At 59.8% G+C, this 114,850-nt stretch carries 112 protein-coding genes, 1 tRNA gene and 1 pseudogene (1 of these 114 cut by a window edge); 28 read left to right on the top strand and 86 right to left on the bottom strand.

Going from position 1 to position 114,850, the window contains the following annotated elements; all coding sequences use genetic code 11:
* Both HMPREF3145_RS10335 and HMPREF3145_RS10330 read left to right on the top strand, forming a co-directional pair.
* Nucleotides 1-717: the 3' portion of a PFL family protein gene (locus tag HMPREF3145_RS10335; protein ID WP_083279522.1), read on the top strand. 648 nt of this gene lie to the left of the window's left edge; only the last 717 of its 1,365 coding nucleotides appear in the window; its start codon lies off the left edge, out of view; the stop codon is at nt 715-717.
* A gap of 54 nt (nt 718-771) precedes the next feature.
* Nucleotides 772-1,461 carry a MerR family transcriptional regulator gene (locus HMPREF3145_RS10330; RefSeq protein ID WP_070423147.1) on the top strand — a complete coding sequence of 230 codons (690 nt, stop codon included), beginning with the start codon at nt 772-774 and terminating at the stop codon, nt 1,459-1,461.
* Nucleotides 1,462-2,042: 581 nt separating this feature from the next.
* Here HMPREF3145_RS10330 and HMPREF3145_RS10325 read toward each other — a convergent pair.
* Nucleotides 2,043-2,288 (bottom strand): PLDc N-terminal domain-containing protein, encoded by a 246-nt coding sequence (locus HMPREF3145_RS10325; protein ID WP_083279521.1) that lies wholly within the window; start codon nt 2,286-2,288, stop codon nt 2,043-2,045.
* 181 nt (nt 2,289-2,469) lie between these two features.
* On the opposite strand from HMPREF3145_RS10325, the gene HMPREF3145_RS10320 reads away from it, so the two are divergent.
* Nucleotides 2,470-3,336, top strand: a complete 867-nt coding sequence (locus HMPREF3145_RS10320; RefSeq protein WP_070423146.1) for a hypothetical protein — start codon at nt 2,470-2,472, stop codon at nt 3,334-3,336.
* 33 nt (nt 3,337-3,369) lie between these two features.
* On the top strand, nt 3,370-4,908 hold the full coding sequence (locus HMPREF3145_RS10315) for an HNH endonuclease signature motif containing protein (RefSeq protein WP_070423145.1): 1,539 nt from the start codon (nt 3,370-3,372) through the stop codon (nt 4,906-4,908).
* 71 nt (nt 4,909-4,979) lie between these two features.
* Here the strand turns inward: HMPREF3145_RS10315 and HMPREF3145_RS10310 are convergent, their stop codons facing one another.
* From HMPREF3145_RS10310 to HMPREF3145_RS10275, 8 genes are all read right to left on the bottom strand, one after another.
* A complete protein-coding gene (locus HMPREF3145_RS10310; protein WP_070423144.1) occupies nt 4,980-6,608 on the bottom strand; it encodes an ABC-F family ATP-binding cassette domain-containing protein in 1,629 nt (542 codons plus the stop codon).
* 82 nt (nt 6,609-6,690) lie between these two features.
* Nucleotides 6,691-7,065 (bottom strand): metal-sulfur cluster assembly factor, encoded by a 375-nt coding sequence (locus tag HMPREF3145_RS10305; RefSeq protein WP_070423143.1) that lies wholly within the window; start codon nt 7,063-7,065, stop codon nt 6,691-6,693.
* A 2-nt stretch (nt 7,066-7,067) separates the two neighbouring features.
* Complete coding sequence (gene sufU, locus HMPREF3145_RS10300; protein WP_070423142.1) at nt 7,068-7,517, bottom strand: Fe-S cluster assembly sulfur transfer protein SufU; 450 nt, start codon at nt 7,515-7,517, stop codon at nt 7,068-7,070.
* Nucleotides 7,514-8,746, bottom strand: a complete 1,233-nt coding sequence (locus HMPREF3145_RS10295) for a cysteine desulfurase (protein ID WP_070423141.1) — start codon at nt 8,744-8,746, stop codon at nt 7,514-7,516. The genes sufU and HMPREF3145_RS10295 overlap by 4 nt, the downstream gene beginning before the upstream one ends.
* On the bottom strand, nt 8,746-9,501 hold the full coding sequence (sufC, locus tag HMPREF3145_RS10290; protein ID WP_070423140.1) for a Fe-S cluster assembly ATPase SufC: 756 nt from the start codon (nt 9,499-9,501) through the stop codon (nt 8,746-8,748). The genes HMPREF3145_RS10295 and sufC overlap by 1 nt, the downstream gene beginning before the upstream one ends.
* An 11-nt stretch (nt 9,502-9,512) precedes the next feature.
* Nucleotides 9,513-10,676, bottom strand: coding sequence for a Fe-S cluster assembly protein SufD (gene sufD / locus HMPREF3145_RS10285; RefSeq protein ID WP_070423139.1), 1,164 nt, complete (start codon nt 10,674-10,676; stop codon nt 9,513-9,515).
* Nucleotides 10,677-12,083 carry a Fe-S cluster assembly protein SufB gene (gene sufB / locus HMPREF3145_RS10280; protein ID WP_210384190.1) on the bottom strand — a complete coding sequence of 469 codons (1,407 nt, stop codon included), beginning with the start codon at nt 12,081-12,083 and terminating at the stop codon, nt 10,677-10,679.
* Nucleotides 12,084-12,114: 31 nt separating this feature from the next.
* Complete coding sequence (locus HMPREF3145_RS10275) at nt 12,115-12,819, bottom strand: helix-turn-helix transcriptional regulator (RefSeq protein ID WP_070423137.1); 705 nt, start codon at nt 12,817-12,819, stop codon at nt 12,115-12,117.
* A gap of 194 nt (nt 12,820-13,013) precedes the next feature.
* Here HMPREF3145_RS10275 and mptB point away from each other — a divergent pair, with 194 nt between their 5' ends.
* The 5 genes from mptB to HMPREF3145_RS10250 are packed head-to-tail and all read left to right on the top strand — an operon-like array spanning nt 13,014 to nt 18,322.
* Nucleotides 13,014-14,618 carry a polyprenol phosphomannose-dependent alpha 1,6 mannosyltransferase MptB gene (gene mptB, locus HMPREF3145_RS10270; protein WP_141740870.1) on the top strand — a complete coding sequence of 535 codons (1,605 nt, stop codon included), beginning with the start codon at nt 13,014-13,016 and terminating at the stop codon, nt 14,616-14,618.
* 6 nt (nt 14,619-14,624) lie between these two features.
* Entirely contained in the window at nt 14,625-15,551 is a 927-nt protein-coding gene (locus HMPREF3145_RS10265; protein WP_070423135.1) for an ABC transporter ATP-binding protein, read from the top strand.
* A 4-nt stretch (nt 15,552-15,555) separates the two neighbouring features.
* On the top strand, nt 15,556-16,344 hold the full coding sequence (locus HMPREF3145_RS10260) for an ABC transporter permease (protein ID WP_070423134.1): 789 nt from the start codon (nt 15,556-15,558) through the stop codon (nt 16,342-16,344).
* Between the two features lie 45 nt (nt 16,345-16,389).
* Nucleotides 16,390-17,343, top strand: a complete 954-nt coding sequence (locus HMPREF3145_RS10255) for a COX15/CtaA family protein (protein ID WP_070423133.1) — start codon at nt 16,390-16,392, stop codon at nt 17,341-17,343.
* A gap of 1 nt (nt 17,344) precedes the next feature.
* On the top strand, nt 17,345-18,322 hold the full coding sequence (locus HMPREF3145_RS10250; protein WP_070423132.1) for a quinone oxidoreductase family protein: 978 nt from the start codon (nt 17,345-17,347) through the stop codon (nt 18,320-18,322).
* Here HMPREF3145_RS10250 and HMPREF3145_RS10245 read toward each other — a convergent pair.
* A complete protein-coding gene (locus tag HMPREF3145_RS10245) occupies nt 18,319-19,236 on the bottom strand; it encodes a heme o synthase (protein ID WP_305764338.1) in 918 nt (305 codons plus the stop codon). The genes HMPREF3145_RS10250 and HMPREF3145_RS10245 overlap by 4 nt on opposite strands.
* A gap of 155 nt (nt 19,237-19,391) precedes the next feature.
* Here HMPREF3145_RS10245 and tkt point away from each other — a divergent pair, with 155 nt between their 5' ends.
* From tkt to pgl, 5 genes are read left to right on the top strand one after another with little or no spacing between them, the layout of a single operon-like run.
* On the top strand, nt 19,392-21,563 hold the full coding sequence (tkt, locus tag HMPREF3145_RS10240) for a transketolase (protein WP_371325712.1): 2,172 nt from the start codon (nt 19,392-19,394) through the stop codon (nt 21,561-21,563).
* A 6-nt stretch (nt 21,564-21,569) separates the two neighbouring features.
* Complete coding sequence (tal, locus tag HMPREF3145_RS10235) at nt 21,570-22,661, top strand: transaldolase (RefSeq protein WP_070423130.1); 1,092 nt, start codon at nt 21,570-21,572, stop codon at nt 22,659-22,661.
* Nucleotide 22,662: 1 nt separating this feature from the next.
* Nucleotides 22,663-24,180: a glucose-6-phosphate dehydrogenase gene (gene zwf, locus HMPREF3145_RS10230; RefSeq protein WP_070423129.1), complete on the top strand. Its 1,518-nt coding sequence runs from the start codon at nt 22,663-22,665 to the stop codon at nt 24,178-24,180.
* A 22-nt stretch (nt 24,181-24,202) separates the two neighbouring features.
* The gene (locus tag HMPREF3145_RS10225; RefSeq protein WP_070423128.1) at nt 24,203-25,123 is read left to right on the top strand and encodes a glucose-6-phosphate dehydrogenase assembly protein OpcA; all 921 of its coding nucleotides are present in this window, start codon (nt 24,203-24,205) and stop codon (nt 25,121-25,123) included.
* Nucleotides 25,120-25,818 carry a 6-phosphogluconolactonase gene (gene pgl / locus HMPREF3145_RS10220; protein WP_070423127.1) on the top strand — a complete coding sequence of 233 codons (699 nt, stop codon included), beginning with the start codon at nt 25,120-25,122 and terminating at the stop codon, nt 25,816-25,818. Before HMPREF3145_RS10225 ends, pgl begins: the two co-directional genes overlap by 4 nt.
* A gap of 7 nt (nt 25,819-25,825) precedes the next feature.
* Here pgl and secG read toward each other — a convergent pair whose 3' ends face one another.
* From secG to HMPREF3145_RS10130, 18 genes are all read right to left on the bottom strand, one after another.
* Entirely contained in the window at nt 25,826-26,062 is a 237-nt protein-coding gene (secG, locus tag HMPREF3145_RS10215; protein WP_070423126.1) for a preprotein translocase subunit SecG, read from the bottom strand.
* A gap of 67 nt (nt 26,063-26,129) precedes the next feature.
* Complete coding sequence (gene tpiA / locus HMPREF3145_RS10210) at nt 26,130-26,903, bottom strand: triose-phosphate isomerase (RefSeq protein WP_070423125.1); 774 nt, start codon at nt 26,901-26,903, stop codon at nt 26,130-26,132.
* A 12-nt stretch (nt 26,904-26,915) separates the two neighbouring features.
* Nucleotides 26,916-28,127 (bottom strand): phosphoglycerate kinase, encoded by a 1,212-nt coding sequence (gene pgk / locus HMPREF3145_RS10205; RefSeq protein ID WP_371325711.1) that lies wholly within the window; start codon nt 28,125-28,127, stop codon nt 26,916-26,918.
* A gap of 93 nt (nt 28,128-28,220) precedes the next feature.
* Nucleotides 28,221-29,231 (bottom strand): type I glyceraldehyde-3-phosphate dehydrogenase, encoded by a 1,011-nt coding sequence (gene gap, locus HMPREF3145_RS10200; RefSeq protein WP_070423123.1) that lies wholly within the window; start codon nt 29,229-29,231, stop codon nt 28,221-28,223.
* 260 nt (nt 29,232-29,491) lie between these two features.
* Entirely contained in the window at nt 29,492-30,481 is a 990-nt protein-coding gene (gene whiA, locus HMPREF3145_RS10195; protein WP_070423122.1) for a DNA-binding protein WhiA, read from the bottom strand.
* 54 nt (nt 30,482-30,535) lie between these two features.
* Nucleotides 30,536-31,516 (bottom strand): gluconeogenesis factor YvcK family protein, encoded by a 981-nt coding sequence (yvcK, locus tag HMPREF3145_RS10190; protein ID WP_070423121.1) that lies wholly within the window; start codon nt 31,514-31,516, stop codon nt 30,536-30,538.
* A complete protein-coding gene (gene rapZ, locus HMPREF3145_RS10185) occupies nt 31,516-32,424 on the bottom strand; it encodes an RNase adapter RapZ (protein ID WP_070423120.1) in 909 nt (302 codons plus the stop codon). Before rapZ ends, yvcK begins: the two co-directional genes overlap by 1 nt.
* 89 nt (nt 32,425-32,513) lie before the next feature.
* The gene (gene uvrC, locus HMPREF3145_RS10180) at nt 32,514-34,574 is read right to left on the bottom strand and encodes an excinuclease ABC subunit UvrC (protein WP_070423119.1); all 2,061 of its coding nucleotides are present in this window, start codon (nt 34,572-34,574) and stop codon (nt 32,514-32,516) included.
* A gap of 3 nt (nt 34,575-34,577) precedes the next feature.
* A complete protein-coding gene (locus HMPREF3145_RS10175; protein WP_246816805.1) occupies nt 34,578-35,111 on the bottom strand; it encodes a PH domain-containing protein in 534 nt (177 codons plus the stop codon).
* Between the two features lie 72 nt (nt 35,112-35,183).
* Nucleotides 35,184-35,669, bottom strand: coding sequence for a 6,7-dimethyl-8-ribityllumazine synthase (gene ribH / locus HMPREF3145_RS10170; RefSeq protein ID WP_070423117.1), 486 nt, complete (start codon nt 35,667-35,669; stop codon nt 35,184-35,186).
* 19 nt (nt 35,670-35,688) lie between these two features.
* Complete coding sequence (locus HMPREF3145_RS10165; protein ID WP_070423116.1) at nt 35,689-37,005, bottom strand: bifunctional 3,4-dihydroxy-2-butanone-4-phosphate synthase/GTP cyclohydrolase II; 1,317 nt, start codon at nt 37,003-37,005, stop codon at nt 35,689-35,691.
* A gap of 11 nt (nt 37,006-37,016) precedes the next feature.
* Nucleotides 37,017-37,604 (bottom strand): riboflavin synthase, encoded by a 588-nt coding sequence (locus HMPREF3145_RS10160; RefSeq protein WP_070423115.1) that lies wholly within the window; start codon nt 37,602-37,604, stop codon nt 37,017-37,019.
* 3 nt (nt 37,605-37,607) lie between these two features.
* Complete coding sequence (ribD, locus tag HMPREF3145_RS10155; RefSeq protein WP_070423114.1) at nt 37,608-38,603, bottom strand: bifunctional diaminohydroxyphosphoribosylaminopyrimidine deaminase/5-amino-6-(5-phosphoribosylamino)uracil reductase RibD; 996 nt, start codon at nt 38,601-38,603, stop codon at nt 37,608-37,610.
* Nucleotides 38,600-39,262: a ribulose-phosphate 3-epimerase gene (gene rpe / locus HMPREF3145_RS10150; RefSeq protein WP_070423113.1), complete on the bottom strand. Its 663-nt coding sequence runs from the start codon at nt 39,260-39,262 to the stop codon at nt 38,600-38,602. Before rpe ends, ribD begins: the two co-directional genes overlap by 4 nt.
* 9 nt (nt 39,263-39,271) lie before the next feature.
* Nucleotides 39,272-40,750, bottom strand: a complete 1,479-nt coding sequence (locus tag HMPREF3145_RS10145; protein ID WP_070423112.1) for an RsmB/NOP family class I SAM-dependent RNA methyltransferase — start codon at nt 40,748-40,750, stop codon at nt 39,272-39,274.
* Nucleotides 40,747-41,673 carry a methionyl-tRNA formyltransferase gene (fmt, locus tag HMPREF3145_RS10140; RefSeq protein ID WP_070423111.1) on the bottom strand — a complete coding sequence of 309 codons (927 nt, stop codon included), beginning with the start codon at nt 41,671-41,673 and terminating at the stop codon, nt 40,747-40,749. Before fmt ends, HMPREF3145_RS10145 begins: the two co-directional genes overlap by 4 nt.
* Before the next feature lie 2 nt (nt 41,674-41,675).
* Nucleotides 41,676-42,176: a peptide deformylase gene (gene def / locus HMPREF3145_RS10135; RefSeq protein ID WP_070423242.1), complete on the bottom strand. Its 501-nt coding sequence runs from the start codon at nt 42,174-42,176 to the stop codon at nt 41,676-41,678.
* A gap of 39 nt (nt 42,177-42,215) precedes the next feature.
* A complete protein-coding gene (locus HMPREF3145_RS10130) occupies nt 42,216-44,225 on the bottom strand; it encodes a primosomal protein N' (protein WP_070423110.1) in 2,010 nt (669 codons plus the stop codon).
* 187 nt (nt 44,226-44,412) lie between these two features.
* Here HMPREF3145_RS10130 and HMPREF3145_RS10125 point away from each other — a divergent pair, with 187 nt between their 5' ends.
* Genes HMPREF3145_RS10125 through HMPREF3145_RS10115 form a run of 3 tightly spaced genes read left to right on the top strand, consistent with a single transcriptional unit; the run spans nt 44,413 to nt 46,608 of the window.
* Nucleotides 44,413-45,342 (top strand): polysaccharide deacetylase family protein, encoded by a 930-nt coding sequence (locus HMPREF3145_RS10125; RefSeq protein ID WP_168162466.1) that lies wholly within the window; start codon nt 44,413-44,415, stop codon nt 45,340-45,342.
* An 18-nt stretch (nt 45,343-45,360) separates the two neighbouring features.
* On the top strand, nt 45,361-45,756 hold the full coding sequence (locus HMPREF3145_RS10120) for a hypothetical protein (RefSeq protein ID WP_070423108.1): 396 nt from the start codon (nt 45,361-45,363) through the stop codon (nt 45,754-45,756).
* 3 nt (nt 45,757-45,759) lie between these two features.
* Entirely contained in the window at nt 45,760-46,608 is an 849-nt protein-coding gene (locus tag HMPREF3145_RS10115; RefSeq protein ID WP_070423107.1) for a hypothetical protein, read from the top strand.
* On the opposite strand, the gene metK is transcribed toward HMPREF3145_RS10115, so the two are convergent.
* From metK to pyrR, 11 genes are all read right to left on the bottom strand, one after another.
* Nucleotides 46,605-47,822: a methionine adenosyltransferase gene (gene metK / locus HMPREF3145_RS10110; protein WP_070423106.1), complete on the bottom strand. Its 1,218-nt coding sequence runs from the start codon at nt 47,820-47,822 to the stop codon at nt 46,605-46,607. The two genes, HMPREF3145_RS10115 and metK, sit on opposite strands and share 4 nt — an antisense overlap.
* Before the next feature lie 72 nt (nt 47,823-47,894).
* Nucleotides 47,895-49,124, bottom strand: a complete 1,230-nt coding sequence (gene coaBC, locus HMPREF3145_RS10105; RefSeq protein ID WP_141740867.1) for a bifunctional phosphopantothenoylcysteine decarboxylase/phosphopantothenate--cysteine ligase CoaBC — start codon at nt 49,122-49,124, stop codon at nt 47,895-47,897.
* Nucleotides 49,125-49,197: 73 nt separating this feature from the next.
* The gene (rpoZ, locus tag HMPREF3145_RS10100; protein ID WP_371325710.1) at nt 49,198-49,512 is read right to left on the bottom strand and encodes a DNA-directed RNA polymerase subunit omega; all 315 of its coding nucleotides are present in this window, start codon (nt 49,510-49,512) and stop codon (nt 49,198-49,200) included.
* A 13-nt stretch (nt 49,513-49,525) separates the two neighbouring features.
* Nucleotides 49,526-50,113: a guanylate kinase gene (gmk, locus tag HMPREF3145_RS10095; protein WP_070423104.1), complete on the bottom strand. Its 588-nt coding sequence runs from the start codon at nt 50,111-50,113 to the stop codon at nt 49,526-49,528.
* A gap of 2 nt (nt 50,114-50,115) precedes the next feature.
* Nucleotides 50,116-50,439, bottom strand: a complete 324-nt coding sequence (gene mihF / locus HMPREF3145_RS10090) for an integration host factor, actinobacterial type (protein ID WP_070423240.1) — start codon at nt 50,437-50,439, stop codon at nt 50,116-50,118.
* A gap of 231 nt (nt 50,440-50,670) precedes the next feature.
* Complete coding sequence (gene pyrF, locus HMPREF3145_RS10085; protein ID WP_083279533.1) at nt 50,671-51,486, bottom strand: orotidine-5'-phosphate decarboxylase; 816 nt, start codon at nt 51,484-51,486, stop codon at nt 50,671-50,673.
* A gap of 2 nt (nt 51,487-51,488) precedes the next feature.
* Entirely contained in the window at nt 51,489-54,863 is a 3,375-nt protein-coding gene (carB, locus tag HMPREF3145_RS10080) for a carbamoyl-phosphate synthase large subunit (RefSeq protein ID WP_246817582.1), read from the bottom strand.
* A 22-nt stretch (nt 54,864-54,885) separates the two neighbouring features.
* A complete protein-coding gene (locus tag HMPREF3145_RS10075; RefSeq protein WP_070423101.1) occupies nt 54,886-55,347 on the bottom strand; it encodes a carbamoyl-phosphate synthase domain-containing protein in 462 nt (153 codons plus the stop codon).
* A 4-nt stretch (nt 55,348-55,351) separates the two neighbouring features.
* Nucleotides 55,352-56,635, bottom strand: a complete 1,284-nt coding sequence (locus tag HMPREF3145_RS10070) for a dihydroorotase (protein WP_070423100.1) — start codon at nt 56,633-56,635, stop codon at nt 55,352-55,354.
* Nucleotides 56,632-57,570, bottom strand: coding sequence for an aspartate carbamoyltransferase catalytic subunit (locus tag HMPREF3145_RS10065; RefSeq protein ID WP_070423099.1), 939 nt, complete (start codon nt 57,568-57,570; stop codon nt 56,632-56,634). Before HMPREF3145_RS10065 ends, HMPREF3145_RS10070 begins: the two co-directional genes overlap by 4 nt.
* The gene (gene pyrR / locus HMPREF3145_RS10060; RefSeq protein ID WP_070423098.1) at nt 57,571-58,131 is read right to left on the bottom strand and encodes a bifunctional pyr operon transcriptional regulator/uracil phosphoribosyltransferase PyrR; all 561 of its coding nucleotides are present in this window, start codon (nt 58,129-58,131) and stop codon (nt 57,571-57,573) included.
* 157 nt (nt 58,132-58,288) lie between these two features.
* On the opposite strand from pyrR, the gene HMPREF3145_RS10055 reads away from it, so the two are divergent.
* Together HMPREF3145_RS10055 and HMPREF3145_RS10050 are read left to right on the top strand one after the other, a co-directional pair.
* Nucleotides 58,289-58,771 carry a YbjN domain-containing protein gene (locus HMPREF3145_RS10055; protein ID WP_246817581.1) on the top strand — a complete coding sequence of 161 codons (483 nt, stop codon included), beginning with the start codon at nt 58,289-58,291 and terminating at the stop codon, nt 58,769-58,771.
* Nucleotides 58,768-59,235, top strand: coding sequence for a YbjN domain-containing protein (locus tag HMPREF3145_RS10050; RefSeq protein WP_246817580.1), 468 nt, complete (start codon nt 58,768-58,770; stop codon nt 59,233-59,235). The genes HMPREF3145_RS10055 and HMPREF3145_RS10050 overlap by 4 nt, the downstream gene beginning before the upstream one ends.
* On the opposite strand, the gene HMPREF3145_RS10045 is transcribed toward HMPREF3145_RS10050, so the two are convergent.
* The 16 genes from HMPREF3145_RS10045 to aspS all read right to left on the bottom strand — a co-directional run bounded on the left by HMPREF3145_RS10045 (nt 59,232) and on the right by aspS (nt 76,153).
* On the bottom strand, nt 59,232-60,074 hold the full coding sequence (locus HMPREF3145_RS10045) for a PPK2 family polyphosphate kinase (protein ID WP_070423096.1): 843 nt from the start codon (nt 60,072-60,074) through the stop codon (nt 59,232-59,234). The two genes, HMPREF3145_RS10050 and HMPREF3145_RS10045, sit on opposite strands and share 4 nt — an antisense overlap.
* A gap of 136 nt (nt 60,075-60,210) precedes the next feature.
* Nucleotides 60,211-60,714: a transcription antitermination factor NusB gene (nusB, locus tag HMPREF3145_RS10040; protein ID WP_070423095.1), complete on the bottom strand. Its 504-nt coding sequence runs from the start codon at nt 60,712-60,714 to the stop codon at nt 60,211-60,213.
* Nucleotides 60,714-61,277, bottom strand: a complete 564-nt coding sequence (gene efp / locus HMPREF3145_RS10035; protein WP_070423094.1) for an elongation factor P — start codon at nt 61,275-61,277, stop codon at nt 60,714-60,716. The genes nusB and efp overlap by 1 nt, the downstream gene beginning before the upstream one ends.
* A 51-nt stretch (nt 61,278-61,328) precedes the next feature.
* Nucleotides 61,329-62,420, bottom strand: a complete 1,092-nt coding sequence (locus HMPREF3145_RS10030; protein ID WP_070423093.1) for an aminopeptidase P family protein — start codon at nt 62,418-62,420, stop codon at nt 61,329-61,331.
* Nucleotides 62,420-62,854 (bottom strand): type II 3-dehydroquinate dehydratase, encoded by a 435-nt coding sequence (gene aroQ, locus HMPREF3145_RS10025; RefSeq protein WP_070423092.1) that lies wholly within the window; start codon nt 62,852-62,854, stop codon nt 62,420-62,422. Before aroQ ends, HMPREF3145_RS10030 begins: the two co-directional genes overlap by 1 nt.
* Before the next feature lie 3 nt (nt 62,855-62,857).
* The gene (gene aroB / locus HMPREF3145_RS10020) at nt 62,858-63,910 is read right to left on the bottom strand and encodes a 3-dehydroquinate synthase (protein ID WP_070423091.1); all 1,053 of its coding nucleotides are present in this window, start codon (nt 63,908-63,910) and stop codon (nt 62,858-62,860) included.
* A 41-nt stretch (nt 63,911-63,951) separates the two neighbouring features.
* The gene (locus HMPREF3145_RS10015; protein WP_083279518.1) at nt 63,952-64,536 is read right to left on the bottom strand and encodes a shikimate kinase; all 585 of its coding nucleotides are present in this window, start codon (nt 64,534-64,536) and stop codon (nt 63,952-63,954) included.
* Nucleotides 64,529-65,755 carry a chorismate synthase gene (gene aroC, locus HMPREF3145_RS10010; protein ID WP_070423237.1) on the bottom strand — a complete coding sequence of 409 codons (1,227 nt, stop codon included), beginning with the start codon at nt 65,753-65,755 and terminating at the stop codon, nt 64,529-64,531. Before aroC ends, HMPREF3145_RS10015 begins: the two co-directional genes overlap by 8 nt.
* Before the next feature lie 37 nt (nt 65,756-65,792).
* Entirely contained in the window at nt 65,793-66,212 is a 420-nt protein-coding gene (locus HMPREF3145_RS10005) for a prepilin peptidase (protein ID WP_070423090.1), read from the bottom strand.
* Nucleotides 66,213-66,268: 56 nt separating this feature from the next.
* On the bottom strand, nt 66,269-67,108 hold the full coding sequence (locus HMPREF3145_RS10000) for a shikimate dehydrogenase (RefSeq protein WP_070423236.1): 840 nt from the start codon (nt 67,106-67,108) through the stop codon (nt 66,269-66,271).
* 20 nt (nt 67,109-67,128) lie between these two features.
* The gene (gene mltG, locus HMPREF3145_RS09995; RefSeq protein WP_070423089.1) at nt 67,129-68,280 is read right to left on the bottom strand and encodes an endolytic transglycosylase MltG; all 1,152 of its coding nucleotides are present in this window, start codon (nt 68,278-68,280) and stop codon (nt 67,129-67,131) included.
* A 2-nt stretch (nt 68,281-68,282) separates the two neighbouring features.
* Nucleotides 68,283-68,771, bottom strand: coding sequence for a Holliday junction resolvase RuvX (ruvX, locus tag HMPREF3145_RS09990; RefSeq protein WP_070423088.1), 489 nt, complete (start codon nt 68,769-68,771; stop codon nt 68,283-68,285).
* Nucleotides 68,772-68,882: 111 nt separating this feature from the next.
* Nucleotides 68,883-71,552, bottom strand: coding sequence for an alanine--tRNA ligase (alaS, locus tag HMPREF3145_RS09985; RefSeq protein ID WP_070423087.1), 2,670 nt, complete (start codon nt 71,550-71,552; stop codon nt 68,883-68,885).
* 71 nt (nt 71,553-71,623) lie between these two features.
* A complete protein-coding gene (locus tag HMPREF3145_RS09980) occupies nt 71,624-72,988 on the bottom strand; it encodes a replication-associated recombination protein A (RefSeq protein WP_070423086.1) in 1,365 nt (454 codons plus the stop codon).
* Nucleotides 72,989-72,992: 4 nt separating this feature from the next.
* Nucleotides 72,993-74,279 carry a phosphotransferase gene (locus tag HMPREF3145_RS09975; RefSeq protein WP_083279517.1) on the bottom strand — a complete coding sequence of 429 codons (1,287 nt, stop codon included), beginning with the start codon at nt 74,277-74,279 and terminating at the stop codon, nt 72,993-72,995.
* Between the two features lie 62 nt (nt 74,280-74,341).
* Entirely contained in the window at nt 74,342-76,153 is a 1,812-nt protein-coding gene (aspS, locus tag HMPREF3145_RS09970; protein WP_070423235.1) for an aspartate--tRNA ligase, read from the bottom strand.
* 169 nt (nt 76,154-76,322) lie between these two features.
* On the opposite strand from aspS, the gene HMPREF3145_RS09965 reads away from it, so the two are divergent.
* The 3 genes from HMPREF3145_RS09965 to HMPREF3145_RS09955 are packed head-to-tail and all read left to right on the top strand — an operon-like array spanning nt 76,323 to nt 79,430.
* Complete coding sequence (locus tag HMPREF3145_RS09965; protein WP_070423084.1) at nt 76,323-77,243, top strand: KPN_02809 family neutral zinc metallopeptidase; 921 nt, start codon at nt 76,323-76,325, stop codon at nt 77,241-77,243.
* A 16-nt stretch (nt 77,244-77,259) separates the two neighbouring features.
* Nucleotides 77,260-77,982 (top strand): CBS domain-containing protein, encoded by a 723-nt coding sequence (locus tag HMPREF3145_RS09960; protein ID WP_070423083.1) that lies wholly within the window; start codon nt 77,260-77,262, stop codon nt 77,980-77,982.
* Between the two features lie 53 nt (nt 77,983-78,035).
* Entirely contained in the window at nt 78,036-79,430 is a 1,395-nt protein-coding gene (locus tag HMPREF3145_RS09955; RefSeq protein ID WP_070423082.1) for an L-serine ammonia-lyase, read from the top strand.
* Here HMPREF3145_RS09955 and hisS read toward each other — a convergent pair.
* Nucleotides 79,417-80,703, bottom strand: a complete 1,287-nt coding sequence (gene hisS / locus HMPREF3145_RS09950; RefSeq protein ID WP_070423081.1) for a histidine--tRNA ligase — start codon at nt 80,701-80,703, stop codon at nt 79,417-79,419. The two genes, HMPREF3145_RS09955 and hisS, sit on opposite strands and share 14 nt — an antisense overlap.
* A gap of 169 nt (nt 80,704-80,872) precedes the next feature.
* Between hisS and HMPREF3145_RS09945 the strand changes: the two genes are divergently transcribed.
* Both HMPREF3145_RS09945 and HMPREF3145_RS09940 read left to right on the top strand, forming a co-directional pair.
* On the top strand, nt 80,873-81,823 hold the full coding sequence (locus HMPREF3145_RS09945) for a peptidylprolyl isomerase (RefSeq protein ID WP_070423080.1): 951 nt from the start codon (nt 80,873-80,875) through the stop codon (nt 81,821-81,823).
* A 90-nt stretch (nt 81,824-81,913) separates the two neighbouring features.
* Complete coding sequence (locus HMPREF3145_RS09940) at nt 81,914-82,177, top strand: hypothetical protein (protein WP_070423079.1); 264 nt, start codon at nt 81,914-81,916, stop codon at nt 82,175-82,177.
* 60 nt (nt 82,178-82,237) lie between these two features.
* Here HMPREF3145_RS09940 and HMPREF3145_RS09935 read toward each other — a convergent pair whose 3' ends face one another.
* The 20 genes from HMPREF3145_RS09935 to HMPREF3145_RS09840 form a co-directional block, all read right to left on the bottom strand.
* Nucleotides 82,238-83,206: a serine hydrolase domain-containing protein gene (locus tag HMPREF3145_RS09935; RefSeq protein WP_070423078.1), complete on the bottom strand. Its 969-nt coding sequence runs from the start codon at nt 83,204-83,206 to the stop codon at nt 82,238-82,240.
* Nucleotides 83,207-83,257: 51 nt separating this feature from the next.
* Complete coding sequence (locus tag HMPREF3145_RS09930; RefSeq protein ID WP_083279516.1) at nt 83,258-85,534, bottom strand: RelA/SpoT family protein; 2,277 nt, start codon at nt 85,532-85,534, stop codon at nt 83,258-83,260.
* A 50-nt stretch (nt 85,535-85,584) separates the two neighbouring features.
* Nucleotides 85,585-86,163 (bottom strand): adenine phosphoribosyltransferase, encoded by a 579-nt coding sequence (locus HMPREF3145_RS09925; protein WP_070423077.1) that lies wholly within the window; start codon nt 86,161-86,163, stop codon nt 85,585-85,587.
* A 60-nt stretch (nt 86,164-86,223) separates the two neighbouring features.
* Nucleotides 86,224-87,819, bottom strand: coding sequence for an ABC transporter substrate-binding protein (locus tag HMPREF3145_RS09920; RefSeq protein ID WP_246817579.1), 1,596 nt, complete (start codon nt 87,817-87,819; stop codon nt 86,224-86,226).
* Between the two features lie 33 nt (nt 87,820-87,852).
* Nucleotides 87,853-89,016: a protein translocase subunit SecF gene (gene secF, locus HMPREF3145_RS09915; RefSeq protein WP_371325716.1), complete on the bottom strand. Its 1,164-nt coding sequence runs from the start codon at nt 89,014-89,016 to the stop codon at nt 87,853-87,855.
* Complete coding sequence (gene secD, locus HMPREF3145_RS09910; protein ID WP_070423074.1) at nt 89,016-90,959, bottom strand: protein translocase subunit SecD; 1,944 nt, start codon at nt 90,957-90,959, stop codon at nt 89,016-89,018. The genes secF and secD overlap by 1 nt, the downstream gene beginning before the upstream one ends.
* A 155-nt stretch (nt 90,960-91,114) precedes the next feature.
* Complete coding sequence (yajC, locus tag HMPREF3145_RS09905; RefSeq protein WP_070423073.1) at nt 91,115-91,405, bottom strand: preprotein translocase subunit YajC; 291 nt, start codon at nt 91,403-91,405, stop codon at nt 91,115-91,117.
* A gap of 33 nt (nt 91,406-91,438) precedes the next feature.
* Nucleotides 91,439-92,515 (bottom strand): Holliday junction branch migration DNA helicase RuvB, encoded by a 1,077-nt coding sequence (ruvB, locus tag HMPREF3145_RS09900; RefSeq protein ID WP_070423072.1) that lies wholly within the window; start codon nt 92,513-92,515, stop codon nt 91,439-91,441.
* 11 nt (nt 92,516-92,526) lie between these two features.
* Nucleotides 92,527-93,141 (bottom strand): Holliday junction branch migration protein RuvA, encoded by a 615-nt coding sequence (gene ruvA, locus HMPREF3145_RS09895; protein WP_070423071.1) that lies wholly within the window; start codon nt 93,139-93,141, stop codon nt 92,527-92,529.
* Nucleotides 93,138-93,689 (bottom strand): crossover junction endodeoxyribonuclease RuvC, encoded by a 552-nt coding sequence (gene ruvC / locus HMPREF3145_RS09890; protein WP_070451330.1) that lies wholly within the window; start codon nt 93,687-93,689, stop codon nt 93,138-93,140. Before ruvC ends, ruvA begins: the two co-directional genes overlap by 4 nt.
* A 93-nt stretch (nt 93,690-93,782) precedes the next feature.
* Nucleotides 93,783-94,535: a YebC/PmpR family DNA-binding transcriptional regulator gene (locus tag HMPREF3145_RS09885; protein ID WP_070423069.1), complete on the bottom strand. Its 753-nt coding sequence runs from the start codon at nt 94,533-94,535 to the stop codon at nt 93,783-93,785.
* A 70-nt stretch (nt 94,536-94,605) separates the two neighbouring features.
* Nucleotides 94,606-95,073, bottom strand: a complete 468-nt coding sequence (locus HMPREF3145_RS09880; protein ID WP_070423068.1) for a LemA family protein — start codon at nt 95,071-95,073, stop codon at nt 94,606-94,608.
* Entirely contained in the window at nt 95,070-96,149 is a 1,080-nt protein-coding gene (locus tag HMPREF3145_RS09875; protein WP_070423067.1) for a glycosyltransferase family 4 protein, read from the bottom strand. Before HMPREF3145_RS09875 ends, HMPREF3145_RS09880 begins: the two co-directional genes overlap by 4 nt.
* A 3-nt stretch (nt 96,150-96,152) precedes the next feature.
* Nucleotides 96,153-97,091, bottom strand: coding sequence for a phosphatidylinositol mannoside acyltransferase (locus HMPREF3145_RS09870; RefSeq protein ID WP_070423066.1), 939 nt, complete (start codon nt 97,089-97,091; stop codon nt 96,153-96,155).
* Nucleotides 97,092-97,727 carry a phosphatidylinositol phosphate synthase gene (gene pgsA, locus HMPREF3145_RS09865; protein ID WP_070423065.1) on the bottom strand — a complete coding sequence of 212 codons (636 nt, stop codon included), beginning with the start codon at nt 97,725-97,727 and terminating at the stop codon, nt 97,092-97,094.
* Complete coding sequence (locus HMPREF3145_RS09860) at nt 97,720-98,376, bottom strand: ATP adenylyltransferase (RefSeq protein ID WP_083279515.1); 657 nt, start codon at nt 98,374-98,376, stop codon at nt 97,720-97,722. Before HMPREF3145_RS09860 ends, pgsA begins: the two co-directional genes overlap by 8 nt.
* Entirely contained in the window at nt 98,288-100,345 is a 2,058-nt protein-coding gene (thrS, locus tag HMPREF3145_RS09855) for a threonine--tRNA ligase (protein ID WP_070423064.1), read from the bottom strand. The genes HMPREF3145_RS09860 and thrS overlap by 89 nt, the downstream gene beginning before the upstream one ends.
* Before the next feature lie 110 nt (nt 100,346-100,455).
* Complete coding sequence (locus HMPREF3145_RS09850) at nt 100,456-101,691, bottom strand: Dyp-type peroxidase (RefSeq protein WP_070423063.1); 1,236 nt, start codon at nt 101,689-101,691, stop codon at nt 100,456-100,458.
* 14 nt (nt 101,692-101,705) lie between these two features.
* The gene (locus HMPREF3145_RS09845; RefSeq protein WP_070423062.1) at nt 101,706-102,362 is read right to left on the bottom strand and encodes a copper chaperone PCu(A)C; all 657 of its coding nucleotides are present in this window, start codon (nt 102,360-102,362) and stop codon (nt 101,706-101,708) included.
* A 9-nt stretch (nt 102,363-102,371) separates the two neighbouring features.
* A complete protein-coding gene (locus HMPREF3145_RS09840; RefSeq protein ID WP_070423061.1) occupies nt 102,372-102,971 on the bottom strand; it encodes a copper resistance CopC family protein in 600 nt (199 codons plus the stop codon).
* Nucleotides 102,972-103,315: 344 nt separating this feature from the next.
* Here HMPREF3145_RS09840 and HMPREF3145_RS09835 point away from each other — a divergent pair, with 344 nt between their 5' ends.
* From HMPREF3145_RS09835 to HMPREF3145_RS09820, 4 genes are all read left to right on the top strand, one after another.
* Complete coding sequence (locus HMPREF3145_RS09835) at nt 103,316-104,482, top strand: site-specific integrase (RefSeq protein WP_070423060.1); 1,167 nt, start codon at nt 103,316-103,318, stop codon at nt 104,480-104,482.
* Nucleotides 104,483-104,677: 195 nt separating this feature from the next.
* Nucleotides 104,678-105,736: a DUF4192 domain-containing protein gene (locus HMPREF3145_RS09830; protein ID WP_070423059.1), complete on the top strand. Its 1,059-nt coding sequence runs from the start codon at nt 104,678-104,680 to the stop codon at nt 105,734-105,736.
* Nucleotides 105,733-106,902, top strand: coding sequence for a DUF4192 family protein (locus tag HMPREF3145_RS09825; RefSeq protein ID WP_083279513.1), 1,170 nt, complete (start codon nt 105,733-105,735; stop codon nt 106,900-106,902). The genes HMPREF3145_RS09830 and HMPREF3145_RS09825 overlap by 4 nt, the downstream gene beginning before the upstream one ends.
* Nucleotides 106,903-107,073: 171 nt before the next feature.
* Nucleotides 107,074-107,580, top strand: coding sequence for a DUF2938 domain-containing protein (locus HMPREF3145_RS09820; protein ID WP_070423232.1), 507 nt, complete (start codon nt 107,074-107,076; stop codon nt 107,578-107,580).
* On the opposite strand, the gene HMPREF3145_RS12150 is transcribed toward HMPREF3145_RS09820, so the two are convergent.
* From HMPREF3145_RS12150 to HMPREF3145_RS09780, 10 genes and pseudogenes are all read right to left on the bottom strand, one after another.
* A complete protein-coding gene (locus HMPREF3145_RS12150; RefSeq protein WP_353935778.1) occupies nt 107,539-107,931 on the bottom strand; it encodes a cupin domain-containing protein in 393 nt (130 codons plus the stop codon). The two genes, HMPREF3145_RS09820 and HMPREF3145_RS12150, sit on opposite strands and share 42 nt — an antisense overlap.
* 18 nt (nt 107,932-107,949) lie before the next feature.
* Nucleotides 107,950-108,144, bottom strand: a pseudogene (locus HMPREF3145_RS12145) (helix-turn-helix domain-containing protein); the annotation flags it as partial.
* An 11-nt stretch (nt 108,145-108,155) separates the two neighbouring features.
* Nucleotides 108,156-108,581: a type IIL restriction-modification enzyme MmeI gene (locus HMPREF3145_RS09810; RefSeq protein WP_141740865.1), complete on the bottom strand. Its 426-nt coding sequence runs from the start codon at nt 108,579-108,581 to the stop codon at nt 108,156-108,158.
* Nucleotides 108,574-109,623, bottom strand: coding sequence for a relaxase/mobilization nuclease domain-containing protein (locus HMPREF3145_RS09805; RefSeq protein WP_168162465.1), 1,050 nt, complete (start codon nt 109,621-109,623; stop codon nt 108,574-108,576). The genes HMPREF3145_RS09810 and HMPREF3145_RS09805 overlap by 8 nt, the downstream gene beginning before the upstream one ends.
* A 1-nt stretch (nt 109,624) precedes the next feature.
* Nucleotides 109,625-109,990 carry a plasmid mobilization relaxosome protein MobC gene (locus HMPREF3145_RS09800; protein WP_070423054.1) on the bottom strand — a complete coding sequence of 122 codons (366 nt, stop codon included), beginning with the start codon at nt 109,988-109,990 and terminating at the stop codon, nt 109,625-109,627.
* A gap of 239 nt (nt 109,991-110,229) precedes the next feature.
* Nucleotides 110,230-110,730, bottom strand: a complete 501-nt coding sequence (locus HMPREF3145_RS09795; RefSeq protein WP_070423053.1) for a hypothetical protein — start codon at nt 110,728-110,730, stop codon at nt 110,230-110,232.
* Nucleotides 110,731-110,766: 36 nt separating this feature from the next.
* Nucleotides 110,767-111,999 (bottom strand): hypothetical protein, encoded by a 1,233-nt coding sequence (locus HMPREF3145_RS11950; RefSeq protein ID WP_070423052.1) that lies wholly within the window; start codon nt 111,997-111,999, stop codon nt 110,767-110,769.
* A gap of 31 nt (nt 112,000-112,030) precedes the next feature.
* Nucleotides 112,031-113,479: a hypothetical protein gene (locus tag HMPREF3145_RS09785; RefSeq protein WP_070423051.1), complete on the bottom strand. Its 1,449-nt coding sequence runs from the start codon at nt 113,477-113,479 to the stop codon at nt 112,031-112,033.
* A 398-nt stretch (nt 113,480-113,877) separates the two neighbouring features.
* Nucleotides 113,878-114,075: a helix-turn-helix domain-containing protein gene (locus tag HMPREF3145_RS11525; RefSeq protein WP_083279511.1), complete on the bottom strand. Its 198-nt coding sequence runs from the start codon at nt 114,073-114,075 to the stop codon at nt 113,878-113,880.
* A gap of 427 nt (nt 114,076-114,502) precedes the next feature.
* Nucleotides 114,503-114,574: transfer RNA gene (locus HMPREF3145_RS09780), tRNA-Val, on the bottom strand.
* Nucleotides 114,575-114,850 lie beyond the last annotated feature (276 nt).

The following is a 114,850-nucleotide window of genomic DNA, read 5'->3' as shown; positions in this document are numbered from 1 at the left end:
TCTGTCGGTGTGTCGGGCCCAGGTGTCGTCGACAATGCTATTGCTCCGCTCAAGGGCGCAACGCTCAACGAGGTCGCCGAGGAGATCAAGAAGGCCGCGTTCAAGATCACCCGTGCGGGCCAGCTCGTCGGCACCCTTGCTGCTGAGCGACTTGGCGTCCCGTTTGGCATCGTCGACCTCTCGCTTGCACCGACCGCCGAAATGGGCGACTCCGTCGCACACGTCCTCGAACGCATGGGGCTCGACCAGGTCGGCACCCACGGCACAACCGCAGCGCTAGCCTTGCTTAACGACGCCGTGAAGAAGGGCGGCATGATGGCATGCTCCCGCGTCGGTGGCCTGTCAGGCTCGTTCATCCCGGTCTCCGAGGACAAAGGCATGATCGACGCCGTAAACTCCGGTGCGATCTCCATGGACAAACTCGAGGCAATGACCTCCATCTGCTCCGTCGGCTTCGACATGATCGCAATCCCAGGCGACACTTCTGCCGAACTCATCGCCGGCATGATTGCCGACGAAGCGGCAATCGGTGTCATGAACCATAAGACCACCGCAGCACGCCTGATCCCCGTGCCGGGCACCAAGCCTGGCGACGAAGTCAACTTCGGCGGCCTCCTCGGCTACGCACCGGTCATTCCGGTAAACAAGGTGGGCAACGACGAATTCATCCACCGTGGCGGATTCATCCCCGCACCGGTGCACGGGTTTAGGAACTAATTAGTTCCTCCGACTTCTTGACCCTGACACAGTGTCAGGGTTGAGAATGGTCGTGTGAAGATTTCAGAAGTCGCTGCAGTTGCAGGCTGCTCTGTGCGGGCCGTGCGTCACCTGCATACGAGTGGCGCAGTTCCCGAACCGGCTCGGACCAGTGGTAACTACCGCAACTATTCCGTATCCGATCTCGCGGCGGTCCTTCGCGCCAGAGCACTTATCGACGCCGGCGTTCCGGTATCTGAAGTCCAGAGCCCGAAGGCTGTTGAGGAATCGCTCGCCCTTCTCGACGAGCGCATCACACAGCTCCAACGGCAAAAACAGCGCCTTCTCGCCCTGGCATCCTCGCCACATGGAGCACCGGAGGACATCCGTAACTCCCTCAAATCTGCAATCAACGACCCGTCACTTTTTCAGATTGAACTAGATTCATGGGATCTCATGGGTTTCACCGGCGTTGCTACGCCGGACACTTGGGAGCAGCTTCGGAAGAATCTTCACGATCCGACTTGTCTCGCTGCTACCCAAAAGGCGGAGACTCTCTGGCAAGAACTCGGCGAGATGAAGCCAACAGACCCTGCCGTTGCCATGCTGGTGCGCCGGCTACAAGCGCTGGCGCAAGCCGGCCTGATGCGAGGTATCTTCCCAACCCTTAACCCCGGAGACGTACCACTTGCACTGTCCGATGTTCCTACGAAGGGCGCACAAGGATTAGCGCTTCGAATGCTGGCAGGTGATTTTCCTGCGTAGCTTCCTCCGCTTACTTCGAAAACACCCCGGCTTCCGACTAGCCAAGTATGAACTCGGGCTATACCGAGATCTCATTCGCTGGATCCGCCGAGAGACACTCATCCCTGAAGGGGCAGTTGCGATTCCTCACCAACCGGGTCGATTACAAATGCTTGGAATAGTCACGGCGGTGCTCGCAATTGAGGCCGGGGTTGTTCACCTCGTATTGCCTGAAGGGATCATTCGAGTCGTTGCGCTACTACTGTCGCTGTGGGCCCTCGTGTTCGTGTGGGGTCTAATCGCCGCGGAGCGAATTCGTCCCAGCTATTTTGACGACAAGACCGTCGTGCTTCGTCGCGGACGAACGCTCTTTACGGAAATACCAACGACCTCCGTGCACAGTGTGACGGACTCCCCTTCATATACTTCTGCGGTCGAGGTCGCCGATGGCGTACTCACATTCGGCGGTCCTGCCGGAACAGACACACTCATCTGCCTACATGAGGACGTGCTGGCCTATCCCGATCGCTACCCGTGGCAGCGACCAGTTCCCGTACGTATAAAAAGGATTCGTTACTACCGCGGTAACGGAACCAAGGTGCCTAGCGCTTCTTCCCAATAATGAAGTAGCCGACCCAGCCAAACGTGTTTACCGCGCCGATAATCGGAGTCCACAGCCACTTCGGGCCACGAATCCTCTTGGAATTGGTCCGAGCGAGGTCGCGAAGCGCAAAGGCCTTGCCTGCTGTATCGATCGTGGCAAGGACGCCAGCGATCGTCTTCTGATCCGAGGACAAGCTGTTCCATGCGTCCTTGATGGTGTCGATGAACTCATTGTTTTTAGCCATGGTTTGAAGTTTAGCCGGTTGAGTTGATCGTCGATAAGCGTGTTGCTCCTCTCGCAAAATTTCGAATATTTCTTTTATCTAGGGTCCAATGCGCAATATAGTGATCAAACACTTGTGCTAGCAATGTTTAGCTCATTACGGTCACTGGTAACGCAATTTTTACGACCTAAGGAGCGCAGAAATGTTCCCAGAACCGCTACTACATGTCATAACCGAACGCATCGAATGCGAGCCCATTGGCGCAACTTTCTATCTTCACGGGGACGGATTCACATCCATACTCGAATCTATTTACGCATATAGGATCGACACAAGAAACCCCGCTCGGGGACTCGGAGACATCGCAAATCTTCTCGCCCAATTTCCAGCGCCACTATCCACGCAATATGTGGACACCCCGTACCTCGACGAGCTGTGCGAAGACTACCTCATCCTCGACTACGCCCGACGCGAAGTGACGCTCAGGATCGACAACTATAAGCCGGACCGCTGCACGTTTGATCATGAAAACGTTAAGCCACTTTACGAATTGGCTCGCGCTAGCAACACGGACATGTACTTGCAGCTACCGCCACTTCTTGAACGCAAAGTCATACGGGTTATCTCAAAGCGCAACGGCGAGTACTGTTCAGGCATGGATATCCTGCTCCCCGCCGGCGGAGACAGGATCCTGACCAATCTGCTTTCACTCCGGGATGAAGGATCCGTTACTGCGGAGGTTTTGGCGCAATACCTATTCCATTGGAAGCCACCACACGTCCAGATTCGCCCCTTCCAGGACGCATTGCTTGGCGACGAATACGAGACGGTAGTGAAGCCACACTTCCCGAGCGACTATCCATTCCTCACCATTGATTCGCCGGAAAATTCATTGCGCCTGAGCGATAGTTCCGGCAGGTTGATCATGGTAGTCGACGTCAACGAAGACTCGATGAAGCGCGTACATGAACGGCTGACACAACCACGCCGAGAATCCATCACAGTTGACTTTCTTGCCGACACATCCTGGGCTGACTCCAGCCCTACAACTGTTAAAGGTCCGTTCTAACACTAATTCCGATTGCGTTAAGGGAGAGAAACCATGTCAACGGAGCTTTCGCGCCACGTCGACACCATCTCCCATGCCCTTTTCGCAATCAAGGACCTCTTTCACGACCCAGCAACGCTGCACTTCGACGACATCCACAAAGAGATGGAACGCTTCGAAGCAGCCTTCAACGTAAAGGCAAGCCTCGACGCTTTCTTCGCATTCCTCTGCGAGCGCGATGAAGCTGGCCGCACCGTCGGCGCGAAACATCCGACCCAGTACTTACAGAAGAAGCTTGGCCTTGAGCCCAAGGAGGCCTACGACCGTCTCGCCCGTGGCCGCGACTACTACGGGGAGCCGGCCGTCGAGGAGACCGCAGACGACGCTGCTGATGCTGACCTCTTCGACTCCAACGCAGATTCCACGTCGGACGATGCCGCACAGGCGGCAGCGAAAGCAGCTGCGCAGCAAGCGGCACGCGAACAGGCGCGCCGCGAGCAGGAAACGGCACGCCGAAACGCCGAGCGCGTTAACGCCGAGAAACAGCGCGTGATCCGCCTCGAACTGGATCGCCTCGTTGAGGCTGCTAAAGGTGCTCGTGCTCGCCTCCAGGCTAAGGCGCTCGAGGAGGCTCCGCGCCGTACCGTCAAAGACCTCCGCGCAACCGTACGACGCTGGGTCGAAGAGGCCAACCGCGAACACCTCGACCCGGCGAATCCGAACGCAGGGATGGAAAAGCGCGGACTCCATATCGGGCCGCAGCGTGCCGACGGCACCCACAAGATCACCATCGACGCAACCGCCAGCGACACCGCATTGTTCAAGGCGCTCACCGATAAGGGGCTAGCGCCAAACTCAAACATGCCAAAGGATGTCGACGACTACCGGTCCCCAGCACAACGGGCCTACGACCAGTTCGCAAAAATGCTGAAGCACTACGACACGTGCCAGAAGCCAACGGGTGGCGGCTGCGCATCTGTCGTCGTCTCCGTGACGCTCGACGAGATCGCCGATGCCTCCCCAACCACAAGGTTTCAAACCAATACCGGCATCGACCTCACCGCGTTCGACCTCGTCCGCCTCGGCATGGACGGTACCGCTGACTTCATCCTGACCGTTGATGGCGCCACCGCACTGCCGTTGAACCTCTACCGCACAAACCGCCTTGCATCACTGGCGCAGAGGATCACACTGCTCGCGGTGCAGGGCGTATGTGCCTGGACGGGGTGCACCGCCCCGCTGACCCAGGCCGAGATCCACCACATCACGTCGTGGCTGCAGGGCGGCGACACCAACATCGATAATCTCGCGGCCCTCTGTAGAACCCATCACCGATGTAACAACGACTTCAAAGACCACAGAGGCAACACGAGTCACATCGAACGGGACCACGCAACTGGCCGCGTGGGTGTGAAGCAACCCGGATCCACCAAGATTAGGTTCAATCATGCAGATGCGGCAGAAAACTCAGCCGTCAATCGGATCCGTAAACGAAACCACCGACTGAACACAGCCACAGCGAAACCACCACCGCGCGAGCCTGCCGAGCCGCCATCATGGGCTAAACACCAATCCCCTTCCCCGCCGTTTTAGGCTGCCACCGGAAACTCGCCTGCCTCGAACGTTGGTGGGCGCTAGCCTGCCCAAGCCCCAATGGCGAATTGCTAAGCCAGCTCGACGATCTCCATGTACTCGTCGCTCCACATATCTTCATCGCCCTCCGGCATGATGATGACCCGCTCTGGCTCGAGCGCCCGCACCGCACCCGGATCGTGGGTGACCAGCACCACCGCTCCCGTGTACGTCTTCAGCGCATCGAGGACCTGTTCGCGGGATTGTGGGTCGAGGTTGTTGGTGGGCTCGTCGAGAAGCAACACGTTCGCACGCGAGGAAACCAGCGTCGCCAGCGCCAAACGGGTCTTTTCACCGCCGGAGAGCGTACCTGCTGGCTGATCGAGCTTGTCGCCGGAGAACATAAAGGCACCAAGCAGACCACGCAGGTCTTGCTGGCCGGCATCCGGGCAAGCCTCGATCGTATTTTCCCAAACCGACTTCGAGCCGTCGATCGTGTCGTGCTCCTGCGCGAAGTATCCGATCTTGAGCCCATGGCCGGATACGACGCCGCCCTCCCCGTCGGTGCGCTCTACCCCGGCGAGCAGCTTGAGCAAGGTGGTCTTACCCGCACCATTCGTGCCGAGGACAACCACCCGGGATCCTTTATCTACCGCAAGGTCGACACCCGCGAACACTTCGAGGGAGCCGTACATCTTCGTCAGACCCTTGCCAAAGAGTGGAGTCTTGCCACACGGTGCCGGCTCCGGGAAGGAAATGGAGGCGACCTTGTCGGCGACGCGAACGTCGTCAAGCTCGCCCATCATGCGCTCGGCACGCGCCAGCATCTGCTTCGCTGCAGCTGCCTTAGTAGCCTTCGCCCCCAGCTTCGCGGCCTGTTTTTGCAGCGCCGATGCCTTCTTTTCGGCGTTGGCGCGCTCGCGGCGTCGCCGGGCCTCGTCGAGGGCGCGCGCGTCCTTGTACTTGGAGAAGCCCATGTTGTACACGTCGGCTTCGGCGCGGACGGCGTCGAGGAACCAGACCTTATTGCAGACTGCGTCGAGGAGCTCAACGTCGTGCGAGATCATGATCAACCCGCCCTCGTGCTTGGACAGGAAGTTACGCAGCCAGGTGATGGAGTCGGCGTCGAGGTGGTTAGTGGGCTCGTCGAGAAGAAGCGTCGTCTTCGACTTACCCGAACCCTGGCGAGAAGCAAAGAGAATTTGGGCCAGTTCGACGCGGCGACGCTGACCACCCGAAAGCGTCTTAAGTTTCTGATCAAGCACCCTGGCCGGAAGCCCCAAATTGTCACAGATCTGCGCCGCTTCAGCGTTGGCCTCGTAGCCGCCGAGCGCCTGGTAGCGCTCCTCCAGGCGGGAGAACTTCGCAATCGCCTTGTCACGCTCCGCCCCGTCGGTCTCCTCCATGATCTTCTGCTGCTTCGCCATGGAGCGTTGAATCTGATCAAGCCCACGGGCGGAGAGCACACGGTCGCGGGCGGTCTGCTCGATGTCGCCTTCCTTGGAATCCTGCGGGAGGTAGCCGATCTCGCCCGCCCGGGTCACCGAGCCGCCGTAGGGTTCGGTCTCCCCCGCCAGGATGCGCATCGTCGTCGTCTTACCGGCACCATTGCGGCCGACGAGCCCGATGCGGTCGCCGGGTTGGACGCGGAGGTGCTGGCCTGGGGCGTCGAGAAGCGTGCGCGCGCCGACGCGGACCTCGAGATCATTGGTGACAATCACGGGGCAACACTCTATCAACCATCCCTAAACGAAAATTCCCCGCCACAGTCATTCCGTGACGGGGAAAGATCAAGATAGATGTCTAGACAGCGAAGCCAAGCGCACGCAGCTGCTCGCGGCCCTCTTCCGTGATGAACTGCGGGCCCCACGGCGGCATCCAGACCCAGTTGAGCTCAAGCTCGTCGACCGCGGTATTCGACACCACCGCATTGGTGGCCTGCTCCTCGATCACGTCGGTGAGCGGGCACGCCGGCGAGGTGAGCGTCATGTTGAGCACCGCGACGGTCTTGCCCTCGCGCTCCTCGATCCACAGGTCGTAGACCAGGCCGAGGTCAACAACGTTGATGCCCAGCTCCGGGTCGATGACATCGTGGAGGTACTCCTCTACTTCACCGACCAACTTGAGTTGCTCTTCGGTTTGCTGTGGTCGCTCGGACTGCTTGTTCGATTCGGTCACAGTTACTCCTTTTCTTCTAACGCATCAGACGTTGCGGCCTGGAATGCTTTCCACCCAAGCAGCGCGCACTTCACACGAGCCGGGAACTGGGAAACGCCCGCGAAGGCGACTCCGTCGCCGATCATCTCCGCGTCGCCTTCAACGGTGCCGCGGGAGGTGATCATCTCGTCGAACGCTTCCAACTTCTTCATTGCCTCGGCGACCGGCAGGCCGATGACCTCCTCGGCCATCACTGAGGTCGAAGCCTGGGAAATAGAACACCCTTCGGCGTCGTAGGAGACGTCCTCGACGGTGGAGCCGTCTTCGGACAGGTGGACACGGAGCGTCAGTTCGTCGCCACAGGACGGGTTGACGTGGTGCACCTCTGCCTCATAAGGCTCGCGGAGCCCGGCGTGCTGCGGGTTTTTGTAGTGGTCCAGGATGACTTCCTGGTACATGGATTCGAGGTTCATCGTGCGAAAAACTCCTTCGCCTTGGCAATAGAGGCCACCAGGGTATCTACCTCGTCGAGAGTGTTGTACAGGTAGAAGCTGGCCCGCGAGGTCGACTGCAGATTGAGGCCGCGGTGCGCTGGCCACGCACAGTGGTGGCCGGTGCGAATCGCAACGCCTTCAGAGTCGAGCACCTGACCCAAGTCATGCGGGTGGACACCGTCGACAGTAAACGAGATCGCGCCACCGCGATTCTCAGCCGTCAGCGGGCCAGCAATGCGCAGCCCATCAATTGCCTGCATCTGCTCCAGCGCATAGGCCGTGAGCTCGTGTTCGTGAGCCTGGATCTCCTCCATACCCACCTCGGTGAGGAAACGCACTGCCTCGCCGAGCCCCACGACCTGCGAGGTCATTTGGGTTCCCGCCTCGAAGCGCTGCGGTGCGGGAGCAAAGGTGGATTCCTCCATGCGCACGACCTCGATCATGGAACCACCCGTCAAGAACGGCGGCAGCTCGTTGAGGTGCTTGGAGTACACCGCGCCCACGCCACTGGGGCCGCACATCTTGTGCCCGGAGAAGGCAGCGAAGTCGACGTCCAAGGCGTGGAAATCGACCGGCATGTGCGGCACGGATTGGCAAGCGTCGAGCACGGTGAGAGCCCCGACAGCCTTTGCGCGGCGCACCATCTCCTCGACATCTGCAACCGCACCGGTGACGTTTGACTGGTGGGTAAAGGCGACCACCTTGACGGAGTTGTCGAGCTCGAGCGAGTCGAGGTCGATGCGCCCGTCCGGGGTCATCTTGTACCACTTCAACGTCGCGCCTGTGCGACGGGCGAGCTCCTGCCATGGCACCAAGTTTGCGTGGTGTTCGAGCTCGGTAATCACGATCGTGTCCTCGGACCCGACCGCAAGAGAACCTGCCCGCGAATCGCCGAGCACGTACGCAACCAAGTTCAATGCTTCGGTGGCGTTTTTGGTGAACGCGATCTCGTCGTTACGCGCCCCGACGAAGGCCGCGATCGCCTCGCGGGCTGATTCGTAGGCGTCGGTTGCCTCCTCCGCGAGGAGGTAAGAACCGCGGTGCACGGGAGCGTTGTAGCCGAGCACGAAGTCGCGCTCAGCGTCCCACACCCGCTGCGGACGTTGCGACGTCGCCCCCGAATCCAGGTACACCAACGGCTTTCCGCCACGCACGGTGCGCCCCAGAATCGGGAACTCTTGCCGGATTGCAGTTACGTCGAGCGTCATTAGATGAACTTCTCGTAGCCTTCGGCCTCGAGCTGGTCAGCGAGGGAGGCGTCGCCGGTCTTGACAATCTTGCCGTCGGCGAAGACGTGGATGAAGTCCGGCTTGACGTAGTTCAGAATGCGCTTGTAGTGCGTGATCATGAGCACGCCGCCACCGGTCTCGTCCTGGTAGCGGTTGATGCCCTCGGAGACGATGCGCAGCGCGTCGACGTCGAGGCCGGAGTCGGTCTCATCCATGACGGCGAACTTCGGCTTCATCAGGGAGAGCTGCATGACTTCGTGGCGCTTCTTCTCGCCACCGGAGAAGCCTTCGTTGACGGAGCGCTCGGAGAAGGATGCATCCATCTGGAGTGCCTCGCGCGCTGCGTTGAGTTCGCCGACCCACTCGCGCAGCTTCGGTGCCTCACCGCGCACTGCGGTGACTGCGGAGCGCATGAAGTTCGAGGAGGACACACCTGGGACCTCGACCGGGTACTGCATGGCCAGGAAGAGTCCGGCGCGTGCGCGCTCGTCGATTTCCATCTCGAGGATGTTTTCGCCGTCGAGCAGCACTTCGCCTTCGGTCACCTCGTACTTCGGGTGGCCAGCGATGGTGTAGGCGAGGGTGGACTTGCCGGAGCCGTTGGGGCCCATGATGGCGTGGGTTTCGCCGCCTTTGATGGTCAGGTTGACGCCCTTGAGGATGGGCTTCGGCTCCTGGCCTTCCTCGGAGGGAAGGACGTTGGCGTGCAGGTTCTTAATTTCGAGGGTGGACATAGAAGCTCCTTTTAGTTTTCGTTGCGCTCGAGTTCGCCGGCGACGCGGGCGATCAGGTCTTCGCGGACCGACTCGATTGGGATCTGGTTGAGGACCTCGTTAAAGAAGCCACGGATAATCAGACGGGTGGCGTCTTCCTCGCGGATACCGCGGGAGCGCAGGTAGAACAGCTGGTCGTCGTCGAAGCGGCCGACGGTTGCTGCGTGGCCTGCTCCTGCGATTTCGCCGGTTTCGATTTCCAGGTTCGGGATCGCGTCGGCGCGTGCACCGTCGGTAAGCACCAGGTTGCGGTTGGTTTCGTAAGTGTCGGTGCCTTGCGCTTCGGCGCGGATGAGTACGTCGCCGACCCAGCAGGTGCGGGCCTCGGGCAAGCCGGAGGCCTTGTCGCCTTGGAGGGCACCCTTGTAGAGCACGTTGGAGCGGCAGTTCGGTACGCCGTGATCGACGAGCAGGCGGTTTTCGATGTACTGGCCCGCATCGGCGAAGTACACGCCAGTCAGCTCAGCGTCGCCGCCCGGTGCCTCGAAGGACACGCGTGGAGAGATTCGCACGACCTCGCCGCCAAAGGTTGCGACATGGTGACGCAGGGTTGCATCGCGCTTGACGACGATCGCCTGCTGGCCAACGTGCACCGCATCAAGATCCCAATTGGCGTCGATGACGGCGTTCACACGGGAGCCCTCGCCGATGACCCAGTTGACGTTGTCGGCGTGAGTACCGGATCCCTCGTAGCGCACCAGCACGGTTGCGCCGGAGTTTGCGCCGGTCTCGACAACGATGGTGCCAAACGTCGTGACGTCTGCGCCTGCACCGGTCACAGTGATGGTGATTGTGTCGTTGAGCTCGACGTTTGCTGGCACCGATACCAGGGTGGCGTTTTCGGAGGAGGTCCACGCCTGGGCGGCGATGCGGTCGACGGGGGCTCCGGCGGCGGTCACGCGGTCGTCGTCAAGCGCAACTTGCTCAACGGTGACCTCAGACGGAGCGTCAACTGTGATCTGGGCGGGAGCCTGCGGCGCGAACTGGCCGTTGTGCAGGCCGCGCAGGCGACGTAGGGAGACGAAGCGCCAGACCTCGTCGCGGCCGCCGGGGATGTCGAAATCCTCAACGTTGAAGGAGGAGTACAGGTCGCCCTTGTTGTTGTGTGTGGTGGCGTTCTTGACGGTTTCAGCCATTTAGCCCACCGATCCTTCCATTTGCAGCTCGATGAGACGGTTCAGCTCGAGGGCGTACTCCATTGGCAGCTCCTTGGCGATCGGCTCGACGAAGCCGCGCACGATCATTGCCATCGCCTCTTCCTCGGCAATGCCGCGGGACATGAGGTAGAACAGCTGATCTTCGGAGACCTTGGACACCTTCGCCTCGTGGCCGAGCGTGACGCGGTCGTTGCGGATGTCGTTGTATGGGTATGTATCCGAGCGGGAAATGTTGTCAACCAACAGCGCGTCACATTCCACGTTAGATGCGGAGTCGTGCGCGTTGGCGTTGACCTGGACCAAGCCACGGTATGCGGCACGGCCACCGCCGCGGGCGACGGACTTGGACACGATCGACGACGACGTGTGCGGTGCCATGTGCGTCATCTTCGCACCAGTGTCCTGGAACTGCCCCTCACCTGCGAATGCGACGGAAAGGACCTCGCCGCGGGCGTGCTCGCCGGTCATCCAGACAGCCGGGTACTTCATGGTCACCTTGGAGCCGATGTTGCCATCGACCCACTCCATGGTCGCGCCTTCTTCAGCCTTGGCACGCTTGGTGACCAGGTTGTAGACGTTGTTCGACCAGTTCTGGATGGTGGTGTAGCGGCAGCGACCACCCTTCTTTACGATGATCTCCACCACGGCGGAGTGCAGCGAGTCCGACTTGTAAATCGGGGCGGTGCAGCCCTCAACGTAGTGCACGTACGCGTCCTCGTCGACAATGATGAGGGTTCGCTCGAACTGGCCCATGTTCTCCGTGTTGATGCGGAAGTAGGCCTGCAGCGGGATGTCCACGTGGACCCCCGGCGGTACGTAGATGAAGGAGCCGCCCGACCATACTGCGGTGTTCAGCGCAGAGAACTTGTTGTCGCCGGCCGGAATGACGGAGCCGAAGTATTCCTTAAACAGGTCTTCGTGCTCGCGCAGGGCGGTGTCGGTGTCAACGAAGATGACGCCCTTTTCCTCCAGATCCTCGCGGATCTGGTGATAGACAACCTCAGACTCGTACTGCGCGGCCACACCTGCGACGAGACGCTGCTTCTCAGCCTCTGGGATGCCGAGCTTGTCGTAGGTGTTCTTAATGTCCTCGGGCAGGTCATCCCAGGAGGTTGCCTGCTCTTCAGTGGAGCGGACGTAGTACTTGATGTTGTCAAAGTCGATGCCGGAGAGGTCTGCACCCCAGGTCGGCATCGGCTTCTTTTCAAAGATCTCGAGCGCCTTGAGACGCTGGTTCAGCATCCATTCCGGCTCTTCCTTGATGCCGGAAATGTCGCGGACAACGTCCTCGTTGAGGCCGCGTCGCGCGGATGCGCCGGCAACATCGGAGTCGTGCCAGCCGTAGTTGTAAGCGCCGATGGACTCGATGATCTCGTCGTCGTTCATCGGCTTTTCAAGACCTGGCGTTGGCTTCGCTTCAGTCATTGTCAGCCGCTCCTTTCGTTTCGTTTCCCGCCTTTGGGGCGAGAGGGATGTTAGTCGTGCAGATGCCGTGTCCGTCCACAATAAGGGCGAGCGGTTGCACATGCGTATCGACGATGCGCGCAATGGCCTCGTGTTCCGCCTCGCACAATTCTGGATGCTCAGCCGCTACCGCGGAGACTGGACAGTGGTGTTGGCACAGTTGGATACCTGCTGGCGTACGCCTGACGGTGGGCTCGTATCCGTGGGCTTCGAGCGCGGCAGCAACAGCTTGCACTGCTGCTTCCGGGTCGTCACTGTCAGCACCAGTCTGGACATCTGCAAAGATGCGTTCGGCCCTCCTGCGAGCGAATTCACGCACCGCTTCCTCGCCGCCGATAGATTCGATCACATCAACGGCCTCAAGTGCGATGGTGTCGTAGCTCGTACCGAACTCTTCCCTACCCTTGACGGTGAGCTGGAAGTGCTTTGCCGGACGGCCGCGGGATGCCTGATCCCCTGCTACCGCACGCGGCGGGCAGGTTTCTGCCATCCCTTCTTCAACGAGTTTGTCCAGATGGCGTCGTACGCCGGCGGGCGAAAGTCCAAGCTCGGTGCCGATTTCGGCCGCCGCAACGGGCCCTTGTTTGAGCAGGATAGACATCACCTGCGAACGGGTTGTTCCGTTCGCGCGGTATGCAGTGTCTTTCTCTGCCACCATGCAACCCCTTTCCTTGGCTCTCTGCTCGCCTTTACACAACACTAGTGTGTCGTAATTATTCCCGCCGAAGCGGGTCTCCTTGGCGTGGCGCGCACCAAGTAAGCTCTAGCGACGTGACTGCCCAGCCTCCCCGCTCGCCGAGATTGCCGCGTCTGCGGCGCCCTGGCCGTGCGGTCCTTGCGGAGTTTCCCCACATGGGGCGGCCCGGTTCGCGTTCCTCGGAACTGCACAATCCGTCGCCCGGGTTTGATGGCGGTTCGTCCATTCCACAACCGTCTTACCGGGAGCGGGACCGGTTTTTCATTTTGCGCTGGCTCGGAGCCCTGGGCGCGTGTCTCATCGCGCTCGGTGGTTTAGGTGGCGGGGCGCTCCCAGTCGTCGATAATCCGTGGTTCGCCTTCCCCTTTGGGGCCACCATGAGTCGAATGATGCTGGCTTCTAACGCCATCGTGCTCATCGGCGTGGGCATGCTTGTCGCGTCATGGCTGATTATGGCGCCGTTTGTCGGCGCAGGTGGGCACGCACCGCGCATCGGAGCACCGGCGTTGCAGCGCACGTTCGTCGCATGGGTGCTGCCACTCATGTTGACCGCGCCCCTGTTTACTCAGGACATTTATTCTTATTTGGCTAACGGCGCGATTGTGCGCATGGGGCTTGATCCGTACGCCGCCGGGCCAGTAGAGATCCTCGGCGTCGACCACCCACTGGCCAGGTCCGTGCCGTTCATTTGGGCGCACTCTCCAAGCCCGTACGGGCCGGTTGCACTCGGCATCGCGGCGTTAATTTCCATTGTTACCGCCGATGCAGTGTTTTGGGGGGTCTTCCTGCACCGTGTGCTTTCTGTCGCGGGATTGCTCGCAGCATCGTGGGGGTTGCGTGCCCTTGCGCAACGGTGTGGCGTCAACGCCTCGGCTGCGCTGTGGCTCGGCCTGCTCAACCCACTGACCATCCTGCACCTCGTCGGAGGTATTCACAACGAGGCGTTACTGGTCGGCTTCGTCCTCGTCGGCCTCGAGCTCGGGCTCAGAGCAGTCGATCCGATCCGAATTGGCGACGCAACGTTCCGTACCTGGATCACCCTGATAGCATCGGGCGTTCTCCTCTCCTGTGCGGGGTTGGTGAAGGTGACCGGGTTCATCCCGCTGGGGTTTATTGGCATGGCGCTCGCGCGCAGTTTTCACCTCAAGGGAGTCTCTACGGTGCGCTCCATTGCGCGGGCAGTCGCCGTGCAAACGCTTATTTTCTTAGCGACGATCACACTCGTCTCCCTCGGTACCGGCATCGGGTTCGGGTGGGTGACGGGACAGGGCGGTGCTGCGTCGATACGCAGTTGGCTCTCGCTGACCACCGACATCGGCGTCATCAGCGGATTCATTGGGATGCTGCTAGGACTTGGCGATCAGACCGAGGCGATACTCGTCATTACGCGTGGCGCAGGGCTCGCCGTAGCTGCAGCGTTCGCGGTCCGCATGTTGTGGGCCACGTTCAAGGGCACGATCCACCCCGTCGGCGGGCTCGGCGTATCCATGCTGGTGCTCGTGATCCTGTTCCCGGTGGTGCACCCCTGGTATCCGCTCTGGGCGATCTTGCCGCTAGCGGCCTGGGCGAACCGGTTCTTTTTCCGGGTGATTGTGGCGTCTTATAGCGCGGTTTTTAGTTTCCTTGTACTCCCGCGCGGGCTGGCACTGCCGCCGTTTGCTGTGGTGACAATCTACGGGTCAGCCGCTGTTGCGTTCACTGCGTTAGTGCTTGTTGCCTGGTTGGGTTTCCGGTACTGGCGGGGCCGCGGGCTAGACTGATCGGCCATGAGTGATCTTGCTCTTGAAGTCGACAATGTCGTCAAGGAGTACGGCGAAAAGCGGGCTGTCGACGGACTGACGTTTACCGCGCGCCGTGGTGAACTTTTGGCACTGCTCGGCCCGAATGGTGCCGGCAAAACGACGACGATTGAGATGTGCGAGGGGTTTACCACACCAACCTCCGGGTCTATCCGGGTGCTTGGCATCGACCCTGTTACGCAACCGCAGAAGGTCCGTGACCGCATCGGCATCATGCTGCAAGGGGGCGGATCCTATGCGTCGTTGAAGGTTCGCGAGATCCTGCAGCTCGCTGCGCGGTACAACACCAATCCTCACGACCCGGACTGGCTTATAGAGCTGCTCGGGCTTGAAGGCGTAGCGAAGACCACGTACCGCCGCCTGTCGGGCGGTCAACAGCAGCGACTGTCGCTCGCGCTCGCGATGATTGGTCGCCCGGAACTAATCTTCCTCGACGAACCCACCGCGGGCATGGATGCCCAGTCGCGCCTCGCAGTATGGGACATCATCCAGGCGATGAAGCGTGACGGCACCACTGTGCTCCTTACCACCCACTTGATGGACGAAGCGGAAACGCTCGCCGACGACGTTGCGATCATTGACCATGGCAAACTCGTCGCCCAAGGCTCCCCAGCGGAGTTGACCAGTCATGAGGAGTACCCGGTTGTTGCTGTCCGCACGGACCGTAAGCTCGATGTGCACCTGCTTAACGACGAACTCCGAGCGCTCGACATTACCGCCGAGGCAGTCAGCCCTCGGCGCTACCGAATTCTTGGCGCCGGTTCCCCGGCCGTCATCGAAGCGCTTGCGCGAAGTGCTGCCCAGCAAAACGTGCTGATCCGGGATTTGTCGATGTCGCACCGCGACCTTGAGGACGTCTTTTTGGATATCACCGGACGAGAGTTGAGGAGCTAACGCAATGACCACGCAAGCCCAGACCACCGACCGAGCTCTTACCCCTGGTATTTTCACGCCGAACCCGCAACGTGCATCACTTGCACAGATGGCACTGGCACAAGGCCGCGTTGAAGCAAGGCTGATGCTGCGCCACGGCGAACAGCTCCTCGTCAACCTCATCATCCCTGCTGCGGTGCTCATCGCAGCCACGCACATGCCGATGTTTGGCGACGACACCGACTTCAACGCACTCGTTCCGATGGTGTTTGCTGTTGCTGCTACCTCGGCTGGCTTCACGGGCCAGGCGATTGCCCTTGCGTTTGATCGTCGATACGGAGCGCTCAAGCGCGTGGGCGCCTCGGGCGTGCCACCATGGACCATTGTCGCCGGGAAAATCTTCGGTGTTCTCGCCACCGTTTTGGTACAGATCGTCGTCCTCGGCGCGATTGCCCTATACCTGGGCTGGCGAGTTTCGGTCGCAGGCGCTGGATTCGGCCTGATTACCCTGCTGTTCGGCGTGGCGGCGTTTACCGCCATGGGACTACTGATGGGCGGTACGTTGAGCTCCGAGCTAGTCCTTGCGCTGGCAAACCTGATCTGGATTGCGTTCATGGGCATTGTTGGATGGGTGGTCTATTCCGGAGACCTTTCTAGTGCCGGTGTTTGGAATGCTGTGCCCACGGTCGCGCTAGCCGGCGCTTTGGCAGATGCTGTTGACCTGCGTTTTAACGTGTCGGCTTGGGTCTCGCTCGCAGTATGGACTGTCCTAGCGATCATCGGGGCGGTGCGCCTGTTCCGCTTTGACGACTAACCGCGATACACTCAAGCCGTTATTCATCCGAAAGTTGGAGAAGTTTTGTCGACCACCACCGCCCAGCCAAAGTCCCAAAGCCGCTTCAAAGAGGCCTGGCAAGATCCCTCACTCCACCTGCAGCGCGTTCTCGGCATGGTGCTGCTCATCTGCCAAGGTGGCATTACGGTCACCGGCTCGCTTGTCCGCGTGACCGGTTCCGGTCTCGGTTGCGACACCTGGCCGCTGTGCCACGAGGGCTCACTCGTGCCGGTTGCGGGCGCTGCACCTTGGATTCACCAGACAATCGAGTTTGGTAACCGCCTGCTCGCCTTCGTCGTCGCCGCTGCCGCAGTCCTTGTCCTAATTGCGGTATACAAAGCGAAGCGCAGCGACGCAATCAAGACGATGGCTTGGGTTTCCTTCCTCGGCGTTGTTGTCCAGGCCGTCATCGGCGGCATTTCAGTACGCCTCGACCTGCAATGGTGGTCCGTCGCGGTGCACTTCCTGCCGTCGATGCTGCTCGTGTGGGTTGCGGCAGTGCTCTACATGCGCATCGCAGAAACCGATGCGGCCGAGCCGACGCGCCGCTTCCCCGCGCATGCTCAGACCTGGACTGTCATCGCCGCCGTCGCGCTCTGCTTTGTCCTCGTTACCGGCACTATGGTTACCGGCTCGGGTCCACACTCGGGTGATTCCGGTGTTGGCATGGAAGGTCGTCTCGACCTCGACACCCGGATGCTCGCCTATGTCCACGCCATCTGCATGTACGTCTACCTCATCGCAACCTTCGTCGTCGCTTTCATCTTGCGCCGCTCTGATGCCCCTGCAGACGCAAAACGAACCGTCTGGGTGCTCATTGCATTGATTTTTGTGCAGTGGGCCATCGGCGTCATCCAGTTCAGGATGGGTGTTCCACGCTGGACAATCCCAGCCCACATCGGCATGTCATCAACGGTCGTAGCATTTAGTGCATTCCTTTTCGCACACGGAAAGCGTCGTTTGCCTACGCTAGTGTGACATGAAGGCAATTCTTGTTACCAAACATGGCGGCCCGGAGGTACTCGAATACACCGAGATCGCCGATCCCGTTCCAGGCGAGGGGCAATTGCTTGTCGACGTCGACTATGCCGGCGTCAACTACATAGACACGTACTTCCGCTCCGGAACGTACGCCTCTGAGCCTCCCTACATCCCCGGCACCGAAGGTTGCGGCCGAGTGGTCGACGACCCATTGGGGGAAATCGCGCCGGGTACGCTCGTCGCTTGGCACGACGCTCCAGGGTCCTACGCAGAGAAGGTTGCCGTCGACCGCAACCGTCTCGTCGCAGTGCCGGAAGGCGTGCAGCCCGAGGTTGCGGCATCCATGCTTCTACAGGGGATGACCTCGCACTACCTTCTCCACGGTGTTCGAGATACCAGGCCGGGAGACACCATGGTCATCACTGCTGGCGCCGGTGGCGTCGGCCTTATCCTGACCCAGATGGCTGCGGCGCTCGAAACCACGGTTTATTCGATTGTTTCTAGTGACGAGAAAGAGGATCTCGCGTACAAAGCCGGAGCGACCAAGGTGTTCCGATACGGAGACAAGGGCTCCGCTCTCGCAGAGGAAATCAAGGAAGCCAACGGTGGCAAGGGCGTCAACGTGGTCTACGACGGCGTTGGCAGGGACACTTTCCAGTTTGCCCTTGAGGTCACAGGTCCGCGTGGCCTCGTGTGCTCCTTCGGTTCCGCGTCGGGCGACGTGGAGCCGTTCAAGATTCAAGAGTTGAACCAGCACGGAGCACTGTTCCTCACCCGCCCCTCGCTGAAGCACTACGTTGCCACAGACGAGGAGTTCCTCATGCGCGCACAGGCAGTTGTCCGTGCGATCGAGGACGGCACCGTCAGGATGCGCGTCCACCCGCCGTATGAGCTCAAGAACGCCCGCAAAGCCCATGAGGATCTGCAGGCGCGTAAGACCACAGGTTCTGTGGTGCTCAAGATCGAGCGGGATTAGAAGAGCAGTTCTCCTATAGTCTCCCAGCCAAGCACGGCGTCAAAGGACAGACCGAGGAACAGGGCCGCGAGGTAGTTGTTCGACAAGATGAACAGCTTTAGCGGCTTGACCTTCTCGCCACGGACGATGCCGTTGTGCAGCTTGGTCGCCATGACGAGGAATGCGACACCGGATACCACGGCAATCACGAGGTAAATCCACGACGCAGCCGGCACGAGGCCAAACGAGACAATGACGGTCAGCCAGGAGTACAGCACGATCTGACGGCTGGTTTCTTCTGGCGAGGCCACCACCGGCAGCATCGGCACATTCGCACGCGCGTAGTCTTCCCTGTACTTCATTGCTAGCGCCCAGGTGTGCGGTGGTGTCCAGAAGAAGATGATCAGGAACATCACGATGGCCTGCCACCAGTGGTCTGGCGTTCCGTCGGTGACGTTGTCGCGGATCACGGCCCAACCGACGAGCACCGGCATGCAGCCAGCCGCGCCGCCCCAAATCACGTTTTGCCACGTGCGGCGCTTGAGCCACTTCGTGTAGACGAAGATGTAGAACGCGTTGGTCAAGATGATGAAGAACGCCGCCAACCAGGACTTACAGAGCAAACCAAGCCACAGCACACTGATGATCAGCAGTGCCCATGCAAAGACGGCGGCCTTTTGCTTGGTGATCTTGTGACGGACCAGCGGGCGGGCGCGCGTACGCCCCATCTTCTGGTCGATGTCGTAGTCGGCCACCATGTTGAACGTGTTTGCGGCGCCGGCACCCATCCAGCCTCCGAGGAGAGTTGCGAAGACGAGCCAAACGTGAACTTCGCCGCGGTCAGCCTGGAGCATCGCCGGGATTGCGGCGACCAGGAGTAGTTCAATGACCCTCGGCTTCGTCAACGCGAAATATGCCTTAATGGTCTCCAACAACTCTCTCCTTTTTATTCTTCAGGTGGCGCAGGGCACTCATACCTTTGGACGATGGTAGCCGTTCCCCCACTGTAGGCACGAATCGAACACGCCATAAGGGTCACGCAGTATGCTCTTGGGAGACCTCATCAGACTCAACTTAAGCGAGGAATGAAGTGACGCTGCCACCCGAGCTGCAAGCCATGACTGTCCGCAACTACCCGTCGGATTGGACCGATACTGACACCCGCGCGGTTGATACCGCCCGCGTGCTGGCGGCCGACGCGGTGGAGAACTGCGGGTCCGGACACCCGGGTACGGCGATGTCCCTGGCGCCGCTCGCCTACACCCTGTTCCAGCGTGTGATGAATGTTGACCCGTCCGACAAGGATTGGGTTGGCCGCGACCGCTTCGTGTTGTCCAACGGCCACTCGTCGTTGACCCAGTACGTGCAGCTCTACCTCGGTGGTTTCGGCCTCGAGCTGCAGGACTTGAAGGATCTGCGCACCTGGGGTGCAAAGACGCCGGGGCACCCGGAGTACAACCACACGGACCATGTGGAGATCACTACGGGTCCACTCGGCCAGGGCCTTGCCTCCGCTGTGGGCATGGCAATGGCTTCTCGACGAGAGCGCGGCCTCTTCGACCCTGAGACGCCTGCTGGCGAGTCCCCGTTCGATCACTACATCTATGTCATCGCTGGCGACGGCTGCCTCCAAGAAGGCGTCACCGCAGAGGCATCTTCGCTTGCAGGTACCCAGCAGCTGGGCAACCTCATCTTGTTCTGGGACGACAACCGGATCTCCATTGAGGACGACACCCAAATCGCGTTCACCGAAGACGTGATGAAGCGTTACGAGGCCTACGGTTGGCAGACGCTGACCGTCGAGTCGGGCGAGGATGTCGTGGCAATCGAAGCAGCCGTCGCAGAGGCGAAGGCCGAGACCACGAAGCCGACCATTATCCGTGTGAAGACCGTCATCGGCTACCCGGCCCCGAACCTGATGAACACTGGTGCTATCCACGGCGCAGCTCTCGGCGCGGACGAGGTAGCTGCGGTGAAGGCTGAACTCGGCTTCGATACCGACGTTCACTTCCCTGAGGAAGCCGACGTGATCAACCACACCCGCAAGCTGCGTGAGCGCGCAGCCGAAAAGCGTGCCCAGTGGGATGAGAGGTTCAACGCCTGGGCTGCGGCAAACCCGGAACGCAAGGCGCTGCTGGATCGCCTCACTGCCCGTGAGCTGCCTGCGGATTGGAAGAAGGACTTCCCCACTTGGGAACCGGATGCCAAGGGCCTAGCTACCCGAAAGGCTTCTGAAGCTGCGATCCAGGCTGCGGCCGCTATGCTGCCTGAGCTCTGGGGCGGTTCTGCGGATCTTGCTGGTTCCAACAACACCCTCATTAAGGGCGAGCCGTCGTTCGGTCCTGAGTCGATCTCTACGGAGATGTTCTCGGCGAACCCGTACGGCCGCAACCTCCACTTCGGTATTCGTGAGCACGCGATGGGCGCTGTCATGAACGGCATTGCCTTGCACGGTGGTACTCGCGTATACGGTGGCACCTTCCTCATCTTCTCTGAATACCTCTACCCCGCCATCCGCGTTGCCGCACTGTCCGGCATCGATGGCTACTACGTGTTTACGCACGACTCGATCGGCCTTGGCGAGGACGGCCCAACTCACCAGCCGGTGGAGACTCTGGCTGCGCTGCGCGCTATCCCGGACGTTGCAGTGATTCGTCCGGCAGATGCGAACGAGACTTCTGCTGCGTGGATCGCGGCACTCGAAGCGAAGGAACAGCCGAAGGCCCTGGCCCTGTCGCGCCAGAACCTGCCGGTGCTCGAGGGCACCAAGGAGAAGGCGTTCGACGGTGTCGCCCGCGGCGCTTACGTCCTGGTTGAGAGTTCGAAGGAGACTCCGGACCTGATCATCATGGCGACCGGCTCCGAGGTGCAGTACGCGGTTGAGGCCGCCAAGGTGCTCGAGGAAGATGGCACCGCAACGCGTGTGGTTTCCGTGCCGTCCATTGATTGGTTCATGGAACAGGACGAAGACTACATCGACGCTGTTTTGCCTCGCGAGGTCAAGGCCCGTGTGTCTGTCGAGGCAGCAACCTCCATGCCGTGGTTCCGCTTCCTCGGCGAGTTCGGCCGCGCTGTGTCGCTGGAGCACTTCGGTGCTTCTGCCCCGGGCGCGGAGCTTTTCGAACGCTTTGGTTTCACCACCGACAACGTTGTCCGCGTCGCCCGCGAGACTCTTGCATGCGTGCGAGATAACCGCAGCGTGCCAACGAGCCAGCGTGTTGGCGACACCGAGTCCGAACCAACCCGCGGCGACGGAAAGTAGGAGTGCATGACTGCTATCGACGATCTGTACAACGTAGGCACGTCAACGTGGCTGGATGACCTGTCGCGTGAACGCATTGCTACCGGCAACCTTGCTGAAGTGAAGGCATCGAAATCGATTGTCGGCGTAACCACTAACCCGGCGATCTTCGCTGCGGCGATGAGCTCGGGCACACACTACGACGAGCAACTCGCCGAGTTGAAGGCTGCTGGATCTGCTGCTGATGCAGCGGTTTACGCAATGAGCGTCAAGGACGTTCAAGATGCGTGCGACCTGTTCCGCGATACGTTCGAGGCAACGGGTGGCAAGGACGGTCGCGTGTCCATTGAAGTAGATCCTCGCTACGCAGCCGACGAGGCAAAGACCATCGAACAGGCAAAGGAGCTCTGGAACCAGGTCGACCGGGAGAACTTGATGATCAAGATTCCCGCGACCGACGAGTCGCTTCCGGCCGTCACCGCCGCCCTCGCTGAAGGCATTTCGGTCAATGTGACGCTGATCTTCTCGGTAGAGCGCTACCAGCAGGTCATCGACGCGTACAAGGAGGGCATCCGTCAGGCTGCCGCGAACGGCCACGATGTCAGCACTATCCATTCGGTGGCATCGTTCTTCGTATCCCGTATGGATAGCGAGGTGGACAAGCGCCTCGAGGTCATCGGCACCGACGAGGCTCTCGCGCTTCGTGGCAAGGCAGGCATTGCGAACGCCCGCTTGGCGTATGCACTGTTCCAAAAGGAGTTCGAGGCGGAGCTCATCGACGAACTGCCTAACGGCGCGAACAAGCAGCGTCCGCTCTGGGCGTCAACGGGTGTGAAGAACCCTGAGTACCCTGCGACGATGTACGTCACGGAGCTGGCCGGACCGGATACTGTAAACACGATGCCGGAGAAGACTCTTGACGCGGCGCTCGCGGATGGCGGTGTGCACGGCGACACGCTCACCGGCACCGAAGCTGTCTCCCGCGAGGTGTTTGCGGCGCTGCGTGAGGTTGGCATTGACGTTGAGGATGTCGTCGCCACGCTAGAGCGCGAAGGCGTAGAGAAGTTTGTGGACGCGTGGCAGGAGCTGCTCGATTCGATGAAAGCTAAACTCGCCTAATGTGACTAACCCACTCCGTTCCCCTGAGGACAAGCGGCTGCCCAAGATCGCCGGACCTTCCGGCATGGTTATCTTCGGTGTGACCGGCGATCTGGCCCGCAAAAAGCTTCTTCCCGCGATCTATGATCTAGCGAATCGCGGTCTGCTCCCCGGCGGGTTCACGCTCGTCGGCTACGGGCGGAGGGACTGGACACAGGCTGATTTTCAGGCCTATGTCCGTGAAGCAATCGATGCGGGCGCGCGCACTAGCTTTCACGAGAATGTGTGGCAGCGCCTCGCTGAAGGTCTTCAGTTTGTCAAGGGCAACTTTGATGACGACGACGCCTTCGACGCCCTTGCGGCCACGTTGAAACGCAGCGACGCGGAACGCGGCACTGCTGGCAACTGGGCGTACTACCTGTCGGTACCTCCCGATTTTTTCGCGGATGTGATCCACCAACTTGATCGCAGTGGTATGGCCCACGCAGGTGAAGGCGAGTGGCGGCGCGTGATCATCGAGAAGCCATTTGGGCACAACGCGCAGTCAGCGCACCAGCTCAACGAGGTGGTAGGCGCCGTGTTCGACGAGCGCTCCGTGTTCCGCATCGACCATTATCTGGGCAAAGAAACCGTCCAAAATATTTTGGCCCTGCGCTTTTCTAACCAGCTCTTCGAGCCCGTGTGGAACTCGCACTACATCGACCATGTGCAGATCACCATGGCCGAGGACATCGGCCTCGGTGGTCGGGCGAGCTACTACGACGGCATCGGCGCAGCGCGCGATGTTATCCAGAACCACCTGATTCAGCTGCTCGCGTTGGTTGCCATGGAGGAGCCGACATCGTTCTCGCCACGGCAGCTGCGCGCGGAGAAGCTTAAGGTGCTTCGTGCCACCACCGCTGTCGGCCCGTTCTCTGAGACGACGGCACGCGGCCAGTACACCGCGGGTTGGCAGGGCTCTGAACGCGTCGTAGGGCTGCGGGAGGAAGACGGATTCGATCCGAATTCGACAACTGAGACGTACGCAGCATGCACGCTAGAAATCGCGTCGCGACGTTGGGCTGGTGTGCCGTTTTATCTGCGCACCGGCAAGCGCCTAGGCCGACGGGTGACCGAAATCGCGCTTGTCTTCAAACAACCCCCGTACCAGCCGTTTACAGAAGGCCAGACGGATTTGCTGACCAACAACGCAGTGGTCATCCGCGTCCAGCCCGACGAAGGTGTTCTCATGCGCTTCGGTTCGAAGGTCCCTGGTGCGGGTATGGAGCTTCGGGACGTGAACATGGATTTCCACTACTCGGAGGCGTTCACGGAACAGTCCCCAGAGGCGTACGAGCGTCTCATCCTTGATGCGCTGCTTGACGAGTCCAGCCTGTTCCCCACTAACGCCGAGGTGGAGCGCAGTTGGCAGATTCTGGATCCGGTGTTGGACTACTGGGCGGAACATGGCGCCCCTGAAGACTATGAGGCAGGCACCTGGGGTCCTGCGTCCGCTGATGAGATGCTTGCCCGCGAGGGCCGGGCGTGGCGTCGTCCGTAACGGAGCAGAAAGGGTTCGACGTATGATCATCGATCTTCCTAACACCACCACGAAACAAATTGAGACGTCACTCGCACGCGTGCGCGAGAGCCATTCGCTAGCTACCGGTCGCGTCCTGACGCTTTTGGTTGCGGTAGATGAAGACAGCGAGCTTCTCGACGACACCTTGTCCACCCTCCGGGACGCCTCTTTCGAGCACCCAGCACGTGTACTCGTGCTGGTCTCCGGCGACCCGGCTAAGGAATCGCGTCTCGACGCCCAAGTGATGGTTGCGTCTAACGCAGGCGCCTCCGAGGTCGTCGTCATGCATCTGCGCGGGGAATTGACGCAGCACCTCGGTGCCGTGGTGACACCCCTTCTGCTTCCCGACACCCCCGTTGTCTCATATTGGCCAGGCGCTGCTCCAAAACGGCCCGCCGAAGAGCAGTTGGGACGCATTGCGCAACGTCGCATTACCAACATTCGTGGTGCGAGCCGCGATGGATCGCTCGCGGAGTTGGCGGCAGGCTATACGCCCGGCGATTCCGATATGTTGTGGTCTCAAATCACTCCCTGGAGGGGAATTCTCGCTTCGGCGCTTGACCGGTTCCCTGAGCACACAATCACGGGTGCAGAGGTCGCCGGTGCTCCTGGAGACCCCAGCGTGGATCTTGCGGCCGGCTGGCTCGCTGACAGCCTCGATGTGGAGGTAATACGTTGCGATGAGCATATCTCCGGCTTCCCCATCGCCCACACCATCATCCACACTGACGGCGGCGATGTTGAAGTCGTTGCTGAGGGTGAGTACACGGTACGCATTTCGGTACCAGACATGGCTGACTCGCGCGTCGCAATGGGTGAGCGCACTGACGCCGAATGTCTTGCCGAAGAACTTCGCCACCTCGGTCCCGATGCCATCTACGGCAACGCTTTGAACGGCTTAGGAAAGGTACGACACGCATGATTTATCCGAATCTCGAGGCTCTTATCGACGACACCGCCGCCGACGTTGCGGCCGTCATCCGCGACGCTCAGCGCTCTGGCGACGGCCGCGCTCGAGTGGTACTGACCGGCGGAACCGCGGGCATCGCTCTCCTGCGACGTCTGCGCACCGAAGCGATCGACTGGGCAAACGTAGACGTGTTTTTCGGCGATGAACGCAACGTACCGGTAGACCACCCCGAGTCCAACGAGGGCCAGGCCCGGGAGGCGTTGCTTGACCATGTCGACATACCCGAAGCGAACATCCACGGCTACGGGTTGGACGGTGGGCCCATGGATGCCGCGGTAGCGCGTTATGAAGCAGCCTTAGCGGAGTTTGCGCCGGATGGCTTCGACCTCCACTTGCTCGGTATGGGCGGCGAGGGTCACATCAACTCGCTGTTCCCTCACACCAGCGCCGTGCGCGAACATGATGCCATGGTCGTCACGGTTACTGACTCCCCCAAGCCGCCAGCCGAGCGGGCGACCCTGACCCTGCCTGCGGTCCAGTCAGCCGACCGTGTGTGGTTGCTCGTTTCCGGCGCAGAGAAAGCCGAGGCTGCCTCCCACGCAGGTGACGGTGTTACGGCAGCTCAGGATTGGCCGGTCGCCGGCGCAGTTGGGCGTAAAGAAACGGTCCTGCGCATCACCGAGGATGCAGCAGGACCGTTGAACTAATTCGCTGTTAGGACGCGAACGTCTGGATCAGATTCAGACCGATGATGCAGGCGATCCAGATGATCGCCATCAGCACGGTCACGCGGTCCAGGTTGCGCTCCACGGTGGTGGAGCCGGACAGGTTCGCCTGAACACCGCCACCGAAGAGGCTGGACAGACCGCCGCCCTTGCCTTTGTGCAGCAAGACGAACACGGTCATGAGGATCGCGGAAATCACCAGCACGATCTCGAGAGCAAGAGCCATCTGCGATACCTTTCCAAATCACATTGGTGCAAACTCTGTTGAGCCTACACCACTTTCTGGTGGGACCTTACATCGACGCGTTCGCGGCAGCGGCGGCAAGCTTCGCAAACTCCTGGCCATCCAGGGAGGCGCCGCCGACGAGTCCACCGTCGACATCGGGCTGGCCCACGATCTCTGCGACGGTGTCCGTTTTCACCGAACCGCCGTAGAGGATGCGGACCTGATCGGCTGCGTCGTCGCCCGCAAGCCCACGGACAAGTTCACGGATGCCGTGGCAGACCTCTTGGGCGTCCGCGGCGGAGGCCACCTTGCCAGTACCGATTGCCCAGACGGGCTCGTAGGCGATGACGACCTTGGACGCATCCACACCAGCTAACGACTCACGCGTTTGCTTGACCACGAAGTCGAGGTGGTCGCCCGCCTCGCGGACCTCGAGTGGCTCGCCGACGCAGACGATTGGCGTGATGCCGTGTTCAAGGGCCTTCTTCGCCTTGGCAGCGACCTGCTCATTGGTTTCGCCGTGGTATTCGCGACGCTCCGAGTGGCCGACGACCACCCAGGTGCAGCCGAGCTTCTCCAGCATCGCGGCAGAAATGTCGCCGGTGTACGCGCCGTTGTCGTGCTCAGACACGTCCTGCGCGCCGTAGGTAATCTGGAGCTTGTCGCCTTCCACCAACGTCTGGATTGAACGCAGGTCTGTGAACGGGACGGTCAGGGCGATATCGACTACCTCGTAACCATCCTTCGGGAACGCGAAGACAAGCTTCTGCGCGCTCTGGATCGCCTCAAGGTGATCGTGGTTCATCTTCCAGTTGCCCGCGATGAGTGGTGTACGTGCCATGGATAGACCTCCTTACTGCAGAACAGAAACGCCAGGCAGGTCCTTACCCTCAATCAATTCAAGGGAAGCGCCGCCGCCGGTCGAAATGTGGGAGAATCCCTCTTCGTCGAGGCCCAGAGTGCGCACGGATGCCGCCGAGTCGCCGCCGCCGACAACCGTGAAGGAACCGTTGTCCTTGGTCGCTGCGATCATTGCCTCAGCCACTGCCTTGGTGCCGTCGGCGAAGTTCGGGAACTCAAACACACCCATGGGGCCGTTCCAGAACACCGTCTTGGAGCCCTTGATTGCCTCGGCGTAGTTCTTTGCGGTCTCCGGTCCGATATCCAGGCCCATCCAGCCATCCGGAATCTCATCCAGGCCGACGACCTTCTTCTCGGTGTCCTTGTCAAAGCCAGCACCCGCAGCGACATCAACCGGCAGAAGCAGCTTCTCGCCGAAACGTGCGATGAGCTCCTTGCAGGTATCGATCATGTCGTCCTGCAGCAGCGACTTCTGCACGTTGTGGCCCTGGGCCGCAAGGAAGGTGAAGCACATGCCACCACCGATGATGATCTTGTCTGCCTTCTCTGCAAGCGCCTCGATCACACCGAGCTTGTCGGACACCTTCGAGCCACCGAGCACCACAATGTAGGGGTTCTCCGGCTTGTCCTTGACCGCAGACAGGATCTCTACTTCCTTATCGACGAGGAAGCCCGCGTACGCCGGCAGCTTCTTCGCAACGTCGTACACAGACGCCTGGGCACGGTGCACAACGCCGAAACCGTCAGAGACGAACGCGCCGTTGTCAGCCGCCAACGCAGCGAGCTCAGCCGCGAACTCCGCGCGCTCCGCCTCGTCCTTTGAAGTCTCGCGCGGATCGAAACGAACGTTCTCCAGGAGCAGAATTTCGCCCTCGGTCAAGCCGTTGGCACGCTCGTGGGCGTCCTCGCCACTGACGTCGCCTGCCAGCGGGACAAACTGCCCGAGACGTTCCGACAGCGCCTCTGCAACCGGTGCGAGAGAAAACTTCGGGTTCACCTCGCCCTTCGGGCGGCCGAGGTGTGCCATAACGATGACCTTCGCGCCGCCGTCGAGAAGCGCCTTCAGCGTAGGCAGCGACGCGTCAATGCGACCGGCATCGGTGATGTTGCCGTTCTCGTCGAGCGGAACGTTGAAGTCGGAACGAACGAGGACGTGGCGGCCGTCGACGCCTTCGTCGAGAAGCTGCTGCAAGTTCTTAGTCAAGGGGTCTCTCCTTTTAGTTCGGTGAACGCATCCCATCGTATGAAAAACGGGTCCGCCGCGCTGGAAGCGCCACGGACCCGGGGGTGCCATAACTTAGAGCTTGTCCGCGACCAGCTTGGTCAGACGGATGTACTGGGCGGTGTAAGACCACTCGTTGTCGTACCACGAGATGATCTTGACTAGGTTGCCGTCGATGACGCGAGTCATGCCAGCGTCGAAGATAGCGCCGTGCGGGTCACCGATGATGTCGGAAGAGACGATCGGGTCCTCGGTGTACTTCAGCGCCTGGCCGAACTCGCTGTCCTCCACAGCCTTCTTTACTGCCGCATTGACCTCCTCGACAGTGACATCCTTGCCCAGGGTCACGGTGAGGTCGGTGGCGGAACCGGTGATGGTCGGCACACGCATTGCGAAGCCATCGAGCTTGCCCTCAAGGCTCGGGAGCACGAGCGCCACAGCCTTAGCTGCACCGGTGGTCGTCGGAACGATGTTCTGCGCTGCCGCGCGGGCGCGACGCAGGTCCTTGTGCGGAGCATCCTGGATCCGCTGGTCACCTGTGTAAGCGTGGATGGTGGTCATCAGGCCACGCTCGATACCGAACGCCTCGTCGAGGACCTTCGCAACCGGCGCGAGCGAGTTCGTGGTGCACGATGCCGCGGAGATGATGTTCTCCTCGCCCGTGTAGTCGGCATGGTTCACGCCCCACACGTAGGTGCCGTCAACTTCCTTGCCCGGTGCGGAGATGATGACCTTCTTCGCGCCAGCATCAATGTGTGCCTGAGCCTCCGGCCCCTTGCGGAATACGCCGGTGCACTCCAGCACAATGTCAACATCCAGGTCACCCCAGGCGAGGTTTGCCGGGTCCTTCTCAGCGGAGACCTCAATACGGCGGCCATCGATAGAGATCGAGTGGTCGTCGTACTCGATGTCGTGCTTGAACTGGCCGTAGGCCGTGTCGTACTTCAGCAAGTGTGCGAGAGTCTCATTGTTCGTCAAGTCATTGATCTTGACGACTTCGAGCTCGCCCTTGTACTCGTCCTCGATGATGCGGAGCGCGGAACGTCCGATACGACCGAAACCGTTAATGCCAATGCGCGTAGTCACTGTATTTTCTCCTCGATGGTTGTAGAAAACCTCGTACGCAAGCCAGTGTATCTGCGCCTCTCACAGCCTGCAGGGCGCAAATTCGCCCCAAGGCCCCCTCCCCGCAACCAGGGGGAGCATTCCCCCGCCGTGCCGATTCTGAATGTGGTTTCCCACACCACGACACCTCAGCACCCCCACTCCCCCTGGGGAAAAGACCGCCCGCTCAGGGCATCTCATGTACCCCAGAGGAAACTGTGATTCCGAACACGTTCTGGGCGTTAATCTGAATTCACAGGATTCGGAGCCGTTTCCACTCCGTGTGTGTCCGGGATCCCCATCTCGGCTGCTCGACGATCAGCGAGCGACAGCAGTCGTCGAATACGTCCTGCAACGGCGTCCTTGGTCATCTGCGGGTCAGCCAAACGACCAAGTTCCTCGAGTGAAGCATGGCGGTGTTCCACGCGGAGGTAGCCCGCTTCCGCAAGGTGCTCAGGAACATCGTCGCCAAGAATGTCCATCGCACGCTCCACCCGTGCTGCAGCAGCTGCTGCAGCCTGCGCCGAACGGCGCGTATTGGCGTCATCGAAGGTAGCCAAGCGGTTGTTTACCTTCGCTGTCACAGCCTTCGCCGCGCGCTTGCGGTCCCACTCCAGGCGGGTCAGTGGTGCCCCCATACGACTCAGCAGGATTCCGATGGTCTCGCCGTCGCGGATAGTCACTCGCTCCACACCTCGGGTTTCACGGGTCTTCGCGGTCACCGACAGACGACGGGCCAACCCAACGAGTGCGAGCGCAGCTTCCTGGCCCGGGCACGCCACTTCAAGGGTCGCGGTACGGCCAGGCTCCATCAGCTTTCCTCGCGCGAGAAACGCGCCACGCCAAGCTGCCTCAACGCCGGCCATTGATCCTGAAATCACCTGTCGCGGCATACCAACCACCGGGTGACCAGACGCTGTCACAAGCTTCAGCCGGCGGATGACATCAGCCACGTCACGTTCCACCCGAACGACATACGTGGTGTCTTTACTGCCTTGGACAGGGGGTACGGTCTCGATGGCAGGCTGGACTGCGCAGAGTTCTTGAATGGATTCCGCGAGCCTCACCGCCACCGGCTTCTCGCCGAATTCTGCGACGATGGCCAGACCGTTATCGGAAGGCTGGATCGAGCCGGCGAAACGAATAAGCGCGGTGGCTTCCGCCGCCCGAGCCTCGGTGGTACCACAAGATACGGCGAGTAGCTCTTCTTTCACCTTGCCCGTAAGCGCCAATGCTTCCGTCCTTTCATCGCCCCCTTTAACCCGAAGCAGTCTAGCTTGCAGCTGTTAGCTGCTCGTCGAGAGGTCCTTGAGCGCAGCAGCAAGCTTCAACGGATCATGAAGGTTGCGCTTCACACCATCGTCGCCTTCGACGCGTAAGGAGCGGTACTCGACGTCCGCGCCGAGCCGTTCCGCCGCACGGCGGACGTTTTCACGTTCACCGTGCGTAGTCACCATGTCACTGTCCGCCAGGAAGCAATCAACCCGCAGGTTGGGGGCGTGTTGCGCAAAGACATGGATATGACGCTCGGTGGTAAACCCATGGGTCTCCCCTGCTTCTGGGGAGAGGTTAAGTACCACAACCACCTTCGCTTCGGTCTCGTTCAGCGCATCACACACTTGAGGCACCAACAGGTGCGGGATCACAGAGGAAAACCACGAACCAGGCCCAATGGTGACCAGATCCGCGTCCATAATCGCCTGGATGGCGTCCCGGCTCGCTGGCGGTTCGGACGGAGTCAGCCGCACACGGCGCACAGTGCCCGGTGTCGTCGCAACGGCGACTTGGCCGTGTACAGAGCGCAGCACCCGTGGGTCGTCGTCAAGCCCTGCAACATCAGCTTCAATGTCGAGGGGTTGTGGGCTCACTGGAATGACTCGTCCCTGGGAGCCGGTCCATTTGCCAACCTGGTCCAGCGCCGCTTGTGTGTCACCAAGGCGCTCCGCAAGTCCGGCGATGATCAAGTTTCCCAAGGCGTGTCCAGCCATTGCGCCATGCCCACCGAAGCGGTGCTGGAGCGTGTCGCGCCACATTGCGCCGTCCCCGCTGTCGTCGGTAAGCGCTGCCAGCGCCATGCGGAGATCTCCCGGAGGAACAATCTCCATCTCGCGACGCAGGCGGCCCGACGAGCCGCCGTCATCGGCAACTGTCACCACAGCGTTAATACGAGCTGCGCCGGCAACGCGCGCGGCCGTGAGCGTCTGGTAGAGCCCATGCCCTCCCCCGAGGCATGTGTACGTCATCGCCGCGGGATCAGTCGCGCGCATTAGTGCTTCTCCAAATCACGGTGGATGACATTGACATCAACTTGGCCCTGCTGTCGCAGTCGCCTCCCGATCGCTTCTGCGACCGCAACCGAGCGGTGGTGCCCACCTGTGCAGCCAACGCCCACAGTGATGAAGTCCTTACCTTCGTGGCGGTAGCCCTTCAACGTGCTCGACAACAGATCAACGAAATGGTCCACGTATTCCTTCGCACCATCCTGCGACAGGACATAGTCTGCTACAGGTGCGTCGATACCGCGGAAGTCGCGCAGCTCCTCAACCCAGTATGGGTTGGGTAGGAATCGCACATCAATGATTAGATCAGCGTCACGTGGCGAACCATGCTTGAATCCGAAAGACTCAATAGTGACGTGTTGACGCTCCACCGGCAGCTCGCCGACCGATGCCTCAACAGCGCGGCGTAGGTCGTGCACAGACAAATTGGACGTGTCGATGATGACATCTGCGGCCGAACGGATGCCTTCCATTTCCTCGCGTTCGCGATCGATGCCGTCCTGCAAGGTACCATCGCCCTGCAGCGGGTGCGTGCGCCGCACGGAGTCGAATCGGCGGATCAGCACATCGTCACGCGCCTCAAGAAACAGCACGAACGGTGAGTAACCACGTCGACGGAGCCCCTCAAGGGTGTCGGCCAATGAACCGTTGAACCGGTCTGCGCGCACGTCCGACACGACCGCCAGCCGTTCCACTGGGGAATCGTCCGCTGCTGCAAGGTCCACAAGCTCCAGAATTAACTGGGGTGGCAGATTCTGTGAAACGAAGAAACCTTTGTCCTCGAATACTTTCGCTGCGGTGGACAATCCGCCACCGGACAAGCCGGTGATGATCACCGGACGCCAACTGGCGGAACGCAAATCGTGTGGCAATGCTTGAGCAGAAGCTGTGGACATGGCGCTCATCCTAACGAAGCGCAGCGAGCCGCGTCGCGGTTCCGCAAAAGCTGCCGCAAAACCTGCCTCATAACCAGCCTCAAAACCAGCTACGTATGAAGGTGCTCGTAGATCGTCGCGGCGAGTTTCGGACCGACGCCTTTAACCTCCTGGATCTCCTCGATAGAAGCCTCTTTGATCTTCTTCACCGAGCCAAAGTGCTTCACCAAATCGGTTCTCCGCGCGGGGCCTAGTCCCGGGACTGCGTCGAGGGCGGACGCTCGCATGCGCTTCGAGCGTTGCTGGCGGTGGTAGGTGATGGCGAACCGGTGGGCCTCATCACGCACCTGCTGGAGCAGATACATGCCTTCGGAGTTTCGCGGCAGGATCACCGGCTCGTCGTCGTCTGGCACCCACACTTCCTCGAGGCGTTTGGCCAATCCGATGAGTTGTACATCGACGATGCCGAGGTCGTCGAACACAGCCTGTGCGGCATTAACCTGGGGTTTGCCGCCGTCGACGATGAACAACTGGGGAGGGTAAGCGAAGCGTTTCGCACCGGTCGATTCGTCGGCCTCGTCCTCGAAGGTCTGCGCCTCAGCGACCTCATCAGGGTTGGCGAGTTTGTCCTCGTTGTAGCGCTTGAAGCGCCGGCGTGTGACCTCGGCGATGGACCCGACGTCGTTGGATCGACCATCGCCGGCTGCTTCCTTGATGCGGTATCGACGGTAGTCGTTCTTTTTGGGCAAACCGTCCTCGAACACCACGAGGGAGGCTACAACGTCGGTGCCTTGGATGTGGGAAATATCGGTGCATTCAATACGCAGCGGCGCTTCGTCCATCCCGAGCGCGTCCTGGATATCTTGCAGGGCCTGCGATCGTGCGGTCAGGTCACCGACCCGCTTCAACTTGTGCTGGTGGAGCGCTTCGGCGGCGTTTTTGTGCACTGTTTCCATCAGTGCACGTTTATCACCGCGCTGCGGCACGCGAAGGTCCACAGGCCCGCCACGTAGTTCTTCGAGAAGTTGGGTCACTTCCGGCAGTTCCGCGGGCAGCGTCTCGACGAGAATCTCACGCGGCACCGGCATCGGTGCCGCCGCTTGCGCACGTGACTCCTGATCTACGCCTCGGCGGCGAACCTTCTGCGCTTCGATCTTGCGATCCTCTTCACGCTCCTGCTTCACTCGCTCGACCGCATCCGAGTAGTACTGGACCAGGAAGTTCTGCATCAACGTTGGCAACGTTGGGTCGGTCTGGCCTTCCTCCAGACGTTCTGCGGCTCCGGGCTCATCGCCCGTTTTTTCGACAACCCAGCCCCGCTGTGCGCGGATGCGCCCATCGCGGACGTTGAAAATCTGCACCGCCGCTTCAAGCTCGTCGGTATCAAAGGCGATGATATCCGCGTCGGTGTCCTGGCTGAGGACGACCGTCTGGCGCTCCATTACCTTTTCGACGGCGCCGAGGTCGTCGCGAAGCCGCGCCGCCTTTTCAAACTCGAGGTTCTCCGCGGCCTCCTCCATCTGTGCGGTGATGCCACGGACAAGCTTCTCGGAGCGACCTGCCATGAAGCCAAGGAAGCCCTGGACGATCTCGTCGTACTCGGCTTCGTCGACACGACCGACGCAGGGTGCCGCACACTTGTCGATGTACCCAAGCAAGCAAGGGCGTCCAAGGGATTCGTGACGGTTAAACACACCGTTGGAACACGTCCGAATCGGGAACACGCGCGTGAGCAGATCGAGGGTCTCGCGCACCGCCCACGCATGCGAGTACGGGCCGAAATAGCGTACGCCCTTACGCTTGGGGCCGCGGTAGAAGAACGCGCGCGGGTAGCGTTCGCGCACGCTGACGGCAAGCATTGGGTAGGTCTTGTCGTCGCGGTACATGACGTTAAACCACGGGTCGAAGCGCTTGATCCATGTGTATTCGAGCTGGAGCGCCTCTACCTCGGATGCGACAACGGTCCATTCGACTGAAGCGCCGGTGTAGACCATCTGCCGGGTCCGCGGGTGCAGAGTCTCCGGTGGCTGAAAGTAGTTGCTCAGGCGCGCACGAAGATTTTTGGCTTTGCCAACGTAGATGACACGCCCGTCGCGGTCCCGGAACTTATACACGCCCGGATCGGTTGGGATCGTTCCGGGCGCTGGGCGGTAAGACTGGGGGTCAGCCAAGGGTTAATCCTTAGGCATGTATTTGGCTTCGAGCTTGCGGAATTGCTCGACAGCCTGAATCGCGCGCTCTTTATCGCCTGATTGGATCGCCCACAGGGTGACGTACTCGAATTCCGGAAGTTCGAGTCGCGCCATGCGGGAGCCCTTGGGGAAGCTCAAACCGTAAATGACGGTCCAGGGGTAGAAACGGGTGCCGATGATGTTGGCTACCTGGACGCCGTCTTCGTTGACGCGCACCCGAGGGCGAGTCAGTGCGATCCAGGACAGGACGGAAATAATCAGGCCAACGCCCACGAACGCAAACTTATCCACGCTGGTAATTGCGATGCCCGAGAACTGCGCGTCCACGGCCCACGCCATGAAGAAATGCACGGCCATGACAAGGATGATCCAGCCGATCGCCACGGTTCGCAGGTACTTCGACGAAATCTCAAGCTCCCACGGCTTCGTCGAGGTGTTGGCGTGCGGATCAAGCGCAGTCAGGTAAGCAGCTTCCTGCTCGTTCGTTATGTGTGTGCCTGCTGGTTGATCAGTCACTTCCGCACTCCTTGTCAACTTGAAAACGCTCTTGCTTCTCGACGACTCCGTGCCGCGCTCGCTCCGGCTACTTTAACCCTTTAGCGGCAAAGCGCGAACTTTCTGCAGTTCAACTAAGGCCCCAGCGGCCGCACGCATCGCCTCGGCGCCTTTGTCCTCTTTCGCGTCTTCCCCACCGGCACGCTCGTAAGCCTGGTCTTCTTCTTCAACCGTGAGCACGCCGTTGCCTACCGGCGTTTCCTCATCCAATGCAATACGGGTGAGGCCAGCGGTGACAGAGTCGCAAACGTAATCAAAGTGGGCAGTTTCGCCACGGATGACGCAGCCGAGGGCCACTACCGCGTCGTAGCGCTTTGCGCATGCCTGCACCACAACTGGCAACTCCAACGCGCCTGCTACCGCATATTCATCGACTTTAACGCCCAGTTCTCGGGCCTCATCTCGTGCGCCAGCGCGCAGCATCTCGACGATCTTTTCATTCCAGCGGGTGTAAACGACGGCGACGGTAAGCCCCTCCGCTTGCAGGGAATAGTCCTCGGGTGCTCCAGTAGCTGCCACTGGTGGGTCTCCTTGATACCTAGTTGGTGTGGTGTTGTGGGTGTTGTGTGTTGTGTTCTTCAGCCCAACCGAGAATGCCGGGCAGGTCGTGTCCCATCCTGTCGCGCTTCGTCCGCAAATAGGCGATGTTGTCGTGGTTAGGAACCACTTCGATCCTACTGCGGTGAGCAACCTTGGGGATCAGACCGGCAAAGGCATCGACTTTTTGGGGATTGTTGGTCATCAGATCGACCGAACCGATACCCAGGTCTGCAAGGATGTCGCTTGCTGCGGAATAGTCGCGTGCGTCGACTGGCAGGCCTTGTTCAAGGTTTGCATCAACGGTGTCGAGCCCGTCGTCCTGTAAACGGTAGGCGCGCAGCTTGGCGAGTAACCCGATTCCGCGTCCCTCATGTCCACGCAAGTAGACGATAACGCCGCGGCCTTCCTGCTGAATGCGGCGCATTGATTCCTGAAGCTGCGGACCACAGTCGCAACGGCGGGAGCCAAACACATCGCCGGTGAGACATTCCGAATGCACGCGGACGAGAACGTCCTCGGCGTCGCGCAGTGCATCAAGTTCCCCAGCGATCAGCGCAACATGCTCGGTCTCAGTCAACGTATCCAGGTAGCCAACCGCAGTGAATTCACCGAACTCCGTTGGTAAACGAGTAGCAGTGCTGCGTTCGACAAATCGTTCATGCTGGCGACGGTACGCAGCGAGCTGCTCGATCGAAATCATCGGAAGCCCGTGCGTATTCGCGAACCTGCGGAGCTCGTCGAATCGAGCCATGTCTGCAGGGTCATCTTCAGAAACGATCTCGCACAGGGCACCGACAGGGGCCTTACCCGCAAGCGTCGCAAGGTCTACCGCTGCCTCCGTGTGTCCATCCCGGACAAGTACTCCCCCGTCACGCGCCCGCAGGGGCACAACGTGTCCGGGCCTCGTAAACGACTCTGGGGTCGCGGAATCGTCGGCAAGCAATGCGATCGTCGTGGCGCGCGAACGTGCGGAAATACCGGTGGTGCCGGTTGCTGCATCAACGGTCACGGCGTAGGCAGTCCCGTGCAGGTCCTGGTTTTGCGCAACCATCGGGGGCAGATCGAGGGCAGTAGCCCGCTCGTCCGACATGGACACGCAAATGTAGCCAGAGGTGTACCTCACCATAAACGCCACCAACTCCGGCGTGGCGTCTTGTGCGGCGAAGATGAGATCGCCCTCGTTTTCGCGATCCTCACTGTCCACGACGACGACTGCTTTGCCCTCGCGGATGGCGGCAATCGCCTCCTCCACAGTGTTCAACTCGGTGTCCAAGTCGGTGGTGTGATTACCGGCGCTACCGGCGGATGCTGTCATACCGTTCAACCCTAGCCCTGCACCATTTTCTCAACGTACTTGGCCACGATATCCACCTCAAGGTTCACCGGATCACCGACCGTAAGGTCACCAGCAGTGGTATCGCGCAGCGTGGTGGGGATCAGCGACACCTCGAAAAAGTCGTCTCCGACTGCGGAAACCGTCAGCGATGTTCCGTTGACCGTAATGGATCCTTTCTCCACCACATACCGACCAAGATTCGCGGGCAGAGTGAAGCGCACTACCTCCCAGTGCTGCGAAGGCGTGCGAGAGACAACCTCGGCGACACCATCGACGTGGCCCTGCACGATATGTCCGCCCATGCGCTGACCAGCAGCCAACGCGCGCTCTAGGTTGACCTTGCTCCCCTCGCTATAGGTGCCGAGACGCGAGCGATCCAGCGTTTCGCGCATCACGTCAGCGGTGAATACGCCAGCAACGTTGTCAACCACCGTCAGACACACGCCGTCGACCGCGATGGAGTCCCCCGGTGATGCATCCTCGGTGACCTTCGGCGCACGTACCGCGATCCGAACGGCATCCTCGAGTTGCTCAAGCGTGTCGACGACACCAATCTCCTCAACGAGTCCCGTAAACACAGTTCAGTCCTTCTCCATTTCCATAAGCACATCGTTGCCGATCCGGCACACATCAGTGGTGCGGAAACGTTTAGCGTCGCCAATCGTTCCCGCGATTTCGCGGTCGAGCACTCCCCGTCCGGCCCCCAGCAGTGCAGGGGCAATGTAGGCCTGCACCGCGTCGACCAGGTCGAGTTCCAGGAAACTCGCCGCCAATGTTGCCCCGCCTTCTACAAGCACATCTCTCGCGCCGCTATCCCACAGCGCTGTCAGCGCGGCCTGTGGAGTGTCGTATTGCTCAAACCCGAGCTCGGTCAGGTTGCCGCTGGGAACAGCCCGCTTACCGACGACCACACGTCGCGGCTGGTGCTCATACAGAGCGCCATCGCTGTGGCGGGCGGTCAACGATGGGTTGTCAGCAAGCGCGGTCCCCGTGCCAATGACAATCGCGTCACGTTTCGTGCGATCTGCGTGCACAGCGGCGCGGGCTTCGTCGCAAGTGATCCACTTGCTCGTCTTATCGGCCGCTGCCGTAAACCCGTCCAGCGTCGACGCAAACTTCAGCGTCACACTCGGGCGGTTGTTGCGCACCGAGCGAAGCCAGGGCTGCAGTGCCTCCACACGGGTGTGAAGTAGGGCCACATCCAATCCATGTGTTCGCAGCCAATCCGCGCCGCCGGATGCAGGCTCAAACGGATCAGCGGTCAGATACACCACCCTCGCAATTCCGGCATCCACCAACGCTTGGGTGCACGGACCTGTCCTGCCAGTGTGGTTGCACGGTTCCAAAGTGACAACGGCTGTCGCGCCCTTCGTCCGTGGTCCCGCTTCACGCAGGGCGTTGACCTCAGCATGGGGCCCGCCCGCGGGAGAGGTCCCGCCAGTCGCGATAACTTCCCCGGATGCGGTCACGATTGCGCAGCCCACCGGCGGGTTCGGCGAGGTCGTCCCGCGCACTGCGTCACCCGCCGCTATGGCCGCAGAAACCGCGTTGGCTAACGCGGGATTATCACGTGTCACGCCTGCGCAGCCTCAGTTGCCAACTCGCGGAGGCGCTCTACCGCCTGGGCTGGGTCATCAGCGCCGAATACGGCGGAACCAGCAACGAATGCGTCCACACCGGCCGCTGCCGCTTGTGCGATAGTGCTGTTGGCAATGCCACCGTCGATACCAATGATTGTGTCCAGGCCCGCTTCCGCAATGCGATCGCGAAGCGTCATCACCTTGCCCAGGACCTCGGGCATGAACTTCTGGCCGCCAAATCCTGGCTCGACACTCATGACCATGACCTGATCAAAATGCTCGAGGTCATCGAGGTACGGCTCGATTGCGGTCCCTGGCTTGATGGCGAAGCCGGACTGTACACCGAGTTCGCGGCACTGCTTCGCAGCAGCTACATGGTCGTCGGTCGCTTCGACATGGAACACGAGGCGGTCGCCGCCGGCCTTGACGTAGGTTTCAAACCACCGCTCCGGCTCCTCGATCATCAAATGCATATCCAGGAATTGGTCCGTCACGCCGTCAACCGCCTTGGTCACGTCGGGACCAAAGGACAAGTTGGGCACAAAGTGGCCGTCCATGATGTCAACGTGGATCAGGTCTGCGTTGGGGACCTTGCGGACGTCGTCGCCAAGCGCTGCATAATTAGCGGCAAGAATTGATGGTGCGATGTAAATCATGAGGTGTCCTTAAACTTCGGTGGTCGGCTCGGGTCCGAGTTTTCGCAGTACAGCGAAAAACATAGCGTCTGTTCCGTGTCGGTGCGGCCACATCTGGACGCTTGGCAAGTCGCCAACGTCATCCATGCCCGCTGCGTACTGGCTCGCATCGAGCTCCTCGACCTTGCCATCAGCGAGGATCGTGTCGACGATTCCCCTGGTTTCGCGCACATCGGGTGAGCACGTGGAGTAGACGACAATACCGCCGGGCTTAACTAGCTCGATTGCAGCCGAGAGCAATTCGCGCTGAAGCACGTTGAGTTCCGCGATGTCTTCCTCACGCTTGGTCCAACGCGCCTCTGGGCGGCGGCGAAGCGCTCCGAGACCGGAACAGGGTGCGTCGACGAGAGCACGGTCGTAGCCCGGCTCAAGGCCAGAACGACGACCATCGGCAGTATGGACGCGCACAGGAAGATCACGCACGGTTTTCCGAATGAGTTCAGCACGGTGCGGACTCACTTCGACGGCATCAACTACTGCGCCATCGATAGCAGCCAACGCCCCCATAAGCGCCGCCTTACCTCCCGGCCCAGCGCACAAGTCGAGCCATCGGCGTTGGTCGTCTTCGACCGGCACGTCCACTACCGCACGCGCAATCACCTGCGAGCCCTCGTCCTGGACTGCGGCGAGCCCCTCGCGTACCGGCTGCAACTGTCCTGGATCACCTTCAGGGAGGTAGACGGCGTACGGTGAGTAGCGCCCCTCTTCTCCGCCAGTGACCAGCGCTAACTCCTCCGCACTCATCTCGCCTGGTCGAGCAACAAGATGTACGACCGGGCGGGCTGAATCAGCCTCAAGCGCGGCCTCAAGCTCGTCGTCTCTCGAGCCCAGTGCAGCACGGATCGATTCCGCGATCCACACCGGGTGCGCATGGCGGAACGCCACCGCAGCAAGCGGGTCCTCCGGTTCAAGCTTGCGGAGCCACTCCTCCGCTGGAGTCCGCGTAATCGAGCGCAATACGCCGTTGACAAAGCCCTTGGCCTTGAATTGACCGGCCGCTTCAACCAAACGTACGGAGGTGTCGACGGCCGCATGGTCCTCCACTCGCGTGTACAGCAACTGGTAGGTGCCGAGCCGCAACGCGGTCAGCACTTCAACAGCCATTCGGTCCAGGCCGCGGGATGCGTTGTCTGCAATCACAGCGTCAAGAACACCAAGGCTGCGCAGCGTGCCGTAAGTCAGCTCGGTTGCAAACGCAGCGTCACGACCGGTGATCTTTCGCTCACGCAAGACCGTCGGCAGGGTGAGGTTTGCAAACGCCGCGTCGCGCTCGACGCGTACCAACACCTCAAATGCCGCCTCGCGCGCCGGGTCACCGATGCGTGCGGTTGCGTTCACAGGTGCTGCTTCTTTGCGACGCCTCGGCGCCTGCCGCGTGTTTGCTCGCCCGTTTCGCTTCGGCTGGTGTTCACGGCGCCCTGCTGCGCGTGACCGGAATCCACCACTCATTCGAACGTCATCCCTTCCGCCCGGACATCGTTGGCCAAGCCTCGAGCCCAATCAGCTGCGTTCATCATTTTCTTGCCGGGTGCCTGAATCGTGCTGAGCACGACGTCACGAGTACCGGTTCCCACTCGCACCTCGTTCTTGCCAAATGCAACCTGGCCCGGGGCGAGCTCGGTTGAATCGACAGACGTTACTGGCCCGAGCTTGAATCGCTCCTCGCCTCGCATAGTCCATGCACCAGGCGCTGGAGTATGCGCACGAATTGCCCGATCGATGACCGTGGAATCGGCGGCCCAGTCAACGCGCGCATCTGCAGTGAGAATCTTTGGCGCATAGGTTCCCTCTTCAGGCTGTGCTTTCGGCGTCAGTGTGCCGGATTCAAGACCATCCATGGTGCGAACGAGCAGGTCTGCGCCGGAGTACGCCAAACGCTCGAGAAGAACACCGGCGGTGTCGTCGTCGGAAATTGTGTCTGTGAGCGTGTCCAAAATGTCGCCGGTGTCCAACCCTTCGTTGATCCGGAACGTCGTCGCACCGGTGGAGGCATCGCCCTCGCGGATCGCGGCCTGTACCGGCGCAGCACCGCGCCACTGCGGCAGCAGCGAGAAGTGCAAGTTCACCCAACCGTGCGTCGGAATATCGAGCATGCCAGCAGGAATCAGGTTGCCGTACGCAACGACCGGGATCGCGTCTGGGGCGATGTCGCGCAGTCGGGCCGCGGTGTCGTCGTCAAGTTTCTCGGGTGTGAGCACCTCAATGCCATGCTCGAGTGCAACTGCCTTCACCGGCGACGGATGCAACGTGCGCCCCCTGCCTTTGCGTGCATCGGGTCGCGTCAGCACGGCCACTACCTCATGTTCCGATGCCAGCAGCCGCTCCAGTGCCACTGCCGCCGGCTCAGGGGTGCCTGCAAATACAAGTCTCACGGTTAGTTCTCCTTATTCCACTCCGCCGCGGCAATCGCATCGAGTGCCGCTTTGCGGTCAGCTGGCGACATTCGGGCCGTAAACATCACGCCGTCGAGATGGTCTGCTTCGTGCTGAATGCAGCGTGCGAGCAATCCGCTGCCGCGTAGTGTCAGCGGGCGCCCACACATGTCGGCGCCATGGGCAACCACGGTGTTGTGCCGCTCAACAGTCCCGCGAACATCAGGCACCGAAAGACATCCCTCCACACCAATTTGGGTATCTTCGCCCAACGGCGTCCACACCGGGTTCACGATGTGTCCCCGAAGGCCCTGACAATCGAACACAAACACTCGCTGTGCGACACCGACCTGGTTTGCCGCTAGGCCAACACCCCCAGCCGCATCCATCGTCTCAAGCATGTCGCCCACGAGCCTGTGCAGGCGTTCGTCGAACACATCCACCTCCTCCGCTGCCGTGTTGAGCACCGGATCCCCGAATAGACGAATGTCGCGTATGGCCATGAACGCCAAGTGTACTGACCTGGACAAGCGAAATTTCGCTTACCCGATATCCACCGGATTGACCTGGATACGCAGTGGCAGTTCCTGCTTGGACGTCGTCCACGCGACTGCCCCTGCCCGCAGCGCCTTGCCCAGCGCAGACCGCCCAGTTAACGGCGCGCGCACCAGCATGCGCTGCGCCGGACCGTACTCACGCTGATCCCACTCGCCGGGCAAACGCACACCCGGGGGCAAATCCACAGGCCCCAGGATCTCCGCGTAGTCCGGCAGGTCGGTGCGCTCAAAGAACGGCTCCAGCGCGTCTCGGGGCGCGTCAACCACGGCAACGTGGACCGCCGGCGGAAATCTCGCCTCGCGGCGCAAAGCCAGCTCTGCAGCTGCAAATCCCGGCGCGTCCCAGCGAATGAGATGCTGCACGACCGGCATGCTCGGCTCCGCTACCACTACGACTTCTCCGCCATCGGCATGCGGTTGGACAAGCGTGGCAGCAGCCATCCATTTCGACAGCGTGTCCTCCACTGCCCTTAAGTCAGGGCGTTGCACGAGCGCCCACGCGTCAAGCAGCACAGCAGCACCGTATCCGCCTGGTACTCGAGGCTCCGCACCTGGCGTGGCGACGACAATCGCAGGCCCCGCGTCAATCGTGCGCGAAATACGATCGCCCCCGGACGTTTTGACCCTATATTTCGCAAACGCACGGCCAAGCTCTTCTGCGGTGCGTTCGGTGCCCAGTACGACAGCCCGCACACGCCGGGAACCGCATGCCGGACACACATGTGCAGGGTCCATTCGGCCACACCACCGGCATGTCGGTGCCGCTGCTTCACCACCGGACGGCAACCCCAGCGGTCCGTTGCACCAACGGCAACGCGACGGTGTACGACACTGCCCACAGGCGAGTGATTGGATATAGCCGGTGCGTGGCACCTGGAACAACACGGGTGTGCCCCGCTCGAGGGCTTTCGTCGCGGCTGCAAATGCTGACGAAGGCAGACGCGCCTGTTTAGCCCTCGGGTCCCGTTCAAGCTCAAAGTCAGAATCGCCCGCGGCGTGAATGTAAGGCGAACGTGTACGAAGCGTTTGGCGGGGTGCGACCAGTTCGTGCATCCAGCCAGATTCCACCAACAGTTGCGCCTCTGCTGTGCGTGAGAATCCACCGATGACCAAACATGCGCGCTCAAGGCTCGAGCGCGTCGTGAGCACCTCCCTGGCGTGAACGTAGGGCGCGCGAGGATCCACGAGGTTGTCATCGCCGTCGAACATGACGACCATCAACCGCAAGTTCTGGACCGGCGCGAACGCGGCGGAGCGGGTCCCTACCACGATGCGCCCTTGGCCGTGCAGAACGGACAGGTAGCGGGAATACCGTGCTTGGGGTCCCTGGGAGGCGGTCAAAGTCGTCACTTGTTTTGCCGCAACGAGCTCGCGTAGCGCTTCCTCGCAACGGTCAACAGCATCTTGGTCCGGAACCACGATGAGCGCGCCACCGCCGTCCTTTGCCACCTTGACAGCGAGTGCGGCAAGCGCGGCAGGCCAATCCTCGCCCGGCACCAACTGCCACGCGGCACGAGCCAGCTTTCCCTCTACTACGGCATCGACGAAGGACTCACCGTGTGTGTACGTCGTCCATGCGGAAAGGTCCGGCTCGGCGACCTCCCCGAGCTCCACCCATGGTGTGGAGGTATCCGTTTCTTCCGCTTTCGCATGTCGTGCGGGTATTGCAGAGCGATAAATGTCGGATCGGATGCCTGCGTACCGGTCCGCGAGTGCGTCGATAAGCATGCGCGTGTGCTCCGGGGCCACGACCTCGGGTGAGATAACGCGTTCGATGAAGCGCAGTGAGCCTTCATGGCTTGTCGACGACACCCGCTCCAGCACGATCGCATCCACGAGCCTGCCTGCAAACCGAACCCGCACGCGGACGCCTGGCTGTGCGGCTTCTGCATCCTGCTCGTCGACAAGATAATCGAAGGCCCGATCAAGGTGCGCGAGCCCCAACATAGGCAGCACGCGGGCCACAGGCAGGTTAGCAGCTCGCGTGTTCGACATGGTGCAGCATTCTAAACCACGCCACGACACGACACTCCGGACCTAAGGCTCAGCTGTGCGAAACAGTGCGGTAGTAATAGATGCATCACAAATCAATCGCGCCGATGAGGGACCCGCTTCCGCCATGAAACGTCTGCTTCCCGCAGTCTTATCCGTCTGTATATCCGCCGCAGTTGCCGCAGGAGCCATGACTGCTCCCCAAGCACATGCGGTTGACGTCACAAATCCTTCGCTAGGAAGCAAGCAGACACAACAGCTTTTTGCAGGCTCCTCCCTTGGCCCGATACTTAGTCCAGGTAACGGCTCGCCGATCGACAACGTATCCGCCTACATCCACGGCTCGTCGCAAGGCGCACAGCAAGCCGTACAGGACAACTGGCGCAAGGCATACAACCAACTCCCCCAACAAGTTCGAGATAGCGTGCCACCTCACCTGCGCCCTGCACCGCAGGAAGAAGAGACTGTGCCGGTAACCGTGGTCCCGGCAGCGGAGCCAACGTTGTCTCCTAACGCAACCAACTGCAGCAATTGCGTAGCAATTACGTACGACGACGGACCGGTTCCCGGTACGGAGCGCCTGCTCGACATCTTCAAGCGCAAGAATGCGCATGCGACGTTTTTCGTCGTCGGTAACAACGTCAATGCAAACCCGAAGATCCTGCGCCGCATCCGCGCCGAGGGCCACACGATTGGCAACCACTCGTATTCACACCCGGACCTGGCGCGCCAATCCGACGCGACGATCGGGTCACAGCTCAGCGACACGAGTGCTGCCATTGAGAAGCAATCGGGAGTGAAGGTGCACTGGGTGCGCCCGCCCTATGGTTCCTACGACGGCCGTGTAATCAATGCTTCCAAGGCCCGTGGCCTATCGCTGGCAATTTGGGACGTTGACACGATGGATTGGAGCCACCGTGACACCGCACGCACCTGCTCCATAGCGGTCAATCAGGCGCAAGCTGGATCGATTGTGCTCATGCACGACATCCACGAGCCGACCATCAACGCAGCGGAATGCATCATCGATGGTCTGCGCGCCAAGGGGCTGCGTCCGGTAAGCCTCGACGAGATGATTAAGGACCCCGTCCCGGGGCGTGTGTACACCCACGCGAATTAGCCGTTAGACTTCGTCGCCATGACTGATCCAGGCGAGCATACAGACGAGCAATCGGAAGACACTGCAGACCGCGAAGGTTGGCTCAAGGCACTTCCCTATGCCGTTTTTGCACTGTATGTGATCGCACCTGCACTCCTCATTCCCGTCGCTGGCACGCCATGGCTCCTCGTTGGTTTCATCTTAGCTGTCGCTGCTATCGCGGGGCTTGTCGACGGCTACTGCTTCCGTCCCTCTTGGACATTGCCACTATCCGCCGCTGGCGGTTTCTGGGTGGCGAAGATCCTTTACTTCAATGACGGCACCTTCATCTATGCACTCGGCGTGGCTGTCGTGTCGGCACTTTGCGCATGGCTGATGTCTTTGGTGCGCAAGCAGCCGGCCCCGGTGTCGTCGACAAGCAGTGCGCAGGTGTAGCCGATGGAAACCTGGAGCCTCAACCACCCGAAGTATGGGCTTATCGAACTGCGTGTGGGATTCGACCGCGACTTCGCGGCAGAGGACCCTGAGTGGCCCGGAGATGAGACTGACAAGGAAGGCACCCTGGCCACAGACAAACACACGCTGCCCGAACGCGTCGAACTCTGGGCAAAGAATCCGAGTGAGCGCATGGAAGTGCGTGTCGACGGCACCGTGCAGCACCGCTACAACGACGTGAACAGCGGGCGACTCCCCCTTTTTGGAAACGGCGGGGCAAAACTCGAGACTCCAATGGGGATCGGCGTTGACCGCCAAAAGCCTCACCTTAAACTGCGTGCAAGTGGCTTCGACGAACTGCTCAGTGTCGAGTTTCGGGAGGGCGACACCATCGTCGAGTTCGACCCTCCAGAAGGCTCACGCGGTGCGAAACGGCGTCGGACAATGGAATCGAGTTCGCTCAAGCGCACACTCATCCCTATGGCCGAAGGCTTGGGCAAAGGTGGCTGGGCGCTGGCGGTGATTGTCCTCGGTCCGATCGTAAGCCGAATCATCGACCGGCTTCTGCGCTACCTTCCGGACTGGGAACTCCCCGACATCACCTTGCCGCACATGGATCTTCCGGTCCCGCACCTTCCCCAAATGGATCTTCCGCTCCCCCAGATCAACTGGCCTGAATTAGACCTCCCGGACTTGCCCGAGTGGGTTCTTGTTGCGCTCGAATACTCCAAGATCTGGCTGCCAATCCTCATTGGCGTGGTTGTCGGAATCGTGGCCTTGCGCAACCACAAGAAGTCTGAACAGCAAAAAGCCGCCTGGGACAAACCCCAAGCGGCTTCGAAGGAAACTTAAACGCCTGCGGCTGCGCGCAAGTCGTCCACCTTATCGGTGTGCTCCCAAGGCACATCGATGTCTGTGCGACCAAAGTGGCCGTAGGCAGCGGTTTGGCTGTAGATCGGGCGCTTCAAATCCAAATCGCGGATGATCGCATCCGGTCGCAGATCGAAGACCTTCTCCACTGCCTGCTGGATCGACTCGTTGGTCTGCCCCTCAGCGGCGGTACCGAACGTCTCCACGTACAGGCCAACCGGAGTTGCACGACCAATTGCGTACGCAACCTGAACCTCAACACGGTCTGCGAGGCCCGCAGCGACAATGTTCTTCGCCACCCAACGTGTCGCATACGCACCGGAGCGGTCCACCTTTGAGGGATCCTTGCCAGAGAACGCGCCACCGCCATGGCGTGCCATACCGCCGTAGGTATCCACAATGATCTTGCGTCCAGTCAGGCCTGCGTCCGCCATCGGACCACCGGAGATAAACGAGCCAGACGGATTGATCAGGACCTTGGTGTCCTCGCGGTAGAACTTCTCCAGACCGGCGTCTTCCATAACCCAAGCGATAACGTGCTCTCGAAGCGCCTTCTCAAGTGCCTCACCAGTGAAGTGTGGGTCGTGCTGCGTGGAGATCACGATCGTGTCGATAAACGCCGGGGTATCACCGTCGTACGCAAACGTGACCTGAGTCTTGCCGTCTGGGCGAAGGCCGTCGACGATGCCCTCGTGGCGCACTTGGGACAGTCGGCGTGAAAGGCGGTGCGCAGTCGCAATCGGCAACGGCATGTACTCAGGGGTCTCGTTGGAGGCGTACCCAAACATCAGCCCCTGGTCACCCGCACCAGACTGGTCAGTCTCTTCAGTGGAGGCCTGTTCGCGCACCTCCTGGGAGGTGGTCACGCCATCCGCAATCTCCTGCGACTGATCACCGATTGCGATGTTGACGCCACAGCTGTTGCCGTCGAAACCAACCTCGGAAGAGGTGAACCCGATTTCCACCAATTTGTCGCGCACGATCTTCGCAATATTGGAGTACGCAGACGTGCGAACCTCTCCAACAACGTGAACCTGCCCAGTGGTAACGAGCGTTTCCACTGCAACGCGGGACTGTGGGTCCTGCGCGAGCATGTCGTCCAAAATCGCGTCCGAGATCGCATCGCAGATTTTGTCTGGGTGCCCTTCAGTGACGGACTCACTGGTGAACAGTCGGTAGTAAGTGTCGAGTGACAACGGATCTTTCCTTTACGTGGCCTTGAGGCTGATTCTCCAACACACTAGACCAAGCGGTCTAAGTACGCAAAGCTAAGCGCGAAGCTTTTCAATCGCATTCCAGATCCGAGCAGCTACCTCGTGTTTCGTTCCGTCCTCAATTTCCAGTTCTTCGCCAGACGCACTCAACAACCAACCGCGGTTAGTTGACTGGCCAAACACATTGCCACCAGCAACCGAGTTCAGCATGAGAAAGTCCGCGCCCTTACGCTTGAGTTTCGCGCGACCATTCTCAAGTTCGTTGTCCGTCTCAGCTGCAAACCCGACGATCGTGGCATGAGTCTCGCCAGCATCTCGCTTTTCGACGAGACCTTTAAGGATGTCCGGGTTCTCGGTCAAGCGAACAACGGAGAGCGCGTCATCGCTCTTGCCCTTCTTCAGCTTCGTCGTAGCTTCCGATTCTGGACGGTAATCGGCCACAGCGGCCGCCATCACGATGATGTCTGCGCCTGCGGCACGCTCATCCATCGCGTCTTTCATCTCACGTGTGGATTGCACACGCACCACCTCCGCCCCTGAGGGCACAGATAGTTCCGCAGTTGCTCCAGCCACGATCGTGACCTGTGCTCCCCGCTGCGCTGCGATGTCCCCGAGCGCAAACCCCTGCTTACCAGAGGATCGGTTACCAACGAAACGCACAGGATCAATATTTTCTTGCGTTCCTCCCGCGCTAATAAGCACGCGGGTTCCTGCGAGCGTCTGCTTCATTGGACCGGTTGCCAACACCGTACGGGCTAGCTGCGCAATCGCCTCAGGGTCCGGCAAACGACCCGGACCCGTGTCCTTACCCGTCAGGCGCCCATGCGCCGGCTCAAGAACCGTAATCCCACGCGAACGAAGCACCTCTACATTGTGTTGCGTCGCTGGGTTATGCCACATTTCGGTGTGCATTGCAGGCGCAAGCACGACGGGGCATGTGGCCACAAGAATGGTTGCAGCCAACAGGTCATCTGCTCGGCCTGCTGCGACACGGGCCATGAGATCAGCGGTTGCAGGTGCAACAACGATGAGATCGGCCTCTTGACCGAGACGGACATGCTGGACTTCGTCGACACGCTTGAATACCCCAGTATCAACTGGGTTTCCGCTCAGCGCCTCAAATGTTGCTGCGCCCACGAACGACAACGCGCTTTCCGTAGGGATAACGCGCACATTATCGCCATGCTCTTTAAAGTCGCGGACCAAGTGACATGCCTTATACGCAGCAATTCCGCCGGAGACACCGATCACAACGTTCTTGGGGGCAGACGTGGCTTCGTTCATGTGGGCCAAGCATACAAAAACGCCGTTGCGGAAGCCCCAATGGCTCACACAACGGCGTCATTAGCAGAAGCGTTTACTGGCCTTCCTCATGCTCGAGGAGGCCTGCCTCGATCTCACGCAGCGCGATCGACAGCGGCTTCTCACCAGGCTCTGGCGTTACCAGCGGGCCGATGAACTCGAAAACACCATCTTCGGAGTTCTGGTAGAAGCTGTTGATCTGACGTGCACGCTTGGCTGCAAAGATCACCAGAGCGTACTTCGACGAGACCTTCGTCAGCAGTTCATCGATCGGGGGCGCGGTAATGCCGTCCGGGGTGTCGTAGACACGTTCCTGCTGAGTCTCCTCAACAGCGGTGTCTTGCGACAGGTCATTGGTTGATTCAGTCACTAAAACCCACTCGCTAATTGTTGTCGGATGTTGCGCCTAGAAGGATGCGCGCAATGTGTGCAACGGCATCGTCGACATCGTCATTCACAACAACGGTGTCGAACTCCCCTTGCGCATCGAGCTCCTCGCGCGCGGTGGTGAGCCTGCGCTCAATCACAGCTTCCGTCTCGGTCCCACGACCCGTGAGACGTTCAACGAGGACTTCCCACGACGGGGGTGCAAGGAACACTGTACGCGCTTCAGGCATGAGCTGCTTGATGTTGCGAGCACCTGCGAGGTCCACCTCTACGAGTACCGGGCGCCCGTCTGCAAGAGCTTCACGGACCGGACCCGCAGGCGTGCCCGAGCGCTGAAGGCCTCCGTGAATGTCAGCCCATTCCAGCATCTCACCAGCATCGATGCGCTGTTGAAAATCATTCGAGGAGACGAAGTAGTAATCCCTGCCGTCGACTTCGCCCGGGCGTGGAGCTCGAGTTGTCATCGAGACAGAAAAGTAGAGGTCCGGCACCTCGCCGCGCAGGCGGCTAACCACCGTTGACTTACCTACGGCAGACGGTCCGGCCAAAACGACCAGCTGCCCGCGGGGCGCCACCTCAGCCATGTTTAGTTCTCTTCGAAGCCGAAGCGCTCGAGCAGAGCACGACGCTGACGCTCACCCAGGCCACGCAGGCGACGGGTCTGAGCGATCTCCAGCTCCTCCATGATCTCGCGAGCCTTGACCTTGCCAACCTTCGGCATGGCCTCGAGCAAAGCGGAAACCTTGGTCTTGCCGATGATCTCGTCGGTGTCAGCCTTCTCCAGCACGTCCTTGAGCGTGGTCTCGCCGCGCTTCAGGGAGGCCTTCAGCTCAGCGCGCTTCTTGCGAGCCTCAGCCGCCTTCTCGAGGGCTGCCTTGCGCTGTTCATCGGTCAACTGTGGAAGTGCCACGGGTTCCTCCATGTAGGTAGTTCATTCAATATGTTCAGGCCGACTCGTGCCGGCGCGGGGCCTCCTCCACACTCTGCGTTTCAGAAGGCGCACCGCATCCGACACAGTCTAACACTGCATCTGGTTGGCACCGGGAAAATGGAGCGCATTCTTGCTGCATTTCTCCATGTCACCGTTGCGACGCACCTAAACTACCAGGGTTTTTCTCAGCCGATGAAATGGACCCGCTAGTTATGGCTGTTTTACCAGTTCAGCGACACGTTTCCGCAGTTCAGTAACGTCCGGCCCAGCCGACAAGACGGAACGGGAAACATTCGGGAACACCAGGTGCGCGTTTGCACCTGCAATCTGCGCCGCGTCTTCCATCGTCGCTCCCTGCGCTCCGACCCCAGGCATAAGCACTGGGGCATTGAGCGCGTCGAGCACCGGCGGCTTCGCCACAGTTGCACCGACAACGACACCAACGTGACCTACTGCAGCGCCCTGGTTATACGTGGCGCATTCATCGACCATCCACTGCGACACCATGCGTCCATCGATTTCACTCGTCTGAAACGCTTCAGCTTCAGGGTTGGAGTTCGCAGACATCACGAACACGCCCTTACCGTGCGCTGCAGCAAGTGAGATGGCAGGCTCCAGCGACCCGACACCCAGATACGGTGTCAGCGTGAGCGCGTCCGCTTCCAACGGTGAGCCTGGCTGCAGCCACGCAGCGGCGTATCCAGCCATCGTGGAGCCGATATCGCCTCGCTTGGCGTCCGCGACGACGAGCGTCCCGCTCTCACGGAGTGCGGCGAGGGTCTCCTCAAGCACCGCGAAACCCGCAGAGCCGAACCGCTCGTAGAAGGCAACCTGTGGCTTGACCAACGCAACTGATCCTGCAAAGGCCTCAACACAAGCCGAGGAAAACCGTTGCAGACCATCAATGGTGTCCGGAAGACCCCACTTGTCCAGCAGCGCCGCGTGCGGGTCGATGCCTACACACAGTCGGCCATATTCGTTACCAGCGGCAACGAGACGCTCCCCGAAGGAGGCATTGGGCTGCACCACTACTGGCCACCCTCTGCGTTCTCGGAGACGCTGTGCTCAAGCTCCTGGAGGCTGGTCACATCAATGGAGTTGCTGCGCACTGCTTCGATGCCTTGGACTGTGGCGGTAACACCCTGCACATCGGTCATGATCGGTACATCCGCGATCACGGCTGCGGCACGGATGTCGTAGCCATCGTGGCGCGCGGTTGTCGAGCCCGCCGGAGTGTTCAGGATGAGATCAATCTCGCCGTCCAAGATCCGCTCCACGATGGAACGACCCTTCGCACCTTCGCGGACCTCGGAGCCCTTGAGTGCTACTTCGCATTCGATGCCGTTGCGGCGCAGCATTTGCGCTGTACCTGCCGTCGCGATCACCTTGAACCCCATGGTGGACAAACGCTGGATCGGGAAGATCAGGGTGCGCTTGTCGTGGTTAGCCAGGGAGACAAAGACCGTGCCCTCCGTCGGCAGTTCGCCGTAAGCAGCGGCCTGGGTCTTAGCAAATGCCACACCGAACGACGGGGCAAGCCCCATGACCTCACCGGTGGACTTCATTTCCGGGCCGAGGATGGTGTCCAGAATCGACCCGTCTGGGCGGCGGAAGCGGCTAAACGGCAGTACCGCTTCCTTCACAGCGATCGGGTGGTTCAGCGGCAAGGATCCGCCATCGTAGTCGGACGGGATGAGGCCCTCGTCGCGAAGTTCAGCGATCGTCGCGCCGAGCATGACGCGTGCTGCAGCCTTCGCAAGGTGGACGCCGGTCGCCTTGGAGACGAACGGCACCGTACGCGACGCGCGCGGGTTTGCCTCGATGACGTAGAGGATGTCGTCCTTCAATGCGAACTGGACGTTCATCAGACCCTTCACCCCGATACCGTGAGCGAGTGCCTCAGCGGAGCGACGAACCTTTTCAATGTCGTCGGGGCCGAGCGTCATCGGCGGAAGCGCACAGGCGGAGTCGCCAGAGTGAATGCCGGCTTCCTCGATGTGTTCCATCAGACCACCGAGGTAGACCTCGTTGCCGTCAGACAACACATCGACGTCAATTTCGATGGCGTTGTCAAGGAAGCGGTCCACAAGCACTGGGTGGTCCGGGCTGAGCTCGGTTGCGCGCTCGATGTAGTTGCGCAGGGAGTCTTCGTCATAAACGATCTCCATGCCACGGCCTCCGAGCACGTAAGACGGGCGCACGAGGACGGGGTAACCAACCTTGTTGGCCACTTCGCGAGCCTCTTCGAAGGAGGTTGCGGTGCCAAATGCGGGAGCTGGAAGCTTGGCTGCTTCGAGCACCTTGCCAAACTCGCCGCGGTCCTCCGCCAGATCGATTGCCTCGGGGCTCGTACCGACGACCGGCACGCCCGCATCCGCGAGACGCTGCGCGAGGCCCAGCGGGGTCTGACCGCCGAGCTGCACAATAACGCCAGCGACCTCACCGGTAGCGGCTTCCGCACGGTAGATCTCCATCACATCTTCGAACGTCAACGGTTCGAAGTAGAGACGGTCCGCGGTGTCGTAGTCGGTAGAAACGGTCTCCGGGTTGCAGTTGACCATCACGGTCTCGTAGCCGACGCGGGACAGTTCCAGGGCGGCGTGGACACAGGAGTAGTCGAACTCGATGCCCTGACCAATGCGGTTCGGACCAGAGCCCAGGATGATGACCTTGCCCTTGCTGTTTTCCTTTGCACCGGTGAACTGGTCAACCTCAGACTCGGCAGCCGGGTCGAGTTCGTACGCCGAGTACAGGTACGGAACCTTCGCCTCGTACTGGCCCGAGCAAGTGTCCACGGTCTTGAAGGTCGGGTGGATACCCAGCGTCCATCGCAGTTGACGCACGCCGTCTTCGCCCGCGAGTTCTGGGCGCAGCGTAGCAATCTGGGCGTCGGACAAGCCTTGAGCCTTTGCCTCACGCAGAAGATCTGCGTCGAGCACAGGGGCGTCGATAAGCACCTGGCGAAATTCGACCAGCCCAGCGACTTCCTCGAGGAACCACGGATCGATGCCGGAGGCTGCGTAGACCTCATCAACGCTCGCGCCGAGGCGAAGCGCAAGCTCGACATCGTAGAGACGCTTGTCGGTCGGCACCTTAAGGTCTTCGAGCACCGCTGCGACGTCATTTGCACGCTCTCCTGCGACGTACTCGTCGGAACGAGTCCAGAAGCCGTTTGGCTTGTCTTCCATCGAGCGCATGACCTTGTTCAGGCCCTGGATGTAGTTGCGGCCAATACCCATGGCCTCGCCAACCGCCTTCATGGAGGTGCCCAGAGTCTCGTCCGAGCCCGGGAACTTCTCAAAGGTAAAGCGTGGCATCTTGACGATGACGTAGTCGAGGGACGGCTCCTCAAGCGCAGTGGTTGCGCCACCGGTCATGTCGTTAGCAATCTCGTCGAGCGTGTAGCCAATGGCGAGTCGGGTTGCCACCTTTGCAATCGGGTAGCCGGTCGCCTTCGACGCAAGTGCAGACGAACGCGACACGCGCGGGTTCATCTCGATCGTGATCATGCGGCCGTCTTTGGGGTTGATGGCGAACTGGATATTGCAGCCACCGGTCCTGACACCGACTTCACGGATGATGGCCTTGCCCTGTTCGATCATCTTGGTGACCTCGGGCTCGGTCATCGTCAACACCGGCGCCACCGTGACAGAGTCGCCCGTGTGGACACCCATGGCATCCACGTTCTCAATCGTCGCAACCGTAATGCAGTTGTCATCCGAGTCACGAATGAGCTCGAGCTCGATTTCTTTCCAACCGAGGATGGATTCCTCAATGAGCACGTTCGCTTCTGGCGATGCGGTCAAGCCGTCGCCGGCGATGCGGTGCAAGTCATCCATGTCATAGGCAAGGCCGGAACCGAGACCACCCATGGTGAACGACGGGCGCACGACGACTGGGAAGCCGAGCTCCGCGACGGTTTCTTCCACTTCTTCCATGGTGTAGCAGACACGGGAACGGGCGGACTCGCCGCCGATCTTTTCAACAATGTCCTTGAACTTTTGGCGGTCTTCGCCGCGCTCAATCGCGTCGATGTCTGCGCCGATGAGTTCAACGCCGTGCTTTTCCAGAATGCCAAGCCGGTCCAGCTTGATGGCCGTGTTGAGTGCAGTCTGACCACCGAGCGTCGGCAGAATCGCATCAACCGGGTGGCCTTGCTCTGCCTCGCGGGCGAGGATGCGGTCGATGTACTCCGGCTGGATCGGCTCTACGTACGTGTGGTCGGCGAACTCAGGGTCGGTCATGATCGTCGCCGGGTTCGAGTTCACCAGGGTGACGCGCAGGCCTTCTTCTTTGAGCACGCGGCACGCCTGGGTGCCGGAATAGTCAAACTCGCACGCCTGTCCGATGACGATCGGCCCGGAGCCGATGACCAGGACGTGGTTGAGATCTTCTCGCTTCATAATGTTTCTCCTGGTCTTTCTTTTAAGCTTCTTGCTTTTCGACGATTACCTGCACGCGCACCGACTTACCCTCGTGCTGCGCCTGAGAGACGTGGCGGACAAGTCTGCGGGTGTCCACACCCCAGATGCCGGTAATGCCCTGTGCCTTCATTTCTTCTTCCAGGCTGTGCTTTGCTTCCTGGTTCGATGCGATGCGAGCGAGATCGCGGATCACCACGGCTTTTGCCGTGATTGCCGTACGCCCCTCCCCTGCTCCTTCACCTGTCCAGCCAACATTGCCGATGTGCGGAGTAGCGAACACCAGGATCTTGCCGTCGTTATCGGCAGAGCACATTTCGCGCTCGTAACCGAACATATCGATGATGCTCTTGAGATCGCCTTCAATGTCACCTTCCGGTGCTGCGCCGAAGACGAAGCCGGTGAATTTCTCGCCTGTGTCGAGGACGAGTTGTGCGCGGGTGCGCTGCTGCTGTGTTTTTGTCATGGGTTTAGGCCTTCTTTGCAGAGTAGGTTTGGGTGCCGCGCAGCCAGGTGCCAACTACGCGTGCGTTAAATTCGATGCCTTCGTAGGGAGTGTTCGACGCCTTCGACGCCATATCCTTGCCCTTTGCGGTCCAGGTGTCCTGCGGATCAATCAAGGTCAGGTTTGCTGGCTCGCCAACCGCGATCGGACGGCCCTGGTCCTCAAGCCGCAGAATTTCGGCAGGGCGCTCGCTCATGACCTTGGCCACGAAGCGCCAGTCAGCAAGACCCGATTCGACGAAGACTCGGTGCACGATCGCCATGGACGTTTCTAGGCCGAGCATGCCTGGCTTGGCGTGCTCGAACTCCACGCACTTGTCTTCAGATCCGTGAGGAGCGTGGTCGGTGGCGATGACGTCCACGGTGCCGTCGAGAAGCGCTTGCTTGAGCGCTTCAGCGTCGCGCTTTTCGCGCAGTGGAGGGTTGACGCGGAAGAGACCGTCGTAGGTGGACAGCATTTCGTCGGTAAGCAGCAGGTGGTGCGGGGTGACCTCTGCCGTAACGTTGATGCCCTGTGCTTTGGCGAACCGAAGCAGCTCGACCGTGCCTTCGGTCGACGCGTGGCAGAGGTGGTAACGACCGCCGTAGTCACGAGTCATGATGGCGTCGCGTGCGACGATGGATTCCTCCGCGACACGCGGCCAACCGCGAAGCCCCAGGCGCGCTGCCTGCTCGCCTTCGTGGGCGACAGCGCCCTCGGTCATGCGGTGATCTTCCGCATGCTGGGCGAGAATCACGTCGTGTGCCTTGGCGTATTCGATAGCGCGGCGCATGAGCTGCGGGTCGTTGACACACTTGCCATCGTCGGAAAACATGCGCACACCGCTGCGGGCCATCAGACCGATCTCGGTGAGCGTCTTGCCCTCGAGTCCCTTGGTAATCGAGCCCACCGGGTAGACATCGCACTTACCGTACGTCTGGCCCTTCTCCCAGACCGCCTCGGCGAGGAACGGCTGGTCGATCACCGGGTTGGTATTCGCCATGGTGAATACAGCGGTGAAGCCTCCCTTGGCGGCAGCATCCGAGCCGGTAGCGATGGTTTCGGTATCCTCGCGGCCCGGCTCACGCAGGTGCACGTGCATATCGACGAGACCAGGAAGCAACACGTTGCCACCACAGTCGATGGTTTCATCAGCATCGTCAAACGGGTTTTCCCCAATGGAGTCGATGACACCGTCTTCCACGTCAATGAGAATGCTGGTCACGTCCTCGCCATATGGACGAACGTTGTTGAGTGCAAGCTTGGTCACTTGATCGCTCCTTCTTCGCCGCCAGTGCCGGCGAGCAGTGTGAACAACACGGCCATGCGGGTGTACACGCCGTTAGAGACCTGGCCGAGGACGACAGCATTGTCGCGATCGGCCACGTCGTAGTTAATTTCCATGCCACGCAGCATCGGACCCGGGTGCATGATCAACGCCGAATCCTTCATACGGTCGGCTCGGTCAACGCTCAAGCCGTACAAGGTGGCGTACTCGCGGTGCGACGGGAAGAACCCGCCGTTCATGCGCTCGGCCTGCACGCGCAGCATCATCACGACATCTGCGTGCTCAATCTCGGCATCGAAGTCATACGAGACACGTGCTGGCCAGAACTCCACACCGGTAGGCAGCAGCGTCGGCGGCGCAACCAACACAACCTCTGCGCCCAAGATGTGCAGCAGGTCCACGTTCGAGCGAGCAACACGGGAGTGCAAAATATCGCCGACGATCAGGACACGCTTTCCAGCGACATCGCCAATGTGCTGGCGCATGGTCACCGCATCCAGCAAAGCCTGTGTCGGGTGCTGGTGCTGGCCGTCACCTGCGTTCACGATGCTTGTATTCGGCAACCACTTGGCCAGAAGCTGTGCCGCACCCGAAGCAGGGTGGCGCATGATGATCGCGTCTGCACCGATTGCCTCCAAGGTTGCAGCGGTGTCTTTGAGCGATTCACCCTTCTTCACCGAAGATGAAGACGCAGACAGATTGATCACATCGGCGCTCATCCACTTGCCCGCTGTCTCAAACGACGAGCGGGTACGCGTCGAGTTCTCGTAGAACAACGTCATCACAGTGCGGCCACGCAGGGTCGGAAGCTTCTTGATCTCACGACCATCCAGAGCTTCCCGGAAGCGGTCCGCTTCATCCATCAGCTCGATGATCTCTTCGCGGCTGAGATCTGCAATATCGATGAGGTGCCTCATTTACGCCTCCCGTTCCAGGGTCACGCGATCTTCACCGTCGAGCTGGGCGATCGCGACAGTGACATCTTCGTCCTTCGATGTGGGGATGTTCTTGCCTACGTAATCCGCGCGGATTGGCAGTTCCCGGTGGCCACGATCGACCAGCACTGCGAGCTGGATCGCGGCTGGCCTACCGATGTCGCGCAGCGAATCAAGGGCGGCGCGAATGGTTCGGCCGGAGTACAAGACATCGTCGACAAGCACGACAATTGCCCCGTCGATGTCGACCGGAATGTGGGTTGGGCGCAGTGCCCGATGTGGCTTGTCGCGGAGATCGTCGCGGTACAAAGTGACGTCGAGACTGCCTACTGGCACGCTCACGCCTGAAAATTCTTCAACCGCTTCCGCAATACGCTGCGCTAACGGAACACCACCGGACGGGATCCCCAGCAGAATGACCTGCGGTCCGTCGCTGTCGTCCAGCGTTGTCTTCTCGATGATCTGGTGCGCGATGCGTGCAACAGTGCGACCGACGTCCTGAGCGTTCAGCAGCTCAACCGTCGACCGTTCGTTTCCACTCATCGAACCTCCTTCCCCGCCTCTCTGTGCGGCATTTAAAGGAAATATCGACGCGGTCCCGCCTATCGGGGCCGTGTGAAGTCTCGGAGACTGCGCTTCACATTAGCACCAGCAAGACGTGACCGTGAAGGGTTTCACCCAGATGGGTATTCTCGCAAGTGTGACTACAGAAGAGACTGAAGCCATCCAGCCCAACGAGCACCCAGAACGCAACGTTCCGGAACCGGTGACTACCGAAGCAATCGCCGCGATTTTTGAGGAAGAAAACCTTGAATACCGCGTCGAAGATCAAGCCGTGCGCTCTGGTTTTATCAACGCAGCAATCGTCATTGCCCTCGACGGCGATCACCTCATCTTCGAGGCCCTGTGGCGTGGCGAGTTTCCCCGCGATAGCGCATCGCAGGTGCTGTTTGCCTGCAACGAGCACAACCAGACGCATTTTGCACCGACCCTGCGTTTCTTCGAACGCGGTGAGGACAACCTGGCTGTGAGCGCCATTCGCTCGATGAACATCGCCGATGGAGCCTCATTCAACCAGCTCGGCTCTTTCATTGTGATGTCTATCGACGCCACGCTTCAGGCATTCGACTACCTCAAAACCACTTTCCCGACCGTCGTGAACTGGGAGGAACCGCAGCAGTGAGCACCGCAACTCAAGTAACCATCGACCGCGTCATCGAAACGATGGCGAAGCAGGGCATCGAAGTTTCCGACGACCCGTCTGGCCGCGCAGGCCACGCCCATTACAAGGGATTCAACCTGCTGTTTGTCCTGTTGGACTCAGTGTTGATCCTGCGTGCGGACTCGGTTACCGACACCCCGTCCGACACGCCCGATGCCACCTTGTACCTGGCCGCAAACCAGGTCAACAGCTCGTACCTCGACGCGCGTGCGCTCGTGGTCAACCGCACCGAGACGATCGTTGTGCGCACCGAATCGGAAATCGCGATCGGCGCAGGGCTTACCGACGAGCAATTGGCGTCCTCTCTCGAAGCTGCCGTCGCAGGCGTTCTGGAAACACAGGACGCTATGCAGGCCCTCGTCGGCGAAATCAAGCGCACCGCTGAAGAAGCAACGGCAGCGCAGGCCGAAACCGAAGACAACTAAGAGTTGGCCAGCCGCTCGAGTTCGGTTTCTGCATCAAAATCGGGCTCGGGCCACTGCGGGTCGAGCGATTCCAAGGCGTCAAACAGCAATGCCTTAACCACACTGCGGCAATACTTCTTGTCGTCGGAAGGAATGCAGTACCAGGGAGCCTCATCGGTGGATGTACGCGTCATCGCGATCTGATAGGCAGCCATGTACTGACTCCACAGCTTCCGATCATCAATGTCACCTGGGTTGTACTTCCAGTGCTTGTCCTCGCGTAGAATGCGCTCTTTAAGATTCTCTGCCTGGAATTCTCGCGAGATGTGGGGCATCACCTTGATGATCTTCGTGCCACGCGCCGCAATCTCTTGCTCAAACTCGACGATCGCCCCGTAGCGGCGCTCAATCTCCTCCGGAGGAGCCATCTGTTTCACGCGCTGCACAAGCACATCTTCGTAATGAGAACGGTCAAAAACACTGATTTGCCCAGGCTGAGGCAAGTGGTCGTAGAAACGCCAGAGGAAGTCGTGCGACGCCTCTTCTTCCGTCGGACGACCAAAAGCCTTGACGTGCACGCCTTGCAGATCCATCGTTCCCCCAATGACGTGCCGGATCATCCCGCCCTTACCCGAGGTATCCATCCCCTGGAGCACCAACAGCACCGAACCAGCATTCTCATTGTCAACCCTTCCGTTGGCAAAAAGCATGCGCTGTAGGTCATCAAGCTGGTCGTCGTAGTCGTTGAAAACATCCGAAGCATCCTTAACCCCCGGCGTCGCCGTTGGATCTACATCTGCGATCTGAAAATTGGGGCCGACACGAAACTGCTTTGCTTCTTCAACCGTGAGCTTCGACATATTTTCCTTCCTTGAACCCGGTAAACGAGCCCGGCTTATAAATGAGAAAGCCACTACCGCTGTGCGTCCATCCCACAAAATACGGTATGAACGAACACAACAGTAGCGGCTAGGACTACCACTTGAGCGCCGAGAGCTACTCCTCGGTCTCCGGCTCAGTCGCGTCTTGCTCTTCCTCGCCATCCACAGCAAACGGTGAATTTGGGTCGACCGACTGCGCAATCCGATCCAACACAGCGTTGATGTACGGGGCAGCCTTCGCACCCGAGTATTCGGATGCCATTTCTACCGCCTCTTTAATCGAGATTGGCGCATCGACTTCGTCGTTAAACAAAATCTCCCAGGCGGCCACACGCAGGATCTGACGGTCGACGGCTGGCAAGCGAAACAGCTCCCAGTCATCGCTCAAGGAGCGCTCGATCGCGTCATCCAAATCGTCGAGCTTTTCAGCAGCGCCTGCGACAATCTCGCGAGTGTAGTCAGCAACCGGCGCAACTGCGTTCAACGGATTCCGCGAAAGCTCAGTGCGGTCCTCAACGATGGCAACCGGATCGATATCCCGTGTCTCCGCCTCGAACAGCATGTCTACCGCACGACGGCGCGCCCGGTAACGGGCGCCATGACGTTTGTAGTCGAGCATTAGTTATTCACGCGAGAGAGGTACTCGCCAGTACGCGTGTCAACCTTGACCACGTTACCGGTCTCCAGGAACAGCGGAACCTGGATCTCAGCACCGGTCTCCAGCGTTGCCGGCTTGGTACCACCGGTGGAACGGTCGCCCTGCAGACCCGGCTCGGTGTGCTCGACCTTGAGGTCCACAGAGATCGGAAGCTCAGCGAAAAGTGCTTCACCCTCGTGGAAAGAAACCTGAACATGCATGTTCTCCAGCAGGAAGCGTGCTGCATCGCCGAACTTGTCGGCCGGCAGCTCGAACTGCTCGAAGGTCTTGTCGTCCATGACAACGTAGCTCGTGCCGTCGTTGTACAGGTAGGTCATATCGCGACGATCAACCGTCGCGGTCTCCACCTTCACACCTGCGTTCCACGTCTTCTCCACAGTCTTTCCGGAGACGACATCCTTAAGCTTGGTGCGCACAAATGCCGGTCCCTTACCGGGCTTGACATGCTGGAACTCAACGATCTGCTGCAGTTTGCCATCGACCTTCAGCACAAGACCGTTCTTAAAATCGGCGGTAGTTGCCATGGGTGGTACCTTCCTCGTAATTGTTTCGGAACGTGTACAAACACAGCAATGCTACAGCACCGTCAATTCCTTCGGGTACTTGGTGATAATCCGTGGCTTCCCTGATGTGATGATCAACGTGTCCTCAATACGCACACCGGTCTTGCCCGGAATGTAGATCCCCGGCTCAATGGTCAGGGTCATACCTTCCTTTAGGTCTCCCTTGCCGGTCTGTGCGGCAGACGGGGCTTCATGCACGTCCAGGCCGACACCGTGGCCAGTGGAGTGAACGAAGTACTCGCCGAAACCTGCCTCTTCAATGACGTCGCGGCAAGCCTTGTCTACATCCACAAGTGCCGTTCCCGCCGTGGCTGCCTTCACGCCAGCAAGCTGGGATGCGAGCGTCACTTCGTAAATCTCGCGCTCCAACTGACCGATCTCCCCGATAGCAAACGTACGGGTCATATCGGAGTTGAACCCGAGGCGGTGCATACCGTAATCAATGGTCACCAAATCGCCTTCGGCGATAAGACGGTCGCCGGCCTGATGGTGTGGCTTCGAGGCGTTCGGACCGGAGGCGACAATCGTGTCAAAACTTGGGCGTTCTGCACCAAGTCGACGCATGCGGTACTCAAGGTCAGCGGCAACGTCACGCTCACAACGGCCAGCTCGCAATTCTCCTGCGGCGACGAGTTCCTCCAACGCCTGTGTGGCCAGCTCGGCAGCCTCAGTCAGACGGGTGAGTTCAAGGTTGTCCTTAAACAAGCGGATCTCTTCAATCACGCCAGATACCGGCACAAGGGTTACGCCCTCCGGGCATGCATCCTCGAGGCGCTTGAGCTCCGCAACGGAAACGAAATCTGCCTCATAGCCCACCCGGTGGCCTTCGGTGGCCTGCGACAACAACTCGGTTGCGGTCGGGCGAGCGATCGTCGCCTTGATATCCGGGACTTCTTCAGCAATCTGGGTAGTGTAACGACCGTCGGTTGCGATCTTCGCAGTACGGTCTTTCGACACCAGAAGCGCGCCGTTCGAGCCGGAGAAACCAGACAGGTAACGCACGTGGGTCAAATGGGTGACCAGCATGTCGTCGATACGCTGTGCCGCAAGTTGCGACGAGAGTTTCCTCCGACGAGTTTCAAAACGAGTATCGGCCAATGCCATCATTTCCTCCTTGCGAAGTAGTCCAACGCGAGCCGGTAGCCTTCCGTACCCAACCCCGCGATTACGCCTACGGCGATTGGCGAGAGGTACGAATGGTGCCGGAACGACTCGCGCGCATGCACGTTCGAAATATGCACCTCAATAAAACCTTGGTGATCATTTAGTTCTACCAGCGCATCACGAAGCGCAACCGAGGTATGGGTAAAACCACCCGGGTTAATGATCACCGGCCAAGTGTTATCGGCTGCTTCATGCACCCAGTCAATGAGTTGGCCCTCGTAGTTGGACTGGCGGCACTCCACTTCAACCCCAAGATCGGCTGCGTGATCGTGCAACTGCTTTTCGACGTCCGCCAGCGTGACCGTCCCATACACCTCCGGTTGGCGTTTGCCGAGTCGATTGAGGTTCGGACCATTGAGTACCAAGATTTTCATGTTCTACTCCGAAATCTTTGCGTACGCCGCGCGCATCTCTTCCACAGTTGCGTCCTCCAGGCGAGTGCAGGACCCAAGGCCGTCCAGGACGACAAATCGGATCTTGCCGTCGCGGTTCTTCTTGTCCAGAAGCATCGCCTCATGCAGCTCTTCAAACGCACCGGCCTCGTAGCTCGTGGGAAGTCCCGCGCCACTGATGACGGTCTCGTGGAGGGCGACCAGGTCATCGTCGATAAGCCCGCGCGCATGAGCAAGGTGTGCCACAAACATCATGCCCACCCCGACGGCATTGCCGTGGCGCCACGTGTAATGCTCGCGACGTTCGATCGCATGGCCCAGAGTGTGGCCATAGTTAAGAATCTCGCGCAGCCCAGCTTCCTTGAGGTCCTCCCCCACGACCTTGGCTTTTACGCTGACAGAGCGCTCGACAAGCTCCGCCCAGTGATGCTCTGGGCCCTCCTGATAGAGCTCCAAAATCCGCGGGTCCGCAATAAAGCCCGTCTTTACCAACTCAGCAGAACCTGAAACAACCTCTTGCTCAGGCAACGTTGCAATGCGAGCGAGATCAATAAACACCGCATTCGGCTCGTGGAACGCACCGACGAGATTTTTACCTGCGGTCGTGTTGATGCCAGTCTTGCCGCCGACTGCCGCATCAACCATGGCGAGCAATGTCGTCGGCACATGCACAACCTTGATACCGCGCATCCACGTGGCCGCGGCGAAACCGGCAAGATCTGTCACAGCGCCGCCACCCAAACCGACAACGGCGTCCTGGCGAGAGAACCCGTGCTCCCCCAACACGTCCCACAAGTGGGAAAGCACCGGAAGATCCTTTCCAGCCTCCGCATCGGGAACACATGCCAAAACCGGCGCCAGGCCCACTTGCTCAAGCATGTGCTCAAGGTCCAAAGCAACGGCACGCAACGGTTCCTGGTGGACCACCAGCACACGGCGTGCGCCGGAATCCGCAAGGTGACCTGCTACGGCGTCAAGGTTATTGCTGCCAATATGAATGTCGTACGGACTTGGGCCCGTGACGGATACCACTGCCATTGTTTGCTCCTTCGCTTGACAGAACTGAAGCCTGACGGAAACTACTCGCCGTCGATGAAACCCAAAATCTCTGCGACAACACGCTGCGGTGGCCGCGCGTCCGTGCGGACGCGGAACGTGGCCACTTCGCGGTACAACGGTTCACGTTGATCCATGAGGTCGCGGTAACGCTGCTCGCGATCATCACTGTCAAGCACTGGTCGAGTGGAATCCTGTGCTGTGCGGCGAATACCCTCTTCCGCGCTGACATCGATCCAAACAACAGTGTGGCGCTGCAGCAGCTGTCGCACTTCCTCGGTCACGATCGCACCGCCCCCGAGGCTCACTACCCCACCGGTGGCCAGAGCACGTGCCACAAACCCGACTTCGAGCTCACGGAAGGCATCCTCACCCAACTCGGCGTACACCTCGCCACACGCTTTGCCTTCAGCCTGCTCGATGAGCAGATCCGAATCCACGATCGGCAGGTTCAGCGCGCTAGCTATTCGACGACCAATCGTTGACTTACCCGACCCCGGCATACCGACGAGCACCACGCGAGGAGCCGTATGAACCGTCGCCGGAGTTGTACCCGTTGTCTCCTCGTTGCATGCCTCTACTGCCAGCAAATCAGTGAGCTCAGTCATCGGCACCCCCACCTTGATCAAACGCAAGACGTTGCGCGACGTACTCCTTGTACGACTCTACGTTGCGCTTCACCTCCTCAATCGTGTCTCCCCCGAATTTCTCAGAGACAGCCTGTGCCAGAACAAGCGCAACCATTGCCTCTGCAACGACACCACCAGCGGGCACGGCACAGACATCGGAGCGTTGGTGAATCCCCGTGGCAGCGTCGCCAGTGCTCATATCAACCGTCTTCAAGGCACGAGGGACAGTCGAGATGGGCTTCATCGCAGCGCGAACGCGCAACTGCTCCCCATTCGTCATGCCACCTTCGATACCGCCTGCACGGTTGGTCAGCCTCCGCACACCATCTTCGGTGCGCTCGATTTCGTCGTGTGCCTGCGATCCACGGCGACGCGCCTCTTCGAAACCGTCGCCGATTTCGACGCCTTTCACCGACTGGATACCCATCAGCGCGCCTGCCAACTGCGCATCCAAGCGTCGTTCGCCAGAAATGTGGGAGCCAAGGCCGATCGGCAGCCCATCCACAATGACCTCGACGATCCCGCCGAGCGTGTCGCCCGACTTCTTCGCAGCCTCAATGCACGCGACCATGTCCGCCTCCGCGTCCTTATCAAACGCACGAACAGGGGAAGCATCAATTGCCTCGATATCTCCGAAACTTGGCGACTCCCCAACGTACGGTGCCGACTCCCCAATCGACACCACATGGGAAAACACCTCAACCCCGAGAACCTCACGCAGGTAGCTACGGGCAACCGTACCGGCTGCTACGCGGGCAGCAGTCTCTCGTGCAGAGGAACGCTCAAGCACAGGACGTGCAGAATCGAAACCGTATTTGATCATGCCGGCGAAATCGGCGTGCCCCGGACGCGGACGGGTCAACGACGCACCGCGACCAGAGCTCAACTCTTTTGCCACCTCAGGGTCAGAAGCATCAACCGGCTCAGCAGACATGATCGTGGTCCACTTCGGCCACTCGGTGTTGCCAATCTGGATAGCCACCGGGCTACCGATAGATGAGCCGTGCACGACGCCCGTCAGCAAAGTGAGCTCATCTGCCTCAAACTTCATTCGCGCGCCACGGCCATAACCGAGACGGCGACGAGCGAGCTGATGAGCAATTTCTTCTTTCAATACCGGCACCCCAGAAGGCATGCCCTCAACGAGGGCTACGAGGGCCTGGCCGTGCGATTCACCGGCTGTAGTCCAACGAAGCATGGCGACATTCTCGCACAAGCAGCTGCGATAGATGTGCTTATACCCCGAAATACATTACGACGAGCCACGTTGCGGCAAGCATCGATGGACCATGTGCGGCGGTTCGGCTGCGACTTAACCACGCCATTAAGACTGTGAGCAGGCCGGACACACCAATCGCAACGAGTACCGCCGGCAGTTTTCCGGAGATCACACACACCATCGCCAGCGGCAGCGCCAGCTTAACGTCCCCACCACCGACCCCCTGAGGCGAAAACAGATACAGCCCCGGCCACAGCAGTGCCCACAGCAACGTCGCCTCGCCAAGAAATGGCGCGAGAAGGCAAGCAATCAGCGCCACAATGGCCGGCGGCACTGTCAGCGCATTCGGCAGACGCCGAAACGCAACATCAAACACCATCAGGGCCGCTGTCCAGCAGGCAGCAACAGTGGCCCCCAAAACTCCCCCGAATTCCATATGGACAGCGTACCGAAGTTGAGTACTTCGAACCGCTCTGGCAAGCGAGCTGCTTCTTACGAGTTCGCGTGCCGCATCAGCGCGTCGCGCATCGCCTGTCGCGGTGCGTCCACACCGGTGAATTGCTCAAACTGAGCGTACGCCTGTCCGGCAAGCATCGACAGTCCACCAACGGTGCGGTAGCCGTTCGCTGCAGCCTCTACGGCGAGCCGCGTGGGCCACGGGTCGTAGATCACGTCAAACACCGGGGCGTGTGCAAGATCGGATGCCACGTAGTCAGCTGCCCCGGCGGGGACAGTCGAAATGACGAGGTCCGATGCGGACGTAATGTCCGCTAGAGGTGCCTCGAAATCCACGAAGTTAAGCACCATCCCCGCAGCAAGGTCTGTGTACTCCCCGCTGCGGTCAGTGCGGTTGACCACGGTTACCTCACGGACTCCGATATGCCGCAAGGCCCACATGACTGCGCGCGCTGTACCGCCTGCGCCAACGATAACGGCGTGAACCGGGGAATCGGGACCAAGTAGCTCCCCAATGGCAGCAATCACGCCCTCGCAGTCCGTGTTGTCGGCGCGCCAACGGTTGTCGTCGATACGCGTCAGCGTGTTTGCAGAGCCGATCTCACGTGCCCTATCAGTGACTTCATCCGCCACCTCGAGAGCGGCAAACTTGCACGGCATGGTTACAGAAAAGCCCCGGCAACTCGGATCGGCGTTGCGGACGAGATCAGCCAAATCATCTGCAACACACTGTTGGCGCGAGTAATGCCACCCAGTGAGGCCCGCCGCCTCGTAACCCGCATTGTGAAGAACCGGCGATAAGGAGTGCTCGATCGGTGAACCGAGGACCGCTGCCCGATTCGTCACAGTCCCCGACACAGGTTTGGCTGAGTTCATGCTGCGCGACGACTCCATAACTAACGCTGCGAGTCCAGGATGCCTGACTCGATCGCGCGCTGCGTGTCATTGAGGTGCTGCTCGAACGTGTCGTTGAAGATGGTTGTGCCGTCCTTGTCCACGGTGACGAAGAACAGCCAGTTGCCGTCAGCTGGGTGCTCTACTGCATCGATCGCCTCAATGGACGGAGATGCAATCGGTGTTTGCGGCAGGCCATCCATTGCGTACGTGTTCCACGGAGTAACCCGCTTGCGGTCTTCATCGGTGGTTGCAACCTCAACGCTCGGCAGCCCGTAGTTCACCGTGGAGTCGAATTCCAGTCGCATCGGCTCATCGAGACGGTTCAAGATGACGCGAGCGACCTTGTCAAACTCTCCGGCCGGTGCCTCACGCTCAACCAAGGACGCAGCGACAAGCAACTCGTACGGGCTCAAGCCAATCGCTTGCGCGCGGTTGACAATGTCGGTTGCGTCATACTGCTTCGCAGAGCGCGTCACCAGATCCGAAAGAATATCCTCGGCGCTCGCGTGCGGGTCGATGATGTACTCACCAGGGGCAATGAGGCCCTCCAAACGCTTCGCGTCGCCAGCACGGGCAGCAACCGCTTCACGAGCCCACTCCGGCACACCGAGCTTCTCAGGATCACTGTTCGCCGCAGCGTTGTTCAGCTTCTCCACGTTGACGCAATCCGGTGTTACCTCTTCGCCACAGGTAGCCGACTGGATCATCGAGAAAATACCGAACCGAGTCTGGCCGCCAACGACGTTGATATCCATCAACGTCGCACCTCCGTAAACCTGCAGAGGGGTGATGCGCTGCGCGGGATCAAGGAGTGCCTCAACCGCTGACTTCGCGCTCATTTTGCCCTGCAATCTGTAGAAGCCGGGCTGAATGTTTCCCGCATCAGGGCTATTCGCTGCCGCTGTTTGGAAAGCACCGTCGCTGGCAACAATGCCGCGCTCTTCAAGCTCGGGGCCGAGCGCTGACAGGCTCGATCCCTCTTTGATTTGAACGACCTGTTCCTCACCGTTGCCTGCACCCTCAAAGTCTGCCGAACCCGAAAGGTTGCGCAAGACGGCAATCCAAGCGACAAGGCCAATGATGAGCAAAATGGATGCGACTAGCACCGCGGTGCCTCGGGTACGCCGACGTGCGGCTTCACGGGTAGACACGGTTAGTTCTCCTTGAGGTAGTTCAGTCGGCCGTCAAGCCACGATTGCAAAATCTCTACAGCAGCTGCTTGATCAATGACCGCACGGCCTGCTTTCTCATTCACACCAGACATCCGCAATGAATGCGTCGCAGCAACTGTGGTGAGACGCTCATCCGCCATCCGCACCGGCACATCGCTACGCCGGCGAATACGGAATGCGATTTCCTTCGCATGTTTCACGCTTTTTGATCCATTGCCTTGCAGATCACGAGGAAGCCCCACAATGACTTCGACTGCTTCATTCTCAGCGATGAGTTCCAATATCCGCTCGATATCTTGCCCATCGCGGTCTTTGAAGCCGGTCACACGGTCAATCGTTTCGACCGGTGTTGCCAGGCGGGCATCCCGGTCGGAGCGGGCAACGCCAATGCGCACAGTGCCGACATCAATGCCAAGTCGGCGTCCCGCACCGGGGTCGTCGACCCCAGGGCGATCTGGCTCCACCTTCATCGCTGCTCCTTTCCGTGTCTGCTGGCCTGGTCTCAACCTAGCCGTTAGCTGTGCGTCTCGTCGGACGCGCATTCGGCGTGTCAGCGTCGATTTTGTCCGCGAACGCGAGGCTTAGTCCCGGCGAAGCCAGTCCCGCACAGCGGACAAAGCAGCAGGAATGCCTTCGGGCTTCGCACCAGAGCCCTGCGCAAGGTCTGGCTTTCCGCCACCCTTGCCATCGACGTACTCGCCAAGCACCTTGACCACGTCTCCCGATTTGATGCCGTTTTCCACTGCAGCCTTTGTTGCTGCAACCGCCAGAGAAACCTTGTCGCCGACCTTCGAGGTCAGCACGATCAGCGCATCCTCGGACTGCAACTTGCCACGCAGGTCAGAAACAATCGTGCGCAGATCACCCGTGTTGATCCCGTCGGGCAGCTGCTTTGCGACGAGGCGACGCGCGCCGATGGTCTCTGCTTCCTCCGCAAGGCTTGCAGTGGAAGCCAACAGCTGCTGACGGTGCAGGTTCTCGATTTCCTTTTCAGCCGCACGCAGTCGCTCAGCAAGTTGGGCAATACGGTCCGGAAGATCTTCCGTCGGCGTCTTGAGCTCCGCAGCCAGGCCAGAAGCCAGCGCTGCCTCCTTCGACAGGTACTTGAAGGAATCCATACCGGAGTACGCCTCGATACGGCGGGCTCCGGAACCGACCGAGGACTCGCCAAGCACGGCGACCGGGCCGATCTGGGAGGCGTGCTCCACGTGGGTACCGCCACAAAGCTCGACGGAGAACGGTCCGCCGATCTCGACGACGCGGACAACGTCGCCGTAGCTTTCGCCGAACAGCGCCATCGCACCCATGGCCTTCGCCTTGTCCAGCTTGGTCTCAATGGTGTTGACAGCAAAGTCTGCGTCGACAGCCTGATTCGTGATCGTCGCAATCTCCTGCAGTTGTGCCTCGGTCAGCGCCTCGGTGTAGTTGAAGTCGAAGCGCAGGTAACCCGGCTTGTTCAAGGAACCAGCCTGGACTGCTGTGGGGCCGAGCACCTCACGCAGCGCCGCGTGAATGAGGTGCGTTGCGGAGTGCGCCTGGCGGGCACCGTGGCGCCACGCACCGTCAACCTCAGCCGTGACCGTCGAGCCGAGATCCAGTCCACCGTTTTGGACCGTCGCCTTGTGCAGCCACAGTTTCTTGCCCACGCGCTGCACGTCGTTGACGTTGAGGATCGTGTCCCCCATGATCAAGCGGCCACGGTCAGCCATCTGACCACCAGATTCGGCATACATCGGGGTGACGTCGAGGATGACCTCGACCTCGTCGCCCTGCGAGACCTCGCCAACTTTCTCACCGTCGCGCACGAGGCCAATGACCGTGCCGTCGTGGACCAACTGCTCGTAGCCGACGAATTCCGTCGGGTTGTTGTCAACCCATTCGCGGTACAGCGACTCGTCAACGTTGCGGTGCTTCTTCGCCTTGTTGTCGGCCTTCGCGCGCTCTCGCTGTTCCTGCATCGCAGCGTTAAAGGCATCCATATCGACGTCCAGGCCGGCCTCGCGCGCCATCTCGACCGTCAGGTCGATCGGGAAGCCGTAGGTGTCATGCAGCTCAAAGGCCTGATCACCCGGCAGGACAGCAGCACCCGAAGCCTTGACTGCGGTTGCGGCTTCGTCGAAGCGCGACGTGCCGGATTCCAGTGTCTTGGAAAACGCTTTCTCCTCCGCCACAGCAACACGCAAAATGCGCTCGCGGTTGTCCGCGATCTCGGGGAAGGACGGCGTCATGGTGTCCATGATGGTGTTCATGAACGTCTCCATAACCGGCTTCGTCGCACCCAACAGACGCGCGGAGCGGATGATGCGACGCAGCAGACGGCGCAGGATGTAGCCGCGTCCCTCATTCGACGGGGTAACACCGTCGAGGATGATCATCATGCCGGTACGGGCATGGTCAGCGATCACGCGGAAACGGACGTCGTCTTCCTTGTTGCCGTCGTCGTACTTCGAACCGGTCAGTTCTACCGCTGCATCGATGACTGGGCGCAGAAGGTCCGTCTCATAGACGTTGTCTACTTCCTGCAGGATGCAGGCCACACGCTCAATGCCAAGACCGGTATCGATGTTCTTCTGTGGCAGCTCGCCGACAATCTCGAAGTTGCCCTTCTTATCGCCTTCGCCGCGAATGGACTCCATGAACACGAGGTTCCAGATCTCCATGTAGCGGTTGTCGTCGGCGATTGGGCCGCCTTCCTTGCCGTACTCCGGACCCCGGTCGTAGTAGATCTCAGAGCAAGGGCCACACGGACCGGGGATACCCATGGACCAGAAGTTATCCTCCATACCCATGCGCTGAATACGCTCTTCCGGAACGCCAATCTTGTCGCGCCAGATTGCGGCCGCCTCGTCGTCGTCAAGGAAGACCGTAACCCAGAGACGCTCCGGATCAAGGCCATAGCCACCGTCAGCAACAGCACCCGTCAACAGGTTCCACGCGTGAGTAATGGCGCCTTCCTTGAAGTACTGACCAAACGAAAAGTTGCCAGCCATCTGGAAGAACGTGTTGTGGCGGGTGGTGATACCCACTTCCTCGATATCGAGGGTACGCACGCACTTCTGAATCGATGTCGCCGTGCCGTTGGCAAAGTCTGGGGTCTGATCGCCCAAGAAGTACGGCTTGAACGGCACCATTCCTGCGTTGACGAACAGCAGCGTCGGATCGTCGAGAATCAGCGAGGCGCTCGGTACCGGGGTGTGCCCGGCCTCAACGAAATGGTTGGTAAACCGCTCTCGGATCTCATGGGTTTGCACGCTTCGGTGTCCTTTCAACTGCTCCGGAGTTTTTCCGCGCTTACTTTACCCGCGACCCCTCTTCAGTTGGGCTACCGCCCGCGAACAAGTCGGCGTAACCGACCAATAAACTCGCTAATTCGGCGCTCCGCGCCGTGTTCCGTCGGCTCGTAATACACCGCTTCCTCCAGCCCATCCGGGATATATTGCTGCTCGACCACTCCCCGCGGGTCGTCATGCGGGTAGACATATCCAACCGCATTGCCCATCTGTTTTGCGCCCTCATAGTGGCCATCGCGCAAATGGGCCGGCACTGGAGGCACATGCCCCTCACGCACGTCCGCTAAAGCACGATCGATGGCCTTAATGACGGCAGGCGACTTCGGCGCCGTAGCCAGGTGAATTGTCGCCTGAGCAAGCGCAAGACGCCCTTCTGGCAGGCCGACAAACTGCACTGCATTCGCCGCAGCGGTAGCAGTCTGCAACGCAGTCGGATCTGCCATACCAATATCTTCCGAAGCGTGAATGACCAGACGTCGTGCGATAAACCTGGGGTCCTCCCCGGCCTCGATCATTCGCGCCAGATAATGCAGCGCTGCATCGACATCAGACCCGCGGATCGACTTGATAAAGGCGCTGACCACGTCGTAATGCTGATCGCCATCGCGGTCGTAGCGAACAATCGCGCGATTGACGTTTTCACGCACAGTCTCCAGCGTGATCGTGCCACCGCCAGAAACAGCTTCAGCGGCAGCTTCGAGGTACGTCAGCGCCCGACGCGCATCGCCTCCAGCGAGCAGAATGAGTTGTGCGCGGGCTTCGTCGTCAAGCAAAACCTGCCCCTGCAACCCCCGCTCATCTGCCAATGCGCGGTCGATGACTCCGCCAAGGTCTTCGTCGCTAAGCGACTCGAGCTTGAGCAGCAGCGAGCGCGACAACAACGGAGCAACAACGCTAAAACTCGGGTTCTCCGTCGTGGCGGCAACCAGCAACACTGTGCGATTTTCGACGGCCGCAAGCAGCGCATCCTGCTGCGTTTTAGAAAACCGGTGGACCTCGTCGATAAAGAGCACGGTTTTCTCACCGCGGATGAGGTCACGCCGCGCCTCGTCGATAACCGCGCGGACTTCTTTCACGCCGGAAGACAGCGCGGACAACGCCACAAAGCTCTGCCCCATCGTTTTTGCGATTAACGACGCAATCGTGGTCTTACCTGTCCCAGGCGGACCATACAAAATCACCGATGCTGCACCAGAGCCTTCGATGAGCCGACGCAGCGGCTTTCCCTCGCTGAGCAAATGCTTCTGCCCCGCTACCTCATCTAGGGACTGGGGGCGCATCCGTGCGGCCAGCGGTGCTGTCGAGCCAGCTTCAAAAAATGAGGTACCCCTATTCCCCAATGCTGCACCGGGAACGTCGTTGCTAGAAGCAGCCGCGAAAAGTTCTTCTTGGCCCATTGCCTTAACGCAACCGCCTTGCGACCTCGGACGCGAACTCAGCAACGACAACGTATGCGGGGTCTTTACCGCTACCCGCATAAGCTGCCAACGACTCGAACGTCTCGCGCAAATCACGTCGCACGAGAAGCTCATCTTCGGTCAATGGTTCTCCACCTCGCGGTCGAAGCACAACGCCAGCATTCTCTTCGGCGTCGTCGCCAATGGCTTCGGCTACCCCATCTACAAGATCAAAATCCTGAATATCACCTGCCGAAAGACCAGCAGCTTCAAGCTCTTTCTCAAATGTCGGATCATCCTGCAACAACGCGGCCATAGGCTTCGGTTCCAACATGGCGACGCTACTAAGCGCCCACCCCACCAGTGCACCCGTGATGCGCGCCTGCAACGTATCCGGATGCTGCACTCCTGGCCAAAGGTCAGAGACCTGTATCCGCCACGCATCGACGAACGCCTTGGTCGCTTCCTCGTTAAACGGCTGCGAAGCCAAATACACCGGGAACCGCGCAACTACGTAGGCAACATCGAATGAAACATCCCGAAAGCCCGCTGATTCATAATCAAGAAAGTGAAACGAGTTCCCAGACCGGATGACGTTATCTGGTGCCAGGTCAAACGGCGTAAAAGCACGCATACCGCCACGCAGCAGCCGGCGCTCGATGTTACGAGCCGTGAGAACCACCTCTTGAGGAATCTCAATTCCGGCCTCACGCATGATCCGCAACCCAACTCTGATCCGGTGGGACAGCAACCGGTCCCTCAAACGTTGCAGCGGTGCAGCGTTGGGCCGTGAACGCGTCATTCGATGCAGTAAGACGTTAAACGCTTCCTCTTCATCGGCAGTACCTGCATGCATTCTGCCAAGTGCAGTGCCCAAGCTGCGCAACAGTGCGATGTGGTCCTCTTCGCTTGCAGTCTCAAGCGCTTCTGCGAGAGTTTCCCCATCACCGGAGTCGGTGATGATAATGATGCGTTGCTGCGTGTCGTAGCCCAACAACGCAGGGCCAGGCCTGGTCTTTTCACTTAAGGAAGTGGCGAATTGGTACGCGACAACCTCTCGAAGGTACGCCGCCTCTTCGAAGACAGACTCCGTTGGCGGCGCCTGCTTAATGATGACTGAGCGCTGCTGGAAAAACGGGTTCGTTTTAACACGAGCCCTCAACACGATCGAGGGACCGGAGCCATTAAGGCGTTCAACCTCAAACAACGACTGCTCACCGCCGTAACGGCGAGTGAGAATGTCTGTAGCGCTTGCAACGACTTGCTCGTCACTTACTTGCTCGGGCTGCATCCGGTCCCCTTTGTCGTGCGCCACCGCAGGAGCAGGTTCCTGCGGTGGCTGCATTCAATCGGCTACTTCGTGTCCGTTTCGCCGTCTGCCTTGTCTTCAACCTTCTTCGGCTTGAAGTCCACTCCAGTTTCCTTGCGCTGCTCAGCCGGAATTGGAGCAGGCGCGTCGGTAAGCGGGTCGACACCGCCGCCGGACTTCGGGAAAGCGATCACATCGCGGATCGATTCAAACCCACCGAGCAACGACACGATGCGGTCCCAGCCAAAGGCAATACCACCGTGCGGAGGAGCACCGAACTTGAACGCTTCGAGCAGGAAGCCGAACTTCTCTTCGGCCTCCTCATCGGTGATGCCCATGACCTCGAACACGCGCTTCTGTACATCGTGCTCATGGATACGGATGGAGCCGCCACCGATCTCGTTACCGTTGCACACAATGTCGTATGCGTAGGCGAGAGCCTCGCCCGGGTTCTGCTCGAAGTTGTCCAGGAACTCCGGCTTCGGAGAGGTAAACGCGTGGTGGACTGCGGTCCACTTGGAATGGCCCAACGCGACATCACCGGATGCGGTTGCGTCTGCAGCAGGCTCAAACAGCGGTGCATCCACAACCCACGTGAACGCCCAATCGCCTTCCTTGATCAGGTCAAGCTTGCGCGCAATCTCACCGCGGGCTGCGCCAAGCAGTGCACGAGATGCCTTGGTTTCGCCTGCTGCGAAGAAGATGCAGTCACCCGGCTTCGCGCCGACGTGCGCAGCGATGCCAGCCTTTTCCTCGTCAGTGATGTTCTTCGCCACCGGACCGGTGAGCTCGCCGTCTTCCTGAATGAGAATGTAGGCCAGGCCCTTCGCACCGCGCTGCTTTGCCCACTCCTGCCATGCGTCAAGCTGACGACGAGGCTGGGATGCGCCACCTTCCATCACAACAGCACCCACGTACTCGGCCTTGAATACGCGGAAGGTGGTGTCCTTGAAGAAGTCGGTGCACTCGACCAATGGAATGTCGAAGCGCAGGTCCGGCTTGTCGGAGCCGTACTTCTCCATCGCTTCCTTGTAGGTCATGCGCGGAATCGGCGTCTGAATGTCGTAGCCGATCAGCTTCCAAAGCTCGACGAGGATTTCCTCGGCCAGCTCGATGATGTCGTCCTGATCAACGAAGGATGCCTCGACATCGAGCTGGGTGAACTCAGGCTGGCGGTCTGCGCGGAAGTCTTCATCGCGGTAGCAGCGTGCCAACTGGTAGTAGCGTTCCATGCCCGCGACCATCAGCAGCTGCTTAAAGAGCTGCGGCGACTGCGGCAGCGCATACCAAGAACCTGGCTTCAAACGAGCAGGAACAAGGAAGTCACGTGCACCTTCCGGGGTCGAACGCGTCAGCGTAGGCGTTTCGATCTCGGTGAAGTCGTGGTTGTCCAAGACGCGACGGGCGGCTTGATTGGCCTTAGCGCGGAGGCGAATTGCCTTAGCCTGACGCTCGCGGCGCAGGTCCAGGTAGCGGTACTTCAGACGTGCTTCCTCGCCAACTTCATTGGAGGATGCATCCTCGATCTGGAATGGCAGGGCTGCAGCCTTGTTCAGCACCTTCAGGTCAGTGACGTTGACCTCGATTTCACCGGATGCAAGGTTCGGGTTCGCAGAGCCTTCCGGGCGTGGCTCAACCACACCGGTGACCTGGATGACGAACTCGCTGCGCAGGTCGTGTGCAGCCTCTGCTACTTCGGACTCACGGAATACAACCTGAGCGAGACCAGAGCGGTCGCGCAGATCGATAAAGATGACCCCGCCATGGTCACGGCGGCGGGCCACCCAACCTGTGAGCGTGACGGTCTGACCGTCGAGTTCTTTGTTCAAGTTCCCCGCAAGGTGAGTGCGCAGCACGGTTTCTTCCACGTCCTTCCACGTGATGGCGAATCTAACCTGACAAAGTCTACCTACCCCGGCTGAGTGGTGCCTCGGCGAGGTCCGCCCCACACCACCCCAGTCGCTCGAGACACGATGTTTTGGCCCAACCGCGACACTCGGTAGGGATCTTTGGCACAATTCAGCCATGACATTTCGTGGTGATTACGCGCAGGGTCAGGGCGGCAACGTCAGGACAAGCTCCGGCTCCGGTCGCGGAGGCGGCGGGGTCAGCCCCGGCGCAATGGCAATTCTTCCGATGCTGCTTCGCGGCGGTGGCGGAGGGACTGTCATCTTGATATTGCTCGCGGTGCTGTACTTCAGCGGTGCGTTAGATGGACTCCTTGGCGGCGGGAGCAATTCTCAATCCCAGTCTGAATCGCAAGGTGACTACTCACTCGAGCATTGCAACGAACAAGGATCCTCGAACACCTACGACGATTGCCGCGCGGCGGCAACCTTCGGGTCTGCCCAACAGATTTGGAGCGAAGTACTCCCTGCGCAGGCGAATGTCGAGTTCGAGCCGGCAGATATGGTGCTTTTCCGCAACGATGTCACCACTGGCTGCGGCTACGCCACCTCCGCTACCGGCCCGTTCTACTGCCCTCGCGATACCACCGCTTACCTTGACGTGAGCTTCTTTGAGCAGCTGGGCCAACTCGGCGGCGCGAACGGTCCGCTTACTCAGGAGTACGTAACTGCCCACGAGTACGGCCACCACATCCAGCATCTGGAAGGAACGTTGGGGCTGAGCGACTATAAGAACCCAGGCCAGGATTCTGCGGCTGTCGCAATTGAGCTGCAGGCGGACTGCTACGCCGGAATCTGGGCAAAACATGCTGCCGAGCAGGGCGTTTTGGAACCGATCACCGACGAACAGCTCGAGCAGGCACTGCAGACCGCCCGTTCGATTGGCGACGACAGCATTCAACGACGCTCAGGCGGCGACGTCGACCCGGATGCGTGGACGCATGGCTCCTCTGAGCAGCGTATGGAAGCGTTTAATTCCGGATACAACTCTGGACAGATGGCCGCCTGCGACACGCTCAACCGCGGTGTCTACAACTAAAAGGCACCGTTCGCTTATGACCAAGTCCGCACCAAACCGCGCTATCCCGTTCCTTGCCGCCTTCAATTCGATCGAGTCGCATTTGCGCAGCGAATTGGATGCCAAACGATCCGATTCGTTTACGTGGATGGTGGGCCTCGCCGCAAAGAAAGGGATTCTTGCTCGCGACCAGGCCGAGACCTTGCGTGAGTTTGCGGATCTGCGCAACGCGATTAGCCATGGGGAGTACGACAATCTCCGCCCGATTGCAGAGCCGCTCCCCGAGACGGTTCAAACAATCGAGCATTTGCGCGACGCGATACTCTCCCCGCCGTTGGCCCTTGAGGTGGTCCCGCATCAGAAGGTGGTGACGTTTACGCCGGAGACGGACATTCATGAGCCATTGAAGACAATCGCGACACAGGGACTAACGCAATTCCCGATCTACGACGAAGGCAAGTGCGTCGGGCTGCTCACCACGAATGCAATCGCGCGCTGGGTGGCGGCGGAACTGACAGATGATGACCGCATTCCCGCTACCACCGTTCGCGATGTGCTCACCCACAGTGGCAAACTCGACCACCCGGTGTTTCTTCCACGGACCGTAACCGCCGCACGTGCTGTTGATGCGTTGAGTACTCCATTGGAAACCGGCGCGGTGCCTCGCCTGGCCATCATTACCGAGCACGGCAAGGCAAACCAGCGGCCGATCTCGGTTTTGGGGGCAACCGACATCCCTGCACTATCTCAAGCGCAGTAGCGCATCCCGCTTATCGACGAGCCACAACCGGTTTCTGCGGTAGGATTCGCCGCATGTCAGCAAACTTTGTCAGTGTTGTCGACCTGTTCAGTATCGGCATCGGTCCATCCTCATCTCACACCGTTGGCCCGATGCGGGCTGCAATGACGTTTGTGGAGAAACTCGGGAAGGTACCGGCGAAGGTTGTCGTAGAGTTGCGTGGTTCCCTCGCCGCCACGGGAGTCGGCCACGGCACCGACCGTGCTGCGTTGCTCGGGCTGGTTGGGTACACCCCCACCACCACTTCTGCAGACATTGCTCCAAAACCTGGCGAGCCGATCCCTTCCACAGGCGTGATCGAAGGCCCGACAGGGCGCGTGGAGTACGAGCTTCGCTTCGACCCGGCACCGGTGGCCGAGCACCCGAACTGTCTCATCTTCGATGCGTGGGACACAGACGGCACCATGATCACCGAACGCGAGGACTATTACTCTGTCGGCGGCGGCTTCATTCTGGATCGCTGGGAGATGGAAGCGCACCGACAAGAATCCGGTGTTGCATCCGCTCGTGAAATTGCGACGGTCCCCTACCCGTTTAACAATGGCGCAGAACTCATGGAGCAGTGCCGAACACATGGGATGACAATCGCAGAGATCATGCGTGCGAACGAGGAGTCGATCCACGGGGCGCAGCGACTCAACTCCCATTTGGATGCGGTGTGGGACGTCATGCAGGAATGCGTTGCGCATGGCCTGAAGACAGAGGGAATCCTTCCCGGCGGCTTGAACGTAAGGCGTCGCGCGAACCGTCTTCACCGTCTACTGACTGCAGAGTACGAAGCATCCACTGCCCGTGGGCTTGACGCTATGGAATGGGTGAACCTGTACGCGCTTGCCGTGAACGAAGAAAACGCTGCTCACGGCCAGGTGGTTACCGCGCCAACGAACGGCGCAGCCGGCATTATCCCTGCAGTTATGCATTACTGCCGCGACTTCACCGACGACTTCACTGCTGAGCGCGCCCGCGAATTTCTGCTTACGGCTGGTGCGATCGGGTCGATCATCAAGACCAACGCCTCGATTTCAGGCGCAGAAGTCGGCTGTCAGGGCGAGGTCGGTTCGGCTTCTTCGATGGCCGCTGCTGGCATGTGCGCAATCCTGGGCGGCACCCCTGAGCAGGTTGAAAACGCAGCTGAGATCGCGCTCGAGCACAACCTTGGCCTGACCTGCGATCCTGTGGGCGGTCTGGTCCAGGTTCCGTGCATCGAGCGCAACGCAATTGGTGGCGTAAAGGCCATCAACGCGGCACGGTTGGCGAAGCTTGGAGATGGCACCAACATCGTCACCCTCGACGACGTGGTGGAGACCATGGCAGCCACCGGCCGCGACATGATGACTCAGTACAAGGAAACGTCCATGGGTGGCCTCGCAGTCCAGCTCGGCCTGCCCGTGAACATTACTGAGTGCTGATTGCCTGCGCGACCGCTTCAGCGGAAAGCGCAACGGCCTCCTGTGAGTGCTCGGCGAGGTTCTTGACTGCAACCTCGCCTGCCTCCAGCTCACGCTCGCCGAGCACCAGCGCGAAGCGTGCGCCCGCGCGGTCAGCACCCTTCATTGAGCCCTTGAGCCCGCGGTGGCCGTATGCCATGTCGGCGCTGATACCGGCCGCGCGGAGTTCGTCGACAAGCTTGCTCATCTTCACTCGTGCTTCGTCGCCAATCGCGATACCGAACACATCGACACGGTGGGCTGCTGCTTCAAGCTCGACGCGTTCAGCTTCGAGGGCGAGTACCGCGCGATCAACGCCGAGACCGTAGCCGATGCCGGAGAGGTCCGGGCCGCCAATCTGGGCCATCAGGCCGTCGTATCGTCCCCCGCCACCGATGCCGGACTGTGCGCCGAGGCCATCGTGGACGAACTCGAAGGTGGTCTTGGTGTAGTAGTCCAAACCACGAACCATGCGTGGGTTAATGACGTACGGCACGCCGAAGTCATCCAGCGCTGCGGTGACGGCCTCGAAGTGGGCACGGCATTCGTCGCAAAGGTGATCCAGCATCAACGGCGCATCGGCGGTCATCTCTCGGACCGCCTCACGCTTGTCGTCGAGCACTCGAAGTGGGTTGATCTCAGCACGGTGGCGAGTTTCCTCGTCGAGTGGGAGATCAAACAGGAACTTCTGCAGCTTCTCGCGGTAGGCCGGGCGGCAATTCTTGTCGCCGAGGCTGGTGATCTCCAGACGGAAACCGCTCAGGCCGATCGCACGGTAGCTGCGGTCTGCCAAGGCGATCACCTCGGCGTCGAGCAGCGGATCGTCGACACCAATGGCTTCCACGCCCACCTGCTGCAGCTGACGGTAGCGTCCGGCCTGCGGGCGCTCATAGCGGAAGAACGGTCCGTAGTAGTTGAGCTTCACGGGCAGGTAACCGCGGTCCATGTTGTGCTCGATGAAGGAGCGCATGACGCCGGCGGTGCCCTCGGGACGCAGCGTTACCGAACGGCCACCGCGGTCCTCGAAGGTGTACATCTCCTTGCTCACTACGTCAGTAGATTCACCGACGCCGCGGGCAAACAAGGTGGTGTCTTCGAACACCGGCAGCTCAATGTGTTGGTAGCCAGCGATCCGTGCCTGGCGCGCGAACTCGTCGCGGACATGGATGAACGCACTCGAGGCGGGCGGCACATAATCGGGCACGCCTTTCGGTGCGGAAAGTTTTTGGAACTGCTCGGCTTGATTCTCACTCACGAGGCCTTAGTCTAACCAACCTCTCCCCTGTGCGGGCGCACTTGTCGCTGTGGTCTTTCCACCGCTGTTGCGATTAGCCCTGCTAGGCTTTTGCACCGTTCAATGCGCGCGTGCTTTTCGACGACATCACGCACGCGCTTTCCCCGATACTCGAAGAGGTGCATCGCCAGTGGCTAGCAACGAACAGCGTGGCAAAGAGGCCCTGTCCAATCTGGAACGGGAACTCGATTCCCGCGACCGCAAGGAAAAGTCCCGCCCGTGGTCGGTCGCAGCGCTTTCCGCCGTTGCCATCGCGCTGATTGGTGGCGGCATCTACGTCGCAGCCAACCAGGGCGACGAGGACAATCTAGCAACTGACGATACCTCCGCCGCTTCGGAGACTGACAACGCGGAACAGGAAGAATTCGACGCTTCCACCTTCGCGCCGATTGCTACGAAGCGCGAGAAGGCCTTGCCGGCTACCGTCTCGTGCACCTATGAAAACGAGGACGGCGCCGAGCTGCGCGCTGGCACCCCGCCGACCGAGAACGTGTCCACCGAAGGCACCGTCACCGTCGAGCTCGAGACCAACCAGGGTCCGATCGGCATGACGCTCGATCGCGCAGCTTCCCCGTGCACGGTCAACGCCATCGAGTACCTGACCTCCGAGGGATACTTCAACGACACGGTCTGCCACCGTCTGACCACTGCCGACGGGCTGAAGGTGCTGCAGTGTGGCGACCCGGATGGCACCGGTGCGGGTGGCCCTGGCTTCCAGTTCGCCAACGAGCTTCCCACTGACGAGGCACTCGACGGCATCGACACCGAAGGTCTCGACCTACCAGCCGATATGGATGAGGCTACCAAGAACCAAACCCTGCAGATGATGCTGCAAAACGAGCCTAAGCGCTATGACCGTGGCACGATCGCCATGGCTAACGCCGGCGCGGACACCAACGGCTCCCAGTTCTTCCTAAACTACGGCGACTCGGTCCTGCCGCCGCTGTACACCTACTTCGGCACGATTGACGACGAGGGCCTTGCCACCCTGGACAAGATCGCCGAAAAGGGAGTTGAAGGCGGCGGGACTGACGGCGCACCGGCCGAGGAAGTGCGTATCACCGCAGCAAGCGTGAAGTAGCACCACATACATATCGCTATTGCACGCAACCCTCGCAGGCGATAGCATCCTGCAGAGATTCCGTTTCAAACCTTTTCAGTGAGGACCCTCATGAAGACTCGCACCAGCCTTGTTGCAGCCGCTACCGTCACCGCAGTCGCTTTCACCGGTGCAGGTGTGGCTCAGGCTGCGCCGACCGTCGTCGGCGATAACACCACCAACACCACTAACGACAATGGATCTTCGTCCAACGAAGAGGGCTCGTCCATGCGCGACATGAGCCCGTCCGAGATCCAGGATTGGCTCGCAGTTGTCACCGCGATCATCGGCATCCTGAGCCAGGTGGCTACGGTTGCCATGAAGTTCATGCGATAAAACGCGTCACTGCGAAAAGCGTCTCCGGTTTCTCGCCGGAGACGCTTTTCTGTTCCGTGGTCATTTCTCTCGCGCTGGGTCATGCAGGCCTATGAGTTCAAACGCAATCCATTCAATGTCTGCATACGAATCCGTCGTGACAAACGATGCACGCTGAGTGCTTAAGTCCAGCAGCAGCATCGAGGAGAATCCCCGCGTTGCACCGTTATGCCAGTACAGTTCGGTGCCTTTAATGTTCGCCCACGTAAATCGCGTACTGCGACGCTCAAGGATATGCATGGCGTACTTCGCCATGTCCGAGGTGGTCGAACGCAGGCCGCCGGATGGAGCTGTGCCGTCCATCTCCCAAGCTTGCACAGGTAGACCGAGTGCGGAGACTCCCCTGGGTCTATCCGGTCCGACTGTTCCAGGCAAAGCGACGTAAGTCTCCGTCATCCCCAACGGGTCGAGCACCCACTCTTTGATCAACGTCGGGTAGGTCGTGGTGGAAACCCTGGCCAGTAGAAACCCGAGCAAGTCGTGGCCAAGATTAGAGTATTCCTCCACGCCACGCTCTCGCAGTGTCGCTGACAGTGCCTGCTCGATGACATCCTCGGATGTGACTCCTACGTCAGGGTTCAGGCCGAGAAGTGCTCGTGCAATGTTTCGCGGTCGTTGCTTGCCGGTTCGTGGCAAGCCCGAGGTGTGGTTCGCCAATTCAGCCAGCGTCACATCTGCTAATGCGTTACCTCGCACACGCTGCCCAAGCACATCTCCGACCGTTGTATCGGTGTCAACCAACCCCTTGGTAATGGCTTGCTCGAGCAGCTCGGCATTGAACGTCTTGGTTATCGAGGCAATCTCGAACTCGGTGTGCTCATCCGCCCCGAGCCCAGCAAAGTTGGCTTTCCCGTCTTCAACAACGCAAGACGCAACATTGCGAAGAGGATAACTATCCGCACTCGCCCGTGTTGCCAATGAGGAAAGCAGTCGCGCAAGAGACGCATCCCCTGTCAGCTCTTGTGCAAGGGTGACCCGTTTGAACCGCATCGCAACCTCCCCTATCAACGCAACGTTGAACAGGTCTCGAACGAGCTTAGGTTACGCAGTCACTCTGTAGACGTCGAACACACCTTCAATGTTGCGAATCTGGTTCATGATCGAGCCGAGTTGTTTGATGTCTGACACCTCAATGGTCAGTCGGATCGTCGCCACTCGGTCCTCCCCTGCTTGAGACGACATCGCGAGGATTGGGAGTTTCGCCTCGGAGAGCACCCCGGTGGTCTCGGTAAGCAGACCATTGCGGTCGAGTGCTTCCAGCTGAATCGTCGCGCGTGACGCACTCTTGGTGCCACCGGGGGCGGACCATGACACTTCGACGAGACGCTCTGGCTCGTCGTTAAGTTTGGTCGCGTTCGTGCAGTCAGTCCGGTGCACGGAAACTCCCCCACCACGGGTGACAAACCCGAAGATGGCATCGCCGGGGACGGGTTGGCAGCATTTCGCCAACTTCGCCATCACATCCGGGCTGCCCTCAACCAGGATCGCAGGGCCGTCGCCGGTTGTTTGCGGGCGAACAAGTGCAGAAACAGGGGTACGCGCTGTGAGGGCGTCTACGGCGTCATCGTCGCCGCCGAACATGTCCATGAGCAAGTGCGCGACGTGCGCTGCAGACACTGTTCCCGCGCCGATAGCCGTATACAGCGCATCAACGTCCTGGTAGTGCAAACGCGTTGCTACCTGGCGCATCGACTCGTTGGTAAACAGCCTGTGCAACGGCAGCCCGCCACGCTGCACCTCAGCAGCCAGGGCATCGCGACCCGCGTCGAGCTGCTCCTCGCGACGTTCCTTGGCAAACCACTGTCGAATCTTCGCCTTCGCGCGCGGGGAGACAACAAAGTCCTGCCAATCGCGCGTTGGCCCAGCGTTTTGATCCTTTGAAGTGAAAATCTCTACCCTGTCGCCGGACTTCAGCTCGGTTTCTAGGGTGACCAACTTGCCGTTAACCTTCGCACCAATGCAGCGGTGGCCAACTTCAGTGTGCACGGCGTAGGCGAAATCGACCGGAGTAGAGCCTGCCGGCAAATCCACTACATCGCCCTTCGGAGTGAACGCGAAAATCTGCTGGCTTGTCAGGTCGTAACGCAACGAGTCCAAAAACTCATTCGGGTCCGCGGCTTCCTTCTGCCAGTCAAGCAACTGACGCATCCACGCCATCTGGTCGACCTCGGCCTGATCGCCCTTGTGGGAGCCCTTCGTCTCTTTGTAACGCCAGTGGGCAGCCACACCGTATTCGGCGTTGTAGTGCATCTCGTGTGTACGCACCTGCACTTCAAGGGGGCGACCGGTCGTCGTCATCACCGTCGTATGCAGCGACTGGTAGACACCGAAACGCGGGTTGGAAATGTAGTCCTTGAACCTGCCCGGCATCGGCGAATACAGCGAGTGGACCACACCAACAGCGGCGTAGCAGTCATACACCGTATCCACGAGAACACGGATACCGACCAGATCAAAGATCTCCGCGAAGTCGTGACCGCGCACAGCCATCTTCTGATAGATCGACCAGTAGTGCTTCGGACGGCCCATGACCTCAGCCTGGATGCCATTCGTGCTCAACTCGCGCTGCAGATCGGTAGTGATCTCGCGCAGGGCACGGTCGCGTGACGGAGCGTGATCCGCCACAAGACGTACGATTTCCTCGTACTTCTTCGGCTGCAAAATAGCGAACGCGAGATCTTCTAGCTCCCACTTCACCGTTGCCATACCCAAGCGGTGCGCCAACGGTGCAATGACGTCGAGCGTCTCCTGCGCCTTCTTCGCCTGCTTCTCCGGCGGCAAGAAACGCATTGTGCGCATGTTGTGCAAGCGGTCCGCGACCTTAATCACCAGTACGCGAGGATCCTCGGACATAGCAACGATCATTTTGCGGATCGTTTCCGCTTCTGCGGCGGCGCCGAGCGCGACCTTGTCCAGTTTGGTCACGCCATTGACAAGTTTGGCCACTTCCGGGCCAAAATCGCGGGTGAGCTCATCAAGTGAGTAGTCGGTGTCCTCTACCGTGTCATGGAGCAGAGCCGCCACCAGCGTGGTGGTATCCATACCAATCTCGGCACAAATCGTTGCGACGGCGAGCGGGTGGGTGATGTAGGGATCACCTGACTTGCGGAATACACCCTCGTGCAACCGTTCTGCCGTTTCGTATGCAAATCCGAGCTGCTCTACGTCAGCCTTCGGGTGATACTTGTGGTGAATCGACAACAGCGGATCGAGCACCGGGTTCGTTCGCGGACGCCCACCTCCCGTAAGAGAGCGGGCCAACCTGGCGGAGACACTGCGCACGGTCGGGCCCGACCGCTTGACTGGTTTATCTGTCATGTCAGGACTCCTCCACTGTCAGCAGGTACTAAGTCTGTGATACTACCCGGCTAGTTTTCTTCTTTCCCCAAAACCACAAGCGGAGCGCCGTCGAGTCGCTCGCGCCCTCCAAGTCCCGGGACTTCCAAGACGACGACGTAGCCGGCAACTCGCCCGCCGGCGCGCTCAATCAAGTCGCGCGCCGCGATCAACGTCCCGCCGGTAGCCAGGACGTCGTCGACAAGCACAATGCTCTTGCCAGAGATATCCACCCCATTAGCGGGGATCTCCAGCGCAGCGGAGCTGTACTCCGTGGTGTACTCCTGGGTAATCACCGGTGGCGGCAACTTGCCCTTCTTGCGAATCGCAAGGATGCCGGTGCCCATCTCGTACGCCACAGCGGAGCCGAGCAAAAACCCTCGGGCATCAAGACCGCCGACGAGATCGGCGCCGAGCTCCTTGCTCGCCTCGGCCATCTCTGCAATGACCACGTTGAGCGCGGCTGGGTCGGCAAGCACCGGAGTCAGGTCCTCGAACAGCACTCCCGGCTCCGGAAAATCCGGAACGCGGCGAATCTTGTCCTGCAGTGCCTCAAGAGCGGAAGCGTAAGGCTGACCGCCATGCGGGCTGATCGACGGGGTGGGCGACATGATTTCGGATCGTCTCCTGGTCAGGTTTATCGGGTTTTTAGGGTCGGGAATTAAGTTTGGTCAGTTGGACCATCTGTCCATGTTCCAGCCAATGCCGGAAAGTCCTGTATACGGCACCACGTTGCGCACTGCATTATCGACGACAAAGGTTCGGGGTTGTGCGGCCAGCGGAATCGATGGCAGCGTCTTCCACAGATGCCCCTCCTGGGCACGCAACGCCCCCAGATCCTGAGCGCGATTGTTGGCCGCTGGGTACTCGCTCATCGGGTCAACGACTCGCAAGATAGCGTCGGCTTCGCCGTCATGCACGGATTCGTTGCGCCACTCGTCGTACTCCACGTGAGGCAGGTCAGCGAGCGTCTTCCCCTCGCCTGTGACGTCGATGATCGTAATTCCTGCTGGCTCGCAGGTGCGGCGCATCGATTCCACCATCGCGGCCCAACGGTCGTCCGGATACACGTAACCGATACGCAACGTGGAACCCCGAAGTGCGGAAGCTTCCTGGATATTCACGTCCAAAAGCGGAGCAGCGATATCTGCCATACGCTGAGCCAACGGGTCGGTGTGCTGAATGACATGCAACGGTGCAACTGGCACTTCAACCCCGGCCTTCTCACTTGAAGCGGCGGCAACAGCGCGAGGATCGATGCAACGTGCAAGTGCCTTCCGGTTCTCCGGATCCGCCCAAAAACCAACCTCCGGCAGGGTCAACATCTCGGTGAGCTCACCGATGGCCGTTTTCACATCCAATCGATTGCCTTCTGCGTCCTCGTCGTACCACTGTGGTTGCAACTGCCGCAGGTCGCCGATCTTCATCGCCTTGGATGCTGCTAGCTCCGCAGAATCTACGGAACCAGGCCACACCACCATTGCTGCTGTCTGCGGAGCGTCCCCGTAGTAATGCTCATTAGCGACGAGCCGAACCTGGCCCTTCTCTCCTACCTCCGCAACCTTGAACGGGCCAAACGAGACTTGGAGTTCAGGATCGAACTCTTTGAGGTCAAACCCGTGGCGCCACACCTGCGCGATTGGTTTGAGTCGCTCCAGATCATCCGAGAGTAGATCAGCGACGAGGTCCTCGACAGATCGATTGGTCTTTGCAGCAACAGCATGTGCGGGAAGGACCGTGCCTGGTTCAAAAAGACCACGCCAGCGTGCACCACGGCCTTCCTTGAAGGTCACAGTGAACTCTTTGGATCCGGGTGTGCACGACAGCGAGTCCGTGTCGCCGAACAAAGGCATATTCGAACCGAACGTCGCCGGGTATTGTCCGGCAGCAAACGTCAAAAGATAGTCAGCGCAGGTGACGGGAGTGCCGTCCGAAAACACTGCCGCTTCCGACAAGGTGTAAATCACCTTGCGCTGATCCCCCGGCAGCACCTGGGTTTTTACAAGGTCAGTGTTGGGGATCAACTGTCCGCTTGGACCAGGAACATACACCCCGGGGTACAGGCGACCGGACAACGATTGCGCTAAGTCTGTCGATCCTTCGAGGGATCCAGCGTTTGTGGTGCGCAGGTTGCTTGTTACCTGGTAACCGAAAAGTTTCGTGGACTCATCATCGTCGTTGTCTGAAGATGCGCACCCGGAAAGCACCAGCGCCGTTGCGGCCAACACAGCCGCAACCTTGCTGCCAATCGCCATTTTCGGTCTCATGAGTCCACGCACCACTAGGTTTCAGCCGCTTTCTTACGCGTTCGGACGCCAGGTGCTTGTCGAAGATGCACCCGTGTCTTCCACAGGTCGAATCGGAGTAGCCACGTGGCGCTTCTTCTCTTCGACCGGTTCCTCTTCAACTTCTTCGACCTGGCCACGGCTACGGAATGCCTCAACCGCAGCATTGTGGTCCTTGTGCTCCTGACGGCGGTTTACCAGGCTGACCAACATCGGAGTGGCCAAGAACAACGAGGAGATCACGCCTTGAATGACGCCAATGAGCTGGATGAGCGCAAGGTCCTTCAAAGTACCCACACCCAGCATCCATACCGCGACAATCATCAGTGCGATGATCGGCAGCGCAGAAATAACCGAGGTGGAAATCGAACGCATTACGGTCTGGTTGACCGCGAGGTTGGCCTCTTCCGCGTAGGTGGATCGTCGAGAATCAAGCACTCCCGACGTGTTCTCCTTGACCTTGTCAAACACAATCACCGTGTCGTAAAGCGAGAACGTCAACACAGTCAGGAAACCGATGATCATCGCTGGGGTGATCTCAAGGGCGAACAATGCGTAGATACCCATGATGAGGATGGCATCAACCAACAGCGCCCCCATGGCAGCCAGCGCCATCGCGCGCTGCAAACGCACCGCGACATACACGGAAGCTGCCAAAAGGAACACGACCATAGCCAGGAGCATGCGGTTCGTAATCGTGGAACCCCACGACTCCGACACGGTGGAGTCACCGATAGCGTCAGCGCTCGGCTCACCGTTGTGATCCTGTGGGTGGTAGGTATCGAAAATAGCCTGACGCGCGGCATCGATCTGCTCCTGCGAAAGATGGGCAGAGTTGATCTCCAGCGTGCGGGCGTCGCCAGCGCCAACGATCTGGGTGAGCTCAGGTGTCACACCGGTGGCCTCGACGAAGGTTTCCTCGACCTCGGTCGCGACCAAATCGCCGGCAGGCATCGTCAGCTTGGTGCCGCCCTCAAAGTCGATACCCATGTTGAAGCCACGAATGAACATCGCCAGGATCGCGACCACAATGAGTCCGAGGGTGATGCTGTACCAGGTCTTGCGGTGCCCAACGAAGTCGAGGCCGCCGGAGCCGTCATACAGCGATTCACGGTCGCGACGTGCAAAGCCGCGCTTCGTCGTGGGGGTTTCGGTCGTAGCTACAGTGCTCGACATGATTAGGCCTCCTCATTCGCGGCGGATGCTTCCACGGAAGCTTGTTGCTTGACGACGACGCCGTCGCCCTCCTCAAGATCACCTGCAGCGCGGCGTTCTTCTGCGGTGCGGAATGCGGCACCCATACCGTTGACAGACGGCTTCGACCAGAAATTGCTGCGAGATGCGAGCACCAGAAGCGGCGCAGTGACCAGGAAGGTGACCAACAGGTCGAAGATGGTTGTCAGACCCATGGTGAAGGCGAAGCCCTTGACATCGCCAACTGCCAGGAAGTAGATGATGACCGCACCAATCAGAGTCACCATGTTGCCTGTGATGACCGTCTCCTTGGCCCGTTCCCAACCGGACGCGGTCGCCGAACGGAATGTCTTGCCGTGGCGTACCTGGTCCTTGATGCGCTCATAAATCACGATGAACGAGTCTGCAGTCGTACCGATACCGATGACCAGACCAGCGATGCCCGACAGGTCGAGCGAGTATCCAATCCAGCGACCGAGCAACACGAGCATGCCGTAGACAAGCAAACCTGCTGCTGCCAAGGTGACCAACGAGATGAAGCCGAAGAGGCGGTAGTAGGCGAAAACGAAGATCGCCACCATGGCAAGACCCACCAGCCCCGCATACAGGCCAGCCTTCAAGGAGGCCTGACCGAGTGAAGGGGGAACCGTCATCGCAGTTCCGCCTGGCTCACCGTTTTCACCGGCGAACGACAGCGGCAGCGCGCCGTATCGCAGGTTGTTCGCGAGACCCTCAGCTTCCTCCTGAGTGAACTGACCCGTGATCGAGGTTGCGGAGCCGACTGGGGTTGCGCCCTGGATAACTGGCGCGGAGATCACCTGGGAGTCAAGTGTGATTGCAATCTGCTTCTGCAGCATCTCACTGGTGAGTTTCGCCCAGGTAGCGGAACCGTTGACATCACCAGCCTGGCTGAAGGCGAAGCTGATCTCCATCTGTCCCGACTGCGGGTTGTATCCGCCGGTAATCGCGCGGCTGGTATCAATCTGCTCGCCGGTCAGGCGCGGGCCTTCCAGATCTGTTACACCGCTGAGCAGCGGGACCTCGTCAAGCAGCATCGCCTGACCGGTCGACGGGTCACAAGCAACTAGCGGAAGATCTTGCTTATCCGAGCCAGCGAGCGCGTCGGTTGCCTGGCCGAAGCAGCGTGCGGACATCAACGTCAACGCAGCGTACTGCTGAGTCGGGTCAGTCGACTGGCGGGTCTTCCGCAGCATTTCGGTTGTTTCCTGGCGGCGCTCAGCGGCCTCAACCGGACCGTTCGGTTCCGGCAGTGGTTCAGCGGAAATCTGTGGGACGTTCTTCGGCTCTGCTGGCGCTTCTTCCTCGCTTGGCGCGACGTCCTTGCCAACCTCTGGGTTGTTTGCATCGCCTGACTCAGCAGCTTTGGCCTGCTCCTCGGCTTGTTTCTCAGCCTGCTCCTTGCGAGCCGCGAACTGTTTCAGCAGTGACTGGCCCTCTTCGGGCGTGAAGATGCCGTACTTTACCCACTCGTTCGCCATATCCAAGATGGCTTTATCTGCTTCAGCTGGGTTTGCAGCCGGAGGGTCAAGCACAGGTCGGAAGAACAGCTGGGAGGTCTGTCCGATGTTACGGATCTCCGAGGTATCGTCACCAGCTGCTTCGATCACGATGGTGTTGCCATCGACGACGACCGATGCGCCCGAGACGCCCATGCCGTTGACACGGTTCTCCAGAATCCGACGAGCATCCTGGAGCTGTTCTGACGTAGGCTCTTCACCCTGCGGCACCAGTGTCACACGAGTACCGCCCTGCAAGTCAATACCTAGCTTCGGGGTAGCACTCTTCGTGCCGGTAAAAAATACAAGGGCGTAGACGCCGATGACGATGAGAGCGAATAGGGCAAGCGCCTTCGCGGGCCACTGCCGCTTCGACTTCGCCTCGCCGGATCGCCGAGTGCGTGTAGACACTGAGCAGACTCCTCTTTGTTCAGGCTCGGGTTTTCCGCCTTACACCGGCGCACACGCCGATCCAGCAGCATCTTTCAAGGTGCGGTGGACACAAACAATCGCGCGAGCCGGTGATGGCACAACGCAAATATGCTACGCCATCAGGCCAGAAAAACTTAGTTGGGTACCTCATTTGTGTCGACAGGTGCCACAGGCTCAATCTTGCGCATCACACCAGCCGTATCCATCGTCACGGCTACACCCGGGGCAAGCTCCACAAGCATGGTCTCGCCATTGTGCTCCACGACCGTGGCGTGGAAGCCTGCAACGTTGACAATCTGATCGCCAGACTGAATCGACTGACGCAGTTGATCAATCTGAGCCTGACGCTTCTTCTGGCCACGCATCATGAGGATGGAAGGCAGCAAGAACAAGGCCAGAATGACAATGAGCAAAATTGGTTCCATGAGAAACCATCATTGCACAACACAATCGTGGGCTTAGTAGAGCGGCATCTGCCCAGGCGCTTCGGGAGGTGCCTGCAAACCCAAGTGCTCCCACGCGGCGGCAGTAGCAACCCTGCCCCGGCCTGTTCGCGACATCAGTCCCGCGCGCACCAGATAAGGCTCACAGACCTCTTCGATGGTGCCGGATTCCTCGCCAACCGCGATCGCAAGGGTCCCTACACCTACCGGGCCACCGCCATGTCCCCTGATCAGGGCGCCAAGCACAGCACGGTCGAGGCGATCTAGCCCTAGCTCGTCGACATCGAACACTTCGAGCGCACTTCGTGCGGCATCCAGGTTTACCCTGCCGTCGCCATGGACCTCAGCCCAGTCGCGCACTCGACGCAGGAGTCGGTTCGCAATTCGCGGGGTTCCACGTGAACGCGAGGCGATCTCAACCGCAGCGTCAGTATCAATCTGCACCCCAAGGATGTTCGCTGCACGGCTGACAACCTTGGTGAGGTCGTCGACATCGTAAAACTCCATTTGAGCTGTAAACCCAAAGCGGTCACGCAACGGGCCGGTGAGCATACCTGCCCTCGTGGTTGCCCCGACAAGGGTAAACGGAGGAATCTCTAGCGGAATCGATGTCGCGCCCGGGCCCTTGCCAACAATGACGTCGATACGGAAATCCTCCATGGCCATATAGAGCATTTCCTCAGCCGGCCGTGCGATGCGGTGAATCTCATCGATGAAGAGCACATCGCCCTCCATCAAGTTAGACAACATCGCCGCCAAGTCGCCTGCCCGTTCAAGAGCAGGCCCGGAGGTCATGCGCAACGACGTGCCTAATTCCTGTGCGACGATCATTGCCATGGTGGTCTTGCCCAGTCCAGGCGGACCAGACAGCAAGATATGATCCGGCGTCACACCACGATTTCGGGCGCCCGTAAGCACAAGACTGAGTTGTTCTCGTACCTTGGGTTGGCCGATGAATTCCTGAATGGACTTCGGACGCAACGAACGCTCAATATCGTGTTCGTCGGCCTGCACGTTGGCGTCGACAGGCGACGGTGCTTTCGCTGAAAAACCTTCAGGGAGCTGGAACTCGGTCTTTTCCACATCAGACATTGCGCATTAGCCTACTTCTTGCCCAAATGCGTCAGCGCTTGACGCAACAACGCAGAAGCGTCGAGATCCGGCTGGTCTGTTGTCAGCTGATCTACGACCGACTGTGCCGTACGCTCTGGGAATCCGAGTCCGACCAGCGCTTCCACAACCTGTTCCGAGGCGTAAGTGGTGGCTGGCTTTGCTGCTGTATCAGCCCCCACACCGTTTGGTGACTGCGCCGGCAACATCGCTTCAACTTTGTCCTTGAGCTCGAGGATCATGCGCTCGGCCATTTTCTTGCCCACGCCGGGGATCGTTTGAACCTTCTTCGCGTCACCGTTTGCAATATGCGTCGAAAGCTCGCCAGGCTCAAAAACAGACAACGCGGCAATAGCCAGTTTCGGCCCCAAGCCAGTCACGGTCTGCAACTTATGGAACATCTCGCGCGATTCATTGTCGCCAAAGCCATACAAGGTGACGCCGTCGTCTTTGACCACCATCGAGGTCATCACTCGACGCGTTTCACCACGCACAAGACCGCCAAGCGTTTGCGGTGTAGCAAGAAACCTATACCCCACCCCCGAACACTCAATGACCGCATGGTCGAGACCAATAGTGAGCACCTCACCGTTGAGAGAATCAATCATTGCACTGCCGCCTTCGTATTGGGGTGTTGAAGTTGTTGGAGATGTTGCGTTCGAGCGATAAGTGGCGCACGCCAGCAGTGACAGACTGCAATGGCCAGCGCATCAGCAGCATCTGCTGGTTTCGGCGCCTCACTCAAACCAAGAATGCGCGTGACCATAGTGGTCATTTGCTTCTTGTCCGCACGTCCATTGCCAGATATTGCTTTCTTTACCTCTGAAGGGGTGTACATGTGCACCGGGATGTCACGTTCCGCAGCGGCTAAGACCATGACACCGACAGCGTGCGCTGTGTGCATCACCGTGGAGACGTTGCCACGTTCAAAGATACGTTCCATAGCAACAACATCGGGCTGGTAATCATCCATCCACTCGCCCACCGCCCGAGAGATTCTGAGCAGGCGCTCCGCAAGCTCCGCGGTTGAGGGAGTTCGCACGACGCCAACTGCTACGGGAATGATCTGGCGGCCACGACCTGCCTGCACAACAGACAAGCCACAACGCGTCAGACCGGGATCAATTCCCATCACCCGTAGTCCTTCGAGGTTCACGCAATCACTCCTTCGCTCATGACACATATGTTCTACCACAACGTGCGAAAAAGGCGCGCCCCCGAAGAGGGCGCGCCGGTTCACGACGAAGTGTTATGCGTCGAGCTGCGCTGCAACCTCGTCAGAGATCGTCATATTGGTGTAGACATTCTGGACGTCGTCGGAATCTTCCAACGCGTCGATCAGGCGCATCATCTTCTGTGCGCCTTCGAGATCAAGATCGACCTGAACGTCAGCACGGAATTCCTGGCCAGCGTCTTCAATCTCGATGCTTTCACCGATCAGGGCCTCACGCACTGCAGGCAGGTCAGTCGGCTTGCAGGTAATTTCGAACTCTTCACCGAGGTCGTTGACTTCCTCAGCGCCGGCGTCGAGCACTGCCATCAGCACGTCATCTTCGGAGAGATCACCCTTCTTGATCGTGACCACACCGGTGCGCTCAAACATGTAACCGACAGAACCGGACTCGCCCAGGTTGCCACCATTCTTGGTCATGGCGGTACGTACCTCGGTTGCGGCACGGTTGCGGTTGTCGGTCAAGCACTCAATCAACACAGCAACACCGTTGTTGCCGTAGCCCTCGTACATGACAGTTTCCCAGTCGGATCCGCCGGCTTCCTCGCCGGAGCCACGCTTGCGAGCGCGCTCGATGTTGTCGTTGGGGACCGAGGCCTTCTTCGCCTTGCGGATCATGTCATCGAGGGTCGGGTTAGCAGCGGGGTCACCGCCGCCTGTGCGGGCGGCGACCTCGATATCCTTGATCATCTTCGCCCAGAGCTTGGAACGCTTTGCATCGTTCGCCGCTTTTTTGTGCTTGGTCGTTGCCCACTTTGAGTGGCCTGCCATCGAGCACCCCTTCATTCCTCTGTTGACGGTTAACAGAGCGCAAGTATACGCCAGCTGCACAAATACGCTGTTACTGGCCGTCGGTGGCAAACTGCGGCACTACCGCCGTACCGCCAAGACGGAAAAACCGCACCAGAGGTCGCAACTGCAGCGCCAACGTATCCGCAACCGCATCGTTATAGAATCGCCGGGCGAGTTCTACTCGGGTATGTGCATCACGGAGTTCAGCCGGTACGTCGCCACTGCTTTGCGACGACTCCCTGACCGCCTGCATCAGATCCCCCTCAGCGCCAAGACGCAGCCGAAGATCCTTCGAGCTGAACCGAAGCGCCTCCGTTTCGTGAGCCTGCTGCGCGAGCTCGGGAAACAGCGCCGCAACTACAGCGCAGCGGCAATCAAGAGCAGCCTGCAGCGCATCACGGGACCTATCCAAACGAATATGCAATCGGTGAAGTCGCTGCGCAGTGTGAAACGCCCAGACAGCCACGATGACAACGAAGATCAGCGCGACGACGAGAAGCACGATACCAAATGTCATCGCTCAATCCTCACCTTCTCGTTGTAGGAAACAGCCTCATACACAGCGCAAACACGGTTCGCCACCACTGACCAATCGAATTCCGTGGCGCGACGTACGCCTCGGTTAATCAAGTCGTTGCGGTAAGTGGCGTCGTCGATAAGCAGCTGCAACTGCTGCGCCAAAGCATCGGGATCCCCCGGCGGAAAGAAGGCCGCAGCGTCAGAGCCAACGGCGGCAAAAGCAGGGATATCGCTGGCTACCACGGCACACCCCGCCGCCATTGCTTCGACCAGAATGATGCCAAACGACTCGCCACCGAGGTTCGGGGCAACAAAAATGTCGGCGCGGCCGAGAATCTCGACCTTTTCATCCTCCGTAACCTTCCCAGCGAAACGCACCCCGTCCATTTCGCGTGCAGCACCTCCGCCCATCACCGTCACCTGAGGAAGGCGCGGAAGACGCTCCAGTGCAGTCAAGAACACATCGAGGCCTTTACGTGGCTCGTCGAGTCGCCCAAGGAACACAACCTCCACGTCTGAAGAGTCATTGCGCACACCACGAGCCCGCGCGAAGCGTCGCGTGTCAACTCCGTTCGGAATGATCACAGGGTCAGTGCCAATCTGCTCTGCCTGCCACTGCCATGCCAACTCGCTCACTGCGATTCCGGCACGAATCTTCTCCAAGTTCGCTCGCAACGCAGGCAGTGCTACTTTCAGCGCGTAGGAGCTCTCCGCAGAGGTGTGATAGGTAGCCACGATCGGACCCGCGGCTATTCGGTTCGCAACCATGGCGTAGCCCGGCGAATTTGGCTCGTGGATATGCAGCACGTCGAAATCGCCGAGTTCGATGAATCGCTTGGTCGTCCTCACTACTCGCGGGCCAAACGACAAGCGCGCAACAGAACCGTTGTAAGGAATCGGAACCGCTGGCCCGCCCCGAGTTACCCACTCAGGCAACGGCGTATCGGCAGATGCAGGGCCAAGGACTTCACTGTGATGTCCCATTTCCCGCAACCGCTCCGCCAAGTCAAGGACATGCGCTTGAACCCCACCAGGTTCATCAAAAGAATAGGAGCAGACTAGCCCAACCCGCATCGGCTAGGTCTCCCTTGAGATGTCTGAACGGTTGTCGAGCGCCCAGCGCCTCCCGCGAACCGGGACATCGACAGGCCACAACGGCTGCAGCATGTGCCAATCCTGCGGGTGGTGGGCAATCGCGACAGCGAACTCGTCTGCAATTGCCTGCACCGTTCGCTCAAGCGTGGTTACTTTCAGCGCAGGTGCAACGCTCATCCCCCAGCGAGGATCCGTCTGCGAACCTGCAAACCACGTATGCACTGTGTGAAGGCTCGCGCCTGTCTCCAATGCCAACTTTGCTGGCCCTACAGGAAAAGTCGTATCCTCGCCGAAAAATGTCACTGGCACACCTCGACGTCCGAGGTCACGCTCTCCCATCAAACACACGATGCCCCCGCCTTGGAGGACCTCTTTGAGCCTTGCATAGGGAGGAGTTTTCTCCCCGGTGAGGGCAAGCACTTCGAAACCCAGGCTTTCGCGATACTCCACGAACGCATCAAACAGCTTCTCAGGCCTGAGCCGCTCAGCAACCGTTGTAAACGTTCCGTAATGCTTTGCAAGCCACATTCCCGCCATATCCCAATTCCCGGAATGCGGCAGAGTCAGTACGACCCCGTTGCCAGCATCGATCGACTCCTGCAAATACTCCCTACCAACCAGACCTGCAGTGAGTCGCTCATCCAAGTTTGGATCATCCGCAATGCGAGGCAGTTGGAAAGCTTCGAGCCAATACCTTGCGTAGGAACGCACGCTGTCACGCACCAGCTCCTTGGTGACGTTTTCTGCACCGACGACGCGTGTGAGATTGCGGCGCAGCATGTCCATTCCGGCGCCGTCGTTTGATACCCAATCCGCACCAGCAGCAGCTAACGGACGCGTTATGCGTTCCGGCAGCGCCCCGACGATCTTCCACCCGGCGATGTAACCCGCCGAAGACACACGCTTTCCAATGCCGCTCATCTACGCCCCTGCTGGTGGCGCCATCTTCGCGTTCGCCTGATCGTCTCGCGCGGCGAAGACCAGCCGCTGCGCCACGGTAAACAGCGACCCTGCTAACAGAAGCCAAATTGACACCACGACAGCGTTGGGCACCCCAAACCCCTCGAGCGCTAGCCCGCCCAAAGCAAGGATCAAACGCTCTGGCCGTTCAATGAGGCCGCCGACGACGCTGATGCCGCCGGCTTCAGCGCGAGCCTTGATGTAGCTGATCGCCTGCGAGAGGACCAACACAGCTAGGCAGGCTGCAACATGGGCCGCAGACAAGTCCGCAACGTAGACCATCCACATAGCGATCGACCCAAACAGGGCGCCGTCCGTGAGACGGTCACAACTGGCGTCTAGTGTTGCGCCGAAGGCCGTCCCACCACCACGTAATCGCGCCATGGTGCCGTCCACCATGTCACACGCTGCAAAAATCGTGCTCAACACCGCTGCCCACACGAGATGATCCGTCGGGATGAGAACCATCATCGCCAGCATCGTGGCAATCGTGCCGGCAAGAGTGATCATGTTCGGCGTGACGCCGGCTTTCAACAAGCCCTTCGCCACCGGTTCCACGACAACAGCTGCCGGTTTACGCCCATGCACACTAAGCATCGTGGCTTCTCCCCTCGCCCTGTTCGACCTCGCGCCACCCCTGCGCCAGCAGCTCGCGAGTCTCTCGCAGGAGCTGCGGCAGAACCTTGGTTCCGGAAAGCACAGTCATAAAATTCGAGTCGCCTGACCAGCGCGGAACCACATGCAGATGCAGGTGATCTCCAACCGACCCTCCGGACGCTTTGCCCAGGTTCAAACCGACGTTAATCGCCTCTGGGCTCGACACATGCTTCAGCGTCTTTACCGCATGCTTGGCAAATGCCATCAGTTCGGTTGTTTCTTCGTCGTCAAGCGCTTCAAGCTCCGCGACCTTGCGATACGGCACAACCATGAGATGTCCCGCGTTGTACGGATACAGGTTCAACACCGCGTACACACGCGTGCCACGGGCAATAATCAATCCGTCTTCGTCGCTGAGTTTCGGTATCTCTAGAAACGGGTCATTGCTTTTCGACGATCTCGGCGCCGACGCAATGTAACTCGACCGGTAGGGCGCCCACAGACGTACAAGACGGTCAGGAGCCCCTACACCGGTATCGATGTAGGGGTCCTCGCCATGATTACTGCCGCTGGGCTGCAACGTTTGCCTCACTCGGCTGATCGTTACGTTTCGCCGCGATCCAGTCCGCGATGATCTCCACTGCCTCATCGACATTCACGCCGTTGATCTGCGTGCCATCAAGGAAGCGGAAGCTCACAGCGTTGGCATCAACGTCACGCTCACCCGCAAGCAGCATGAACGGGATCTTGTTCGTGGTGTGCGTACGGATCTTCTTCTGCATGCGGTCGTCCGAGTGGTCAACCTCTGCACGAATACCGCGCTCGCGCAGCTTTGCGACGACCCCATCAAGGTGGTCGGCAAACGCATCAGCAACCGGAATACCCACAACCTGGTGTGGCGCCAGCCATGCCGGGAACGCACCCGCGTAGTGCTCGAGCAGCACGCCGAAGAAACGCTCGATCGAGCCGAAGAGTGCACGGTGGATCATCACCGGACGCTTCTTCGAACCGTCAGAGGCGGTGTAGGTCAGGTCAAAGCGCTCAGGAAGGTTGAAGTCCAACTGGACGGTCGACATCTGCCAGGTGCGACCGATGGCGTCGCGTGCCTGCACCGAAATCTTCGGGCCATAGAAAGCGGCGCCGGCAGGGTCCGGAACCAGCTCAAGGCCAGACTTCTTCGCCACCGACTCGAGAATGCTCGTGGAACGCTCCCAGATGTCGTCGTCGCCAATGTATTTCTTCGGGTCCTTCGTGGACAGTTCGAGGTAGAAGTCATCCAGACCGTAGTCCTGCAGCAGCGAGATGATGAACTCCAGAACGCTGGTGAGCTCTTCTTCCAGCTGCTCCTCAGTGCAGTAGATGTGAGCATCATCCTGGGTAAAGCCACGAGCACGAGTCAGACCGTGCACCACACCAGACTTTTCGTAGCGGTACACCGTGCCGAACTCGAACAAACGCAGCGGAAGTTCGCGGTAGGAACGACCACGAGAGTCGAAGATCAGGTTGTGCATCGGGCAGTTCATCGGCTTGGCGTAGTAGTCCACCGGCTGCTTAGTCACGTTGCCGTCGGCGTCAACCTCACCGTCGAGCTTCATCGGCGGGAACATGCCGTCCGCGTACCAATCCAGGTGACCAGACTTCTTGAAAAGGTCACCCTTGGTCACGTGCGGGGTGTTGACGAAGGAGTAGCCGGCTGCCACGTGACGCTCACGCGAGTGCTGCTCCATGGTCATACGCACGATGCCACCGTCCGGGTGGAATACCGGAAGACCAGAACCGACCTCGTCTGGGAAGGAGAACAAATCCAGCTCATTGCCAAGACGGCGGTGATCGCGCTTCTCAGCCTCCTCGAGCATGGTCATGTACTCGTCGAGCTTTTCCTTCGACTCCCACGCCGTGCCGTAGACACGCTGCAGACCAGCGTTGTCCTGGTCGCCTCGCCAGTAGGCAGCGGACGAACGGGTCAGTGCGAATGCCGGGATGTACTTCGTCGTTGGCACGTGCGGGCCACGGCACAGGTCATGCCACTCCACCTCGCCCGTACGGGGATTGACGTTGTCGTAGTGGGTCAGCTCGCCTGCACCGATTTCAGTAGCTTCGTCAGAATCTGGGTCGACGTTGCCCTTGTCGTTGATCAGTTCGAGCTTGTACGGCTCATCCTTGAGATCCTCGGCTGCTTCCTCCACGGATACGTAGACACCGCGGACAAACTTCTGGCCTTGCTTGATGATCTTCTTCATACGCCGTTCAAGCGTCTTCAGATCTTCAGGCGTAAACGGCTCGGCGACATCAAAGTCGTAGTAAAAGCCATCTTCAATCGCAGGGCCAATGCCCAGCTTGGTTCCCGGAAACTCCGTCTGAACAGCCTGTGCAAGTACGTGCGCACAGGAGTGGCGGATAACAGAGCGACCAAGCTCAGTGTTTGCCGGGACAGGAGTGAACGTGGCGGTTTGCTCCGGCACGTGGGAAAGATCTTTGAGTTCGCCCTCTGCATCCAAGACGCAAACGACGGCGTCGTCGCCCTTGTTTGGCAAGTTCAACTCCCGCATCGCTGCACCCACGGCGGTGCCTGCGGGGACCTCGAACGTTGCAAACTCGACTACTGCTTCGTTTGACATAGGTGTCGTGCGCTCCTTTGCGCGTCATTGGGCTGCGTCATACCTGGACGCAACCCCATCGTGCTGTTCACTGTCCCGACGGCGCAGACGCACGCCGGTCGATAGGGATTCTACCCCCGAGTGCCGGAAAGTACGGCTTCGCCCCAGTACGTATCACCGGAGTTACCACTACCCGGCTCCACAGTGCCCGGTGGCACCCAGTACACCGCGGAACCAATGTGAGTCGTCCATTCGTTAAGGCGATCCATCTCCAGCAGGCGGCGAAGCACCGGAGTGAACTGGGTATCCGGGTCCTTCTGGAAAGTCAGAAAGACCAAGCCTGCATTTGAGAGACCTTTCGAGTTCGGATCCGGCGGAAGGTTGTAGTTGTACGGTCTGCGTAAGAAACGCTGCTCCGGATGGTCCTTCGGCGGCATTGCTCGCGCCATGTGCGAGTTCCTGTCAATGACGGGCAGACCGTATTCATCAATTGCATCGAGATCTGGTTTGTCGAATTCGCTGTCGCCAGTGAGCGGGGCACCGTCGCTCAACCTGCGGCCGACAGACTCCTCGCGTGAAGCCCGGTCGAGCCGCTCCCAATCGTCGAGATCCATCGCGATCCGGCGCACTACCAGTGAGGAAGAGCCATCCTCGTGAAACACCTGCTCCGCGAATTCATCGTCCGAATGTGGGTTGACGGTTCCATCGACTTGACCGAAGAGGTTGCGCGGGGTTTGGCGTTTCGGAATATTGCCGTAGGCGTTCATGAACCCTTGCTGCACCCACGCAGTTTTTACGTAGTCCATCCCTGCGCGGGTCATGTGGCGCATTACCCATGCACACACCATCGGGTCATCCGAGCAGATCTGGAGAACGATATCGGTTTGTCCCCACTCTGGAACGAGTTTCTCCCGTGGCATCGACTCAATGTCGTGCAGCCACGCCGGCTTACTTTCGGGGGCGGCAACGTCAAAGATTCGCTCGCCTAGCCCGCATGTGATCGTCAGGTTTGCCGGCTTGTCTACCATTTCTGGCTCAAGGCTTGACAAAGGGTTGCGGCCGGAGACGAGCTCTCGCGCATCTTCCGTCCACAACCGCATAAGACGGCGGATTCCATCGGCCTCCACGCCGTCTTTGAGGTTGAACCCAACGAGGTTGAGATTCGCTTGTGTAGTCGTTTGGATGCCTGCCTGATGAGCGCCATCGAATGCGATAGTTGATTCGGTAAGTGCCCGTGATGCAGTTTCGCGATCATCCTCACCGCTACACGCAACGAGCGCCATGCTTGATGACGCAACCCCCGCCACCCCAGCCGCACCGGCCAGAAACACCCGGCGGGAAACTCCGCCACGCTGTGGCTCAACCATTGAATTCGCTCCTCCTAGTGCTTGTGCTCAGCGGTTTCGCTGTGCTCGGCGTGTTCGCCATGCGCTGCATCGTCGCCGTGCTTGTGCTGGCTGTGGTCCATGACCTGGCCATCCTCGCCGTAGTCCTCATCGCCCGGCAGCATGGTACGGACGGCTACTTCCGGAATATCAATGGTGGTGCCACCCTCAGTCAGCAGCGTGACATCAACGGTGTCTCCAGCAGGAATCTCGTCCGGGTGGCCCATCACCATGAAGTGGTCACCGCCCGGCTTCAGCTCGTAAGTGCCACCGGCCGGAATGACGATGCCCCCCTCCTTCTCCTGCATGACGCCATCCACAACCTCGTGAATTTCGTACATGGCTTCACCCAGCGAGGTAGTGAAGCCAATCACGTGGATGTCTTCATCCGTGCCATTTTTCAAGGTGCCAAAGATCGCCGTCATATCACTGCCATTTTCTGCGTCCTTGGCAGCCTTTGCACGCACAGTGCCATCGACGAGTTCAACGTCCGAGGTGGCGGCAGCATCCGTGGCAGTCTCACTTGCCGACGTTGCAGCGGACGAGGTAGCTGTGTCGGTTGCCGCCTCATTAGAGTCGCTAGAGCAGGCGGTCAGCGCCGGGGTCAAAGCGAAAGCAGCGACAACTGCCGTGGCCATCAAACGATTCTTCATCATGTTTCCTTACTGCGCGCCTTTGCGCACGTCATCAGTTATGGTCTTGCTCTTCTTCGAACGATTCGTCACGGCCAACACCGCGATGACCGCAAGCACGATGGTGCCAAGGGCAAGCAGCCAGAGAGCAGAAACGCTTGAGTTTTCATTCGTTTCTGCAGCGTTAGTAGCGGTCGAATCCTGTTGCGATTGCGAGCCAGCGCCATCTGGCTGATAGCTAAACGAGGTCATGCCCTTAGTTGCGTGTCCGTCGGACGAGACGATTTGGAAGCCAACTTTGTAGTCTCCGGCCTCCGGCTGCAGATCTGGCGGAAGGTCGAGTGTGACGTTTCGGCCCTCAATTACCGGTTCGCCGGTGAACAGCACATCCGTGCTTCCATTCTCCGTACGTGAGATGGCGACGGTATTGAAACCTTCCTTGGGCTCGCCAGAAAACTCCAGCTCGATCCGCTCAGGAAAGTCCTGCACCACAGACTTGTTTTCGGGGTTGGATCCGATAACAACGTCATGCGCAACCGCGGGAGCCGAGGTAACCAGAGCAGTTGCCAACGCCGCGGCAGCAATACCGCCCACTCGTGCAACTTGCCTGCAATGTGCAGGTTTGGGCATTTCGTCTCCTTGTTCAAACTATTGAGTGCGTAATTTTCGCACTCGAAATGAGTAGTCGCCTAAAACGGCCGAATAGTTCCCACACTGGCACAAAACCCCCAATATTGGCAGCTAGGAATCGCAGACCCCAGCCTGACTGCCTGAAGAAAAAGAAAAACCGTCAGTTTCCTGACGGTTTGCGTTGTGGTCCTAGCTGGGATCGAATTAGCTACGTCTGCTATAGTGAGGGCTGTCGATAACGTTCTTACCTGCATGTTTAACGACATACCACGACAGATCGTGACAAACCGTGACAAACTAGAGGGCACGCAGAGGGCACGCCCAACCTACAGAAAGGACCCCTCATGAGTTCATTCGGCACCATTCGCAAACTCCCCAGCGGAAACTGGCAAGCGCGTTTCTCCTACAAGGGAGAGCGTCACTCGGCCCCAACGACATTCCGCCTCAAATCCGAGGCTCAAGTCTTTCTAGCTCGGGTACAAACCGAGATTGCCAACGGCACTTTCATCCCCTTTGACGAACGCGAGGCGCTCGCAGCCGAAGAGAAAGCCAAAATCGACGCACAGAAGGCCCGTGAAGCCGCGAAGCAGATCCCGTTCGGCACATATGCCACCAAGTGGATTAGAGAGCGCACAAACAGCCGTGGCGAGCCACTGAAGCCGACGAGCAAGGCGGAATACGAGCGGTACCTGGCAACCGGCAAGCTCGCCTACTGGAAAAACACCCCAATCCCCCACATCACACCTGACGCTGTACGTAGCTGGTACATCGAAGAGCAGCAGGATGGGCATCGCACGTCGCTGGCAAAGCAGTACGACTTTATGAAGTCGGTGCTCAAGACTGCCGTCGAAGATGGCCTGATCACGGTGAACCCGTGCACCGTCAAAGGAGGGAGCCGCGCCTCAACCGGCAAAAAGGTCACCCCACCCACTGATGACGAGCTGGAGAAAATTCTGGAGGTGCTCCCGACCAAATACGAGGTGATCGCAGTAATCGCAGCGGCAGGCGGACTTCGTAAGGGCGAGATCCTGGCGTTAAAGACCAACGACATTGCAGTGGTCAGAGACGAATCAGGCGAAGTCGCATCGGTCGATATCACCGTCAACAAGTCGCTCTACGAGGCCAAGGACGGCACTCGGGGTGTCGGCGAGCCGAAAACCCTCGCGTCCGTCCGGCATGTGGAGATTTTCGGCAAAGACGCCACCACCATTGCCGACTACATCGCTGACAAGAGCCCTGATGCGTACATCTGGACCAACCGCGACGGTACGAAACCTATGCCGATGACGACCCTTCAGGACCCATGGGAGAAAGCCAGGGACGCAGCAGGAAGGCCAGACCTCACCTTCCACGCACTGCGCCATTACCAGGGCACCCGCTATGCCCAATCCGGAGCGACGTTGAAAGAGATTATGGCCCGTCTCGGCCACAACGACGTCAACGCCGCGATGCGTTACCAGCACGCAGGTGGCCGCTCCGCTGAGCTAGCACGTAAAGCAGCACGGAACTAGTGCTCCGAACAGCTGCGCCACCAACGCCCTCCCCGTGAACACACGATTATCAAGGCGTTGGTGGCGCCCTGTGCGCTGCTGCCCCGCCCAGGCCCACATCTCGCAGCAATAGCTGCGAGCAAGCAGATTTTGAACCCACGGTGGTTCCCCGCGCATGGCCAGTGTGCGGGTCATCTGCACGTGTGAGGAGACATCATGGAGCAGCAACCTATTTCGACCCCCGGCGATGTGATCGCCTTAATCCCCGGCTTACTCGGGTTCTACCCGCAAGAATCACTGGTGGTGCTGTGCTTCAACCGCGACGGCGGCTATGTGGAGACCAGCCCTGCAATGCGCCTTGACCTCGACCAGGTCACAGAGGACGCATTTGGTGAGCGTTTTCGGCGCATCACCGGCGACTACAACGTGGTGCTCGGCGTCATTATCACCCGCCACCGCCACCACCCGGTCGTGCTCAACGCACTGGATCACCTGTACGTCGCCTACGTTGATGAACTCATCGACGCTATCTGGTCTGTGCCCGATGTTGCCGAGGGCGAGCGCTACCACCTTGAGTACGGTCAGCAGCCGTCGATGGTGGATGACCCGCGCTTTTATGAAGGCGACGTCGCAAGCATCATGGCCTCGCCTGCAATGGCGCAGCTTGCGCAACACGGCGTGCTGCCGGAGCTGAGCCGCGATGACATGATGGGCTACTTTGCGCTCGCCACGCACCGTGAGTCGCGCTACGACCAGGTTGCCGCCGACGCGAAGCTGCACGGCAGTGAGGTGCTCGATGCCTGGGCTGATGGTGTTCACGACCCCGCCCGCGCGCTGGTGGCCCAAGCGATGCTCACCATCGAAACAGCACAGCCTGCAATGATTGTGCCCGCGCAGATCCCCGATCCGCTGGTGCTACTCGACACCGACGAGCTGACCACCTTTGTAGCGTGTCTGACCAGCAGTAAACTGCGCGACGCACTGATTACCGTCGTGCTCGACAACCCACAGCGTGCAAGCCAGATCCTGCTTGCTGTCGCTACCTGCTTCGACGGCGTTGTGCGTGCCAACGCGCTGTGCCTGTGGTCCATGCTGGCCACCAACGAAGACTTGGCAGGGCTAGCGCGTGCCGCACTCGACGCTGCGGTGGACACCGAGCCAGAGCATAGGCTGACGCGCCTGTTGGACAAGATCATGGCGCACGGGCTGAGCAGACAGCTGCTCAATAGCGCCGCTGACGGGGCGAATATGACCCTGCAGGAGCTTGGCCTATGAGCGGGCCAGCTGTGCCACAGCGGTTCTTCCCAGGTCGGATGATCGCGCAGATCCCAGGCATGTTCGCCTATTTCCCGCGCGATGCCTTAGTGCTGGTCGGCCTGGACTGGCTAGACGATGCGCTGCAACCCGTTGAGCTGGCCTATGTCGGCCTAGAGCAGGTGTTGAGCCAAAACTGGCAGCACGCGATGTTTCGTGACCTGCGCAGACTGCCTCACGTCTTCGCCGTGATCGTGACCCCGCATCGTGAGACGCAGCAGGTCGATGACATCACCGAGCACGCCTATGTGGCCCAAGTGCTGGGCACCAACCTCATCGAGGCGTGCTGGCACGTGGCAGACATTGCCCACGGTGAGTCATTCTCGCTGGTGTTCGCCACACCAGGGCTATTGGGCTACGACGTGCGCAGACCGCCTGTGATGTTCGGGTCGGTGGCCGACCCGGAAGACAACGACCACATGCGCCTGCTACACAACTGTGGCGTGCGCCCAGCGGCGAACTTCGCGACGTTTGCCGGCTACTGGGAGTACTCCGAGGACTTAGCAGCGCTGACAGGCGTGCACAGCAAAGCAGCCTCACAAGAGTTCGCCACCGCCAACGCCGTGGTGGATGTGGCAACCAGCGCGCTGCGCAGGGCGCACCGGGCGCTGATGGACCTCAACGACGGCAACGCTGATCGCGCTGTCGATCTGGTCTACGCCGCCCGTGACGTGCTGCGCAGTGCTGTGGCCAGCGAGCTGATCGAGCCGACACACTCATGCCCGCAGATTGTGCTGGTCGATGACCCGCATGAGCTTGAAGTGCTCATCGCAGCACTGAGCGTGAGCAAGATCAGCGACTGCCTGATCACCGAAGCGCTCGACCACCCGCAGCAAACCGCAGGGCTGTTGATGCACGTCGCCAAGACCACCCACGGCGAAGCACGAGCGCACGCCCTGGGCATGTGGGCGCTTATCGCGCTGCAGGAGGGTATTACCCCCTGGACGCTGCAGGCACTGCGCCAAGCAAGCGCTGAGATGCCCTCCTACACGCCTGCACGGGTCATTGGAGAGCTGTTGCGCCAAGGACGCAGCCACGAGGTCATCTCGCGGGCTCACAGCGGCTCACAGCGCGCCTGGGCCGAGCTCTTGCTGCCACCAGATGCGATGCACTGGCGGCGCACATAGGAAACCCGCCCTGGATGCACCAGGGCGGGCCCGCAGCCAGGGAGCGCCAGGTGTACTGACCGGGCACGTTGATCAACGTTTGCTGAATCAGCAAAAACAGTTGCGGGCTCTTTTGGTAGTGTGCGGTAATGGAACTGTCGGTAATGGAACTGTCTACGAGAGGTGCAGGTCATGCGTATCGGTGTCGGAGAACTTGTCCAAGCTGCTGCTGTCGGCGTGGGAGCAACCATCGTGATGGACGGGGTGGCGGAAATACTGCGCCGTACTCGTGGCTCCAAGTCATTGGACTACGCGATGGTTGGTCGATGGCTTGGGCACATGCCCGCCGGTGTCTTCCGGCACGATCCGATCATGGCAGCCGAGCCCGTCCCTCACGAGAAGGAGTTGGGCTGGGCGGCCCATTACGCCATCGGGACGGGCTTCGCCGTTGCGCTGGCCGCCGCTGATCCAGGCTGGCTCGAGCGGCCGCGTTTCATACCCGCGGTAGCATGGGGACTGGCCACGCTGGGGGCGCCTTGGCTGCTCATGCAGCCTTGTTTCGGGATGGGCGTGGCGGCGGCCAAGACCCCCAATCCCAAGCAAGCACGGCTCGGCAGCCTGCGCGCCCACACTTCCTACGGAGTGGGCATCTGGCTGTCAGGGCAGCTCGTCCACGCGGTTGTGCATCGCCGCGCCTGAGTTGGCCTCCACCGAGCCAGCGAGGTGGATTCTCCGCCCTTGGAGTCCCAGCAGGCTGAGGACCTCCACGGCCGATGTCCCAGTGCTACCGAACCAGTGCGGTGTGGTGGTGTCGAACTCAGCTGCCTGTCCCACCGTGAGTAACATGTCATGGTCCCCGACGATGAGCCGTAGTTCGCCAGACAGAACGTAAAGCCATTCGTAGCCATCGTGTCGGCGAAGGGCGGGCGTCGACTTCGTGCTGGGAATCACCATCTTCAGCGCTTGCTGCGGGCCCGGGAAGTGCGTCAGGGGCACCACCGTCATGCCGTTGCGCCGTAGAGGACGCGGATAGACCCGTGGATCTCCCACTGGCGGGGCTCCCACCAGATCGTCCAGGGGTAGGTCATACAGGGCGGACAACGCGAGCAGCAGCTCCAGTGTGGGTCTCCGGCCCCCTGATTCCAGTCGTGACAATGTCGAGACCGACAAGCCTGTTGCCTCGGCCACGTCGCCCAACGTCAGGTCACGCGACAGGCGGATGCTCCGCAGCCGAGGACCGACTCCTTTGAGGACTTCATCCATCACCAGACCTCCTACTCATTCCGCAGATACTCGAAGTTGTGGCACAGGATGTAGCGGGGCACCTCGTGCGGCTTGATCGACCCGCCTACCAGGTACTCGGTGGCCTGCCGGACCGCGACGTCGAGGTTTACACCTGGGCTTTTCGCTTCACCGATAACAACCGAGGGCTGGAAGAGATCCACCCTCCCCAACCCCACCGAACCAGCACGCTCAGCGTACATTTCGTAGATGGCAACAGACGCAGCATCCAACCCGAAGCAGCCGTAGAGCTCGGCCCAGTACGTCTGAGCATGCCGCTGCTCAATGTTGGCCTGCTCCACGCCTGGGTTGTCCAGAATCCCGCGCCAACGAACTGCAAACTCCTGCAACCTTGCCACGATCTCGGATCGGGATAGCCGCTTACCACCGTTTTTAATCACAACCGGCATCTTAGTCATCACCAAAACCTCGCTGTCTGCTGCGTCGGAGCCGTTCTAGAACCTCATTTTGAGCCGAACCCCTCTGTTGTTGCTGCACACGCTCGTATACCGACTTGCCTGAAGGTTTGCGGTCGAAAATGCTTCGCGGACTGTAATCGACCTGCGATTTGGGAGTGTGCTGCTTAGGGGCGTGGGCCTCAGCGATCAGTGCATTGATCCCGGCCACATTCTTGTAGCGCTCACCACCGAGCTTGCGCCCTGTCGAGCGCATCTTGGTCGCGCGCTTTGAACGCCCTGAAGGGGCCAGTGTGACCACGTCTCCCCCGTTCACAAACGCGAAGGAGACTCCAGCAGTACCAGCAGCAACCTCGTTGTCGCTGCCTTTGGTCCTCACTGAAATCGACTGGCGCTGAGCGAAGAACTCCAACGCCTCAAAGGAGTCCACCTCAGGGTGGCGGATCAGAGCATCGACTTGCGCCTTCAACGCAGCTTTCCAGGTTTTCCGGTCCAGCTCAGCGATAGGACGTGCAACGAGCTCATCGTCGCTCGGAAAGGACTCCCCCTCGCGCTCTGCACGAACCTTGTGCGGATCGCGTTTGCCACCAGTCTTCTGGATCACCGAGATGCCCATCTCTGAGGCCACTTCGTCCGATGCCTTGGCCAGCTTTTTGTGCACACCACCCTGAAAGCTCTTCGCGGTCTTTAGGTCGTGGTTCGCTAGAAACACGTGCGCGTGCAGATGTCCACGGTCGTTGTGGAAGATCACTACGTACGGCACGTTGTGCGCGAAGCGATCTAAGGTCTCCAGCACGTGCTCCTTCGCCCGCTGCACATCTCCGGCGTCGTGCGGATTGAACTCCTTCGGGTCAAAGCTAATCAGCACCGCGTACCCCTCCCGCTTACGACGCTTAGGCCCCGACGCCAGGAGCGCTCTGGTGTTCGCGGTGATTTCCGCGACGGAGCCACCGAGAGTGGACTCAAAGCCCACGCCTCGAAGCTCCCCCATCGTATTGACCAACGCGTACGTCAGATACCCCTTCATCGCCCGTACGGGCGACACGCTAGTGAACGGCATCGACACCACCACCTGTCAGATGCACACCCAGGAGCTTATCCAGGGTGTCATTGATGAACCGAAGCTGCTCACGCACTTCCTGTGCCGTCTGCGCATCCTGCACCGAATTCAACCGGCGCACAGCCTGGTTGAGGTTGTTGCCCAGACGGTTAACCGCGAGACGCAAGCCGGCGACGTCAGCCACCGCCTCGGAGCTAAGCAGTGCGTGCTGGGTGGGCTGTATTCCCGTGCGACCATCCAACTGGCCTAGGGCCTTCAACCCGGCCCGCATCACCCCTGCGCCACTCGAACCGTACGCCTCAACGAGTCGGTCCAAGGACCGCTTCTCTTTCTCGGTCAGGCGTACAGTCACTCGCGCCGCAGTTGTATTTCGACCCTCGGGCCCCTCAGTGTGTCTCATGCTTCACCACACCCCAAGAGTCGAAATACAAAGACGGCAAGCAACGTTTTTGGCTGCCAGCCTTCGGCGCAGACCAAAAACGATGCTTGCTAAGGGGGTCAAGCCCCCTTAGAAACCCCCACGCCGCTTGCGCGGCGTGCATCGGCGCTAGCGCGCCTCGCTGAGCACAGCCCAACCTTCCAGAGCAGGTGTTACTCACTACCGTAACCTCCTGCCCGGAACCCGTTCCGACGCGTCTCAATCTGCTCAGGGACACCAACCTGAGCCGCCTCAAAGGCCCGGGCCTGTTCGGCAGCGAACTCCTCCTCAGACAACCCGTGCACGGAGGTATTGGACCCATCCTCACCAGCAACCACCCGCTGCCGGGTGGGAGTGCCTCTAGAACGCTTACGCGCAGCCTTTTTGGCACGCTCAGACCGAGCCAATTTCTCAGCTAACTCGTTACGCGCAACCTCTAACCCCTCATTGTCTTCAAAGTCAGCACGCAAATCACGAACCAACCCAAGAACTGCGTCACACGCCGAAGCTTCATCACCATCGTATAGCTCGAATCTCGCCCGCTCCCACCTAGACGCATGCCGCTCTAGCCGCTTACGAGCCTTCGCCTTGGCAGCAGCATCAGATTTGATTGCATCTTCGAGCTGCTTGCGCAACTCGGTTACGTGGGCAGACTCACTTGCCTTAAATGTCATTTTTACTCCTGTTATGTCCAGCACGGCTACGCAGCCCTAAGCGGCGTCCCGCTGTTCGGTAACTTCCAATACGTCAAGCGATTGCATCAGCTCAACAGCCTCTTCAACGTCGCCAGGGTTGATGTCATCAAGAACCTGTTTCCGCCGATCCTTCTTGCTCATGTGGTCCCACATTGACCGGGTAAAAGGGCCGTATCCTAGGTTCGAGAGCCACTCCACCTTTTCGTTCACCGACACGTTCCTTGAGTCCAGCGTCGGCACGGACCATCGCCCGTCACGCCTCCCAGCAACAACCTTCTTCAGCGTGTCGGCACCCGCAGTGAAAACGTAGGGGCGTCTCCCAGCTGCTCGTTTACGAGCCTCATAACGGCGCTGAAAGTCCCCCCACTCATCGACCGTCCGCAAGCAACCTTCGACACCATCAGCCTCGCTAGTGCCAGGGCGCTGTTTCACGATGTGCTTCGCGATGTCCTTTGCCCGCTTGTAGTCGACAACGCTGTCCCACGGCTCAGTCTCGAAGCACGCCACCTCGTAGGCACGACCCCCATGATTCACCATGATCGCGCGCATCGTCTCAAACCGAGGTTTGCGCTTGAGGTCGTAGTCCAGGGACACGCGCTTGACCACTTCACCGGCTATAAAATCCTTCCGGCGGGTGGCGTGTGACAGGTCCCGGAACTTGGGAAAGTCCGTGTAGCTGAACGCCACCTTTCCTTCGCGAGAGACCGCGGCGTCAAAGAACCAGACCCGCTCCTCTATGCTCCCACGCTCAATGCCTTCTGGAACCTTTATCCCAGCCTTCGCTAAGACTCCACCGTCCTCTCGGGACACATTGCCACGCGTGGTCAGATTCAATAGATCATTCTGGGAGTGTTTAACCTCCCAAATGCCAGGATCGCCGGTGAGGTACTCACGAGCGTCACGCAGCTCACTCGCAAGACCGTAGAGGTCAAGTGCCTCAATTTCGGCGACAGCGCGACCCGTAATGAAGCCGTCTGTGGTGATCGAGTACACGTCTGCGACTTGGTTTGCGACGGCCAACAACTGGGCGCGGACAATCGAGGTGGTCATTGATGCGTGATACGGACTGGTAATGGCAGAACCACCGATATTTTCCATCTCTTGGACCCAAGAATCCCAGGCCGAACGGTCACTCACGTCCTGGGCAAGCTTGCCGTACACGGAGTTCGTGGCAACCTTGATTACAAGCTCCTGCAACGACTTCTTTCCGTGCTTCTTTTTCGCTCGTACACGATCCTCGACCATCATTCGCAGTGCCGAGCGCAGAGCGCGGGAATCTTCACCACCGACCTTGTAAACACTGGTGAAGTATCCAACTTGGCAACGCACGCGAGCCCCCCAACTTGACCGCCAATAAAATTTCGGGCCCCATCAACCACACGCCCTCGAAGGCTGCCTGGAAGTTCGTCCCGTCCATCCCCACACCCAACGAAGATCCGAGTCCCCGAGAAGTGCGTGGGTACAACACAGATCCCTTGTATGAGACGGGCAAACACGGGTGCTGCACGTGCTCAGGGAATTCCCATTCGCAGTAGGCCACCAAACCGGTAGCAAACCCGCCCGGGAAATCACCTTCGGTGAAGGTGTGGTCCTCAACGATCCTGGAAATGGCGCCAGCCTCAAAATCAGGATCTACCACCATCGCCATCGCAGTCGGGTATGCATTTTGAGCGTCCACATCGATCGTCAGATCCTTGTAGTAGCCAACAATCGGGCACGTGTTGAGCCCACCGTGAAAAGCCTGCGCGGCCCCGAAGTGGAGCATGCCCGCATGCCCGTCAATCGGCTGCAGCTCACGCTGCACGTAGTACTGCAGCTTGTGCGGGTCATCATCGACCACGTCCTCCCGGTCAATGGCCACCAACCCCTGCAAGCGCGCGGTTAGCTCTGCAGCATTACCGATCCCCCAGTAGCGGCCTACACCAGCGCGCACTGCACTAGCTCCGCCACCAGATAGCGTTACCGGAGGCTCAATGTTGTCACCCCACACCATGCCCAAGTACTCCAATGGCACTACACAATCCTGGATGCCGTACTCCAGGAACCCCTGCATATCCTCGCGCAACATCAGACCCATGTCGCTCTTGATGTCGTCTGCAACAGAGATTTTCTCCACACCACAGACTGCCCCCAAGTCCTCAAGCCTCTTGCTGTCGGGCGGAGCCTGCCCCATCGTGTCCCGAACAGTGATGCGCAAAGGCATCCACCAATCGCCCCGTCCATCTCGCCATACGAGACGGAGGGGCTTGAGACTTACAAGACCACCAGAGGCGTTGTTTACCTGGCGCAGAGGGTCGTTGTACTTCTCACCACCGCTACGCTGCTTCGCGGGCCGTGCGAACGCCGTCAGATCAGCCTGCAAATAATGACCGACCAGCGTGATGTTGAGGGCCCCAAGTTTGAACAGCTCACGCTTCGACCGCTCGTAATTGAGCTTGCCGTCGTTGAACCGGTAAAACTTCTTCTTGAAGTACCCCCGGCTTCTCATCTCCGGCACGCATTTCCAGAGCTCAGCTTCCTGAACCACGATGTACAGAGCATCCTCAATTGAAATACGCTGATTCGCGAGCGGAAGCATCACCACCTGCCAACAAAAGTCCCTGTCAGCAGGGTCAATGCAAGCGAACTGGTAGGAATTAACCACCCGTACACTCTCACCGGAGTCAAGCGTATATGTAGTGAATTCGGTGTCGTAGGTCACGATGATGGTGTCCCGGCCCGTACTCATCGCACGCACCGTTGCCAGATCACCAAACGCAACGTCATCACCCCCGCTACAGCCCTCGATAGCAGGCCCTGGAGCAGACCTCTGCACAAGCGACGAGGACCGGCCCGATCCGGCCCGGCCATTCTCGCCTCCCATAGGGGATATTGGCCGGATTGAATCTCCCCTGGTTAGAGCTTGGTTTCCGAGTAGTTCGAGGTCGGGGTTCTTTGAGAACCCCGACCTATCGACCATTTTGGGTAGACGGTTTGGGCGTAGCTTCCGACGTGTGAGGACCGCATATTCAGACGGCGCTGCAGACCCACGCCCCTCGTTCACATCAACGCATTTTATGGTCCAATCAGAGCCCTGTGTCCCTGCAAGAACCTGGCTATAGGTCAAAGGGGGAAAGATGCTGGACATTACGCAGCACCCCCATAGATGTACTCACGCAGCTCACGAGCCGAAAAGACAACGTTTCTACCGACACAAGCCGGTATGGGACGCAGTTCGCCTCGAGCAACGAGGCGCTCAATAGTGCGGGTGGAAGTTTTGAGTCGTTCAGCGACTTCCCGTTTGGTGAAGACCTGCAAATCGTCTTCGATAAGTGGTGCAGACATGCGTCAGCCCACCTCCATTCTTTAATGGAAGTTGGGCACCGCTGTCGCTTCGGCAGGGGGATCGCCATCCCATGTGTCCTGCCTACTCCCACCGGATATTGGGTGGGTGCACCACTTGTAACTCTCCATCGGATCATCAGGGCCAAGTGGCACCCCTACCCGACAGGCTGGATCTCTCTCTAGGCCAGCGGGAGTCCAAACCCGTAACTCTGACCTGGTGCACCGGAGCGGGATTGCCCCGGATGTGATCAAACTTACTATATGCGCGACAAATCGCGCCAGCCCCGCCAGGCCTAAGACCCCACCCCAATGGTCAATGACCCTGCTGCAGCTGAATCACCCACAGGAGGGCACGTAGAGGGCACGGCAACAAAGGCGTAGCGCCCTGCAAAACGAAAAACCGTCAGTTTCCTGACGGTTTGCGTTGTGGTCCTAGCTGGGATCGAACCAGCGACCTTTCCGGTGTGAACGGAACGCTCTTCCACTGAGCCATAGGACCGAACGAGTTGCTAGATTACACGGATGGAGCGCCACGGACGAATCCGCAGGCCACAACCACTTTCCCCCCCAAGAGAGCCTTCCCCTGCCTAGTTTGACACCTTGAATCGCGTGCGGCTCCCGAGAATTACATCGCTGAAACCTCATTAACCAACCCGCACCAAGTGCCGTGAACTGCCGATTTGGATACAAGCGGTGAATGAGGATAAGGTTTGTTCTCGCAATCAGCGCGGTAAGCGCGGAGAGCATGCGGATGTAGCGCAGTTGGTAGCGCATC

The sequence above is a fragment of the Corynebacterium sp. HMSC05C01 genome, from assembly GCF_001807155.1.
Lineage (GTDB): Bacteria > Actinomycetota > Actinomycetes > Mycobacteriales > Mycobacteriaceae > Corynebacterium > Corynebacterium coyleae.
This window is presented reverse-complemented; position numbering and strand designations above follow the sequence as displayed.

Excerpts from the sequence above, each read along its gene's own strand:
- HMPREF3145_RS10325 (WP_083279521.1), bottom strand. The coding sequence starts at position 2,288 with ATGGCTAAAAACAATGAGTTCATCGACACCATCAAGGACGCATGGAAC.
- HMPREF3145_RS10320 (WP_070423146.1), top strand. The coding sequence starts at position 2,470 with ATGTTCCCAGAACCGCTACTACATGTCATAACCGAACGCATCGAATGC.
- HMPREF3145_RS10315 (WP_070423145.1), top strand. The coding sequence starts at position 3,370 with ATGTCAACGGAGCTTTCGCGCCACGTCGACACCATCTCCCATGCCCTT.
- sufU (WP_070423142.1), bottom strand. The coding sequence starts at position 7,517 with ATGAACCTCGAATCCATGTACCAGGAAGTCATCCTGGACCACTACAAA.
- HMPREF3145_RS10295 (WP_070423141.1), bottom strand. The coding sequence starts at position 8,746 with ATGACGCTCGACGTAACTGCAATCCGGCAAGAGTTCCCGATTCTGGGG.
- sufC (WP_070423140.1), bottom strand. The coding sequence starts at position 9,501 with ATGTCCACCCTCGAAATTAAGAACCTGCACGCCAACGTCCTTCCCTCC.
- sufD (WP_070423139.1), bottom strand. The coding sequence starts at position 10,676 with ATGGCTGAAACCGTCAAGAACGCCACCACACACAACAACAAGGGCGAC.
- sufB (WP_210384190.1), bottom strand. The coding sequence starts at position 12,083 with ATGAACGACGACGAGATCATCGAGTCCATCGGCGCTTACAACTACGGC.
- HMPREF3145_RS10275 (WP_070423137.1), bottom strand. The coding sequence starts at position 12,819 with ATGGTGGCAGAGAAAGACACTGCATACCGCGCGAACGGAACAACCCGT.
- mptB (WP_141740870.1), top strand. The coding sequence starts at position 13,014 with ATGGGGCGGCCCGGTTCGCGTTCCTCGGAACTGCACAATCCGTCGCCC.
- HMPREF3145_RS10265 (WP_070423135.1), top strand. The coding sequence starts at position 14,625 with ATGAGTGATCTTGCTCTTGAAGTCGACAATGTCGTCAAGGAGTACGGC.
- HMPREF3145_RS10260 (WP_070423134.1), top strand. The coding sequence starts at position 15,556 with ATGACCACGCAAGCCCAGACCACCGACCGAGCTCTTACCCCTGGTATT.
- HMPREF3145_RS10250 (WP_070423132.1), top strand. The coding sequence starts at position 17,345 with ATGAAGGCAATTCTTGTTACCAAACATGGCGGCCCGGAGGTACTCGAA.
- tal (WP_070423130.1), top strand. The coding sequence starts at position 21,570 with ATGACTGCTATCGACGATCTGTACAACGTAGGCACGTCAACGTGGCTG.
- HMPREF3145_RS10225 (WP_070423128.1), top strand. The coding sequence starts at position 24,203 with ATGATCATCGATCTTCCTAACACCACCACGAAACAAATTGAGACGTCA.
- pgl (WP_070423127.1), top strand. The coding sequence starts at position 25,120 with ATGATTTATCCGAATCTCGAGGCTCTTATCGACGACACCGCCGCCGAC.
- secG (WP_070423126.1), bottom strand. The coding sequence starts at position 26,062 with ATGGCTCTTGCTCTCGAGATCGTGCTGGTGATTTCCGCGATCCTCATG.
- tpiA (WP_070423125.1), bottom strand. The coding sequence starts at position 26,903 with ATGGCACGTACACCACTCATCGCGGGCAACTGGAAGATGAACCACGAT.
- yvcK (WP_070423121.1), bottom strand. The coding sequence starts at position 31,516 with ATGCGCGCGACTGATCCCGCGGCGATGACGTACACATGCCTCGGGGGA.
- rapZ (WP_070423120.1), bottom strand. The coding sequence starts at position 32,424 with ATGTCCACAGCTTCTGCTCAAGCATTGCCACACGATTTGCGTTCCGCC.
- HMPREF3145_RS10165 (WP_070423116.1), bottom strand. The coding sequence starts at position 37,005 with ATGACAGCATCCGCCGGTAGCGCCGGTAATCACACCACCGACTTGGAC.
- rpe (WP_070423113.1), bottom strand. The coding sequence starts at position 39,262 with ATGATTTACATCGCACCATCAATTCTTGCCGCTAATTATGCAGCGCTT.
- HMPREF3145_RS10145 (WP_070423112.1), bottom strand. The coding sequence starts at position 40,750 with ATGAGTGGTGGATTCCGGTCACGCGCAGCAGGGCGCCGTGAACACCAG.
- def (WP_070423242.1), bottom strand. The coding sequence starts at position 42,176 with ATGGCCATACGCGACATTCGTCTATTCGGGGATCCGGTGCTCAACACG.
- HMPREF3145_RS10130 (WP_070423110.1), bottom strand. The coding sequence starts at position 44,225 with ATGTCGAACACGCGAGCTGCTAACCTGCCTGTGGCCCGCGTGCTGCCT.
- HMPREF3145_RS10125 (WP_168162466.1), top strand. The coding sequence starts at position 44,413 with ATGACTGCTCCCCAAGCACATGCGGTTGACGTCACAAATCCTTCGCTA.
- HMPREF3145_RS10120 (WP_070423108.1), top strand. The coding sequence starts at position 45,361 with ATGACTGATCCAGGCGAGCATACAGACGAGCAATCGGAAGACACTGCA.
- HMPREF3145_RS10115 (WP_070423107.1), top strand. The coding sequence starts at position 45,760 with ATGGAAACCTGGAGCCTCAACCACCCGAAGTATGGGCTTATCGAACTG.
- coaBC (WP_141740867.1), bottom strand. The coding sequence starts at position 49,124 with ATGAACGAAGCCACGTCTGCCCCCAAGAACGTTGTGATCGGTGTCTCC.
- gmk (WP_070423104.1), bottom strand. The coding sequence starts at position 50,113 with ATGGCTGAGGTGGCGCCCCGCGGGCAGCTGGTCGTTTTGGCCGGACCG.
- carB (WP_246817582.1), bottom strand. The coding sequence starts at position 54,863 with ATGAAGCGAGAAGATCTCAACCACGTCCTGGTCATCGGCTCCGGGCCG.
- HMPREF3145_RS10075 (WP_070423101.1), bottom strand. The coding sequence starts at position 55,347 with ATGACAAAAACACAGCAGCAGCGCACCCGCGCACAACTCGTCCTCGAC.
- HMPREF3145_RS10065 (WP_070423099.1), bottom strand. The coding sequence starts at position 57,570 with ATGAGGCACCTCATCGATATTGCAGATCTCAGCCGCGAAGAGATCATC.
- pyrR (WP_070423098.1), bottom strand. The coding sequence starts at position 58,131 with ATGAGTGGAAACGAACGGTCGACGGTTGAGCTGCTGAACGCTCAGGAC.
- HMPREF3145_RS10045 (WP_070423096.1), bottom strand. The coding sequence starts at position 60,074 with ATGTCGAAGCTCACGGTTGAAGAAGCAAAGCAGTTTCGTGTCGGCCCC.
- nusB (WP_070423095.1), bottom strand. The coding sequence starts at position 60,714 with ATGCTCGACTACAAACGTCATGGCGCCCGTTACCGGGCGCGCCGTCGT.
- efp (WP_070423094.1), bottom strand. The coding sequence starts at position 61,277 with ATGGCAACTACCGCCGATTTTAAGAACGGTCTTGTGCTGAAGGTCGAT.
- HMPREF3145_RS10030 (WP_070423093.1), bottom strand. The coding sequence starts at position 62,420 with ATGGCATTGGCCGATACTCGTTTTGAAACTCGTCGGAGGAAACTCTCG.
- aroQ (WP_070423092.1), bottom strand. The coding sequence starts at position 62,854 with ATGAAAATCTTGGTACTCAATGGTCCGAACCTCAATCGACTCGGCAAA.
- aroB (WP_070423091.1), bottom strand. The coding sequence starts at position 63,910 with ATGGCAGTGGTATCCGTCACGGGCCCAAGTCCGTACGACATTCATATT.
- HMPREF3145_RS10015 (WP_083279518.1), bottom strand. The coding sequence starts at position 64,536 with ATGACTGAGCTCACTGATTTGCTGGCAGTAGAGGCATGCAACGAGGAG.
- aroC (WP_070423237.1), bottom strand. The coding sequence starts at position 65,755 with ATGCTTCGTTGGACTACAGCCGGTGAATCGCACGGCCAGGCCCTCGTA.
- HMPREF3145_RS10005 (WP_070423090.1), bottom strand. The coding sequence starts at position 66,212 with ATGGAATTCGGGGGAGTTTTGGGGGCCACTGTTGCTGCCTGCTGGACA.
- HMPREF3145_RS10000 (WP_070423236.1), bottom strand. The coding sequence starts at position 67,108 with ATGAACTCAGCCAAACCTGTGTCGGGGACTGTGACGAATCGGGCAGCG.
- ruvX (WP_070423088.1), bottom strand. The coding sequence starts at position 68,771 with ATGAAGGTGGAGCCAGATCGCCCTGGGGTCGACGACCCCGGTGCGGGA.
- HMPREF3145_RS09980 (WP_070423086.1), bottom strand. The coding sequence starts at position 72,988 with ATGGGCCAAGAAGAACTTTTCGCGGCTGCTTCTAGCAACGACGTTCCC.
- HMPREF3145_RS09975 (WP_083279517.1), bottom strand. The coding sequence starts at position 74,279 with ATGCAGCCCGAGCAAGTAAGTGACGAGCAAGTCGTTGCAAGCGCTACA.
- HMPREF3145_RS09965 (WP_070423084.1), top strand. The coding sequence starts at position 76,323 with ATGACATTTCGTGGTGATTACGCGCAGGGTCAGGGCGGCAACGTCAGG.
- HMPREF3145_RS09960 (WP_070423083.1), top strand. The coding sequence starts at position 77,260 with ATGACCAAGTCCGCACCAAACCGCGCTATCCCGTTCCTTGCCGCCTTC.
- HMPREF3145_RS09955 (WP_070423082.1), top strand. The coding sequence starts at position 78,036 with ATGTCAGCAAACTTTGTCAGTGTTGTCGACCTGTTCAGTATCGGCATC.
- HMPREF3145_RS09940 (WP_070423079.1), top strand. The coding sequence starts at position 81,914 with ATGAAGACTCGCACCAGCCTTGTTGCAGCCGCTACCGTCACCGCAGTC.
- HMPREF3145_RS09935 (WP_070423078.1), bottom strand. The coding sequence starts at position 83,206 with ATGCGGTTCAAACGGGTCACCCTTGCACAAGAGCTGACAGGGGATGCG.
- HMPREF3145_RS09930 (WP_083279516.1), bottom strand. The coding sequence starts at position 85,534 with ATGACAGATAAACCAGTCAAGCGGTCGGGCCCGACCGTGCGCAGTGTC.
- HMPREF3145_RS09925 (WP_070423077.1), bottom strand. The coding sequence starts at position 86,163 with ATGTCGCCCACCCCGTCGATCAGCCCGCATGGCGGTCAGCCTTACGCT.
- HMPREF3145_RS09920 (WP_246817579.1), bottom strand. The coding sequence starts at position 87,819 with ATGAGACCGAAAATGGCGATTGGCAGCAAGGTTGCGGCTGTGTTGGCC.
- yajC (WP_070423073.1), bottom strand. The coding sequence starts at position 91,405 with ATGGAACCAATTTTGCTCATTGTCATTCTGGCCTTGTTCTTGCTGCCT.
- ruvB (WP_070423072.1), bottom strand. The coding sequence starts at position 92,515 with ATGTCTGATGTGGAAAAGACCGAGTTCCAGCTCCCTGAAGGTTTTTCA.
- ruvA (WP_070423071.1), bottom strand. The coding sequence starts at position 93,141 with ATGATTGATTCTCTCAACGGTGAGGTGCTCACTATTGGTCTCGACCAT.
- HMPREF3145_RS09885 (WP_070423069.1), bottom strand. The coding sequence starts at position 94,535 with ATGGCAGGCCACTCAAAGTGGGCAACGACCAAGCACAAAAAAGCGGCG.
- HMPREF3145_RS09880 (WP_070423068.1), bottom strand. The coding sequence starts at position 95,073 with ATGACATTTGGTATCGTGCTTCTCGTCGTCGCGCTGATCTTCGTTGTC.
- HMPREF3145_RS09875 (WP_070423067.1), bottom strand. The coding sequence starts at position 96,149 with ATGCGGGTTGGGCTAGTCTGCTCCTATTCTTTTGATGAACCTGGTGGG.
- HMPREF3145_RS09870 (WP_070423066.1), bottom strand. The coding sequence starts at position 97,091 with ATGAGCGGCATTGGAAAGCGTGTGTCTTCGGCGGGTTACATCGCCGGG.
- pgsA (WP_070423065.1), bottom strand. The coding sequence starts at position 97,727 with ATGCTTAGTGTGCATGGGCGTAAACCGGCAGCTGTTGTCGTGGAACCG.
- HMPREF3145_RS09860 (WP_083279515.1), bottom strand. The coding sequence starts at position 98,376 with ATGAGGCAGTGGAGATCATCGCGGACTGGATCGCGGCGAAACGTAACG.
- thrS (WP_070423064.1), bottom strand. The coding sequence starts at position 100,345 with ATGTCAAACGAAGCAGTAGTCGAGTTTGCAACGTTCGAGGTCCCCGCA.
- HMPREF3145_RS09850 (WP_070423063.1), bottom strand. The coding sequence starts at position 101,691 with ATGGTTGAGCCACAGCGTGGCGGAGTTTCCCGCCGGGTGTTTCTGGCC.
- HMPREF3145_RS09845 (WP_070423062.1), bottom strand. The coding sequence starts at position 102,362 with ATGAAGAATCGTTTGATGGCCACGGCAGTTGTCGCTGCTTTCGCTTTG.
- HMPREF3145_RS09840 (WP_070423061.1), bottom strand. The coding sequence starts at position 102,971 with ATGCCCAAACCTGCACATTGCAGGCAAGTTGCACGAGTGGGCGGTATT.
- HMPREF3145_RS09835 (WP_070423060.1), top strand. The coding sequence starts at position 103,316 with ATGAGTTCATTCGGCACCATTCGCAAACTCCCCAGCGGAAACTGGCAA.
- HMPREF3145_RS09830 (WP_070423059.1), top strand. The coding sequence starts at position 104,678 with ATGGAGCAGCAACCTATTTCGACCCCCGGCGATGTGATCGCCTTAATC.
- HMPREF3145_RS09825 (WP_083279513.1), top strand. The coding sequence starts at position 105,733 with ATGAGCGGGCCAGCTGTGCCACAGCGGTTCTTCCCAGGTCGGATGATC.
- HMPREF3145_RS09820 (WP_070423232.1), top strand. The coding sequence starts at position 107,074 with ATGCGTATCGGTGTCGGAGAACTTGTCCAAGCTGCTGCTGTCGGCGTG.
- HMPREF3145_RS09810 (WP_141740865.1), bottom strand. The coding sequence starts at position 108,581 with ATGACTAAGATGCCGGTTGTGATTAAAAACGGTGGTAAGCGGCTATCC.
- HMPREF3145_RS09795 (WP_070423053.1), bottom strand. The coding sequence starts at position 110,730 with ATGACATTTAAGGCAAGTGAGTCTGCCCACGTAACCGAGTTGCGCAAG.
- HMPREF3145_RS11950 (WP_070423052.1), bottom strand. The coding sequence starts at position 111,999 with ATGATGGTCGAGGATCGTGTACGAGCGAAAAAGAAGCACGGAAAGAAG.
- HMPREF3145_RS09785 (WP_070423051.1), bottom strand. The coding sequence starts at position 113,479 with ATGAGTACGGGCCGGGACACCATCATCGTGACCTACGACACCGAATTC.
- HMPREF3145_RS11525 (WP_083279511.1), bottom strand. The coding sequence starts at position 114,075 with ATGTCTGCACCACTTATCGAAGACGATTTGCAGGTCTTCACCAAACGG.